The sequence below is a fragment of the Kitasatospora sp. NPDC001540 genome, assembly GCF_042894345.1.
Lineage (GTDB): Bacteria > Actinomycetota > Actinomycetes > Streptomycetales > Streptomycetaceae > Kitasatospora > Kitasatospora phosalacinea_C.
Window position 1 is genome coordinate 1 of the sequence record NZ_JBIAVO010000014.1, and the last position, 99423, is coordinate 99423.

The 99423-nt window shown below is 76.5% G+C and carries 85 protein-coding genes and 3 pseudogenes; 48 read left to right on the forward strand and 40 right to left on the reverse strand.

What is annotated here, in order from left to right; all coding sequences use genetic code 11:
• A pseudogene (locus ACFY00_RS18230) lies at positions 1–385 on the forward strand (DUF4132 domain-containing protein); the annotation flags it as partial.
• Between the two features lie 90 nt (positions 386–475).
• Here ACFY00_RS18230 and ACFY00_RS18235 read toward each other — a convergent pair.
• Complete coding sequence (locus ACFY00_RS18235; protein WP_388032506.1) at positions 476–1171, reverse strand: maleylpyruvate isomerase family mycothiol-dependent enzyme; 696 nt, start codon at positions 1169–1171, stop codon at positions 476–478.
• Between the two features lie 137 nt (positions 1172–1308).
• On the opposite strand from ACFY00_RS18235, the gene ACFY00_RS18240 reads away from it, so the two are divergent.
• From ACFY00_RS18240 to ACFY00_RS18255, 4 genes are all read left to right on the forward strand, one after another.
• Entirely contained in the window at positions 1309–4698 is a 3390-nt protein-coding gene (locus tag ACFY00_RS18240) for a DUF4132 domain-containing protein (RefSeq protein WP_388032507.1), read from the forward strand.
• Positions 4699–5250: 552 nt separating this feature from the next.
• On the forward strand, positions 5251–6372 hold the full coding sequence (locus ACFY00_RS18245; RefSeq protein ID WP_388032508.1) for a hypothetical protein: 1122 nt from the start codon (positions 5251–5253) through the stop codon (positions 6370–6372).
• A gap of 71 nt (positions 6373–6443) precedes the next feature.
• Entirely contained in the window at positions 6444–9815 is a 3372-nt protein-coding gene (locus ACFY00_RS18250) for a DUF4132 domain-containing protein (protein ID WP_388032509.1), read from the forward strand.
• Positions 9816–9936: 121 nt separating this feature from the next.
• Positions 9937–13338: a DUF4132 domain-containing protein gene (locus ACFY00_RS18255; protein WP_388032510.1), complete on the forward strand. Its 3402-nt coding sequence runs from the start codon at positions 9937–9939 to the stop codon at positions 13336–13338.
• A 29-nt stretch (positions 13339–13367) separates the two neighbouring features.
• On the opposite strand, the gene ACFY00_RS18260 is transcribed toward ACFY00_RS18255, so the two are convergent.
• Complete coding sequence (locus tag ACFY00_RS18260; RefSeq protein WP_388032511.1) at positions 13368–13907, reverse strand: AAA family ATPase; 540 nt, start codon at positions 13905–13907, stop codon at positions 13368–13370.
• 91 nt (positions 13908–13998) lie between these two features.
• On the opposite strand from ACFY00_RS18260, the gene ACFY00_RS18265 reads away from it, so the two are divergent.
• Positions 13999–14856, forward strand: a complete 858-nt coding sequence (locus ACFY00_RS18265; protein ID WP_388032512.1) for a hypothetical protein — start codon at positions 13999–14001, stop codon at positions 14854–14856.
• Here ACFY00_RS18265 and ACFY00_RS18270 read toward each other — a convergent pair.
• Positions 14835–15623 carry a GNAT family N-acetyltransferase gene (locus tag ACFY00_RS18270; protein WP_388032513.1) on the reverse strand — a complete coding sequence of 263 codons (789 nt, stop codon included), beginning with the start codon at positions 15621–15623 and terminating at the stop codon, positions 14835–14837. The genes ACFY00_RS18265 and ACFY00_RS18270 overlap by 22 nt on opposite strands.
• A 242-nt stretch (positions 15624–15865) precedes the next feature.
• Here ACFY00_RS18270 and ACFY00_RS18275 point away from each other — a divergent pair, with 242 nt between their 5' ends.
• The 6 genes from ACFY00_RS18275 (at position 15866) to ACFY00_RS18300 (ending at position 25158) form a co-directional block, all read left to right on the forward strand.
• Positions 15866–16957, forward strand: coding sequence for an AAA family ATPase (locus ACFY00_RS18275; RefSeq protein ID WP_388032514.1), 1092 nt, complete (start codon positions 15866–15868; stop codon positions 16955–16957).
• Complete coding sequence (locus ACFY00_RS18280) at positions 16957–20589, forward strand: DUF5682 family protein (protein WP_388032515.1); 3633 nt, start codon at positions 16957–16959, stop codon at positions 20587–20589. The genes ACFY00_RS18275 and ACFY00_RS18280 overlap by 1 nt, the downstream gene beginning before the upstream one ends.
• Positions 20586–22589 carry a hypothetical protein gene (locus ACFY00_RS18285; protein ID WP_388032516.1) on the forward strand — a complete coding sequence of 668 codons (2004 nt, stop codon included), beginning with the start codon at positions 20586–20588 and terminating at the stop codon, positions 22587–22589. The genes ACFY00_RS18280 and ACFY00_RS18285 overlap by 4 nt, the downstream gene beginning before the upstream one ends.
• Positions 22590–22700: 111 nt before the next feature.
• Positions 22701–23252 (forward strand): hypothetical protein, encoded by a 552-nt coding sequence (locus ACFY00_RS18290; protein WP_388032517.1) that lies wholly within the window; start codon positions 22701–22703, stop codon positions 23250–23252.
• A 149-nt stretch (positions 23253–23401) separates the two neighbouring features.
• Positions 23402–23821, forward strand: a complete 420-nt coding sequence (locus ACFY00_RS18295; RefSeq protein WP_388032518.1) for a YciI family protein — start codon at positions 23402–23404, stop codon at positions 23819–23821.
• Positions 23821–25158 (forward strand): RNA polymerase sigma factor, encoded by a 1338-nt coding sequence (locus tag ACFY00_RS18300; protein ID WP_388032519.1) that lies wholly within the window; start codon positions 23821–23823, stop codon positions 25156–25158. Before ACFY00_RS18295 ends, ACFY00_RS18300 begins: the two co-directional genes overlap by 1 nt.
• 13 nt (positions 25159–25171) lie before the next feature.
• Here the strand turns inward: ACFY00_RS18300 and ACFY00_RS18305 are convergent, their stop codons facing one another.
• From ACFY00_RS18305 to ACFY00_RS18320, 4 genes are all read right to left on the reverse strand, one after another.
• Positions 25172–25327, reverse strand: coding sequence for a hypothetical protein (locus ACFY00_RS18305; RefSeq protein WP_388032520.1), 156 nt, complete (start codon positions 25325–25327; stop codon positions 25172–25174).
• A gap of 65 nt (positions 25328–25392) precedes the next feature.
• On the reverse strand, positions 25393–27105 hold the full coding sequence (locus tag ACFY00_RS18310) for a GAF domain-containing protein (RefSeq protein ID WP_388032521.1): 1713 nt from the start codon (positions 27103–27105) through the stop codon (positions 25393–25395).
• A gap of 134 nt (positions 27106–27239) precedes the next feature.
• Positions 27240–28007, reverse strand: a complete 768-nt coding sequence (locus tag ACFY00_RS18315; protein WP_388032522.1) for a RimK family alpha-L-glutamate ligase — start codon at positions 28005–28007, stop codon at positions 27240–27242.
• Complete coding sequence (locus ACFY00_RS18320; protein ID WP_388032523.1) at positions 28004–28954, reverse strand: RimK family alpha-L-glutamate ligase; 951 nt, start codon at positions 28952–28954, stop codon at positions 28004–28006. The genes ACFY00_RS18315 and ACFY00_RS18320 overlap by 4 nt, the downstream gene beginning before the upstream one ends.
• A gap of 224 nt (positions 28955–29178) precedes the next feature.
• Here ACFY00_RS18320 and ACFY00_RS18325 point away from each other — a divergent pair, with 224 nt between their 5' ends.
• From ACFY00_RS18325 to ACFY00_RS18335, 3 genes are all read left to right on the forward strand, one after another.
• Positions 29179–29841 carry an AAA family ATPase gene (locus tag ACFY00_RS18325; RefSeq protein ID WP_388032524.1) on the forward strand — a complete coding sequence of 221 codons (663 nt, stop codon included), beginning with the start codon at positions 29179–29181 and terminating at the stop codon, positions 29839–29841.
• Positions 29842–30153: 312 nt separating this feature from the next.
• Positions 30154–31047: a hypothetical protein gene (locus tag ACFY00_RS18330; protein ID WP_388032525.1), complete on the forward strand. Its 894-nt coding sequence runs from the start codon at positions 30154–30156 to the stop codon at positions 31045–31047.
• 169 nt (positions 31048–31216) lie between these two features.
• The gene (locus ACFY00_RS18335) at positions 31217–31552 is read left to right on the forward strand and encodes a hypothetical protein (protein ID WP_388032526.1); all 336 of its coding nucleotides are present in this window, start codon (positions 31217–31219) and stop codon (positions 31550–31552) included.
• 7 nt (positions 31553–31559) lie between these two features.
• On the opposite strand, the gene ACFY00_RS18340 is transcribed toward ACFY00_RS18335, so the two are convergent.
• The 3 genes from ACFY00_RS18340 to ACFY00_RS18350 form a co-directional block, all read right to left on the reverse strand.
• Positions 31560–32207, reverse strand: a complete 648-nt coding sequence (locus ACFY00_RS18340; RefSeq protein WP_388032527.1) for a response regulator — start codon at positions 32205–32207, stop codon at positions 31560–31562.
• Between the two features lie 76 nt (positions 32208–32283).
• On the reverse strand, positions 32284–33867 hold the full coding sequence (locus tag ACFY00_RS18345) for a sensor histidine kinase (RefSeq protein WP_388032528.1): 1584 nt from the start codon (positions 33865–33867) through the stop codon (positions 32284–32286).
• Between the two features lie 92 nt (positions 33868–33959).
• Positions 33960–34808, reverse strand: coding sequence for an NAD(P)H-binding protein (locus tag ACFY00_RS18350; protein WP_388032529.1), 849 nt, complete (start codon positions 34806–34808; stop codon positions 33960–33962).
• Between the two features lie 104 nt (positions 34809–34912).
• Here ACFY00_RS18350 and ACFY00_RS18355 point away from each other — a divergent pair, with 104 nt between their 5' ends.
• On the forward strand, positions 34913–35377 hold the full coding sequence (locus tag ACFY00_RS18355; RefSeq protein ID WP_388032530.1) for a MarR family winged helix-turn-helix transcriptional regulator: 465 nt from the start codon (positions 34913–34915) through the stop codon (positions 35375–35377).
• A 7-nt stretch (positions 35378–35384) separates the two neighbouring features.
• On the opposite strand, the gene ACFY00_RS18360 is transcribed toward ACFY00_RS18355, so the two are convergent.
• Entirely contained in the window at positions 35385–37886 is a 2502-nt protein-coding gene (locus ACFY00_RS18360) for a SpoIIE family protein phosphatase (RefSeq protein ID WP_388032531.1), read from the reverse strand.
• A gap of 119 nt (positions 37887–38005) precedes the next feature.
• Here ACFY00_RS18360 and ACFY00_RS18365 point away from each other — a divergent pair, with 119 nt between their 5' ends.
• Positions 38006–39094: a polysaccharide deacetylase family protein gene (locus ACFY00_RS18365; RefSeq protein WP_388032532.1), complete on the forward strand. Its 1089-nt coding sequence runs from the start codon at positions 38006–38008 to the stop codon at positions 39092–39094.
• A 101-nt stretch (positions 39095–39195) separates the two neighbouring features.
• Here ACFY00_RS18365 and ACFY00_RS18370 read toward each other — a convergent pair whose 3' ends face one another.
• The gene (locus ACFY00_RS18370) at positions 39196–40254 is read right to left on the reverse strand and encodes a mechanosensitive ion channel family protein (protein WP_388032533.1); all 1059 of its coding nucleotides are present in this window, start codon (positions 40252–40254) and stop codon (positions 39196–39198) included.
• A 140-nt stretch (positions 40255–40394) separates the two neighbouring features.
• Between ACFY00_RS18370 and ACFY00_RS18375 the strand changes: the two genes are divergently transcribed.
• A complete protein-coding gene (locus ACFY00_RS18375) occupies positions 40395–41417 on the forward strand; it encodes a YihY/virulence factor BrkB family protein (RefSeq protein ID WP_388032534.1) in 1023 nt (340 codons plus the stop codon).
• Here ACFY00_RS18375 and ACFY00_RS18380 read toward each other — a convergent pair.
• Complete coding sequence (locus ACFY00_RS18380) at positions 41414–42196, reverse strand: hypothetical protein (protein WP_388032535.1); 783 nt, start codon at positions 42194–42196, stop codon at positions 41414–41416. The two genes, ACFY00_RS18375 and ACFY00_RS18380, sit on opposite strands and share 4 nt — an antisense overlap.
• A gap of 172 nt (positions 42197–42368) precedes the next feature.
• Here ACFY00_RS18380 and ACFY00_RS18385 point away from each other — a divergent pair, with 172 nt between their 5' ends.
• A complete protein-coding gene (locus tag ACFY00_RS18385; protein WP_388032536.1) occupies positions 42369–42722 on the forward strand; it encodes a hypothetical protein in 354 nt (117 codons plus the stop codon).
• A 49-nt stretch (positions 42723–42771) separates the two neighbouring features.
• On the forward strand, positions 42772–43128 hold the full coding sequence (locus ACFY00_RS18390; protein WP_388032537.1) for an immunity 51 family protein: 357 nt from the start codon (positions 42772–42774) through the stop codon (positions 43126–43128).
• A 111-nt stretch (positions 43129–43239) separates the two neighbouring features.
• Here the strand turns inward: ACFY00_RS18390 and ACFY00_RS18395 are convergent, their stop codons facing one another.
• The 4 genes from ACFY00_RS18395 to ACFY00_RS18410 form a co-directional block, all read right to left on the reverse strand.
• Entirely contained in the window at positions 43240–44010 is a 771-nt protein-coding gene (locus tag ACFY00_RS18395) for a transglycosylase family protein (protein WP_388032538.1), read from the reverse strand.
• Between the two features lie 568 nt (positions 44011–44578).
• Positions 44579–45346 carry a type I methionyl aminopeptidase gene (map, locus tag ACFY00_RS18400; protein WP_388032539.1) on the reverse strand — a complete coding sequence of 256 codons (768 nt, stop codon included), beginning with the start codon at positions 45344–45346 and terminating at the stop codon, positions 44579–44581.
• A 144-nt stretch (positions 45347–45490) separates the two neighbouring features.
• A complete protein-coding gene (locus ACFY00_RS18405) occupies positions 45491–45694 on the reverse strand; it encodes a hypothetical protein (protein WP_388032540.1) in 204 nt (67 codons plus the stop codon).
• A gap of 135 nt (positions 45695–45829) precedes the next feature.
• Positions 45830–46423 carry a TetR/AcrR family transcriptional regulator gene (locus ACFY00_RS18410; protein WP_388032541.1) on the reverse strand — a complete coding sequence of 198 codons (594 nt, stop codon included), beginning with the start codon at positions 46421–46423 and terminating at the stop codon, positions 45830–45832.
• Between the two features lie 127 nt (positions 46424–46550).
• Here ACFY00_RS18410 and ACFY00_RS18415 point away from each other — a divergent pair, with 127 nt between their 5' ends.
• The 3 genes and pseudogenes from ACFY00_RS18415 to ACFY00_RS18425 all read left to right on the forward strand — a co-directional run.
• Positions 46551–47018: a nuclear transport factor 2 family protein gene (locus ACFY00_RS18415; protein ID WP_388032542.1), complete on the forward strand. Its 468-nt coding sequence runs from the start codon at positions 46551–46553 to the stop codon at positions 47016–47018.
• Between the two features lie 46 nt (positions 47019–47064).
• Entirely contained in the window at positions 47065–47388 is a 324-nt protein-coding gene (locus ACFY00_RS18420; protein ID WP_388032543.1) for a helix-turn-helix domain-containing protein, read from the forward strand.
• A 26-nt stretch (positions 47389–47414) separates the two neighbouring features.
• Positions 47415–47708 (forward strand): annotated as a pseudogene (locus tag ACFY00_RS18425) (cupin domain-containing protein); the annotation flags it as partial.
• Here ACFY00_RS18425 and ACFY00_RS18430 read toward each other — a convergent pair.
• Together ACFY00_RS18430 and ACFY00_RS18435 are read right to left on the reverse strand one after the other, a co-directional pair.
• Positions 47705–48391: a class I SAM-dependent methyltransferase gene (locus tag ACFY00_RS18430; RefSeq protein ID WP_388032544.1), complete on the reverse strand. Its 687-nt coding sequence runs from the start codon at positions 48389–48391 to the stop codon at positions 47705–47707. The pseudogene ACFY00_RS18425 and the gene ACFY00_RS18430 sit on opposite strands and share 4 nt — an antisense overlap.
• Before the next feature lie 42 nt (positions 48392–48433).
• Positions 48434–48730, reverse strand: a complete 297-nt coding sequence (locus ACFY00_RS18435) for a hypothetical protein (protein ID WP_388032545.1) — start codon at positions 48728–48730, stop codon at positions 48434–48436.
• 208 nt (positions 48731–48938) lie between these two features.
• Here ACFY00_RS18435 and ACFY00_RS18440 point away from each other — a divergent pair, with 208 nt between their 5' ends.
• From ACFY00_RS18440 to ACFY00_RS18455, 4 genes are all read left to right on the forward strand, one after another.
• Positions 48939–50192, forward strand: coding sequence for an SLC13 family permease (locus ACFY00_RS18440; RefSeq protein WP_388032546.1), 1254 nt, complete (start codon positions 48939–48941; stop codon positions 50190–50192).
• A gap of 201 nt (positions 50193–50393) precedes the next feature.
• Positions 50394–50804, forward strand: coding sequence for a hypothetical protein (locus tag ACFY00_RS18445; RefSeq protein ID WP_388032547.1), 411 nt, complete (start codon positions 50394–50396; stop codon positions 50802–50804).
• An 11-nt stretch (positions 50805–50815) separates the two neighbouring features.
• Positions 50816–51364 carry a thiol-disulfide oxidoreductase DCC family protein gene (locus tag ACFY00_RS18450; RefSeq protein WP_388032548.1) on the forward strand — a complete coding sequence of 183 codons (549 nt, stop codon included), beginning with the start codon at positions 50816–50818 and terminating at the stop codon, positions 51362–51364.
• 172 nt (positions 51365–51536) lie between these two features.
• Positions 51537–53279 carry a sigma-70 family RNA polymerase sigma factor gene (locus tag ACFY00_RS18455; protein ID WP_388032549.1) on the forward strand — a complete coding sequence of 581 codons (1743 nt, stop codon included), beginning with the start codon at positions 51537–51539 and terminating at the stop codon, positions 53277–53279.
• Between the two features lie 52 nt (positions 53280–53331).
• Here the strand turns inward: ACFY00_RS18455 and ACFY00_RS18460 are convergent, their stop codons facing one another.
• Positions 53332–53751, reverse strand: a complete 420-nt coding sequence (locus ACFY00_RS18460; protein WP_388032550.1) for an STAS domain-containing protein — start codon at positions 53749–53751, stop codon at positions 53332–53334.
• Positions 53752–54102: 351 nt separating this feature from the next.
• Between ACFY00_RS18460 and ACFY00_RS18465 the strand changes: the two genes are divergently transcribed.
• From ACFY00_RS18465 to ACFY00_RS18475, 3 genes are all read left to right on the forward strand, one after another.
• Positions 54103–54891, forward strand: coding sequence for a VOC family protein (locus ACFY00_RS18465; protein ID WP_388032551.1), 789 nt, complete (start codon positions 54103–54105; stop codon positions 54889–54891).
• A 62-nt stretch (positions 54892–54953) separates the two neighbouring features.
• Positions 54954–55892: an aminoglycoside phosphotransferase family protein gene (locus ACFY00_RS18470; RefSeq protein WP_388032552.1), complete on the forward strand. Its 939-nt coding sequence runs from the start codon at positions 54954–54956 to the stop codon at positions 55890–55892.
• Between the two features lie 139 nt (positions 55893–56031).
• Entirely contained in the window at positions 56032–57312 is a 1281-nt protein-coding gene (locus ACFY00_RS18475; RefSeq protein WP_388032553.1) for an acyl-CoA thioesterase/BAAT N-terminal domain-containing protein, read from the forward strand.
• 52 nt (positions 57313–57364) lie between these two features.
• Here the strand turns inward: ACFY00_RS18475 and ACFY00_RS18480 are convergent, their stop codons facing one another.
• Positions 57365–58114: a hypothetical protein gene (locus ACFY00_RS18480; RefSeq protein WP_388032554.1), complete on the reverse strand. Its 750-nt coding sequence runs from the start codon at positions 58112–58114 to the stop codon at positions 57365–57367.
• A gap of 85 nt (positions 58115–58199) precedes the next feature.
• Positions 58200–59546, reverse strand: a complete 1347-nt coding sequence (locus ACFY00_RS18485) for a cryptochrome/photolyase family protein (protein WP_388032555.1) — start codon at positions 59544–59546, stop codon at positions 58200–58202.
• A 212-nt stretch (positions 59547–59758) separates the two neighbouring features.
• On the opposite strand from ACFY00_RS18485, the gene ACFY00_RS18490 reads away from it, so the two are divergent.
• The 3 genes from ACFY00_RS18490 to ACFY00_RS18500 all read left to right on the forward strand — a co-directional run bounded on the left by ACFY00_RS18490 (position 59759) and on the right by ACFY00_RS18500 (position 63468).
• Positions 59759–60700: a serine/threonine dehydratase gene (locus tag ACFY00_RS18490; RefSeq protein ID WP_388032556.1), complete on the forward strand. Its 942-nt coding sequence runs from the start codon at positions 59759–59761 to the stop codon at positions 60698–60700.
• Positions 60697–61101 (forward strand): hypothetical protein, encoded by a 405-nt coding sequence (locus tag ACFY00_RS18495; RefSeq protein WP_388032557.1) that lies wholly within the window; start codon positions 60697–60699, stop codon positions 61099–61101. The genes ACFY00_RS18490 and ACFY00_RS18495 overlap by 4 nt, the downstream gene beginning before the upstream one ends.
• Before the next feature lie 72 nt (positions 61102–61173).
• Positions 61174–63468, forward strand: a complete 2295-nt coding sequence (locus tag ACFY00_RS18500; RefSeq protein WP_388032558.1) for a CRISPR-associated endonuclease Cas3'' — start codon at positions 61174–61176, stop codon at positions 63466–63468.
• Between the two features lie 45 nt (positions 63469–63513).
• Here the strand turns inward: ACFY00_RS18500 and ACFY00_RS18505 are convergent, their stop codons facing one another.
• On the reverse strand, positions 63514–63981 hold the full coding sequence (locus ACFY00_RS18505) for a ricin-type beta-trefoil lectin domain protein (RefSeq protein WP_388032559.1): 468 nt from the start codon (positions 63979–63981) through the stop codon (positions 63514–63516).
• A gap of 272 nt (positions 63982–64253) precedes the next feature.
• On the opposite strand from ACFY00_RS18505, the gene ACFY00_RS18510 reads away from it, so the two are divergent.
• The gene (locus ACFY00_RS18510) at positions 64254–66071 is read left to right on the forward strand and encodes a hypothetical protein (protein WP_388032560.1); all 1818 of its coding nucleotides are present in this window, start codon (positions 64254–64256) and stop codon (positions 66069–66071) included.
• Positions 66072–66096: 25 nt separating this feature from the next.
• Here the strand turns inward: ACFY00_RS18510 and ACFY00_RS18515 are convergent, their stop codons facing one another.
• The 3 genes from ACFY00_RS18515 to ACFY00_RS18525 form a co-directional block, all read right to left on the reverse strand.
• A complete protein-coding gene (locus ACFY00_RS18515) occupies positions 66097–67104 on the reverse strand; it encodes an NADP-dependent oxidoreductase (protein ID WP_388032561.1) in 1008 nt (335 codons plus the stop codon).
• A 148-nt stretch (positions 67105–67252) separates the two neighbouring features.
• On the reverse strand, positions 67253–67792 hold the full coding sequence (locus tag ACFY00_RS18520; protein ID WP_388032562.1) for a DUF3291 domain-containing protein: 540 nt from the start codon (positions 67790–67792) through the stop codon (positions 67253–67255).
• Positions 67793–67823: 31 nt separating this feature from the next.
• Positions 67824–68453, reverse strand: coding sequence for a helix-turn-helix transcriptional regulator (locus ACFY00_RS18525; RefSeq protein WP_388032563.1), 630 nt, complete (start codon positions 68451–68453; stop codon positions 67824–67826).
• 224 nt (positions 68454–68677) lie between these two features.
• Between ACFY00_RS18525 and ACFY00_RS18530 the strand changes: the two genes are divergently transcribed.
• Positions 68678–68929 (forward strand): hypothetical protein, encoded by a 252-nt coding sequence (locus ACFY00_RS18530; protein WP_388032564.1) that lies wholly within the window; start codon positions 68678–68680, stop codon positions 68927–68929.
• Between the two features lie 72 nt (positions 68930–69001).
• Here ACFY00_RS18530 and ACFY00_RS18535 read toward each other — a convergent pair whose 3' ends face one another.
• A complete protein-coding gene (locus tag ACFY00_RS18535; protein WP_388032565.1) occupies positions 69002–69661 on the reverse strand; it encodes a zinc ribbon domain-containing protein in 660 nt (219 codons plus the stop codon).
• A gap of 109 nt (positions 69662–69770) precedes the next feature.
• Positions 69771–71117 (reverse strand): NAD(P)/FAD-dependent oxidoreductase, encoded by a 1347-nt coding sequence (locus ACFY00_RS18540; protein WP_388032566.1) that lies wholly within the window; start codon positions 71115–71117, stop codon positions 69771–69773.
• A 248-nt stretch (positions 71118–71365) separates the two neighbouring features.
• Between ACFY00_RS18540 and ACFY00_RS18545 the strand changes: the two genes are divergently transcribed.
• From ACFY00_RS18545 to ACFY00_RS18560, 4 genes are all read left to right on the forward strand, one after another.
• Positions 71366–73117, forward strand: coding sequence for a cation:proton antiporter (locus ACFY00_RS18545; protein ID WP_388032567.1), 1752 nt, complete (start codon positions 71366–71368; stop codon positions 73115–73117).
• A 97-nt stretch (positions 73118–73214) separates the two neighbouring features.
• A complete protein-coding gene (locus tag ACFY00_RS18550; protein ID WP_388032568.1) occupies positions 73215–73379 on the forward strand; it encodes a hypothetical protein in 165 nt (54 codons plus the stop codon).
• 228 nt (positions 73380–73607) lie between these two features.
• Positions 73608–74039 (forward strand): GNAT family N-acetyltransferase, encoded by a 432-nt coding sequence (locus ACFY00_RS18555; RefSeq protein ID WP_388032569.1) that lies wholly within the window; start codon positions 73608–73610, stop codon positions 74037–74039.
• A 33-nt stretch (positions 74040–74072) separates the two neighbouring features.
• On the forward strand, positions 74073–74615 hold the full coding sequence (locus tag ACFY00_RS18560; RefSeq protein WP_388032570.1) for a GNAT family N-acetyltransferase: 543 nt from the start codon (positions 74073–74075) through the stop codon (positions 74613–74615).
• Between the two features lie 3 nt (positions 74616–74618).
• On the opposite strand, the gene ACFY00_RS18565 is transcribed toward ACFY00_RS18560, so the two are convergent.
• The 7 genes and pseudogenes from ACFY00_RS18565 to ACFY00_RS18595 all read right to left on the reverse strand — a co-directional run bounded on the left by ACFY00_RS18565 (position 74619) and on the right by ACFY00_RS18595 (position 81249).
• The gene (locus ACFY00_RS18565; RefSeq protein ID WP_388032571.1) at positions 74619–74810 is read right to left on the reverse strand and encodes a hypothetical protein; all 192 of its coding nucleotides are present in this window, start codon (positions 74808–74810) and stop codon (positions 74619–74621) included.
• A gap of 2 nt (positions 74811–74812) precedes the next feature.
• A complete protein-coding gene (locus tag ACFY00_RS18570) occupies positions 74813–75280 on the reverse strand; it encodes a PHP-associated domain-containing protein (RefSeq protein ID WP_388032650.1) in 468 nt (155 codons plus the stop codon).
• 225 nt (positions 75281–75505) lie between these two features.
• A pseudogene (locus ACFY00_RS18575) lies at positions 75506–75773 on the reverse strand (PHP domain-containing protein); the annotation flags it as partial.
• A 62-nt stretch (positions 75774–75835) separates the two neighbouring features.
• Positions 75836–76306, reverse strand: coding sequence for an NUDIX domain-containing protein (locus tag ACFY00_RS18580; protein ID WP_388032572.1), 471 nt, complete (start codon positions 76304–76306; stop codon positions 75836–75838).
• A 104-nt stretch (positions 76307–76410) separates the two neighbouring features.
• Positions 76411–78630, reverse strand: a complete 2220-nt coding sequence (locus ACFY00_RS18585) for an NADP-dependent isocitrate dehydrogenase (RefSeq protein WP_388032573.1) — start codon at positions 78628–78630, stop codon at positions 76411–76413.
• Between the two features lie 88 nt (positions 78631–78718).
• On the reverse strand, positions 78719–80188 hold the full coding sequence (locus tag ACFY00_RS18590) for an SDR family oxidoreductase (protein WP_388032574.1): 1470 nt from the start codon (positions 80186–80188) through the stop codon (positions 78719–78721).
• A gap of 407 nt (positions 80189–80595) precedes the next feature.
• The gene (locus tag ACFY00_RS18595; RefSeq protein WP_388032575.1) at positions 80596–81249 is read right to left on the reverse strand and encodes a helix-turn-helix domain-containing protein; all 654 of its coding nucleotides are present in this window, start codon (positions 81247–81249) and stop codon (positions 80596–80598) included.
• A 329-nt stretch (positions 81250–81578) separates the two neighbouring features.
• Here ACFY00_RS18595 and ACFY00_RS18600 point away from each other — a divergent pair, with 329 nt between their 5' ends.
• The gene (locus ACFY00_RS18600; protein WP_388032576.1) at positions 81579–82442 is read left to right on the forward strand and encodes a universal stress protein; all 864 of its coding nucleotides are present in this window, start codon (positions 81579–81581) and stop codon (positions 82440–82442) included.
• A 66-nt stretch (positions 82443–82508) separates the two neighbouring features.
• Here the strand turns inward: ACFY00_RS18600 and ACFY00_RS18605 are convergent, their stop codons facing one another.
• On the reverse strand, positions 82509–84209 hold the full coding sequence (locus ACFY00_RS18605) for a PP2C family protein-serine/threonine phosphatase (RefSeq protein WP_388032577.1): 1701 nt from the start codon (positions 84207–84209) through the stop codon (positions 82509–82511).
• Positions 84210–84423: 214 nt separating this feature from the next.
• Here ACFY00_RS18605 and ACFY00_RS18610 point away from each other — a divergent pair, with 214 nt between their 5' ends.
• From ACFY00_RS18610 to ACFY00_RS18635, 6 genes are all read left to right on the forward strand, one after another.
• A complete protein-coding gene (locus ACFY00_RS18610; protein WP_388032578.1) occupies positions 84424–85467 on the forward strand; it encodes a TerD family protein in 1044 nt (347 codons plus the stop codon).
• A gap of 58 nt (positions 85468–85525) precedes the next feature.
• Entirely contained in the window at positions 85526–86125 is a 600-nt protein-coding gene (locus ACFY00_RS18615; RefSeq protein WP_388032579.1) for a hypothetical protein, read from the forward strand.
• A gap of 207 nt (positions 86126–86332) precedes the next feature.
• Positions 86333–87106, forward strand: a complete 774-nt coding sequence (locus ACFY00_RS18620; protein WP_388032580.1) for a glycosyltransferase family 2 protein — start codon at positions 86333–86335, stop codon at positions 87104–87106.
• 267 nt (positions 87107–87373) lie between these two features.
• On the forward strand, positions 87374–88501 hold the full coding sequence (locus tag ACFY00_RS18625; RefSeq protein ID WP_388032651.1) for a LacI family DNA-binding transcriptional regulator: 1128 nt from the start codon (positions 87374–87376) through the stop codon (positions 88499–88501).
• Between the two features lie 435 nt (positions 88502–88936).
• Positions 88937–91762, forward strand: coding sequence for a cellulose binding domain-containing protein (locus ACFY00_RS18630; RefSeq protein ID WP_388032581.1), 2826 nt, complete (start codon positions 88937–88939; stop codon positions 91760–91762).
• A gap of 191 nt (positions 91763–91953) precedes the next feature.
• The gene (locus ACFY00_RS18635) at positions 91954–92670 is read left to right on the forward strand and encodes a hypothetical protein (RefSeq protein WP_388032582.1); all 717 of its coding nucleotides are present in this window, start codon (positions 91954–91956) and stop codon (positions 92668–92670) included.
• A gap of 124 nt (positions 92671–92794) precedes the next feature.
• On the opposite strand, the gene ACFY00_RS18640 is transcribed toward ACFY00_RS18635, so the two are convergent.
• Positions 92795–93394: a TetR/AcrR family transcriptional regulator gene (locus ACFY00_RS18640; protein WP_388032583.1), complete on the reverse strand. Its 600-nt coding sequence runs from the start codon at positions 93392–93394 to the stop codon at positions 92795–92797.
• A gap of 90 nt (positions 93395–93484) precedes the next feature.
• Between ACFY00_RS18640 and ACFY00_RS18645 the strand changes: the two genes are divergently transcribed.
• Complete coding sequence (locus tag ACFY00_RS18645) at positions 93485–94306, forward strand: MBL fold metallo-hydrolase (RefSeq protein WP_388032584.1); 822 nt, start codon at positions 93485–93487, stop codon at positions 94304–94306.
• Between the two features lie 132 nt (positions 94307–94438).
• Here the strand turns inward: ACFY00_RS18645 and ACFY00_RS18650 are convergent, their stop codons facing one another.
• Positions 94439–95854 (reverse strand): MFS transporter, encoded by a 1416-nt coding sequence (locus ACFY00_RS18650; RefSeq protein ID WP_388032585.1) that lies wholly within the window; start codon positions 95852–95854, stop codon positions 94439–94441.
• Positions 95855–96089: 235 nt separating this feature from the next.
• Between ACFY00_RS18650 and ACFY00_RS18655 the strand changes: the two genes are divergently transcribed.
• Positions 96090–96965: a LysR family transcriptional regulator gene (locus tag ACFY00_RS18655; RefSeq protein ID WP_388032586.1), complete on the forward strand. Its 876-nt coding sequence runs from the start codon at positions 96090–96092 to the stop codon at positions 96963–96965.
• Positions 96966–97027: 62 nt separating this feature from the next.
• Here the strand turns inward: ACFY00_RS18655 and ACFY00_RS18660 are convergent, their stop codons facing one another.
• Both ACFY00_RS18660 and ACFY00_RS18665 read right to left on the reverse strand, forming a co-directional pair.
• Positions 97028–98047 carry an LLM class flavin-dependent oxidoreductase gene (locus tag ACFY00_RS18660; protein ID WP_388032587.1) on the reverse strand — a complete coding sequence of 340 codons (1020 nt, stop codon included), beginning with the start codon at positions 98045–98047 and terminating at the stop codon, positions 97028–97030.
• A 150-nt stretch (positions 98048–98197) separates the two neighbouring features.
• Positions 98198–99148: a GNAT family N-acetyltransferase gene (locus tag ACFY00_RS18665; protein WP_388032588.1), complete on the reverse strand. Its 951-nt coding sequence runs from the start codon at positions 99146–99148 to the stop codon at positions 98198–98200.
• Positions 99149–99423: the final 275 nt, after the last annotated feature.

Sequence of the window (99423 nt, forward strand, 5' to 3'; positions counted from 1 at the left end):
GGGCCGCCCGACAGCCGCGCTGACCGCCGAGGAGGCGGCCGGGCACCGGCTGCACCGGTTCGAGAAGCACACCCTCCCGGTGGGACGGCTGCTCGGAATGACCAAACGCGGCTGGCAGCGCGGCGTGCCGTTGGACGGGGGCGTGGAGGGCTGGCTCCACAAGCCGCTGCCGGACGGCCGCCACCTGGTCATCGAGATCCAGCCGGGCATCACGGTCGGCCACGTCAACGAGTTCGGCGACCAGACCCTCGAGGCGGTGTGGCTGGGCACCGCTCCGGGCGGCTACTGGCCGAACAGCCGAGAGCGGCGCGAGCGGCTCGGCGACCTGGACCCGGTCACCGCCTCCGAACTCCTGGTCGACCTGGAAGGGTTGACGGCGGGCTGACGACGCACGGCCCGCCCCCGGTCGACCGGGGGCGGGCCGTGGGCCTCTGCGGGTGTTCCCTGCGCGGGGTGCTCCCTCCGCAGGCCGTGCTCAGGGGACCAGCGGCCCGGCCAGCACGCCCAGCCCCGCCGCGCGGTCGCCCGCCCAGGTCAGGGCGTCGCTCTCGCGCGGCCTGCGGCCCCACAGCATCAGCAGCAGTTCCTCGGTGGTGCCGGCGACCTCCGCGACCGGTTCGCCGGGGCCGTACGTCCAGGAGCGGGCGCTGTCGGTGGCGGTGAGGCGCAGGGCCCGGTCGGGCGGGGTGGCGGCGCCGCGGGCGATCATCCGCCGGGCCATGGTGTCGAAGACCTCGGCGACGCCGTCGGCGGCGAGTTCCGCGTTCAGCGGCTGCTGGAGGCCGAGCGCGTTCGCGGCGTCCCAGCGGTGCACCAGGGTCTCCTGGGTGCGGCGGCGGCGCCAGAAGCCGACCGTGTGCGGCGGGACGAACGTCCACGCCTCGGTCGCGGGGTCGACGGACAGGGCCTCCACCAGGTCGTCGGCGCTGTCGGCGTACCAGGCCCGGAGGGCGTCCGGGTCGCCGGGGGCGTCGGACTCGTCGTAGTTGTCGCCGCGCCGCTCCCGGACGGCCGTGACGACCCAGTAGTTGCCCGCGGCCATGTGCACGACCAGGTCGGCCAGCTTCCAGTTGCCGCAGTGCTCGACGGGGGCCGACAGGTCACCGTCCAGCAGGGCGCCGAAATCGTCGAGTTCGCGCCGGAGTTCCACCAAGTAGTCCGCGTAGTCCACGGCGTCAACATACCTCCCCCGGTGGTCGGAAAACCGCTGGGTTCCCGTACCCGCCCAGCTGCCCGGACGGGCTGTCCGCTGCTGCGGTTAGGGTCTGGCCCCAATGGCCTTTTGATCATCGGGAGTTGGAGGGGCGCATGTGGCACGGGGGATCGGTCGACGCGGGCACGGCGGACGAGGGGGCAGCGGGGGCCGGGCTGCCGGACGAGGACGCCTTCGTGCTGCCGGAGGCCTGGCGCGCCCTGGTGGTGCCGCGCCGCGGGGGCGGGGACCCTGCCGCGGACCGGCCGGTGGTGGACCCGGAGGAGGCCTACCGGCGGGAGGTCCGGGCGCTGGACGACCGGGCCGGACTGATCGAGGAACTGCTGACCGACGAGCGGGCCGACCCCGAACTGACCGCCGCGACCTGGGCGTACCTGCGCGGGGAGGGCGGCCCGGTCGGGGCGGCGCTGGCCGCCCGGATCGTCCGCACCTCGGTGGAACCCGACTGCCTGCGCCGGGAGTTCGCGGACCGGGCGGCCTGGACGGGCCTGTCGTTCGCGGTCCGGACGGTGCTGGCCGCCCTGGAGGCGGACTTCGTCCGGGAGTGGACGGGCTCCGCGTGGCGCTACCGGGCGGCCGTCCTCGACCTGGAGGGCGAGGAGCACCTCGACCTGACGGCACAGTACGGCCTGCTGGCCGCCGCCGGGCAGGCGCTGGCCGAGGCACCTGAGCCCGAACGCGCGGCGGTGGTGGCGGAGTTGGCGCAGCTGCGGACCACGCCGGTGGTGCGGGCGGCGATCGCGCAGCTGGTGCCGGAGCGGACGGAGTGGGTGGACGAATGCCTGGCCGAGCTGCCCGGGGACCGCAGCCGCACCGCCCAGGTGCTGCGCACGCTGCTGCTGCCCGTACTGAGCAGCGCGGCGCAGGTGGAGCGGTTCGGGCCGGAGTTCGGCTGGGTGTGCCGGGACTGGACGCCCGAGCTGGTGGCCACCCTCGCCGACCGGGTCGGCCCGGCGCTGGCGCCGCTGCTGGCGAGCGCGGTCGACCCGTACACGTACGGCGAGCGACAGCGCGAACTCCTGGGGATGCTGGCCGAGTTCCCCACCGACGGGGCGATGCGCGCGCTGGTCGGGCGGATCGGCCATCCGTCCGGCCGGGCCCTGCTGCTGGAGGTGGTGCAGCGGTACCCGGTTCGGGCGGTGCGGGTCCTGTCGGCGGTGGCGCGGGGCGGCGGGGCGGACGCCGGGGCGGCCCGCGAGCTGCTGGACCGGCACGTCGCGCTGTGGCGTCCGCGGCTGCCGGAGCTGCTGGCGCGGCTGGACGAGGCGGACGCCGGGTTCGTGCTGGCCCTGCCGGGGGCGCGGGAGCCGCTGCCGGAGGCGGCGCCCGAGCGGCTGCCCGCGCTGCTGGTCGACCCGCCGTGGACGCGGCGGCGGGCCGCCCGCACGCCGGAGGCGCTGACCGGGCTGGTGGCCGACTCGGAGGCCCGGCTGGTGTGGCGGGAGGGTGAGGAGGCGGCGTTCGCGAACGGCGGCGACCCGTACTGGCGGTACGGGGTGGCCACCGACTGGGCGCGGGTGCTCGGGGAGCTGTCGGAGGAGGTCTTCGACTGGCGGGCGGCCCGGCTGCTGGCTTGGGGCCCGGCCGAGCTGGTGCTGCCGCGGCTGGCGCACTGGCGGCCGTCGGAGTGCGTGAGCAGCGGCGGCCACCTGCCACGGGTGCTCGGCCGGTACGGGACGGCCGCGCTGCGGCTGCTGCACCTCGCCGCCCGGGACCGCCCGGAGGAGGTCGCCGACGCCCTGCTGCCGGTGCGGGACGCCGCGACCGCGGGCCTGATGGCGCGCGCCCTGCTGGAGCTCAAGTCCGTTCAGCGGGTGGCCCGTTCGTGGTTCGCCCGGCACGGGGTGGCGGGGGCGCTGCTGCTGGTCCCGGCGGCGGTCGGCGCGGCCGGGCCGGAGCGGCGGGCGGCGGAGCACGCGCTGCGGCTGGTGGCCCTCCGGCAGGGGGCGGAGGTGCTGACGGCGGCGGTGGCGCAGCGGTACGGGGAGCGGGCCGCGGCGGCGGTCGCGGAGGTGCTGGGCGAGGGCGCGCTGCTGCGGACCCTGCCGGGGCGGATGCCGAAGCCGCCGCGCTGGCTGCGGCCGGAGGTGCTGCCGCAGGTGCTGCTGGCCGACGGGGGCGGGGCGCTGCCCCCGGCGGCGGTGCGGCACCTGCTGGCGATGCTGCAGCTCGGCCTGCCGCGCAGGCCGTACCCGGGCCTGGCGGTGGTCGCCCCGGCGCTGCGGGCCGACACGGCGGCGGCGTTCTGCTGGGCGCTGTTCGAGGAGTGGCGGCACGCCGGGATGCCCGCCAAGGACGCCTGGGCGCTGCACGCGCTCGGCGAGTTCGGTGACGGCGCCACCGCCCGCCGCCTGGTCCCGCTGCTGCCGCTGCTCTCCCGGCAGCGCGCGGCGGACGGCCTGGACGTGCTGGTGTCCATCGGCGGCCCCGACGCGCTGACGCAGTTGCACGGCATCGCCCGGACGGCCCGGACCGGGGCGTTCCGGGCCCGCGCGCGGGAGCGGGTGGCCGAGGTCGCCGAGTCGCTGGGCCTGACCGCCGAGCAGCTCGCCGACCGGCTGGTGCCGGACCTGGGCCTGGCGGCGGACGGCAGCACCGTCGTCGACTACGGCCCGCGGACGTTCACCGTCGGCCTCGACGAGCACCTGCGCCCGTACGTCCGTGACTCCGGCGGCAGGCGGCGCAGCGCGCTGCCTGCGGCGGCGGCCGCGGACGACCCGGAGCTGGTGGCGGCCGGGCGTCGGCGGTTCACCGCCCTGAAGAAGGAGGTCCGGGCCTTCAGCACCGCGTGGACCGCCCGGCTGCGGGACGCGATGGTGGCCGAACGGTCATGGAGCGCGGGCGAGTTCACCGACCTGCTGGTCGCGCACCCGGTGCTGGGGCCGTTGGTGCGGCGGCTGCTCTGGACGGCCGACGGCACCGCCTTCCGGATCGCCGAGGACCGCAGCCTCGCCGACGTCCACGACGAGCCGTTCCACCTCCCCGCGGCGGCCGTCGTCCGGCTCGCCCACCCGCTGCACCTGACGCCCGCCGAACTCGCCGCCTGGACGGAGCTGTTCGCCGACTACGAGATCCTCCAGCCGTTCCCGCAACTGGCCCGACCGGCACTGGAGTTGACCCGGGAGGAGGCGGCCGGCCACCGGCTGCACCGGTTCGAGGGGCGCACCGTCCCGGTCTGGCGGCTGCTCGCCCTGGCCAGGCAGGGCTGGGGGCACGAGGAGATCGAGTACGGCGACGACGGCGTGGCGGGCTGGTTCCACCGGCCGCTGCCGGACGGGCGGCACCTGGTGGTCCAGCTCGACCCGGGCGTCCAACTGCGCGCCCCCGCCGAGGCGGTGGAGCAGACCGTCGAGGCGGTGTGGCTCGGCACCGCCCCGGACCACTACCGGCCGGAGCAGCACCGGGGCGAGGAGCGGTTCGGCAGCCTCCCTCCCGTCCTCGCCTCCGAACTCCTGGCGGACCTGGAGGAGTTGACCTCGTCTTGACCCCGGCCGGGCGGTTCCGGCCACCTCGCCCCCGCGGCTCCGGCGGCCCGCTGGGGCGCAGCGCGGCGGGTGGGGTGACCCGCGGGGCGGGGCGGGGCTGCGGGGGCGGGGCGGGCGCCCGGGGCGGGGGCCGGATCGGCCGGGAACCGCCGGGTCCGGGGGCGCCGGGGGGCTGGGCCGCCGGGCCCGCCGCCCCTACGATGTGAGTCGCCGCCGGGCCCCGGCCCCGCGGCAGCGGCCGCCGACGGCCGGACGCCGTGGCAGCCGGCGTCGACCGGACAGCACCGGGCGCCCCGGGTTCCGATGCCCGCGCCCGGGTTCCACCGCGCACCGCGGCCCGCCGCGGTGACGTCGGGCTCCCCGCTCCGAACCGTTCGACCCGCCCGGCCCCGGCCCGCGCACCGGCCCGTGCCCCGGCACGTCCTCGGCGCCCCCGGCGGCGCACCGGCCTCGGCCCGTGCACCGGCCACGGCCCGTGCCCCGGGCGGGAGTTCCCAGCGCACGCCCCGTACGCAGTCGGCACCCGTCCTCACCACCCTGGGGGTCTCACCCATGTCCGTCCACGCCGTCCCGCCACCGCCCGGCGCCCGCCCGCGCGTCCGGGCCCGCCTCGTCCCGCTCGTCCTGGCCCTGCTCGCCGCCCTGCTGGCGGTGGCCGTCCCGGCGGCCGCCCCGGCGCACGCCGCGGTGCCCGACCGCTGGGGCTTCGCCTACCTGGACCTCCCGGCGCCGCCGCCCGGCTACGTCCCCGACACCACGCGCCAGTGGGGCAGTTGGGCGTCCCCGGCGGCGAACCCGGTGAAGGTCGACCCGGCGGGCACCGGCGCGTACGTGGTGCACTTCCCGCTGATCGGCGGCCCGGGCGGGATCGCGCACGTCACCGCCGTCAACCGCACCGGGGTCTGGTGCCAGGTCGTGGGTTGGGGCACCGTCGGCACCGGCCTGGACGTCAAGGTGGCCTGCTACAGCCCGGCCGGGGCCCCGGCGAACTCACCGTTCACGGTGCTGTTCACCAGCAGCTCCGGCACGCCCGCCCCGCCCGGCGGCGACCACGGCTACCTGTACTCGCTGCCCTCCGGCACGCTGGTCACCCAGTACAACTCGGCGGGCGGGGCGAACCTGTCCAGCCACGGCTCGACCGGCATCTGGAAGGCCTGGCTGCCCGGCCTGGGCTCCACCACCGAGGTCGGTGACGTGCAGGTCACCGCGGTCGACGCGGTGCAGGGCGCACGCTGCAAGGTCGCGGGCTGGTACCCGTCGAGCAGCGGGCAGACCTTCCTGGTGGCCTGCTTCGACGCGGCGAACGCGCCGTACGACACGGCCTGGACGCTCAGCTACTCGGTCAAGCGGGCGGTGCACGGCCCGGCGTACCCGCCGAAGTCCTTCGGGTACCTCTGGTACAACGGCGCGGTCCCGGCCGGGACGAACTTCAACTCGGTGGGCGGCGCCAACACGCTGAGCGCGGGCGTCCCGTCCACCGTGCTGATGCCGGGGGTGGCCGTGCCGCCCGACCACGCGCAGGTCACCGCGTACGGCAGCGGCCCCGGCTGGTGCCAGCTCGCGCTGCCCTGGACGCGCAGCTCGGGCACGGTGAAGCTGGCCCCGCTCTGCTTCAACCCCGGCGGCGCGCCCGTCCTGGCGCCGTTCCTGCTGGCGTACACCTCGGCGTTCTGACCCCGGGGGCCTCCCGCGGCCCCGGCGCGACCGGCTCCGGCCGTGTCGGGGCCGCTGGCTACCCTGGGGCGGTGATCGTTCGACGGGGTGCGGGAGGCGCGGTGCGGCAGGCGGGGGCGGGCGACGGGGCGCCGGAGGAGGACGCGTTCGCGTGGCCGTCCGGCTGGTGCGCGCTGGTGGTGCCGCGGCGCGGCGGGGTGCCGTCGCCCACCGGGTGGCCGGGCCCGGCGGCGGTGGCCGCCGAGGACGCGCTGGTCGCCGGGCACCGGGAGTGGATCGGCCGGGTGGTCGCGTCCGACGCCTCCGACCCGGAGCTGACGCGGGCCGCCCTGGCGTACCTGGACGGCGAGCCGGACGCGTGCGGCGCGGCCTGCGTCGCCGCGATGCTGCCGCCGCTGTACGCGGAGGACGACCCGGGCGGGGCGGCGCTGGTGGACGCCTGGACGGCGCGGCACGGCCTGGCGTTCGCCGTCCGGGCCGCCGTGGCGACCCTGGAGGTCGGCTTCTGGCGCTCCCGCCCCGGCTTCCCGTCCCCGGCCCTGATCGGCGCCGACCCCCGTTCGCACGGCTACGGTGCCGAGCAGGCCAGGGCGCTGCGCCGGGCCCGGCACCTGCTGTCGGTCGCCGGGGAGGGCGCCTACCGGGAGGCGCTGGCGGCGGCGGAGCGGGAGCGGGGCGCGGGGCCGCTGCGGCGGACGGGCACCGCGTTCCTGTTCCCGGAGGCGCCGGGCTGGGTGGACGCCTGGATCGACGAACTCCCGGAGTGGCAGAGCCGGTCGGTGTGGGTGCTGATGCTGTCGGCGCTCGGCAGCCGGGCCCAGGTCGACCGGTTGGCCCCCCGGGTGGGCTGGTACCGCTGGTGGGCCGGGACGGCCGCGACCGTCGCGGACGGCCTCGGCGCGGACGCGGTGCCGCTGCTCGCCGGTTCGCTGCGCCAGCTGGACAGCGGCGACGCGGCGCGCCAACTCGCGGAAATACTGCTGGAGTTCCCCGCCGACGAGGCGTTCGGCGCGCTGCTGGAGCGGGCCGACGACCGGTGGGTGGCGCCGGTGCTGTGGCGGGCCGTGGAGCGCTACCCGGTGCGCGCGCTGCGCCTGCTGGCGGCGGCCGCGCAAGGCGGCGAGGGGACGGCGCGGCACCTGCTCGACCGCCAACTGCGTTCCCTGGCAGGTGAGTTGAACGTACTGCTGGAGCGGGTCGATTCGGCGACGGCCGCCTTCCTGCGGTCGCTGCCCGCCGCAGGCCCGGCCGCACCGGCCGCCGCGGAGCGGGAGTGGCCCGCCGTGCTGGCGTCCCCGCCGTGGGAGCGGCCGCGCCGGGCCGGGCGGCCTCGGGTGGTGGAGGGCCTGGCGGTCGACGGGTCGTCCGCACTGCACTGGCAGGGGGGCGAGCGGGAGTCGTGGATGGAGCGCGCCCTCGCCTCGCACGAGTGGCGGATCCACCCGGAGGACACCGACTGGGCCGAGTTCGGCCCGCGGGCGTTCGTCGAGGCCCACGGCACCTGGCCGCGCTGCCAACTGCTGTGGCAGGCACCGGTGGAGGTGATGACCCCGCACCTGCTGCGCTGGGAGCCGGACGAGCTGTACTACGGGCTGGAGTCGCTGCGTCCGGTCGTCGCCAAGTACGGCCCGGCGGCCGTCCCGGTGGCGCTGCGCACCGTCCGGGCCAGGCCCGCGCAGATGGCGCCACTGCTGCTGCCGGTGCGGGAGGTGGCGGCGGCCCGGCTGATGGCGGAGGGCCTGGTCACCCGCAAGTCCGTCCGCCGCACCGCCCGTGCGTGGTTCGCCCGGCACGGCGTCGCGGGCGCGCTGCTGCTGGTCCCGGACGCGGTCGGCCCGGTGGGCCCGGCCCGGACGGCGGCCGGGCAGGCGCTGCGGCTGGTCGCGGCCCGGGAGGGGGACGGGGCCGTGGTCGCGGCCGTCGCGGAGCGGTACGGGGCGGCGGCCGCCGAGGTCGTCACCGCGGTGCTGTCCGTCGACCCGCTGGTGGACGCGCTGCCCGCGCGGCTCCCGCAGCCGCCGCAGTGGCTGGCCGCGGAGCTGCTGCCGCCGCTGCCGCTGCGCTCGGGGGCGGCGCTGCCGCCGGAGGCGGTGCACCGGGTGCTGACCATGCTGGCGCTGTCGAAGCCGGGGGCCCCGTACCCGGGGCTGGCGCCGGTCGCCGAGGCGTGCGCGCCGGGGGCGTGGGCGGCGTTCTGCTGGGCGGTGTTCGAGGAGTGGCGGCTGGCCGGGATGCCCGCCAAGGAGAGCTGGGCGCTGTCCCAGCTCGGCGAGTTCGGCGACGACGACACCGCCTGGCTGCTGGCCGCGGTGGTGCGCCGGTGGCCCGGGTACAAGAGCAGCCAGCGGGCCACCGAGGGCCTGGACGTGCTGGCGGCGATCGGCACCGACGCCGCGCTGGCCCAACTGCACGGCATCTCCCAGCGGGTGCGCTTCGCGGGCATCCGCACCCGGGCCCGGGAGAAGGTCACCGAGGTCGCCCTGGAGCTGGGCCTGACGCCCGAACAGCTCGCCGACCGCCTGGTGCCCGACCTCGGCCTGGACGCCGACGGGACGGCCCGACTCGACTACGGCGGACGGGAGTTCACCGTCGCCCTCGGCACCGACCTGCAGCCGTACGTGCTGGACACCGCGGGCAGGCGACGCGCCGCCCCGCCCGCGCCCGCCGCCGGGGACGATCCGGAGCTGGCCCCGGCCGCCCGCAAGCGGTACGCCGCGCTGAAGAAGGAGCTGCGCACCGTCGGCGCCGACCAGGTGCTCCGGCTGGAGCGCGCCATGCTCGACCAACGCGCCTGGGGCGCGGACGAGTTCGGGTCGCTGTTCCTCGCCCACCCGCTGCTGGGCCACCTCGGACGACGGCTGCTGTGGACCGCCGACCGGGTGCACTTCCGGATCGCCGAGGACCGCACCTTCGCCGACCAGGACGACAAGCCGTTCCGGCTCGCCGCGGACGCGACCGTCCGGCTCGCCCACCCGGCCCTCCTGGGCCCGGCCCTGCCGCTCTGGACGGAGCTGTTCACCGACTACCTGGTCATCCAGCCCTTCGCCCAACTCGGCCGCCCGGTAAGGTCTTTGACCGCCGAGGAGGCCGTCGGCGACCGCCTGTCGCGCTTCGAGGGGCGCACCGCTCCGACCGAGGCGGTGCGCGCGCTCCTCCGGCGCGGCAGCGACTGGTCGACCGAGTACGTGAGCGACCAGGAGGACAAGCGGATCGCCTACAAGAAGCTGCCGGACGGCCGCCGCCTGAGCGTCGTCCTCGACCCCGGCGTGCCCTACGCCTCGAGCGACCCCCAGCCCGAGCAGACCCTGCGGGAGGTCTGGCTCGGCACCCGCCCCGGCCGGTACGCCGAGCGCGCCGGGCACCGCCGTCCCTTCGCCGAGCTGGACACCGTCACCGCCTCCGAACTCCTCGCCGACCTGGAGGAGTTGACCGGCTCCGCCTGATCCGCGCCCCGCTGTCCGCTGCCGACAGCAGCCCTGCCGACGGGGCCCGCGGTCGGCACGGCTGCTGTCGGCGGGGCCCGCTACGGTGCCCCGGAGATCACCGGGGCGGGAGGAGCGGGGCGTGCAGCACGGAACGCAGGGCGGGGCGGTCGCGCTGCCGGACGAGGACGCCTTCGTCCCGCCGGGCCGCAGGCAGGAGCGGAGCGCGCTGCCGCGGCGGGGCGGCACGCTGGTGTCGCCCGTCGAGTGGCCGACGGCGCGGACCGTCGCCGCCGACGAGGCGCTGGTCGAGGCCGGGCGGGGCCGGATCGGGGCGGCGCTGGCGGACCCGCGCAGCGACCCCGTCCTCTGCCGGGCCGTCCGCGCGTACCTGGCCGGGACGGCCGACCCGCTCGGCGCGGCGGCCGTGCTGTCGCAACTGGCGCAGCCGTACCTCGGCCACCGCGAGATGGTGGCCGAGCCGGTCGGCCGGTGGACGGTGCAGCACGGCCTGGGGTTCGCCGTCCGGGCCTCGATCGCGGCCTTCGCGGTGGAGCACCCGGATGCCGTGACCACGACCGGCTGGCCCCTGGCGCGGCGGGACGAGCGCGCGCCGCTCACGGCGCGGTCCGCCCAGTGCTGGGCACTGCACCAGGTCCGCCACCTGGTGACGGTCGCCGACGAGTCCGCGTACCGGGAGGCCCGGGCGGCGGCGGAGCAGGAGCGGGGCACCGCGCTGGGGCGGGTGCTGACCGCGTTCCTGTTCCCGGAGGCCGAGGGCTGGGTGGACGCCTGCCTGGACGAGCTGCCGCCGCACGACGCCCCCGACGCGGGGCTGCGCCGCTTGCTGCTGCTGGCCTCGGTCGGCCGCCCCAGGCAGGCGGCCCGGCTGGACGCCCGGCCGGTGGTGGGCGAGTGGGACGCCGCGCTGGTCGCCACCCTGGCCGACGGCCTGGGCACCGGCTGCGTGCCGCTGCTGGCCGCCGCGATGCGCGGCCGGACGGGGTACTTCCCGGTCGGGGTGCTGGCCCCGGAGCTGGTGGCGTTCCCCACCGACGAGGCGCTGCGGGCCCTGCTGGAGCACGCCACCGACCGGTACGCCGCGCGGGCGCTGAACAGCGCCCTGGAGCGCTACCCGGTGCGCGCGGCAAGGATGTTGGCGGTTGGGGCGCGCGGCGGCGACGGCGTCGCCGAGCGGCTGCTGAACCGGCACCTGCGCGGCCTCGGCCCGCTGCTGCCCGCGCTGCTGGAGCGGCTGGACGCCGAGGCGGCCGCCGACGGGACGGCCGCCTACGTCCGCTCCCGGCCCGGCGCCCGGCCGCCCGCGCCGACCGCCCCGCCCCGGGAGCTGCCCGCGCTGCTGGTCGCGCCGCCGTGGCGGCGCGGCAACCGCCCGGTGCCGCGGGTGCTCACCGGCCTGACGGTCGACACCCGCTGCGCGCTGCGCTGGCAGGAGGGCGAGCGGGAGGAGTGGGCGCGCACCGACCGCTTCGACGCCTGGGCCGCCGACGCGGGTGGCCCGGGCGGCGCGGACGGCGGGCAGCCCGTCGACTGGCCGGCGGCCGCGGAGGCGGTGCGCGAGGAGGAGGACCTCTGGTACCTGTGCCGGGTGCTGCACCAGGGCCCGCGGGAGGTGCTCGCCCCCGTCGTGCGCTCCTGGCGGCCGCGGCAGGTCCGCGAGGGGCGGGCCTACCTGCGTCCGGTGCTGGCCGCGTACGGCCTGCACGCGGTGCGGCTGGTGCAGCACGTGGCCCGGTGGTGGCCCGCCACCGGGGCGTCGTTGCTGCGGCCGGTGCTGGACGTCGAGTCGGCGCGGCTGATGGCGCGCTGCCTGGTGCGCGAGCGGGCCCGGGCGGAGGCCCGGGCGTGGTTCGCCCGGCACGGGGTCGCGGGGGCGCTGCTGCTGGCCCCGGACGCGTTCGGCCCGGTGGGCCCGGAGCGGTCGCAGGCGGAGCAGGCGCTGCGGCTGGTCGCGGCCCGGGCCGGGGCCGGGGCGCTGACGGCGGCCGTGGCGGAGCGGTACGGGCCCGAGGCGGAGGAGGCCGTCGCCGAACTGCTGGACACCGACTCGCTGGTGGCCGCGCTGCCCGTCCGGATCCCGTCCAACCGGCTGGCGCAGGCCGTCGACACGCTGCCGCAACTGCTGCTGGCCTCCTCGGGCGCGGCACTGCCGGAGCAGGCGGTGCGCCACGTGCTGACCATGCTGTCGCTGGGCGGGCCGGAGGGGCCGTACCCGGGTCTGGCGCAGGTCGCCGAGGTGTGCGCGCCCGGTGCGCTGACGGCGTTCTGCGAGGAGGTGTTCGAGGAGTGGCGGACGCGGGGCGCGCCCGCCGACACCAGCTGGGCGCTCAGCGCGCTGGGCTGGTTCGGCGACGACCGCACCGCCGAGCGGCTGGCCCGGGCGCTGTCGGGCTGGTCGGGGCGCGGCGCGGCCGAGGTCGTGGAGGCGCTGGCCGCGATCGGCACCGACACCGCCCTGCGGCACCTGTACGCCCTGGGCCGGGGCGCCTCGTCCAGGACCGTGCGGGAGCGCGCCCTGGCCGGGGCCGCCGAACTCGCCGACGCGCTGGGGCTGACGCCCGAGCAGCTCGGCGACCGCCAGGTGCCCGGCCTGGGCCTGGACGCCGACGGGACGGCCCGACTCGACTACGGCGGACGGGAGTTCACCGTCCGCTTCGACGAGCACCTGCGGCCGTACCTGCTGGACGCGGCGGGCGTGCGCCGGGCGAACCCGCCCGCGCCGGGCGCCGGGGACGACCCGGAACGGGCCGCGGCGGCCCGCAGGCGGTACGCGGCGCTGAAGAAGGAGGTGCGCGGCCTGGCCGACGGCCTGATCGCCCACCTGGAGCACGCGATGGTCGCCGAACGGTCGTGGAGCGCCGAGGAGTTCCGGACGCTCCTGGTCTCCCACCCGCTGCTCCGGCACCCCGTGCGCCGCCTGCTGTGGACCGCCGACCGGGTGCCCTTCCGGATCGCCGAGGACCGCACCTTCGCCGACCGCGACGACGAGCCGTTCCGGCTCGCCGCGGACGCGACCGTCCGGCTCGCCCACCCGGTGCACCTCGGGGACGACCTGGACGCCTGGTCCGAGCTGTTCGCCGACTACGAGATCCTCCAGCCCTTCCCGCAACTCGGCCGCCCGGTACGGGTGTTGCCTCCGGAGGAGGCCGCGGGCGACCGGCTGCGCCGGTTCGAGGGGCGCACCGTCCCGGCCGGCGCCCTGCTCGCCCTGCTCCGCCGGGGCTGGCGGAGCAGCGGCGCCGCGCTGGCCAGGCCGCTGCCCGGCGGCCGCTACCTGAACCTGGTCCTCGACCCGGGCCTCGACCCCGGCAGCCGTGTCAGCCGCACCAGCCGCGCCAGCCGCGCCAGCCGCACCGTCCAGCCCGAACAGCGCCTGTGCGAAGCCTGGTTGGGCCTCACCGTGGGCCCGCAGCCCGCCGCCTCTACCACCCCCGCCACCCCCGGCCAGCGCCTGGGCGACCTGCCGCCCCTCGTCCTCTCCGAACTCCTGGCCGAACTGGAGGAGTTGACCCGGCTCGCCTGACCCGCCCGGTCGCGGCCCGGCCCGGCCGTTCAGGAGACGGCGCCCAGGAAGCCCAGCGCCGTCGACACGTTCAGCTCCACCTCGTCCAGGCTGTCCAGCACCAGCCGCTCCGGGCGGCGGGAGCCCTCCGGCCCCTCCCCGGGCCAGGGTTCGAACTCCGCCCGGAGCCGCTCGACCGACGCCCAACTCGGCTCGGGGAAGCCCTCGATGCCCCGCCTGCGGCCCGCCAGCCGTTCGCGGTGCACCGCCCGGTCCGAGCACACCACCTCCAGGAACACCACCGGCACCCCGCGCCGGTCCGCCAGCGCCCGCCACTGCCCGCGGGCGGCCTCCACCGCGTTGACGGCGTCCACCAGCACGCTCTGCCCCAGCGCCAGCACCCCGTCCGCGACCGCCTCGGCGACCAGGTACGCGGCCAGCCCGGTGGGCTGGTCGGGCGCCACCCCCGCCCGGCGCATCGCCGCCTCGATCGGGTCCACCGACACCACCGGCGCGGCCAGCCGCCGCCCCAGCGCCTCGGCGACCGTGCTCTTGCCCGCCCCCGGCAGGCCCGCCATCGCGATCAGCACGCGTCCCTCGTTCCGTCCGTCCGCACCCTTGACAGCAAGAACGTATACGGCTCTTCCCAAGCACGCTGGAGATCACTACTGTTCGGGTGCTGTGAACCAGGGTGCATCCGGTGACGACCTGTGGGACGAGTTCGTCAGGGAATTCGAGAAGAACAACGCGCGGCACGAACCCGCCGCCGCCGAACGCGCGCAACAACAGCAGGTGCAGCAGGCCCCGCCGGAGGGCCGCCGCTCGCGCCGCCGGGTGCTGCTACCGCTGACCGTCGCCCTGCTGGTCGCCGCCGGGGCGGGGGCGTACGCGCTCCGCTCCACCCGCGCGGAACCGGCCGCGGCCCCCGCGCCGTCCGCACCGGCCTCCCGCTCCGCCTCCCCGTCCGCTCCCGCTTCTCCCGCCGCCCCGACCTCCGCGCTGGCCGGGTCGCTGCCGTCCGACGACCCGACCGCGACGCTGCCGCTGTCGATCTTCCCGGCGCGGGTGGAGGGGTACACCCTGGTCGCGAAGACCACCAACCCGGTCTGCACCGGCGCCGACACGGTGTCGCCGATCCTCGCCGGGCTGATCGTGCAGGGGAGCGGCTGCCTCGGCGTCGACCAGGCGCTGTACAAGGACGCCGACGGCAACCAGTACAACCTGGTGCTGTTCACCATGAAGGACCCGGCCAAGGCCGCGCACCTCGTGATGTCGTTGGCCGAGATCGCCGACAAGCCCCAGGTCGTCGGCCTGGTCCCGCCCGCCGACTCGGGCCTGCGCCACCTGCCGGACGACAGCGGCACGGTGCAGCACTTCATCGGCGCCTCCCACCACATCATGATCGGCACGGCCCGGTGGTCCGACGGCCGCACCAGGGACTTCAACACCCTGGTGGGGCAGCTCTCGCCGCTGTCGATCACCGTCGCCCGGAACATCCCGGGATGGGTCGACTCCCCTCAGTCCAGCGGGACGGCGTAGACCGGCTCCCGGCCGTGGACGGCGAACCCGGCCTTCCGCAGGACCGGCCCGGACGTCGCCGGGTTGCCCTTGACCAGGGCCATCCGCGCGCCGTGCGCCGCCGCGTAGGAGAGCCGGGCCGCCAGCAGCGCCCGGTACACCCCGCGGCCCCGCCGGGACGGGACGACCGCGCCGCCGACGAGCCGGGCCACACCGTCCACCAGCGCGACGCCGCCCGCCCCGGCCGGTTCGCCGTCCACGTAGGCGACCACCGTCCCGCCCCCGCCCGCCGGGACGCTCCGCGCGCCCCGCTCCGCCACCCGCTCGGCGCGCCTCGCGGGCGGCAGCGCGCCGCCGAACCCGGCGGCCTCCGCGGCCACCGCGTCGAGGGCGGTCGCGGGGTCCGTGGCCCAGCGCAACTCCACCTCCACGGCGGGCGGGGGCAGGTGCGGCGCGCCCCCGGTCAGGTCGGCGGCCAGGATCTCCAGGTCGAGCTTGACCCGCCCGCCGCGGGCCGCCAGCTCCTCCCCCAGCCCGGGCGGGTCGCCGATCAGCACCTGCCAGTCCAGCACCCGCGGCCCGAGCGTCCGGGCCAGCGCCAGCACGGCGTCCACCGCCCCGGACAGCGGCCCGGCGGGCGTGAAGGACACCACCGAGAGGTCGAAGGAGTAGTGCTCGGGCAGCCGCAGCACGGTGCACGTCCCGTCCCGGAACACCTCCGCGTCGTCCGGCGTCCACACCCAGGCCGCCCCGGCGGCGGCGACCTCGTCGATCGACAGTTCGCTCATCCGCCCAACCTAGGCGCCCCGCCGCACACGGTTCGCACACTGTTGCGGAACCATGACACCCCACCGTCAGCCACGGAACGCCGGTCCGACCGGTGCTGTCGGTGCCGGCGGCTACGGTCTGTGCGCAGTGGGCGGCCGGTCCGCGGGTGGGAGCCCGGGGGCGGGTGGTCTGCGGGGGCTTGAGAGGATCGTCCCCGTACTTGCTGCTGCGCCGGTTCCCCTTCTGCTCCGAGGATTGTGCGATGCCCGTTCCGACCGCCGACCGTTCCGACCTGCAGCGGCCGCCCGCCGAGGTGCGCTTCGCGGAGGAGTTGGCGGTGCTGCGCGAGCGGGACGGCGATCCGCGGCCGCCGGGTTGGGAGTTGAGCCTGCGGGCGGCGCGCAGTTTCGTGGTGGGGGACGAACGGGCCGGGATCAGCCGGAAGTTCGTCGGGAACGCGGCACTGGTGGAGCGGGCGCTGGTGACGCTGGCGACCGACCGCGGGCTGATGCTGGTGGGTGAGCCGGGGACGGCGAAGTCGCTGCTGTCGGAGCTGATCGCGGCGGCGGTGAGCGGGACGTCCACGCTGACGGTGCAGGGCGGGGCGGCGACCACCGAGGACCAGATCAAGTACGGCTGGAACTACGCGCTGCTGGTGTCGGAGGGCCCGTCGACGCGTTCGCTGGTGCCCGCGCCGATGCTGAAGGGCATGGCGCAGGGGAAGGTCGTCCGGTTCGAGGAGATCACCCGCTGCCCGCTGGAGGTGCAGGACTGCCTGCTCTCGCTGCTGTCCGAACGGGTGCTGGCGGTACCGGAGTTGGACGGACCGGACGGCATGGTGTTCGCGAGCGCCGGGTTCAACGTGATCGCCACCGCGAACACCCGGGACCGCGGCGTCAACGAGATGAGCGCCGCGCTGAAGCGCCGCTTCAACTTCGAGACGGTGTTCCCGATCGCCGACTTCGACACCGAGGTCGCCCTGGTGGAGGCCGAGTCGGCGGCGCTGCTGCGCCGTTCCGGCGTCGAGCCGGCCCCGCAGCGGGACCTGCTGGAGGTGCTGGTGGCGACGTTCCGCGAGCTGCGCTCGCCGGACGCGGGCGGCGGGAAGAGCTCGGCGGTGCTGAGCACCGCCGAGGCGGTGTCGGTGGCGCACGCGGTGGGGGTGCGCGGCTGGTTCCTGCGCCAGGAGCCGGGCAACGCCGCCGACCTGGTGACCTGCCTGGCCGGTACGGCGGCCAAGGACAGCCCGGACGACCTGGCCCGGCTGCGGCGCTTCCTGGAGCAGCAGGCGGAGCGCCGCAAGGGCGGCCGCTGGCGCGAACTGTACGACGCCCGCCACCTGCTGGCCGACTGATGGCGCGCGGCACCCGGCTCCCGCAGGCGGCGTCCGCGGCGGTGTTCCTGGGCGTGCGGCACCACTCGCCCGCCTGCGCGTCCCTGGTGGCGCGCACCGTACGGGAGTTGCAGCCCGCGCACGTGCTGATCGAGGGCCCGGCGGACCTGAACCCGCGGCTGGACGAGCTGCTGCTGGGGCACGAGCTGCCGGTCGCGGTGTTCAGCCACTACCGGGACGAGGAGCGGACGGCGACGTCCTGGGCGCCGCTGTGCGCGTACTCGCCGGAGTGGGTGGCGCTGACCGAGGGCCGGGCGGCGGGCGCGCAGGTGCGCTTCGTCGACCTCCCGGCCTGGCACCCGGCGTTCACCGACCGGGTGCGCCCGCTGGCGAACCGGTTCGCGGACGCGGAGGCCCGGTACGCGGAGGCCACCGAGCGGCTGTGCCGGGCCTTCGGGACGGACTCGCCGGACACCCTGTGGGACGGCCTGTTCGAGCTCCCCGAGCCGGACGGCCTGGCCGAACGGCTGGACGCCTACTTCGCGTTGGTGCGCGGCGACGCGGCCGCGGACGAGGGCGACGCGGCCCGCGAGGCGTACATGGCGCGCTGGGTGCGGGCCGCGTTGGCCCGCGGCGACGGGCCGGTGCTGGTGGTCACCGGCGGCTTCCACACGCCCGCGCTGCGCACGCTGGCCGCCTCGGGGGCGGCCGAACCGGAGTGGCCCGAGGTCCCGCGACCGCCGGAGGGCGCGGTCGGCGGGAGCCACCTGGTGCCGTACTCCTTCCGGCAGTTGGACGCGTTCGGCGGCTACCAGTCCGGCATGCCCTCCCCCGGCTACTACCAACTGCTGTGGGAGCGCGGCCCGCAGGGCGCGGCCGACGGCCTGGTCGCGGAGGTGGTGCGGCGGCTGCGGGCGGCGAAGGTGCGGGTGTCGACGGCCGACCTGATCGCGGCCCGCACCCTCGCCGACGGCCTGGCCGCGATGCGCGGGCACCGGACGCGTTCGCGGGCCGACGTGCTGGACGGCCTGGTCTCGGGGCTGGTCGGCGAGGCGCTGGACCAGCCGCTGCCCTGGCAGCTCCGCGGGCGCCCGACCTCCGGCACCGACCCGCTGGTGCGGGCCCTGGTCGCGGCGGGCACCGGAGAGCGCCGCGGCCGCCTGCACCCGGACACCCCCGCGCCGCCGCTGGTCCACGACGTGGCGGCCGAACAGGCCGCCTGCGGCGTCGAGACGGGCAAGGCGGCGACGGCCGACCTGACCTCCCCGGAGGGTCTGCGGCGCAGCCGCTTCCTGCACCGGCTGCGGGTGCTGGGCGTGCCGGGGCACGACCGGGAGAGCGGCCCGACCGGCGGCGGCGACCCGGTGTTCACCGAGCACTGGGTGCCGTCCGCGCCGGGCTGGGCGCACCGGCGCGACGCCGCGCTGATCGAGGCCGGGGCCTACGGGGCGCAGCTGTCCGACGCGGCGGCCGTGGCGCTGGCCGAACGGGCCCGGAACGCGGACACGGATCCGGCGGCCCTGGCCGGGCTGCTGTTCGACGCCGTGCTGTGCGGGGTCGGCGCGCTGACCGGCGAGTTGCTGGAGACGCTGGCCGAGCGCATCGGCCGGGTACCCGAACTCGGCGCGGTGGGTGAGGTGTTGGCCACCACGCTGGACCTGTGGCGGCACGACCGGATCTACGGCGTCGGCGCCGATCCACGGCTGGCCGGGCTGGTCGACACCGCCCTGCAGCGGGTGCTGTGGTTGTCCGAGGGCCTGCACGGCGGCACCGGCGTCGACCACGGCCGCCTGCGCGCCGCCGCCGCGGCCCGCGACGCCCTCCGGCACGCCGCGCCCGTCCTCACCCTCCCGCGCTCGGCCGCGCTGGCCACCGCCGCCCGCGTCGCCGCCGACCCGGCCGCTCCCCCGGACCTGCGCGGCGCGGCCCTCGGGCTGCGCTGGTCGCTGTCCGCGGACGGCGCCACGGCAGCCGGGCCCGCACCGGCCCCCGTCGCGTTCTCGTCCGAGGCGGTCGCCGGGCAGGCCCGGGCGCTGGCCGGCGAGCCGGAGCGCCTGGGCGACTGGCTGTCGGGGCTGTTCGTGCTGGCGCGCGAGCAGCTGACCGGGCCCGCCCTGGACACGGTCGGGGACGCCTCACTGTTCGACGCCCTGGACGCGATCGTCACCGGGCTGCCGACCGCCGAGTTCCTCTCCGGCCTGCCCGCGCTGCGCCAGGCCTTCGGCTACTTCCCGCCGCGCGAACGCGAGCGGATCGCCCAACGCCTGCTGGCCCTCCGCGGCCGCACCGGTTCGGCCCGCAGCCTGCTGCGCACCAGCGCCGACCCGACCCTGCTCGCCCGCGCCGCCGGCCTCGAACTCGCCGTCACCGACCTGCTCTCCCGCTACGGCCTCGCCCCGACCGGCGCCCCCACCGACGCCCCCACCTCACCCGAACCCCCCGAAGCCGCCCCCGAACCCGAACCCCGACCCGCCGGGAGCGCCCCCGCCCCGCCCTCCGCGCCCCTCCCCGACGAGGGCCTGGAGCGCTGGCGCCTGATCCTCGGCGCCGCCGCCGAACGCTGCACCGGCGGCCTCGGCGAGCTCGCGGCCGCACAGGACGCCGCGCTGGAGTGGCTGTACGGGCGCGACCCGGAGGCGGGCCGCCGCGGGGTCCGCCGGAGCGGGCCCGGCTCCGGCGGGGACGGTTCGCGCAGCGGCGGCAGCGAGGCGTCCCGGGTGACGCCCGTGGACTGGCTGGAGGACGTGCACCGGCTGTTCCCGAAGGAGACCGTGGAGCGCCTGGAGCGGGACGCGGTGGAGCGGTACGGCATCGACGAGATCGTCACCGACCCGGAGGTGCTCTCCCGGGTGGAGCCGAGCCCGGCGCTGCTGCGCGCCGTGCTGCGCACCAAGCACCTGATGAACCCGGAACTCCTCTCGCTGGCCCGCACGTTGGTCGAGGCGGTGGTGCGCGAGCTGCTGGAGCGGCTGCGCCCCGAGGTGCGCCGGGCGTTCACGGGCGCCCGGGCGCCGGGCCGCAGCCGGATCCCGCTGGCCCGGAACTTCGACTTCCGTTCCACCGTGCGGGCGAACCTGGCGCACTACCAGCCCGAGCAGCGGCGGCTGCTGATCGAGCGGCCGTACTTCCACACCCGGACCCGGCGCACCCTGGAGCAGTGGCAACTGGTGCTGCTGGTCGACCAGTCGGGCTCGATGGTCGGGTCGGTGATCCATTCCGCGGTGACGGCGGCCTGCCTGTGGAACCTGCCGGGGCTGCGCACCCACCTGGTGGCGTTCGACACCTCGGTGGTGGACCTGACGGAGGACGTGACGGATCCGGTGGAGCTGCTGATGCGGGTGCAGTTGGGCGGCGGCACCGACATCGCCCGGGCGGTGGACTACGGGGCCGGGCTGCTGGACAACCCGCGGCGCAGCATCGTGGTACTGGTGTCGGACTTCTACGAGGGCGGCGACACCGGCCGACTGCTGCGCGGGGTACGGAAGTTGGTGGAGCAGGGCACCACGGTGCTCGGGCTGGCGGCGTTGGACGAGGAGGCCGATCCGGTGTACGACCGCGAACTGGCGGCCCGGCTGGTCGGGTTGGGCGCGCACGTGGGTGCGATGACGCCGGGCGCGCTGGCCGCGTTCGTGGCGGAGAAGGTGGGCCGGTGAGCGCGCCCCGGGCGGACCTGCTGGCGCTGGACGCCGACACGCTGGCCGCGCTGGCCAACCGCGGCCTGGTGAAGCGGGCGGCGCGCGAACTGGAGGCGGGCGCGGGCCCGTCGGTGGAGCTGGGCGCGGACGGCGAGGTGTCGGCCGCGTTCCCGGACGGCAGCCGGGCGGCGCTGCCCGCCGGGGTGCCGCTGGACGCGGGCCGGTGCAGCTGCCCGGCGCCGGGCGTGTGCCGCCACCTGGTGGGCCTGGTCCTCGCCTACCAGGCCCAGGTCCAGGCCCGGGCCGCCGGGCCCACCGCGTCCACTCCCTCCTCCGCTCCCGCGGACCCACCGGCCCCGCCCTCCGAGGCGCCGCGACTCCCGTGGTCCCCGGCCGAGTTCGACGATGCGGCGCTGCTGGCGGCGTTCGGCCGTCCGGCCCTGGCGGCGGCCCGGCGGGCGTGGGACCGGGGGGTGCGGGCGACGGTGCAGCGGATGGACGCCGAGCATCCGGCGCCCTCGGTGGAGCTGCCGAGCTGCACCGTCCGCTTCCCCGTCCCGCACAGCCTGAACTTCGCGCTGAGCGGGGCGACTTCGGCCCGGCACGGCGAGCTGGTGACGCTCGCGGCCTGGGCGTTCCGGGCGGCGGACGAGGAAGGCACCCCGTCGGGGGCGGCCCGTACGGTGGGCGGGGGCGGGCCGTCCCGGCGGGCGGGGGCCGCGTCCGGGGACCCGCTGGCGGCGGTGGCGGCGCTCGCGGAGGAGCTGCTGCGCACCGGGACGGCCCGCACCGGCCCGGTCCTGCAGGCCCAACTGGCGTGCGCCCAGGCTGCGTTGGTGTCCGCCTCGGCGCACTGGCCGGCCGCCGCGGCGGCCGAGCTGCGGGCGCAGTTGGCGGCGTACGAGGCCCGGGACACCCGCTACGACCCGGACCGGGTCGCCGAGTTGCTGGCGGAGCTGCTGGCCCGGCACCGGGCGGCGGACCGGACGCTGGCGCTGGGCAGCGGCGAGAGCGCCGTCACGCAGTTGCGCCGCACCCGGCTGGTGGCGCTGGGCTGCCGGGTCTCCGGCGGGAGCGGCCCGGAGCGGTGCGCGGAGGTGTACCTGGCGCAGCCGGACGTCGGGATCGCCCTGGTGCTGCGCAAGAGCTGGACGCCGGCGGAGGGCCAGGCGGGGACGGGCGCCGAACTGGCGGGCCGACGACTGCTGGGGCACTCGGTACGGGCGCTGGCGGGGGCGAACCTGGTCAGCGAGTCGATCTCGCGCAGCGCGGGGCGGGCCGTCACGGTGGAGCGCGGCCGGATCGCCTCCACCAGCGTGACACCGCTCGGTGACGCCTGGGCGTCGCTGCCCGCGCCGCTGCTGCTGTCGGACGCGGCGGCCCGGCTGCGGGCGCTGGGCGGGCGTCCGCCGCGGCTGGTGCGGCCGCGGATCGAGGCGGAGAACGCGCACGTGCTGGCCGTGGCGGAGGTCGGTCCGCTGGGCTACGACCCGGCCCGGCAGCGACTGGAGGCGACGGTGCGGGACGCAGCGGGGACGGCGGTGCTGGTGTCGGCCGAGCACGACGCGCTCTGCCCGGGCCGGATCGACGCGCTGGCGGCGGCCCTGGAGTCCGGCACGGTCTCGCACGTCAGCGGGCTGCTGCGGCAGGCCGCGGGCCGTCCGGTGCTCGACCCGCTGGCGGTGCGCACCGACGCGGGGCTGGTGCACCCGGACCTGGCCGCGGAGGGCGAGCCGCACCCGTTCGACGCCCTGCCGCCGGTCGCCGCCGACCCGCTGACGGAGGCGCTGACCGCGGCCCGCACCGCACTCGCCGAACTCGCCCGCACCGGCCTGGACACCGCACTGCCCCACCAACTCGCCCCGTCCGCGGCCCACTTGCGCCGCACCGGCCTGCGCGCCGCGGCCGCCCTGCTGGACGCCCTGGCCGCCGCCCCGTCCCCGGCCCGCTGGGCGGACGCCGCGATCCACCTGCTGACCGCCCTCGACCTGCACCGCGAGGAGGCCGGTCGGCCCTGAATCCCGCTTCCCCCCATCGGACGGACACGTAGTACAGTCCCCGGAACGATCACGGGAGGGAACCGGATGACGCTGCGCCGCCGCCGTCAAATCGCCTGGACACTCAGGGGGTTGGCACTGCTCGCCGCCCTGGCCTTCCTGGCGGGCACGTCCGGCGCCCGCTCGGGCGGGCTGGTGGAGGCGGAACGGTTGTTCAACCACCCGGTGCCGCTGCTGGGCACCGCGCTGGTGCTGGTCGTGGTCTCCCTGGTGGTCGAACTGGAGTTCCGCACCAAGTTCTCGCAGATCGGCTGCGCCGTCGCCCTGGTGGGACTGATCGCCGTCTCGGCGCCGTACGTCGTCCTGGGCCTGGCCTTCGGCAACAACGGCCGCCCGGTGGACCGGAAGGCCCACCCCGACCGCCCGGGGCTGACGCTGACCGTGACCGACGTCGCCTCCTCCATCGACCCGCTCCACCAGGTGGAGGTGGTGACCGGCACCGGCTGGTCCGCCCGCCACTGGGAACTCGGCGTGTGGGGGGACGGCACCGGGCACGGCTACTACGAGAGCGCGGCGTGGACCGGCCCGGACCGGATCACGGTGACCTCGGACGAGGAGACCGCCGTCTTCGTCCTCGACCCCGCCACCGGCCGCCCGGGCGCCCCGCAGGTCACGAAGCGCTAGCCGGAGCGTCCGCGCTCCCTCCGCGCAAGAAGATTCCCCCGCGCAAAAAGAACGGCGGTTTTTCGGTTTCCGTGTCGATCCGGGGTCGACCCGTTCGACCTTGGGACGGAGAGGGTCGGAAGACGGCCCCCAGGACGAGGAGCAGGGCGATGGCGAAGTACATGCTGATCATGCGGGCGACGGACGAGACCCTGGCGAAGATGTTCGAGACGCCCTTCGAGGAGATGCTCGAGACCGTCGGCCGGTTCAACGAGGAGCTGATCCGGGCGGGCGTGCTGATCGCCGCCGAGGGGCTGGACGACCCGTCCCAGGGCGCGGTGGTCGAGTTCGGCGGCGAGGCTCCGGTGGTCACCGACGGCCCGTACGGGGAGACGAAGGAGCTGTTCGGCGGGTTCTACCTGATCGACGTGGCCTCGAAGGAGGAGGCCGTGGAGTGGGCCAAGCGCCTTCCGGCGCTGCCGGGTGCGAAGTGCGAGGTGCGGCGGGTGCCGAGCATCGACGAGTTCCCGCAGGACAACGAGTGGGTCGTGATGGAGCGGGCCTGGCGCGAGCGGACCGGCCAGCTCTGATGCCCACGACCGACGACGACGGCCCGACGGGCACGGACCCGGGCACCGGCACGGGGACGGTCACCGAACCGGCCCGGCGGGCCGTCGCGGCGGTCTGGCGGATCGAGTCCGCCCGGATCGTCGGGGCGCTGGCGCGGTACACCGGCGACTTCGCGCTGGCCGAGGACGTCGCCCAGGAGGCCCTCGCGGAGGCGCTGGTCGCCTGGTCGCGCGGGGGCCCGCCCGCGAACCCGGTGGGCTGGCTGCTGACCACCGCGCGGCGGCGGGCGATCGACGCCTTCCGCCGCCGCGCGGCGCTGGATGAGCGCTACGCGCTGCTGGCGAACCAGCTCGCCGAGGGCGAGGCCGACGCGGGCGCCGCGCCCGGGTCGGCCCGGCCGGACGAGCTGCCGTGGGACCCGGACCGGATCGACGACGACGTGCTGGCGCTGGTGTTCACCGCCTGCCACCCGGTGCTCTCGCCCGAGGCCCGGGTGGCGCTGACGCTGCGCGTGGTGAGCGGCCTGTCCAGCGAGGAGATCGCCCGCGCGTTCCTGGTGCCGGTGCCGACCGTGCAGGCCCGGATCACCCGGGCGAAGAAGACCGTCGCCGCGGCCCGCGTCCCGTTCGAACTCCCGCCCGCCGAGGAGCGCCGGGCCCGGCTGGGCGCGGTGCTGAGCGTGCTGTACGTGGTCTTCACGGAGGGTTCGACGGCGACGGCGGGCGAGGACCTGCTGCGCCCCGACCTCGCCCACGAGGCCCTGCGGCTGGCCCGGACGCTGACCGCCCTGCTGCCCGCCGAACCCGAACCGCACGGCCTGCTGGCCCTGTTCGAGCTCACTGCGGCCCGTTTCCCGGCCCGCACCGGGCCGGACGGGGAGGCGGTGCTGCTGGAGGACCAGGACCGCACCCGCTGGGACCGCTCGGCGATCCGGCGCGGCCTGGCCGCCCTGGGCCGGGCCACCTCGGCGGGGCGCGGCCTGGGCCCGTACGGCCTGCAGGCGGCGATCGCGGCCTGCCACGCGGTGGCGCCCTCGGCGGCGGAGACCGACTGGGAGCGCATCGTGCTGCTGTACGAGGCGCTCGGCCGGGTCGCGCCGTCCCCGGTGGTCGAACTCAACCGGGCGGTCGCGGTCGCGATGGCGAGCGGCCCGGCCGAGGCGCTGGCCATCGTCGACGAGCTGCTCGCCGCCGACCGCCTGCCGGGCTCCCACCTGCTGCCGGGCGTCCGCGGCGAACTCCTCACCCGCCTGGGCCGCACCACCGAGGCCCGCACCGAACTCGAACTCGCCGCCCGCCTGTGCCGCAACGCCCGCGAACGCGCCGTCCTGCTCCGCAAGGCGGCCGCCCTGGGCTGAACGGCCCGCCCGATCAGGGGTGGACGTCCCCGCGCAGGAGGGCGAAAAGGTAGCGGGGCAACTGGAGCATCCCGGCCCCCGCGGAGAGCGCGTAGCCCGCGAACGCCACGACGACCGCCCACCGGACGGCCCGCCGCACCGTCTCGCGCGTCACTCCGCCCGCCGCCATGCCGTCTCCTCACCACCCGCCGACCGGTTCGAGCACAGAGCATAGCGGAGCGGCCCGCCGCCGTCTCAGTGGCCCAGCGGTGCCGTCCAGTTGAGCACGGTGCCGCCCGCGGGCGGGGCAGTGACGGTGAGGGCGCCGCCGAGGGTGCGGGCGCGCTCCTCCAGGTTGCGCAGGCCGCTGCGGCGGCCCTGGGCCGGGATGCCGGTGCCGTCGTCCTGGACGGTCAGGGCGACCTGTCCGCCGGCGGCCTGCAGGGTGACCTCGACCCGGCCGGCCCGGGCGTGGCGGGCGGCGTTGCTGAGCGCCTCGCCGAGGACGGCGACCAGGTGGTCGGCGACCGCGGGCGGCACGTCGGTGTCGAGCAGGCCCTCCATGCTCAGGCGCGGGGCGAAGCCGAGGACGGCCTGGGCCTCCTCGACCACGTGCACGGCGCGGGCCCGCAGGCCCTGCCCGGCACCGGCCTCGCGGACCCGCAGGCCGAAGATCGTCGAGCGGATGATCTTGATGGTCTCGTCCAGGTCGCCGACGGCCCGCAGCACCCGGTCGGCGGCCCCGGGGTGGTCGATGAACCGGGAGGCGCTCTGCAGCGTCATGCCGGTCGCGAACAGCCGCTGGATGGCCAGGTCGTGCAGGTCGCGGGCGATCCGGTCGCGGTCCTCCAGGACGGCCAACTGCTCGGCGTCGCGCCGCCGTTCGGCCAGTTCCAGGGCGAGCGCGGCCTGGTCGGCGAAGCCCAGCAGCGGGTCGATCTCGCGCTCGGTGAACTCGGCCCCGCCGCTGCCGCGCACCAGCAGCAGCACGCCCTCGGTGTGGCCCTCGGCCCGGCCCAGCGGCACCGCGACGGCCGGTCCGGTGCCCGCGAAGCGGGGCACGCAGGCGGGGTAGCGCGGGTCGGCCGTCAGGTCGGGCGAGGTCACCGGGTAGCCAGTCGCGCAGGCCGCGCCGGAGATCGTGCCGTCCAGCGGCACGTCCACCCCGACCCGCCCGTTGACGTCCCCGCCGAGGGCCAGTTCGACCCGCAGACCGGCGCCGTCGGGCAGCGTGGTGAGCACCTCGGCCCACTGCGCGCCGGAGATGTCGCAGGCCCGCTGGGCGATCAGCTCCACCACCTGGGTGCGCGAACTGCCGGACAGCAGGCGGCGGTTGATCTCGGCGGTGGCGGTCAGCCAGCGCTGGCGGCGCTGCGCCTCCTCGTACAGGCGGGCGTTGTCGATGGCCACGCCCGCGGCGACCGCGAGGGTGGCGATCACCGATTCGTCGTCGTCGTCGAACCCGGCGGCGCCGCGCTTGTCGGTCAGGTAGATGTTGCCGAACACCTCGTCGCGCACCCGCACCGGCAGGCCCAGGAAGGTCCGCATCTCGGGGTGGTGGGCGGGGCAGCCGGTGGACGCCGGGTGCTGCTTGAGGTCGTCCAGGCGCAGCGGCTGCGGGTGCCGGATGAGTTCGCCGAGCAGGCCCTTGCCGGTGGGGTAGGGGCCGATCCGGGCGATCTCCTCCTCGTCCAGGCCGACGGTGAGGAACTGCGAGAGGGTGTCGCCGTCGGGGCCGATGATGCCGAGCGCCGCGTACCTGGCGTCGGCGAGGAAGGCCGCGGCCTCCACGATCCGGCGCAGCACCTGGGTCAGCTCCAGCTCGCGGCCGACCGACAGGACGGCCTCCAGCAGGCTGTGCACCCGGTCGCGGGTGCCCCGGGCCACGTCGATCCGGGCCTGCAGCTCGGCCAGCAGCTCGTCCAGCCTCAGCTGCGGCAGCCGCGACCGCGGTTCCTCCTCGCGCACCGCGCTCCTCCTCGTCCGTGGCTCCGCCGCCGATTCTCGCAGACCCCCGGGGCGGCACGGCCCCACGGGGCGGGCTGCGGCAGGCCCGGCCGCCCCGCGAACCGGCAGGTCACCGCGGGCGAGGACCCGGCGCGTCAGCGACCGGCGGTGCGCAGCACGAGCGCGGCGAGCGCCTCCGGGGCGCCCGGCTGGTGGCGGACGCCCGGGAAGGCGTTGACGTCGACGACCACGGGGCCGTCGGGGCCGGGCAGCAGGTCGACGCCGTACACCTCGAGGCCGAAGGCGGGCCCGGCGGCGAGGGCGATCGCGCGCTCCCGCCCGTCGGGCGTCCAGGGGCGGCCTTCGGGTGCGCCCGGGACGAGTTCGGAGCGGCGCTGCTCGGCGAAGACCTGGCCGCCGACCACCCACACCTTGCGGTCCCAGCCGTCGCCGTCCACCGGCCGCTGGGTGAGCACGGGTTCGCCGGGCCACTGCTCGACGAGCGCGCGCCACTGCTCGGGGGTGTCAGCGCGGGCGACCAGGTCCTCCTTGCGGCTGTGCAGGCTCTTGACCACCACCGGTCCGCCCCAAGGGAGTCGGCCGAGGACACCGCGGGCGAGGGTGGGCGCGAAGGGCAGGTCGGCGGCCCGGGCGGTGCGCTCCATCCAGTCGCGGTCCTGGCAACGGCCGGTGGCTCCGGCGGAGTTGAGCACCGGGGTGCCCGCCCGCTCGTACTGCGCGGCGCGGCGGAGCTCCTGCTCGCCGCGCGCCTTGAGCAGCACCACGTCGGCCGCCTCGTCCTGACCGACCGTCAGATGGCCGTCCCGCTCCAGGAGTTGGCGCACTCCGGCGAGCAGCGGGTGGTCGGGTTCGCGGGCGATCAGGGCGATCCGCACCGGCCGCCGCGGCCGTGGGGCGTTCACCGGGCGGCCCGGGCGTCGGGGACTACAGCGCCGGGAACGGCGGTACCGGTAACGGCGGTACCGGGGGCGGCGGTGCCGGGGACGGCGGCGTCGGTGAGCAGGTGGCGCGCGCCGGGGGTGGGCCAGGAGGAGCCGGTGCGGGCGAGCCGGACCACCGCGTCGGCCACCCGCTCGACGGCGCGCGGGACCTGGCGGAAGCTCGGGAAGTCGTTGACGTCGACGACCACGGGGCCGTCGGGGCCCAGCAGCACGTCCAGCCCGTACAGGTCGAGGCCGAACACCTCGCCGACCTGCGCGGCCAGCGCGGCGACCTCGCGCGGCAGCGGGACGGGGCGTTCCACCGCGGGGTGGTGCGGGTGCAGTGGTGAGGTGCGCAGGGTGGCGAAGAACTCGCCGCCCGCGCAGTACACCTTCAGGTCGCAGCCGTCGTTGCGGACGTAGGGCTGGGCGATCAGCAGTCCGCCGTCCGCGGGGGCGGTCAACTCGGCGAGCTGCTCGGGCCGTTCGACCAGGTGGACGGCGCGCCCGGAGGAGCCGTCGGCGGGCTTGACGACCAGCGGGTAGCGGCGGGCGCCGATCGCGGCGAACGCGGCCGGGTCGGCGGCGGCCCACGTCCGCGGCATCGGCAGGCCGTGCAGCGCGGCGACCACGGCGGCCTGCGCCTTGTCCCGGACCGGACGGATCGCCCGGGCGTCGTTGACGGTGGTCAGACCGGCCGCGGCGGCGGACTCCAGCAGGCCCAGGCCCGGGCCGCCGGAGACGGTCTTCAGCACCCAGGCGTCGTGCTTGCCGCTGCGCACCAGCTTGGCGAGGTCGAGCAGGTCCGCGCCGGGCCGCAGCACGTCCACCCGGTGGCCGACCGCCCGCAGGTGCTCGACCACGGCCAGCGGCATCCCGTCGTTGCGGTAGTGCTCCTCCACCAGGAAGCAGAACCTCATGTGCCCCATGTGCCCCCACCCCACTTTCCCACTGTTCCCCTCGCCCCCGCCGGACTCCCCCGGGGCGAATCGCATCCGCCCACCCTGCCATGGATCATCCGCCGCATTTCACCCAGGGTGTCCGGGAACGGATACAGCCGCGTCACAGGTGCGTTGCCGCAGGTCTGGAACCGTACGTCCCGGGCATGACGTTCTCATGACGCCCCCTTGGCGCACTCTTTGAGGAGGACCGTGTGCACCCGCTGCTGCGCCCGCACGCCCGACACGACCTGACCGACCGTCCCGCCCCGGCCCGGCTGGCCTACCCGGCGGACGACGTGCTGGTGGTCTCCGGCCTGCCCGGCAGCGGCAAGAGCACCCTGATGCGGCGCTGCGCCCGCGTCCGGGTGATCGACTCCCAGCACACCCGGGCCGCCTTCGCCCGCGCCCTCCCCGGCGTCCCGTACGCCCTGTACCGGCCGCTGGTCCGGCTCGCCCACTACCTGCGGCTGCGCGCGGCGGTCCGGGCCGGCGGCCCGCTGGTCGTGCACGACTGCGGCACCCTGCCCTGGGTGCGCCGCGCCCTGGCCCGCGCCACCGCCCGGCAGGGCCGCCGCCTGCACCTACTCCTGCTGGACGCCAGCCCGGCCCAGGCCGCCGACGGCCAGCGCCGCCGCGGCCGCCAGGTCTCCCGGTACGCCTTCGCCCGCCACCGCCGCGCCTGGGCCGCCCTGCGCGCCCTGGCCACCGCCGACGGCCCGCTGCCGCCCGGCCTGGCCTCCGCCGTCCTGCTCCCCCGCGAGGCGGCCGCCCGCCTGACCGCCATCGAATTCACCACTCCCGCAAGCCCCTTGCCCCTGCCCCACCCCGTCCCGCTCCCGCGCCGCGAACCACTGCAGGCCGCCACCACCGCCTGACCCCCACCCCGCACACCCCCCGCCCCCGCCACCACGCCCCACCCGCCGCCCGAACGCTCGCCGTTCTCCGCTCGCCAGCCATCGACCGCCGCTTGGCCGCTCGCCGCTCAGGGCGTCCGCCGGTTGTCGGTCGCCGCGCCGCCACTTCCCGCTCGCGGGTTGCGGCGAACGGTTGAGCCCGTCCGCGCGTCGCCCGTTGCCGGGCCCGGACGTGGCTAGTCTCCCGCCATGGGCACCCCCGAACGTACTCCGGAGCGCGCCGCCTCGTCCGCGCCCGCGTCCGCTCCGTCCCCGCAACCGCAGCCCCTGCCAGTGGCACAGGCGCAGACGCAGAGGCCGGAGCAGGTGCTGCGCGGCCCGCAGGCCCGGCGGATCGCCGACCGTCTGTCGGTGCAGTTCCGCGTCCCGTTCGAGCCGCAGTACGAGCCCCGGCACGACGTCCGGCACGAGCCGTCGCCCGATTCCTCGCCCGCCCCGACCGAACCGCGCTGGACGCTGCGCTGGTACGACGGGCCGACGGTGGACGCGGTGCGGACCGCGCTGGGGCGGCTGTTCCCGGACGGGGCGGGCGCGGCGTTCGCGGTGCGCCGGGACCTGACCACCCGGGCGCTGGCGCTGGCGGCGATCCGGGAGACCCGGGCGGGTGCGATGCACCGCTCGGTGGGCAGTTGGGGTCAGCGCTACCACCTGGAGCAGTTGCTGGCGGGGCAGGAGCATCCGGACCGGCCGTCCGGTCCGCGCGAAGCGGCCATGCTGGAGCGGCTGTTGGCGGCCTCGACCATCGAGTCGGCGCGCGGCCCGGCGGCCCCGGACCTGTCCCGGGCCTTCGACCTGGTCGCGCGGGACGGGGTGGCCTGGCTGCTGCCCGAGCACCGCCTGGCCGGACCGGCCGACCGGGACGAGCTCGCGCTCTCCCCGCTGGAGTACCTGACGGCCCGCTACGCCACCGGCGTGCACCGCACCGCGTGGGAGACCGCGCTGGCCGTGCTGCCGCTGCGCACGGCCGTCACCGCCGCCCACCAGGACCCGCACCCCGACCCGGAGGCCGCCCGCGCGGCCCTGGCCCTGCTGCCCGCGCTGCGCGCCCAACTCTCGGCGGAGATCGACGCGATCGGCGACCGCCTGGCCACCGCAGCCACCGAAACCGAAACCGAAACCGAAACCACCACCACAGCGGCCGAATCCCCCGCCGTCCCCACCGCCTGAACCCCTCCCGGCAGCGTATCGACCCCCATTCTGCCTGCTCACGCCCGCTTCCGGTAGGACCGAGCGCACATCCGTCCGCCCTTGTCCGGTGCACCCCGTGGGCCGCAGACTCGTCCGCATTCCCCCTTTGGACGAGCTCGATGGGAGTCGTGTGTCCTCACACGTGCAGGTGGATCAGGAACTGGCCTTGCGGGCCCGGGTGTTGCTGGCGGGCAGCGAACCGCCGACCCCGTGGCAGGCGTACCGTGCGCACCGTCTGCTGGCCGCGGACAACCCGGCGGTGCACCTGCCGCGGCTGGCGCTGGCGGCGATCGAACTGACCCGCCACTACCCGGTGCTGCTCCGACCGGACCTCCAACTCGCGCTGATGGAGGAGGCGTTGACCGTCGCGGCGGCCATCCCGGCGCAGGACCCGTTCCGGCCGGAAGCGATGCGGCAGATCCGCAAGGCGTACACGGAGCGGGCCGCCCAGCTCGGCATACCCCTTCCGCCAGCCTGGAGTTGACGGCGCGTCAGAGTTCGGCGTCGCGGGCCAGCAGGGCGGCCTGCACCCGGTTCTCGCAGTCCAGTTTGGCGAGGATCCGGCTGACGTAGGTCTTCACCGTGGCCTCGCTCATGTGCAGCCGGGCGCCGGTGTCGGCGTTGGAGAGCCCTTCGCCGAGCAGCTCGACCACGGCGCGTTCGCGCGCGGTGAGCACGGCCAGCCGCCGCCTGGCCCGTTCGCCGCGCGCGGCCGCCGGGCCCTCGGCGAGGCTGTCGACGATGTGCCGGGTGGCGGCCGGGGAGAGGAAGGCGTGGCCGGTGGCGGCGGCCCGGACGGCCTGGATCAGTTCGCCGGGGGCGGTGTCCTTGAGCAGGAACCCCGCGCCGCCGGAGGTGATCGCCCGGAGCACGTTCTCGCGTTCGCCGAAGGTGGTGAGCACGATGGCGCGGGTGCCGGGCGCGGTGCGGGGCAGTTCGGCGAGCGCGCTGAGCCCGTCCAGGACGGGCATCCGGATGTCCAGCAGCAGGACGTCGACGGCGAGTTCGGCGGCCAGCCGGAGCGCCTGCGCCCCGTCGGGGGCCTCGCCGACCACCTCGATGTCCTCGGCGGAGGTGAGGATCATCCGGATCCCGGCCCGGATCAGCGGCTCGTCGTCGGCCACCAGCACCCGGATCACCGCGCCCCCTCCGCCTCTCGCACCGTCCCCGCCTTTCGCACCGTCCCTGCTCCTCGCACCGACCCCGCCCGCACCGCTACACCTTGCCACGGAAGTGCTGCTTCTCCACCAGCAGGCCGTCCTTGAAGCAGAACCGCAGCACGTCCTGGCCGCCTTCCGTCCCGGTCTCGCGGTCGCTGGCGAACCAGCGGCAGTGCGCGCCCTCGGGCACCGGCGGGCCGGACTTGCGGAAGTCGCCGGTCAGGAAGTCGCTGCCGACCGGCAGCCGTTCGTTGACGGACTCCTCGCTCTGGCCGACCTGGATCGAGTCGTAGAGCTTCAGCGGGACGGTGGCGTCGCGCATCGAGCTGACGAACACGATGGCACCGACCGCGGCGACCGCGGCGACCACCCCGAGCACCCCGAGCGCACCGAGCGCGCAGCCCACCGCGGGGCTGCGGCGGCGCTTCTCCGGTTCGACCGAGGCGCCCGCCAGCAGGGCGAGTTCCTCGTCGTCGGGGAGGGCGGCCCGGGCACCCTCGGAGGTGTAGGGCAGCACCCCGGCGAGCCGGAAGCCGCCGTCCGGCAGCGGCCCGCTGTGCACCATCCCGCCCAGCAGCCGGGCCCGTTCGCGCAACCCGGTCAGGCCCTGCCCGCCGGAGACCGCGGCGGCGCCGTCCCCGCCGGGGCCGTTGGCCACCTCCACCACCAGCGCGTCCGGTTCGTACCGCACGGTCAGCGTGATCTCCGCGCCGGGGGCGTGCTTGTGCGCGTTGGTCAGGCCCTCCTGGGCGATCCGGTACGCGGCGTGGCCGGTGGCGGCGGCCAGCGGGCGGGCGGTGCCCTGGTGGCGCAGTTCGATCCGGGCGCCGGCCGCGCGGGAGGTCTCGGCAAGGCGGTCGATGGCGTCGGCGCCGCCGGGGGCGGTAGCGGTGTCCTCGCGCAGCAGGCCCACCACCTCGCGCAGTTCGCGCATCGCGCCGGTGGCGGCCTGGCGCAGCACGGCGACGGCCTCGCGCTGCTGCTCGCCGAGGGTGCGGTCGACCTCCAGGGCGCCGGTGTGCACGGCGATCAGGGCGAGTTGGTGGCCGAGGCTGTCGTGCATGTCCTGGGCGATCCGGTGGCGTTCGCGCAGCCGGGCCTGCCGGGCGATCATCACGCGTTCGCGCAGCAGTTGCCCGTTGCGTTCGCGCAGGCTGTCGAGCAGGGCGACGCGCTGGGCCCGGTAGCGGCCGAGGACGGCGGGCAGCACGCCGACCAGCAGGTACCCGGCGACGCACAGGCCGAGCAGCACGGGCAGCGGGAAGTGGTCGCGCCGGTTCTGCAGCAGGCCGACGGCGAAGAGGGCCGGGAAGCCGAGCGCCAGCACGGCCGGGGCCCGCCAGGGCTTGCCCAGCCGCCGTCCGGCCGAGTACCCGGCGGTGACCAGCACCGGCAGGAACCCGACGGGCCCGCCCAGGCCCGCCGCCGACACCACCAGCACCGGTCCGGGCAGCCCCCGGCGCAGCGCGTACAGCACCGCGCTGGCCCCCACCACCAGCCCCGACGGCCACCCCCCGCTGTCCGCCGCCTGCAGCAGCGCCGCGAGCCCGCACACCAGCAGCCCGCCCAGTACCTCCCGGACGACCGTCCAGACCCGCCAAGGGCCCGGGAACGCCCGCCGCCACCACGTCCTCGTCACGCCCCGACCCTAGCCACCCGCGGCCGGGTCCCGCTGCCCCCGAAAGTCGTCCCTCCCCGTCGACGATCGTCGTCCCCGCGCACCGGCGCCCGTCAGCGGAAGGCGTCGGCGTGGCGGGCGCACCAGTCGGCGAAGGTGCGCGGGGCGCGGCCCAGGAGGCGCTGGACGGTGTCGGTGCGGAAGCCGGTGGTGTCGGCGCGCAGCAGGGCGAAGGCCTCGGTGATCGCGGCGGCGAGGGCGGCGGGGGCCCCGGCGGGGAAGCGGGCCCGGACGGCCTCCTCGGGGGTGGCGGTGGGGCGGACCGCGAGGGGGCGGCCGGTGGCGGCGGCGAGCAGGGCGACCTGTTCGGTGACGGTGAGTGCCTCGCCGCCGGTGAGGGCGTAGTGCTCGCCCCGGTGGCCGTCCTCGGTGAGGACCAGGGCGGCGACGTCGGCGACGTCGGCCGGGTCGATCGGGGCGAGGCGGCCGGGGCCGACCGGGTCGAGGACGTAGCCGCCGGTGCGGATCGTGTCGGCCCACTCCAGGGCGTTGGTCATGAAGCCGCCGGGCCGCAGGACCGTGAACGGGGTGCCGCTGCCGCGGACGATCTCCTCGCGGTCGTGGTGCCAGCGGCCCATCGCGGGCAGCGGGTCGCCGAGCACGTTGGCGGAGGACAGGTGCACGAGGTGGCGCACCCCGGCGGCGCGGGCGGCGGCGACGGCGTGGGCGGTGTGCTCGCTGCCGAGGCCGGGGGTGAGCAGGAAGACCCGGTCCGCGCCGTCGAACGCCGCTGCCAGCGTGGCGGGGCGGTCCAGGTCACCGACCGCGCGTTCGACCCGGGCGGGCAGCCGGGCGGCCCGGGCGGGGTCGCGGACCAGGGCGCGGACCGGGGCGCCCTTCGCGTCGAGCGCGCGGACGAGTGCGCGCCCGACGTTCCCCGTCGCGCCGGTGACCAGTATCATCGTTCCCCCTGAAGACATTAGCCGTCTAGCGATCCCTGGCGACCGAACGCTAGCCGGGAACTGATTAGCCGTCAATCGATTCGCTGGAGCGACCGGAGGCCCGCGTGCCCGAATTCCTGGACCTGCACGGCAAGACCTCGAAGGCGCTCCGGGCCGCCGCCGACACCGGCATGCGCCGCCACGGACTGCACCTGGGCCAGAACCTGCTGCTCGCCGCCCTGTGGGAGCAGGACGGCCGCACCCCCGGCGAACTCGCCGCCGCCCTCGGCGTCACCACCCCCACCGTGGTCAAGATGGCCACCCGGATGGCCACGGCGGGCCTGCTCACCCGCACCCGCGACGACCGCGACCAGCGCCTCGTCCGCCTCCGGCTCACCGACGCCGGCCGCGCCCTCCAACAGCCAGTCGAGGCCGAACGCCGCCTCCTGGAGGAACGCGTCACCGCCGACCTCGCCCCCGAGGAGCGCCGCCTCCTGCTCACCGCCCTCGCCAAGGTCCACCGCGCCGCCACCACCCTGCTCGCCGAGCAGGACCACCCCGCCGAACAGGGCGACGGCACCCGCACCTGACCTGCCGTCAGTCCGGCTCCCCCGTCAGCCGGGCGACCAGGATCGCGACGTCGTCCGCCCGGCCGTCGTCGTGGCGGGCCTGGCCGAGCAGGAGGTCGGCGAGGGGTTCGAGGCCCGCGGGCGGTTCGGGGCCGGGGGCGGCGGCGTGGGCGAGGGTGGCGCGGAGGTGGTCGATGCCCTCGGCGAGGGTGGCGGTGGCGGACTCGACCAGGCCGTCGGTGTAGAGGACGAGGGTGGCCCCGGCGGGCAGCCCGGTCTCGGTGGCGGGGAAGTCGAGGTCGCGGTCGATGCCGAGCAGCGGTCCGGCCTCCAGGTCGAGCACGGTGGTGCGGCCGTCGGGTTCGCGCAGCAGCGGCGGCGGGTGCCCGGCCCGGACGGCGCGCAGGGTGCGGGTGGCGGGGTGCAGGCGCAGCAGGCAGCAGGAGGCGAGCAGCCCGGTGTCGAGGTCGAGCAGCAGGTGGTTGGTGCGCCGGGCGACGGTCTCGACGGGGTCGTCCGCGCTGGCGAACGCCCGTACCGCGCTGCGGAGTTGGCCCATGAGCGCGGCGGCCTTGACGCTGTGCCCCTCGACGTCGCCGATGATCAGGACGGCGCCGCCGTCGGGAGTGGGCAGCAGGTCGTACCAGTCGCCGCCGATGTCCATGCCGCGGGTGCCGGGCAGGTAGCGGGCGGCGGTGGCGAGGCCGGGGACGGCGGGCAGCCGGTGTGGCAGCAGGGCCTGCTGGAGGCCGCGGGCGACGGCGGACTCGGCGTCGTAGAGGCGGGCGCGCTCCAGGGCCTGGGCGATCAGGCCGCCGAGGGCGGTGAGGACGGAGCGGTCCTCGGCCGTGAACGTCCGGGGGCGGTCGAAGCCGAGGATGAGGCTGCCGACGGGGTGGCCGGAGGCGATCAGCGGGAGGAAGGCCCAGGCGCCCATCTCGTCGCGCGGGATGCCGGGGTAGGCGGCGGAGAGTTCGCGGGCGGACTCGAAGAAGACGGGGGCGCCGGTGGTGAACACCTCGGTGCCGGGCAGCCGGGCCCGGATCGGGGTGCCCTCGAAGGGGTCGAGGAAGCCTTCGGGGTAGCCGCGCTCGGTGACCAGGTGCATGCGTCCGGAGCGGGCCAGGTAGAGGGCGAGCTCCTGGCCGCCGAAGCCGGGCAGGATCTGGTCGGCGACGGCGTCGGCGACCTCCCGGACGGTGACCGCCTCGGTCAGCGCGGAGGCCAGTTGCAGCAGGTGGTAGACGCCGCCGAGCGGGGCGGGGGTGGGCGGCGGGGCCTCGGGGAGGGTGGTGTCCTCGCTGGGGGCGGCGGGCACGATGCGGCCGGTGAGGCCGTGCGCGTCGGGGTAGAGCGAGAAGGCCAGCCAGTGGTGGGGCGGGCGGCGGGCGAGGAACGCGGTGGGCTGCTGGGAGAGCATCGCGGAGCGGTAGCGGTCCTCGTAGGCGGGGTCGGCGAGCCAGGGCAGCGCCTCCCAGGGTCGGCGGCCGAGCAGGTCGGCGCGGGTGGTGTGGAGCAGCATCTCGGCGCTGCGGTTGACGTAGCCGACCCGGCCGTCGGGGTCGAGGGCGAGGACGCCGTCGCGCAGGCGTTCCACGGCGGCGGTGGCCGCGGTGGCGGCACCGGCGTCCAGCACGGCGACCACCAGCCGGGCCGGGTCGGCGACGGGCCGCCCGTACAGGTCGAGCTGCCGGGTGCCGCCGCCGGGGTCGCGCAGCCGGACGCGCCGGGTGAACGGGCCGCCCTGCCGGGCGGCGCGGCGGGCGGCCTCGCGCAGCGGGGCGACGTCCTCGGGGGCGAGGCGTTCCAGCAGGGTGGCGTCGCGGCCGTCGTACGGGCCGGGGCCGAGGATCTCGCGCAGCCGCTCGTCGAGGGTGATCCGGTCGCCCGCGAGGTCCCAGTCGAAGAAGCCGACCCGGACGCCGTCCCCGCCGGGCACCGGCAGCGGCACCACGACGGGCGGCCCCTCGCCGCCGACCCGGTCGCCGTACGGGAGCAGCCCGGTGGCGAGCCGGTTGCCCGCAGCGCGCAGTTGGCGGCGGGTGGCGGCGGGCGGGCGGCTGCCGTCGGCGGGCCAGAACACGGTGATCACCCCGAAGGTGCGGTCGCCCGCGGTGACGGGGGTGGTGGCGGAGGCGTGGGCGTACGGGAGCCCGACGGCGAGGCGGGGGTAGCGGCGCATGGTGTCGTCGGCGTCGGCGAGCACGATGGTGCGGCCGCCGCGGTAGGAGTCGGCGACCGGCAGGGGCGCGGCGACGGCGATCCGCTGGAACGGTTCGAGCAGGCTGGGCGGGACGCCGACCACGGCGGCGACCACCAGCGAGCGCCGGTCGGCGGAGTGCAGGTAGAGCACGCCCCCGTACGCGGCGGTGGCCCGGACGGCGCGCAGCAGGCCGTCGGCGAGGAGCGGTTCGGCGGCCGCGTCCCAGCGCGGGCGGGCGTCGCCGGGCGGGGTGCCGGGGCGCGTCGCCGGGTCGGGGTCGGTGCGTGGTGGCGGGCCGGTCGGGTCTGCCGGGACACCCGGGCGCATGTTCCTCTCTGTACGCCGTCGACCGGGGCGCGTCAAACGGGGGACGGCGTCCGTCCGTCCGGGTGAGGACGCCCCGGCGTGCCGGTATGACAAATACGACGAGGGGATCATCGACCGGTATGCCGAGCCCTTCCACCACGCCCCGCCCCCGCTCCGCCGCACCAGCCGCCCGTGCCGCCCGTGCCGCCCGCCCGATCCTCCGCCCGGGCCGCCACCACCGCCGGGGCCTGGCCGCCCTCACCGTGCTCGCCACCCTCACCGTCGGCTGCTCCGCCCTGCACCCCCAGGACCCCGCCCCCACCCGCTCCTCCGCCCCGGCCGCCCCGCCCGCCGACGCCCAGGCCGCTCAAGCTCAGGCTGCCCAAGCTCAGGCCGCCCAAGCCGCTCAGGCCCAGGCCCGGGCCGCGCTCGCCGCGATGCCCGCCGCCCGCCCGCAGGCCGCCGCCGGGCAGGAGCTGAACGGCCGCGCCTCCGCCGCCGAGCACGAACTCGTGCTGCAGCAGGCCCTCGCCGCCGCCCGCCGCTGGGGCCTGGCCGCCCTCCCGCTGCGCGCCCCCGCCCCGCCCGCCGTCAAGCCGGAGCTGGCCGACGGGCCCGGCGTCAAGCGCGCGCCCGGCCTGCCGCCGGTGGTCCAGCGCGTCCCGACCACCGACAAGGTGGTGTTCCTGACCGTCGACGACGGCGCCGAGAAGGACCCGCAGTTCGCCGCCATGGCCGCCGAGCTGGGCGTCCCGATGACCGCCTTCCTCTCCGACTACCTGGCCCGCTCCGACTACGGCTACTTCCGCGCCCTGCAGGCCCACGGCGTCACCATCGACAACCACACCCTCACCCACCCCGACCTGCGCCGCCTGGGCCCCGACGCCCTGGAGCGCGAGATCTGCGGCCAGCAGGACCGCCTCCAGCAGGAGACCGGCACCCGCCCGCGCCTGTTCCGGCCCCCGTACGGCGAGTACACCGAGGCCGCTCTGCGCACCGCCGCCTCCTGCGGCGTGACCGCCGTCCCGCTGTGGAACGAGGAGGCCTTCCCCGACCACCTGGAGTGGCGCTACGCCGACCAGAAGTTCCACCCCGGCGACATCGTCCTCACCCACTTCCGCGCCCCCGCCGCCGACTGGAAGGGGACCATGCCCGACATGCTGCGCCGGGTCGTCGACGCCGCCACCGCCCAGGGCTTCGCGATCGCCCGCCTGGAGGACTACCTCTGATCCGCGGGCGCCCCGCCGGACGCTTCGAACTGCCGCCCGAGCGGCGCGAGCTGACGGCTGACGGAGCGTCGGCCGCCGACCACCGCTCGGCCGACCGCCGCTCAGCCCTCGTCCTGCCACGTGGCCCGCTCCCCCGCGCCCCCTTCCCCCGGTGCGGTCGCCACCGCGACCCGGGGCAGCGCGTGCGGGTGGTGCTCGCGCAGGAAGGCCACCAGGTGCTCGCGCAGGTCGCAGCGGAGCTCGAAGGCGTCGGACGCGTTGGCGGCGGTGGCCAGGGCGCGCACCACCAGGGTGCTGGGGGTGGTGTCGACGACCTGCAGGGCGCTGCCCTCGCCGTCCCAGCGCGGGTGCTTCGCCAGGTAGGCGTCGAACTCGGCGCGCAGCAGGTCGACGGGGGTGCTGTGGTCGAGGTGCAGCAGGGCGGTGCCGGTGATCCGCTCGGAGCGGCGCGACCAGTTCTCGAACGGGCGGCCCGCGAAGTACGACATCGGCATGACGATGCGGCGCTGGTCCCAGGTGGCGATCACCACCGCGGTCAGGGTGATCTCCTCGACGGTGCCCCACTCGCCGCCGACGACGACCACGTCGCCGATCCGGGCCAGGTCGCCGAAGGCCATCTGGATGCCCGCGAACAGGTTGGACAGCGCGCTCTGCGCGGCGATGCCCGCGACCACGCCGACCAGTCCGGCCGAGGCCAGCAGGCTGGTGCCGACCACCCGCACCGCGGGGAAGGTCATCAGCATCGCGGCCAGTGCCAGCAGCGCGATCGCCGCCTGCAGGATCCGGCTCAGCAGCCCGACCTGGGTGCGGGCCCGCCCGGCCCAGGCCGCGTCCCGGCGGCGCACCGCGAGCCGCACCGCCCCGTCCAGCACCAGCGCGGCGGCCCGGGCGGTCAGCCAGCCGCAGGAGCCGATGGCGGCCAGCACCAGCAGGTGGACGACCCCGTCGGGGGCCCGCACCCACGGCATGGCGGCCAGCAGCAGCCCGCACCCGATCACCGCGAGGATCGGCTTGCGGCAACCGCGCAGCACCTGCGGCACCGTCCCGGCCCGGGCGGACAGGCGGCGGGTGGAGAGCTCCACCACCCGGTCCACCCCGTAGAGCACCAGCCCCACCGCCGCACCGGTCACGACCAGCCGCACCGCGCTCCACCACCACACCTGCCCTGCCTCCTCGCACGTTCGGCTCCGGGTCCTCCGGCCGCCTTTCCGCCGACCCGGGGTTCACACGCGCCGACCGGGCATACGCGCGTGTGCCGTCCGTCACCGCGTGCCGTCCGCCACCGTGAGGAGCCCGTGCCGTGAACCCCGTCGAACGCGCCCTGCGCGCCGTCGACCGCACCCAGCAGCGCCACCGCCCGCTGGCCCTCGTGGTCGGCGTGGTCAAGAAGTACGGCGACGACCGGGGCGGCCTGCTGGCCGCGCTGATCACCTACTACGCCTTCGTCTCGCTGATCCCGCTGCTGCTCCTGCTCTCCACCGCGCTCGGGTTCGTCCTGCACGGGCACCCTGACGCGCAGCGGGCCGTGGTGGACTCGGCGCTCGCCGACTTCCCGATCATCGGCGACCAGTTGCGCGCGAACGTGCACTCGGTGCAGGGCAGCGGCCTGGCGCTGGTGGTCGGCGTCGCGGGCCTGCTGTACGGCGCGCTGGGCATCGCGCAGGTGCTGCAGCACGCGATGGCGGAGGTGTGGAACGTCCCCGGGGTGCGGCGGCCGGGCTACTGGCCGCGGCTGGCCCGCAGCCTGGTGCTGTTCGCGGCGCTCGGCACCGGCCTGCTGCTGACCACGGCCGCGGCGACGCTGGTGGGCGCGGCGCTGGGCGGTCCGGCGGCCCGGATCGGCGGGCTGCTGCTGTCGGCGGCGCTCAACTCCCTGCTGTTCCTGGCCTGCCTGCGGATCCTCACCCCGAAGGAGGTCCCGTCCCGCGCCCTGCGGCCGGGCAGCCTGTTCGCGGGCCCGCTGTTCACCGTCCTGCAGGCCTTCGGCGCCGCCCTGGTCGCCCACCAGCTCCGGCACGCCACCGCGGTCTACGGTTTCTTCGCCACCGTGATCGGCCTGCTCTCCTGGCTCTACCTGGCCGCCCAGATCACCCTGTACGCGGCCGAGTACAACACCGTCCTCGCCCGCCGCCTGTGGCCGCGCTCCCTCCTCCAGCCCCCGCTGACCGGACCGGACGAGCAGGTGCTGGAGGACATCGCCCGCCAGGAGGAGCGCCGCCCCGAGCAGCACGTGGACGTCGACTTCACCGACCCGCCCGCGGAGGACCCGTCCTCGGAGGCCCCGTCGAAGGACGCGCCGAAGGACCGGGACGGCTCGGACTAGCTCCGCTCCGGCGGGGCGTCGTACGCGCGGGAGAGCACCTGCACCCGGCCGGTGGCGGGGTCGTGGCGGACGGTGTCCAGGCCCATGCGGTCGAGTTCGGCGACGGTGTCGGCGTGCCGGGCGGTGTGCAGCGGGAGCATGCCGATCTTCGGGTGCTCCGGGCCGCGTTCGACCTCCTCGGCGAGCAGGGTGCGCATCAGCAGGTCGGCGGAGGCGGAGGGGAGGTCCTCGTCGACGGCGACGTGCAGCATCAGGTGCTCCTCGCCGGTGGCCTCCCACCGCACCAGGGACACCCAGACCGAGCGGACGGCCGGGAACTCGCGGATCCGGCGCGCCAGCGCGTCGCGCAGCGCGACCGCGAGCGGGTCGGTGGACCAGGACAGCCGCATCCCGGCGCCGGGCCCGTACGCCGCCCACTCCTGGAGCGTCCGGGCGGAGAAGACCCCCTGGCCGTCCGCGGAACGGATGCCGAGCACGTCGACGCCGGTCCGCTCCAGGATGTCGCGCAGCCGGGCCGCGTCGCAGTGCACCATCGCGGCGGCCGAGGGCAGCAGGGCCGCGCCGACCTCCGCGCCGGTGAAGGCGAGCAGGGTGGGCGGCTGCTCGTCGTCGGGCAGGAAGATCACCTTGCCCGCCGCGGTGACGGGCACGAAGGCCCCGCCCGCGAAGAGCGCGGTGAGCACCTCCACCGGTTCGGGCGCCTCGCCCCGGGCCCAGCGGTCGAGGAGTGCGGCGAGGTCGTCGTTGGGCGCGGTGCGTTCGCTCACGGGTTCGGTCACGGGCGCAGCGTAGCGCCCCGACGGTGCGGCCAACTCGGCTTCGCCCGAAGGGAGGTGGCCCCGCCTTGCGTCCCGCCTGTCCATGATGCGGATGCCCCGGTCGGCGGGCGGCCCGGCGTGGTCGACTGGACCGCGTACCCGCCTTCCGCCCTCCGACCCCAAGGAGTCCGCCATGCTGCCCGCGCTGCCCTCGCTCGACGGACTGGAGTTCGCCCCGGTCTCCCGCCCCGAGCAGGGCGAGGTCGACCCGGGCACCCGGTTCGCCTACCACGAGGACGACGGCCTGGTGTGGGCCGACTACCGCGGCGGCCAGGTGGTGCACGGCCACCTGGTCGGCACCCGCACCGGCGACACCGTCGACTTCCGCTACGTGCAGCTCAACCGGGCCGGGGAGACCAACTCCGGCCACTGCACCAGCGTGCTGTCCCGCCTCCCCGACGGCCGGCTGCGCCTGGACGAGACCTGGCGGTGGGAGTCCCGCCCCGGCACGGGCACCAGCGCCGTCGAGGAGGTCCTCCCGTGCTGACCGCCCGCCCGGGCCGCGCTGTCGGCGGCCACCGGTAGCGTCCGGGGCCATGAGCGATCGTGAGACCTACGCCCCGCTGGTGTTCCTCGAGTACGACCACCGGCCCGGTTCGTACGGCCTGCTGCTGACGGACGACCGGATGGTCGAGGTGGACGAGGTGTTCGAGGCCGCGGGGCAGCAGAACGGCGGCTACGGCTGGGAGGCGGTGGCGCGCTCCGCCGTCCGGTCCCGGGCGCCGCAGTTGGAGGGGCGCTTCCGGTACGACCCGGAGGCCGGCATGTTCGTCGCCCACGGGGAGGACGCGACGGCGCTGCGCGAGCTCGGCACGCTGCTCTCGGCCGCGTTCCACGACCGCCCGGCGCTGCGCGAGCTGATCGACGCGGCCGAGCCCGACTGGTTCGACTGACCGCCCCGCCCCCGGGCGCGCGGGAACGCCGACGGCCACCCCTCCCGACATGAGGGGTGGCCGTCGGCGCGCTGGGTGCGGTCTCCTGGCGGAGTCCGATCCGGGGACGGATCAGACGGACAGGACCTGGCCCGGGTAGATGACGTCGGCGGAGCCGCCGATGGTCTGGGCGTTGGCGCTGAACAGCGCGTCCACGGTGGTGCCGTTGGCGGCCGCGATGGCGCTCAGGGTGTCGCCGGACTTGACGGTGTAGGTGCCGCCGCCGGTGTTGCCGCCCTTCTTCCAGGACTGGTGGCCCTGGTGGGAGGACACGCCGCCGTCCGTGGTGTTGGTGGCGGCCGGGGCGGAGTCGGTGGTGGCCGACTTCGCGGACTTGGTGCTGGTGCCGGTGCTCGCGGAGCTGTTGCTGCTGGAGCTGGAGGTGCCGGTGCTCGCGGTGGACGAGGAGGTGTCGACCTGGGCGGCGGCGCCGCCCTTGGTCAGACCCGCCTGCACGGAGCACACCGGCCAGGCGCCCGGGCCCTGGTCGGCCAGGACCTTCTCGGCGATCTCGATCTGCTGGCCCTTGGTGGCCAGGTTGGCCTGCGGGGCGTAGGCGGTGCCGCCGTACGCGGCCCAGGTGGAGGAGGTGAACTGCAGGCCACCGTAGAAGCCGTTGCCGGTGTCGATCGACCAGTTGCCGGTCGACTCGCACTGGGCGACCTTGTCCCAGGTGGACACGTCCGCGGCCGAGGCCGAGGTCGCCGTCACGAGGCCGGCCACCGGGAGGACGGCCACCGCGCTGCCCGCGACGAGGGCGGCCCGGACGCGGTTGCGCTTCCGGTTGCCCTGCTCGGCGGTGGTGGCGGTCTTGGTGGCGGCAGTCTCGTTACGGAAGATCATGCGATTCCTTTCGGATGCCCCGGGCAGGCAAGGCGGAACCAGGGGCCCGGAAGGGCCCGCGGTCTCTCGCGCTTGTGGATCGGACGGCGCGGTCGAGGTCCGACCTGCTCTCCGTCGCGGTCACCCTGCCCGTCGGGCGGCTCGGTGGCCGCACCGGGGCGTTGGTTTCGGGTGATCCCGGGTAGTGCGCCCTGCACTGGTTACGAAGCTACGGGCGATCCGACCGAACTCCAAGCATTCCAAGGTTTACGCAGGTCAGTGGCTTGTTACCGCCGGTACAACGCCCCTCGGCGACCACCTCGACCGCGATTTCCCGGGCCCGGCCGTCGGCGGCTGTGACCGGCCTCACCGGTTTTGGCCGCCCCCGGCCGGGGAACCGCACACCCTCCGTGGCCTCCCGCTGACGGCGCGCCGACTGTCCAGCGATCCGCCTATGGGACGGGCCACAGCGGCCACCCACCGTCCACCGGCCCGTCACCCGCCGTGGCCGAACTCGCCCTCCCGGCCGGTCCGTTCGACCCCCGCCTCGTCCGGGCCCCGCCCCGCCCCCGCTCCGTCCGGCCGCGCCTCAGGAGAGCGCGGTGAGCACCCGGGGCCCGTCCTCGGTGATCGCCACCGTGTGCTCGGAGTGCGCCCCGCGCGAGCCGTCCGCCGAGCGCAGCGTCCAGCCGTCCGCGTCCACCCGCAGCCGCGCCGTGCCGGTGCACCACCACGGCTCCAGCGCCAGCGTCAGCCCGGGCTTCAGCTCCAGCCCGCGCCCGGGCCGTCCGACGTTCGGCACGTGCGGGTCCTCGTGCATGGTGCGGCCCAGGCCGTGGCCGCCGAAGTCGGTGTTGATCCGGTAGCCGGCGCCCTGCCCGACCGCGGCGATCGCCGCCGAGACGTCCCCGATCCGGTTGCCGGGCACCGCGGCCGCGATCGCCGCGTCCAGCGCGGTCCGGGTCGACTCCGCCAGCCGGACGTCCCGCTCGTCCGGGGTGCCCACGATGACGGTGACCGCCGAGTCGGCCACCCAGCCGTCGATCGACACCGCGAAGTCCAGGCTCAGCACGTCCCCGTCCCGCAGCACGTAGGGGTGCGGCTGCCCGTGCAGCACCGCGTCGTTCACCGACAGGCAGATCACGTTCCGGAACGGGCCGCGCCCGAACGACGGCGCGTAGTCCCAGTAGCAGGACTCGGCCCCGCGCTCCGCGACCAGCTTCCTGGCCCGCAGCTCCAGGTCCATCACGTCCCGCCCCACCTCGGCCAGCCCCGACAGCTCGGCCAGCGTCTCGGCGACGAACCGGCCGGTGACGGCCATCTTCTCGATCGCCTGCGGAGTCTTCAGCTCGATCACGGCACCGCTCCCTGCACGACGGCCGCCCGGCCGCCCGGTCGAAAGAACCGCCGGTATTTGAATACCGACAGCGGACAGCGACACGCTAGCAGCCCCGGTATTCAAATACCGCCCACCCGGAACCCGCTCCTCCACCGGAGGCGGCTACCGGTTCGCGAGGAGCAGGACCGATCCGGCCACCACGGCGAGGACCAGCAGGAACGCCAGCACCAGCGCGCCGACGATCAGCCCGGCGACCCCGGCGCTCACCGCCAGCCCCCATCGCGCCACGCGCTCGCCGCGCTCGACCTCGGCCGCGTAGCCGCGGTCGTCGCACCAGTCCCCGCCGACCTGCTGGTGCGCCCCCATCGAAGCGGCACCCCTCTCCTGACGTCCGCGCCGCCCGGGCGGCCCTGCCTGCCTGCCTGCCTGCCTGCCTGCCGCGACAGTAGCGGGTGCGCCGGGCCGCGGAGCGCGCACCCCGGGGGCGGGACGGGCGGCCGCTCAGCGGGCGGCGTCGAGCAGCGCCTCCACGGCGGCGCGGGCGCGGTGGGCCGGAGCCGGGTCGGCGGTGATCGCGGCGGTGACGATGGCGCCCTCGGCGAGGAGCTGGACGGCGGAGGGGTCGGCCAGGCCCGCGGCGCGCGCCCAGTCGGCGAGTTGGGCGTGGAAGGCCTCCTTGTGGGCGCGCACCTCGGCGAGGACGGCCGGGGAGGCGGGGCCGAGTTCGCCGAAGGCGTTGATCCAGGCGCAGCCGCGGTAGCCGGGCTCGGCGAACCAGCGGCCCAGCCAGTCGAACGCGGCCAGCAGCCGGGCGCGCGCGCCGCCCCCGTCCGCGTCCGCTCCCTCACCCGCCGCTTCGACGGCGGCGGACAGCTCGGCCCGCCAACGCCGGTCGCGGCGGCGCAGCACGGCCACCACCAGGTCGTCCTTGGTCGGGTGCAGGCGGTAGATCCGCTTGAGCGGGAGGCCGGAGGCGGCGCGGACCTCGTCCATGCCGACGGCGCGGACGCCCTTCTCGTAGAACAGCGCTTCGGCGGCGTCGAGCAGGGCCTCGCCGTCCCGGCGGGTCTGCTGCTCGGTGAGCGGGGCGGGCATCGGCGGCTCCGGTTCCGGTTCCGGGCCGCAGCGGCGGCCCTTGACGTGGAGAACGGTCGTTCCCTAGCGTAGGCCCCGCCACGCTGGAGAACGACCGTTCTCCATCCGCCGGACCCTGGAGGCCGCCATGTCCGAGGACCGCCCGCCCCGCCCCCCGTTCACCCGCGCCACCGCCCTGGCCAAGGTCCGGGCCGCCGAGGACGCCTGGAACACCCGCGACCCCGAACGCGTCGCCCTCGCCTACACGCCCGACACCCGCTGGCGCAACCGCGACACCTTCCTCACCGGCCGCGCCGAGGTCACCGCCTTCCTCACCGCCAAGTGGCGGCGCGAGCACGAGTACGCCCTGCGCAAGGAGCTCTGGGCCTTCGGGGACGACCGGATCGCCGTCCGCTTCCAGTACGAGTGGCACGACGCGGACGGCCAGTGGTGGCGCAGCTACGGCAACGAGCTGTGGGAGTTCGACGCGCACGGCCTGATGCGGCGGCGCGAGGCCAGCATCGACGACGTCCGCATCGAGGCCGCGCAGCGCCGCATCCACGGCCCCCGGCCCGCCGGGGAGGCCGGCGACGCGGAGGAGCTGCCGCTGCACTGAGCTGGGAGCTTGGGCAAGCAGCGGAGCGGTTCAGTAGCGTGTCCGCATGGTGCGAGTCCCCCTGACCCCCGAGCAGATCGAGGCCGGCCGCCGCCTGGGCGCGCTGTTCCGCGAGACCCGGGCCGGTCGCGACCCCGCCACCGTCGCCCACAGCGCCGGGATCTCCCCCGAGACCCTCCGCAAGATCGAGATGGGCCGCCTCCCCAGCCCCGGCTTCGGCACCGTCGTCGGCCTCTGCGCCGCCCTCGGCCTCCCGCTCGACACCGCCGCCGACGTCTGGCTCGGCGAGGCCCCGGCCCCGGCTCCTGCCCCGCGCACCCCGCCGGAGGCCCGGGGCGCGGCGGGCGCGGCGGGCGCGGGACTGCGCTAGGAACGAGGGATCACTCGCGCTCCGACGCCCGCACCCACTGGCACCGCCACGCCGTCGGCCAGACCCTGCACGTGGTCTCCGGCACCGCCCTGGTCGGCACCCGCGACGGCACCGTCCTGGAGGCCCGCCCCGGCGAGACCGTCAGCTGCCCGCCCGACGAGGAGCACTGGCACGGCGCCGCCCCCGACCGCTTCATGGAGCACCTCGCCCTCTGGGAGGCCACCGCCGACGGCTCTCTCGAGACCACCTGGGCCGAGCCCGTCACCGAGCAGCAGTACGCCGCCCCGCGCACCCGGCACGACCGGCCGGACGGGGCCTAGCGGCGGGCCAGGACCGCGTAGCGCTCGTCGTGGACGGGGCCGCCCCAGAGGGCGGTGTCGGATTCGAGGGGGTGGATCCGGAGGTCGTGGACCAGGGGGCGGAGGGCGGCGGTGAGGGTGGGGGCGGAGACGCCACCGGCCCAGGGGAGGGTCTCGGTGCCGGGGGCGTAGGGCTCGACGGGGGCGTCGGCTTCGCGCCAGCGGCCTTCGACGAGCAGGAGGCTACCGCCGGGGCGCAGCAGGTCGGTCCAGGCGCGGAGGGCGGCGGACGGGTCGGGGAGCGTCCAGACCAGGTGGCGGGAGAGGACCGCGTCGTAGCGGTCGGCGCCGGTCGCGGGGTTGCTCGCGTCGCCGACCAGGAAGCGGCCCGCCAGCCCGGCGGCGGCGAACTTCCGCCGGGCCCGGTCGATCATCGCGGGGGCGAGGTCGACGCCGGTCACCCGGTGCCCGGCCTCGGCGAGGAGCAGGGCGAGCGAGCCGGTGCCGCAGCCGACGTCGAGGACGTCGAGCCACTCGCCGGGCAGCCAGTCGGCCAGGCGCCGCTGCCAGGCCCGCCGGGTGGCGGCGTCGAGCAGCCCGTGGTCGGGTTCGAGGTCGAACGCGGGGGCGGCGGCGTCCCAGTACGCGGCGATCGGGGCGAGTACGTCCGACGGGGCGTCGAGGGGGGTGAGCGGCTCGTTCATCCGCACACCTTCCCATCCGCCGCCGACAGTCGCGGGAGGGTGTCAGCTGCCCCCGCCACGCCGCCGGTGGGCCGCGCGGACGGCCCGGACGGAGCGGTAGGAGAGCAGGGCGAGGGCGGAGTCGGCGGAGAGCACGGCGGCGGCGCTGCGCCAGGAGGCGATCGACAGGACGGACAGCGCCGAGCCGACCGACCCGATCGAGAACGCCGAGCCGATCGAGCCGACCGACAGGAACGAGCCGACCGAGCCGATGGACAGGAAGGACCCCGTCGAGCCGATCGAGAACCCGTTCGCCGCCGCCCCGCGCAGTCGGGCGCCTCGGCCGGTTCGTGTGCTCATGTCCCCTCCAGGTGTTCCCGGCCCCGGCCGGACGGGTGCGGACGGGTGCGGTGCGTGCCGTCCCAGCCTGGCGGTGGGCCGCGGTCCGCGCAAAGGCAATGGTCGGGGGCCCAATGGGTAGTCGGTGCGGGCGGGCCTGCTTGGATGGGAGGTTCGCGCGGGCGGCGGTCGTCCGGTGGTCGCTGGTTCGGCGGGAGGAGCGGTTCGGGTGAGTGGGGTGTCCGCGGAGGTGCTGTCGCTGCTGCTGCTGGCGGCGGTGCTGTGGTGCGCGGTGCGGCGGCCGTTCGGATGGCCGGAGGCGGTGGTGGCGGTGCCCGCGGCGGGGCTGCTGGTGGCGGTGGGGGCGGTGTCGCCGTCCGCGGCCTGGGCCGAGGTGGGTCGGCTGGCGCCGGTGGTGGGGTTCCTGGCGGCGGTGCTGGTGCTGGCGCAGCTGTGCGACGACGAGGGCCTGTTCGAGGCGTGCGGCCGCTGGATGGCGGGGGCGTCGGGCGGACGGCCGGTGCGGCTGCTGGGGCAGGTGTTCGGGGTGGCGGCGCTGGTGACGGCGGTGCTGAGCCTGGACGCGACGGTGGTGCTGCTGACGCCGGTGGTGCTGGCCACCGCCGGGACGCTGGGGGTGCGGCCGCGCCCGCACGTGTACGCGTGCGGGCACCTGGCGAACACCGCCTCGCTGCTGCTGCCGGTCTCCAACCTGACGAACCTGCTGGCGTTCGCGGCCAGCGGGCTGGGGTTCGGCCGGTTCACGGCGCTGATGGCGCTGCCCTGGCTGGCCGCGGTGGGCGTGGAGTACCTGCTGCTGCGCCGTTTCTTCGCGGACGAGCTGGCGGTGGCGGCCGAACGGCCGGTGCCGTCGGGCGGGGTGCGGCTGCCGCGGTTCGCCCTGTTCACGGTGGCCGGGACGCTGGCGGGCTTCGCGGTGGCCTCGGCGGTGGGCGTCTCCCCGGCGTGGGCCGCGGCGGCGGGTGCGCTGGTGCTGGCGGTGCGGGCGCTGGCGGGCGGGCGCAGCACGCCGCGGCGGATCGCGTCCTCGGCGGCGGTGCCGTTCCTGGCGTTCGTGCTGGCGCTGGGCGTGGTGGTGAAGGCGGTGGTGGACAACGGCCTGGCCGGGCAGTTGGCGGCGCTGGTGCCGTCCGGTGACGGGCTGGGGGTGCTGTTCGCGCTGGCGGGGCTGGCGGCGGTGCTGGCCAACCTGGTGAACAACCTCCCGGCGACGCTGCTGCTGGTGCCGCTGGCGGCCCCGGCCGGGCCCGGCCCGGTGCTGGCGGTGCTGCTGGGCGTGAACATCGGCCCGAACCTGACGTACGCGGGTTCGCTGGCGACGCTGCTGTGGCGCCGGATCACCCGGGAGCGGGCGGTGGACGACGGCGGGGTGCGGACCTTCACGGCGCTGGGGGTGCTGACCGTCCCGGCGACGCTGGCCGCGTCGGTGCTGGCGCTGTGGGCCTCGCTGCAGTTGTTCTGACCGTCCGCGGCCGTCGTCGCCGCTCCCCGCGAGCCCCGGGCCCGCGCATCCCGTGAGGGTGCGCGGGCTCCGTCGTTCCCGGGCCCGGTGACGTCGTTCCCGGGCCCGGGCCCGCCCCCACCAGGCGACTTGAACGCGTTCAAATATAGGTCTACTGTCCTGACCAACGGGTTTTGAACACGTTCGAAAAAGGAGTGTGCCGTGGACTACACGGTGGTCAGCTATGCCGCCTACCTGCCCTTCGCCCTCGGGGTGACGGTCTGGGTGGGCCGGACCCTCAGCCGCAACGGGCGGCTGTTCCTGAGCGCCGTCTTCCCCGGCGACGACAAGCTCGCGGACGCCGTGAACCACCTGCTGGTGGTCGGCTTCTACCTGTTGAACCTCGGCTTCGTGGTGCTGTGGATGAAGACCGACGACCAGGTCGGCAGCGTGCAGGGGGTCTTCGACGCGCTCTCGGTCAAGCTCGGCTCGGTGCTGCTGGTGATCGGCGTGATGCACCTGGCCAACGTCTACGTGCTGAACCGGATCCGCCGCCGGGGGACGATGGACCGCGGGCAGCGCCCGCCGGTCGCCCCCCAGGGGCTGGCCTGGCCGACGCCCCCGCAGGCCTGAGCGCGGCCGCGGTGACCACCCCTCCGCCCCGCGCCGCCCCGCCGCCGGTCACCGGGCTGACCGTGCTGCACGACCCCGACTGCGGGCTGTGCCGCCAACTGACCCGCTGGCTGCGCGGGCAGGCCCAGCTGGTGCCGCTGGAGTTCGTCGCGGTGGCCTCCCCCGAGGCCCGGCGCCGCTTTCCGGGCGTCGACCACGAGGCCTCGCTCGGCGAGATCACCGTGGTCGCCGACACCGGCGAGGTCTGGCGCGGCCCGCAGGCCTTCGTCACCTGCCTGTGGGCGCTGGCCGAGCACCGCCCGCTGGCGCACCGCCTCGCCACCCCGGCGGGCCTGCCGCTGGCCCGGGCCGCCGCGTTCGCCGCGTCCAAGTACCGGGCCGCCACCGGCGCGGGGTGGCCCCGGCCCGACGAACTGCTCGCCTCCCTCGACGGGACCTCCCCCGACGGGGCTTCCTCCGACGGGACGACGGACTGCCCGGACGGCACCTGCAGCGCCGTCCGCCCGCACCCCGTCTCCCCCACCTCCCCCGCCACCCGTTCCGCCGGTTCCGCCGGTTGAGACCGCCCCGGGCGCAGTGCACCGCGCCCGGGGCGGCCGCCTGCGCCCCGGGCCGCTCACTATGCTTCGCGTCTGCCGAGGAGTCCTTCCCGCTTTTGCGTTATCCGCCGCCTTCCGGTGGATCTCCGAGGGTGTGAGGGCAGGACGCGAGAACACGAGGACGGGCCGGGCTGTGGACAGTGAGCGGGCGGCGGCGCTGGTCGGGCGGGCACAGCGCGGTGACCGGCAGGCGGTGGCGGAGCTGTTCGGCGGGCACCTGCCGCTGGTCTACAACGTGGTGGGCCGGGCGCTGTCGGGTCACCCGGACACCGACGACGTGGTGCAGGAGACGATGCTGCGGGCCGTGGACGGCCTGGGCTCGCTGCGCGACCCGGCGGGGTTCCGCAGTTGGCTGGTGGCGATCGCGCTGAACCAGGTCCGGCGCCGCTTCCGGGACGCGGGCGCGCCGGACGTGGTGCCGGACCCGACGGCGGTGGCCGACCCGGCGGCGGACTTCGTCGGCCTGACGATCGTCCGGCTGGGCCTGTCCGAGCAGCGCCGCGAGGTCGCGGAGGCGACCCGCTGGCTGGACGGCACCGACCGCGAGCTGCTGGCGCTGTGGTGGCTGGAGGCGGCGGGCGAACTGTCCCGGGCGGAGCTGGCGGCGGCGCTGGAGGTGACGCCGCAGCACGCGGCGGTACGGGTGCAGCGGATGAAGGGCCAGTTGCAGGCGGCCCGGGTGGTCGTCCGGGCGCTGGCCGCGGTGCCGGGCTGCCCGTGGTTGGCGGAGCTGACGGCCGGGTGGAACGGCGTGCCGGGCGCGCTGTGGCGCAAGCGGATCGGGCGGCACGCCCGGGAGTGCGCCGTCTGCGGGGAGCAGCGCCGCGGCCTGGTGCCCGCGGAGGGACTGCTGGCGGGGCTGGCGATGGTGCCGCTGCCGGACGGCGCCGGGTTCGGGGCGGGGTACGCGTACGGGCCCGGGCCTGACTTCAGCCCCTCCCCCGGTTCCGACTTCGGCTCGGGCTCCGACTTCGACTCCGGGTGCGACGGATACGGCGGGTATGACGGCTCCGGCGCCGGCTCCGGGTACGACCCGGTCGGGGCCGCCCGGCAGGCGTCGCCGGGGCGGGCCGCGCACCGGCGGGGGGCCGGGCGGGGCGGCTCGCACCGGGCGGGGGCGGCGCGGCGCGGGCACCGGCGGGCGCCGCGGCGCGGCCCGGGCCGGGTGCTGGTGGGCGGCGGGGTGGTGGCCGCGGTGGCGGTGGTGGCCGGGCTGCTGGTGGTGGTCGGCGGGTCGGACGCGCCGCCCGCGGTGGGTGCCGCCGAGCAGGGTCCGGCGTCCGCGGCGGCGCTGGTCGACCCGACGTCCGCCGCCGCCCCGTCCGCGCCCCCGGCGCCGTCCTCCGCCGCGCCTTCCGCCGCCGCCTCCCCCTCCCCCGCGCCGGGCACCCGGGCGGCGAGCGCACCGCCCGCCCCGGCACCGTCCTCGCCCGCCCCGCCCGCCGCGCCGCCCTCGGCCGCCCCCTCCTCGGCCTCGGCCCAGCAGCGTTCCGCCGACCTGGCGCAGCAGGTGCTGGAGCTGGTCAACTCGGAGCGGGCGAAGGCGGGTTGCGGTCCGCTGACGGCGAACGCGAAGTTGGCGACGGCGGCGCTGCGGCACTCCGAGGACATGGCGGCGCGCAACTTCTTCGACCACACCAACCCGGACGGCGCCGGTCCGCAGCAGCGGATCGACGCCGTCGGGTACGCGTGGAGCGGGTGGGGCGAGAACATCGCGCGCGGTCAGAAGGACGCGGCCGCGGTGATGGACAGTTGGATGAACAGCCCCGGTCACCGGGCGAACATCCTGAACTGCAAGTTCACCGAGCTGGGGGTGGGTGTCCACCTGGGCGGTGGTGGGCCCTGGTGGACGCAGGACTTCGGTACGCCGCGCTGACTCCCGTCCCCGCCGACGCCGCCCCCCGCCCGCTCCGGGTCGGGCGGTGCGGTCAGTCGGTGGTGGCGTGGGTCCCTTCGCGCGGGCGCGGGACGGCGTCGGCCGCCTCCCCGGTCAGGACGGCCTCGCGCAGGTCGGCGAGGGCCTCGTCCACGGAGTCGTGGACGTCGAAGATCCGCTCGATGCCGAAGAGCTGGAGGATCTTGCGGGTGTGGACGTCGGGGCCGGGCAGGACCAGCCGCAGTTGCCCGTCGCGGGAGGACAGCATGCGGCGGGTGGCGACCAGGACGGCGAAGCCCGTGGAGTCGCAGAAGTCGACCCGGCTGATGTCGACCACCATCCGCAGGCAGCCGTCGGTGACCAGTCGTTGGAGGCGCTCGCGGAGGGCTGCGACTCCGCTGATGTCCACCTCCCCGGCCACCTGGACCACTGTCCAGCCGTATCGCTCCCCGTAGCTCACGCTCAATGCCACGCTGTTGCCTTTCTCTGGGATCGCTGGGGGTATTGCGGCCCCTGCCCGTTTCCTCCGGCGGCAACCCTGTTCCAGGTGACGATTTAGCGGCCGCGCGGAGTAATTTCCGCGAAATGTCATGGAAGTGATCCGTTGGACGCTCGAATTCGCTGCCCGATCCGACGATCTGCACAGGATTTCCTCCGGTTGGCGGTACCGCTCGGCCCGCTCCCCGCTCCTCGGCCCCGGCCCGCCTCCGGCCTCGGCCCGGCCCGCTTACGGCCTCGGCCCGGCTCATCGGAACGCGGCCGGTGCGGGCCGGTGACAGGCTGGGGAGAGCGACCCGAGGGTGCCTGGCGAAGGGAGAACGCCGTGATCACCACCGATTTCGTGCCCGGCTCACCGTGCTGGCTGGACCTGGGCGCACCCGACGTGTCCGCCGCGGCCGCGTTCTACGGTCCGGTGCTGGAGTGGGAGTTCGAGCGACCGGACGGCTCGGCCGACTTCCTGCTCGCCAGCCGCGACGGCCGGACCGCGGGCGGGATCGGCCTGCTGACCGAACGGGGCGCCCGCTCGGCCTGGATGCCGTACTTCTTCACCCCGGACGTCCACGAGACGGCGGCGTCCGTGCTGCGCGCGGGCGGCACCGTCCGGGTCGAGCCGCGGGACGTGGCCGGGTGGGCGTCGACGGCCCAGTTCAGCGATCCGCAGGGCGGGCGCTTCGCGGTCTGGACGCCGGGGCGGTCCGGCGGGCTGGCCGCGGTCGACGACCCGGGCGGGCTGTGCTGGACGGAGCTCCACACCACGGACGCGGCGGGCGCGCTGGCGTTCTACGAGGCGGTGTTCGGCTGGCAGCGCGCGGACACCCCGATGCCGGGCGGCCGCACGTACACCATCGTCACCCCGGCCGGGCAGCCGCCCGAACGCATGCACGGCGGCGTCCTGCAGGTCGGCCCCGCCGAACTGGTGCTCTCCCGCGGTGTCCCCGCCTGGCACCCGGTCTTCACCGTCGCCGACTGCGACGCGGCCACCGCCGCCGTCCGCGACGGCGGCGGCGCCGTGGCGGCGGGGCCCGAGGACGCCCCGGGGATCGGCCGGATGTCGGTCTGCGTGGACCCGTCCGGCGCGGACTTCGTCCTGATGACGCCCGTCCGGACCTGAGGCCGGCCGGGGCGGGTAATCGCGTTGCCGCCCGGGCGGTGCGGACGGCAGGATTCCCGCTCATGGTGACCGATGGGGAGCGCACACCGCAGGACGGCCGGGCCGGGATCGACGCGGCGCTGGTGCGCCGCCTGCTGCGGGCCCAGTTCCCGCAGTGGGCCGACCTGCCCGTCGTGCCGGTGCCGGTGGACGGGTGGGACAACCGGACGTACCGGCTCGGCACCCGGATGACGGTGCGGCTGCCCACCCACGCCTCGTACGTCCCGGCGGTGGCGAAGGAGGACACCTGGCTGCCGCGCCTGGCGCCCGCCCTGCCGGTGCCCGTCCCACGGGTGCTGGGGCGGGGCGGGCCCGGCGAGGGGTACCCGCATCCGTGGTCGGTGCGCGGCTGGATCGAGGGCGCGACGGCGGCCCCGGAGCGGATCGCCGACCTGCCCCGGTTCGCGGAGTCGCTGGCCGCCTTCCTCCGCGCCCTGCGGAGCTGCGACACCACCGGCGCCCCCGCCGCAGGCGCGCACAGCTTCCACCGCGGCGCGCCGCTCGCCCACTACGACGAGGAGACCCGGCGCTGCCTGGCCGACCTGGCCGGGCACGTCGACACCGCGCACGCCGCCGCCGTCTGGGACGAGGCCCTGGAGACCAGGTGGTCCGGCCCGCCGGTGTGGTTCCACGGGGACGTCGCCGAGGGCAACCTGCTGGTCTCCGGCGGCGAACTGGCCGCCGTCATCGACTTCGGCACCTGCGGCGTCGGCGACCCGGCCTGCGACCTGGTCATCGCCTGGGGCCTGTTCGCCGGCGACAGCCGCACCGCGTTCCGCCGCGCCGTCGACCTGGACGAGGACACCTGGGCCCGGGCCCGCGGCTGGCTCACCTGGAAGTCGCTGCTCGTCCTCGCCGAGGGCCTGCGCGCCGCCCCGGGCACCACGGGCGCCGACCCCGCCCGGGTCCGCGCCGCCCGTCGCGCCCTCGCCGAGGTCCTGGCCGACCACCGGCGCGGCTGACCCGTCCCCGCCCGGTGCGCCCGTCCCCGCCCGGTGCGCCCGTCCCCGTTCCGGATCTTGTCGGCCGGGCGGGAGGAGTATTGAATGCTGTTTCTGAAACTTGCAGAAACCGGCGGTCGGCGGGGCGGGGAGCGGGAACATGAGGGACCGGGGACGGGGCCTGGTGGGCGTCTGGGCGGCGCTCGCCCTGCTCGGTGCGGGAACGGCGGGCTGCTCGCACGGCCCGGACGGGCCCGCCGTGATCGAGGTGGACGCGCCGACGGCGCTGGTGGACCGGGCGGTGCACGTGCGGATCACCGGGCTGCCGCCCGGCGCGGAGGTCACCGTCGGTTCCCGGGCCACCGACCTGCGGGGGCGGCAGTGGAGCGGGCGGGCCGTCTTCCGGGCGGACGCCGACGGCCGGGTGCTGCTGGACACGGCCGCCCCCCGCTCCGGCACCTACCAGGGGGCGGACGGGATGGGCCTGTTCTGGTCGATGGCCCCCCAGGACGGCGATCCCGAGCAGTCCTCCTTCTTCCCGGCGCCGTCGCCGCAGCACGGCTACGAGGTCACCCTGACCGCCGACCTGCCCGGGCACCCGTCCGCGTCCCGGACGCTGACCCGCGCCTGGTTCGCGGACGGCGTGACCAGTCGGAAGCTCACCCCGGCCGCCGACGGGGTCGCCGGGGAGCTGTTCCTCCCGGCCCCGGGCACCCCGCGCCACCCGGCCGTCCTGGTCTTCGGCGGCTCGGAGGGGGGCAACGGCGGGACGTCCACCGCGTCCCTGCTCGCCTCGCACGGCTACCCGGCCCTGGCGCTCGGCTACTTCGGCCTCCCCGGCCTGCCCGACCGGCTGGAGGACATCCCGCTGGAGTACTTCGTCCGCGCCGCCGACCTGCTGGCCGGGCAGCCGGGGACCGACCCCGCCCACCTCCTGGTGCTGGGCTACTCGCGCGGCAGCGAGGCCGCCCTGCTGCTGGCCGACCACTACCCCGAGCGCGTCCACGGCGCGATCGTGTACTCCCCGTCCTCCCAGGTCAACAACGGTTTCCCGGACCGCGACACCACCGCCTGGACCGAGGGCGGCAAGGCCGTCCCCCTGGGGCCCATCCCGCTCGACCGCGTCAGCGGGCCGGTGCTGGCCCTCGCGGGCGCCGACGACCTGCTGTGGCCCTCGCCCCGGTCGGCCCGGCAGATCGTCCAGGAACTCGACGCCGACCACGACCCGTACCCGCACCGGGCCCTGGTCTACCCGGACGCCGGGCACGGGGTCGGCACCTACCCCTACCTCGCCGCGGGCACCCGGCCCGTCCACCCGGTGACCGGCCGGTCGAGCGACTTCGGCGGCACCCGCGCGGGCGACGCCGCCGCCCAGGCGGCGGGCTGGCCCGAGGTCCTGGCGCTCCTCGCCTCCCTCACGGGATCAGCCGCGCAGGGCTGAGGGCCGGTACGGCGCCCGGTGCGCGGTGCCCGGTGTCCGCACTCGCACCCGTTCAGGCGAAGTCCGGGCACTCGGCGACGTGGCCCTCGGAGACCGGCTGCCAGACGCCGCAGGGCAGGTCCGGCTTCAGCCGGGCCACTTCCTCGGCCGCGACGGCGAGTTGGGCCGTGGTCAGGTGGGCGGCGGCCGCGTACACCCGGCCGGTGTGGCGGCAGGGCGAGTGCGGGCGGAAGGCCGGTGACCAGGGCTCCCCGGCGAGGGCGAACAGTTCGGGCAGCGGCCAGCCCAACGGGCCGGTCAGGCCGAGCAGTTGGTAGCGCCGGTGCTGGTTCGGCACCCAGCTCCGGACCAGGCCGGTGACGGTGCTCCGGGACAGCCCCATGAAGGGGAGGGAGCCGAGGGAGAACCCGCGGTTGCGGAACATCCCGAGCAGGGTGACGGCGAACCCGCGCTCCGCGGGCGGCGGTTCGGCCCGCCGGGCCCCGCCGGGCCCCGCGAAGAACGGTGGCGGGGCGGTCGGACGCGGGGCGTCCGGCACCGGCGGCAGCGCCCGGACGTACGCCTCGATCGCGGCCAACTGCCCGTGGTCGCAGTGGCTGACCCGCTCGGCGAAGCCGCGCAGCACGCGGTCCTCGCGCTCCGGCGGCAGCAGCTCGTCCGGCACCTCGCGCCCGGCCACCACGTACAGGTCGGCGAGCGGGAGGTCCAGTTCGGCGGCGAGCGCGGCGAGTCGGCCGGGCGGGAGGGCCGACCCCTCGGTGGCGAGGGCCCGCAGGGCGGCGAGGCGCTCCGGGAGGTCCATCCGGAGAGGCTAGTCGTACCGACCCCGGAGCGGGGCGGCCGTTCGGACAACTGCCCGGAGCGGGCGCCGGGCCGGGCCGGGCGGGTCAGGCGCCGGGGCCGGGCTCCCGACCGAGGCGGGCGGCGCGCAGGCGGTGGCCGGTGGTGCCGGGGGCGATCACCGGTGCCGGGTAGTCGGCGGGGCGCTGGCCGGACTGCCAGGGGCGGTGGATCTCGCGGCCGGGCAGGTGGGCGAGTTCGGGCACCCAGCGGCGGACGTAGGCGCCGTCGGGGTCGTAGCGGTCGGCCTGGGCGAGCGGGTTGAGGACCCGGTTGGGACGGGTGTCGGTGCCCGTCCCGGCGACCCACTGCCAGTTGAGCTGGTTGTTGACGAGGTCGCCGTCGACGAGGTGGTGCAGGAAGTGCGCGGCGCCGGTCCGCCAGTCGTGGTGGAGCGACTTGGCGAGGAAGCTCGCGGTCAGCAGCCGGGCCCGGTTGTGCATCCAGCCGGTCTCGACCAGCTGCCGCAGGCCCGCGTCGACGATCGGGTAGCCGGTGCGGCCCTCGCACCAGGCCGCGAACTCCTCCGGGTCGGTGCGCCAGTGGTCGTCGCGCGGACGGTAGTCGGCGCGGGCGGCGTCGGGCCGGGCGGCCAGCACCTGGTGGTGGAAGTCGCGCCAGACCAGCTGCCGGACGAAGGCCTCGGCGCCGGGGCCGCCGCGGCGTTCGGCGAGGTGGACGAGTTCGTTGGCGGACAGGCAGCCGAAGTGCAGGTACGGGGAGAGGTGGGAGGTGCCGTCGGCGGCGAGGTCGTCGTGCAGCTCGGCGTAGCGCTCGGTGCGCCAGCGCTGCCAGGCGCGGCGGGCCGCGCTCTCGCCGGGCGCGGGCAGGCTGCGGGCGGTGGGCGTCGCGGTGGGCGGGGGCGCGCCGGTGAGGCCCTCGGGGGTGCGCAGGTCGCGCGGCGGGGGCAACGGGGTGCGGCGGGGGGCCCGCTGCCAGGCCCGGTGGTAGGGGGTGAACACGGCGTAGTGGTCGCGTCCGGCGGGCAGCACGGCGCCGGGCGGGACGGCGGTCAGCGAGCCCTCGTGCACCCGGAGCCGGTCGCCCAGGGCCCGGCGCAGCCGCTGCTCGCGGCGCCGGGCGTGGTCGCTGACCCCGGCGGCGAGGTGGACGCTCGTCGCGCCGGTCTCGGCGGCGAGCCGCGCGGTCTGCTCGGCGGTGTCGCCCTCGCGCACCAGCAGCCGTCCGCCCGCCCGGCGCAGCCCGGCGTCGAGGTCGGCGAGGCAGCCGGCCAGGAACGCGGTCCGGTTGGGGGCGGCGAACCCGGCGGCGGCGACGGCCGGGTCGCTGACGAACAGCGGGACGACCCGGTCGGCCCCGGCGCGGGCGGCGTGCAGGGCGGGGTTGTCGTGCAGGCGCAGGTCCTGGGTGAACAGGACGACGGCGAGTGTCATGGGTGCTGGTTTCCGTACGGGTGCTGGCGGTGTCGACACGGCGACCTGTCGATGTTCCGGTGCTCCGACGTTCCGGGGCGCGGCGGGTCGACGCCAGGGGACGGGTGTCCCCTCCGGTTCTTCGGAGCGGTCGCCGAAGCGGATGGGTCAGGGCCCGCCGGACGGGATAGTGTCGGCCGCGTCCCCCGTTTGCCGATCTTCGGGAGCGCAGTGTGCACCAGCTCGACCACGCCGACGTCCGGGCCGCCGCCGAGCGGATCGCCGGGCTGGTCCGCCCCGTCGCGGTGAGCCCGGGCGGGCCGGACGGAGCGTGGCTGGCACTGGAGTACATGCAGCACACCGGCTCGTTCAAGGCCCGCGGCGCGGCCAACTTCCTGCGCGCGCACCGGGAGGCGGGCGCCCTGCCGGAGGCGGGCGTGACGATCGCCTCGGGCGGCAACGCCGGGTTGGCCTGCGCGTGGGCGGCGCGGCGGGAGGGCGTGCGGGCGACGGTGTTCCTGCCGGAGAACGCGCCCGCGGTGAAGGTGGAGCGGCTGCGCGGCTACGGCGCGGACGTCCGGCTGGTGGGCCGCGAGTACGCGCAGGCGCTGGCCGCCTGCGAGGAGTTCGCGGCGACCAGCGGCGCGCTGGCCTCGCACGCGTACGACCACCCGCTGGTGGCGGCCGGGGCGGGCACCCTGCTGGAGGAGGTCCACCGCCAGGTGCCGGGCCTGGACACGGTGGTGGTGTCGGTCGGCGGGGGTGGCCTGTTCGCGGGCGTGGCCGCCGCGGCCCGCGCGCACGGGGTGCGCACCGTCGCGGTGGAGCCGGAGAACTGCCGGGCGCTGCACGCCGCGCTGGCGGCGGGCGAGCCGGTGGACGTCCCCGTCGAGTCGGTCGCCGCGGACTCGCTGGGGGCCCGCCGCGCCTCCGCGACCGCCCTGGCGGCGGCCCGCGACGAGGGCGTGCGCACCGTGCTCGTCCCGGACGCGGCGATCGTCCGGGCCCGCCGCGCCCTGTGGGAGGAGCACCGGATCGCCGTCGAGCACGCCGCGTCCACCGCCCTGGCCGCCCTGACCACCGGCGCCTACCGCCCGGAGCCGGGCGAGCGGGTGTGCGTCGTGCTGTGCGGCGCCAACACCGACCCCGGTACCCTGACCGGGCCGGACGCGTGAGCTACAGCCTCTACCTGCTGCGGTTCGTGGGCGGCGCGGCCGCCGAACTGGACGCCGCGCGCTTCCTGGAGCTGACCGCCCCGCACCTGCCCCCGGCCGGACGGGAGGACGCGTACTCGGCACTCGTCCTCCCGGACGGCGGCACCGTCGGCCTGCACCACCCCGCCGAGCCGGGGGCGGGCCTGCGCTGCGTCACCGCGCACCGGCTGGAACGGGGCGACCCGACCGCGCTGTTCCTGCGACTGGCCGCAGCGCTCGACGCCGCCGTGGTGCTGCAGGAGGGCGTCGCGCTGCTCCTGCGCGAGGACGCGCGCCGCGACCTGCCGCCGGAGCTGCGGGAGACCGCCGTGGTGATCGAGCCGACCGAGCGGGCCCTGCAGGCCGTCCTCGCGCGGATCTGACGCCGGGCCAACTGCCCCCGCCCGTCCGCGCCGCGCCCTAGAGTCGGGGTCCACCGTGACGGAGGGACGTGGATGACGCAGGAGTTCGAGGGGACGCAGGGGTACGAGGAGTTCTTCCGGACGGCGACCGGCCACCGGCCGCACGCCCACCAGCGGGCGCTCGCGGCGGGCGGGTTGCCGCGGTGGGTGCGGGTGCCGTCGGGGGGCGGGAAGACCGCGGGCGCGGTGCTGGCCTGGCTGTACCGGCGGACGGTGTCGGCGCCCGGGGCGACCCCGCGGCGGCTGGTGTACGTGCTGCCGCAGGGCAGTTTCGCGGACTGGACGCACGCCCGGATCGGCGAGTGGCTGGCGCGCCTGGGCCTCGCGCAGCAGGTCGACCTGCACCTGCTGACCGGCCCGGACGGGCTGAACGGTGCCTGGCGGCGCCACCCGGAGCGGACCGCGGTCCTGGTCGGCACCCACGACGTGCTGCTGAGCCGGGCGCTGATGCGCGGGTTCGCCGACAGCCGGACGATGGCGCCGGTGTCCTTCGCCCTGCTCCACAACGACGCCCACTGGGTCTTCGACGAGGCGCCGCTGCTGGGGCCCGGCCTGGCCACCGGCGAGCGGCTGCAGGCGCTGCGCGAGGAACTGGGCACCACGGCGCCGACCGGCAGCACCTGGATGTCCGCGGTCGGTGACGGCACCGCTCCCCCGACCGACCCCGACCCCGCCACCCCCGGCCCGCTGCGCCGGATCCGCCGCCTGCATCCGCACCCCGGCCGGTACGCGGCCGAGCTGGCCGCGGCCCTGGGCGCCGCGCACCGGCCCGGCACCCGCACCCTCGCCCTGCTCGACTCCCCGCAGCGGGCCCGCGACCTGCACGCCGCGCTGCGCGCCGCCCACCCCGACCGGCCCGCGGTGCTGCTGCACCCGTACCTGCGCTCCGCCGAACGGCGCTCCCTGGTACGGGAGTTGAACGAGGCGTCGGCTGACGGCTTCGTGGTGGCGAGCCGGGCGCTGGACGCCGGCTCCGACCTGTCCGGCCGTACGGTGCTGGTCGAGCTCGCCCCGTGGAGCGCCTTCGTCCAGCGGGCCGGGCGCTGCAACCGGCACGGTGAGCACCCGGAGGGCGGCGACCTGCTGTGGTGCGTCCCGCCGGACGGGTCGGACGGGCCGGACGAACCGGACGGGCCGGGAGCGGAGGTGGCGCAGTGGTTGGAGGCGCACGAGGGGGCGGCCGTCGGCACCGCCGACCTGTTCCGCGCCCGGGTCGCCGGGCCGGACGCGCCGCGCTCCCCCGCGCTGGGCGCGGCCGAGCTGGCGGCGCTGTTCGACACCGGTCGGGAGGCCGAACCGGCGGACGCGAGCCCGTGGGTGTGCGCGGAGGCGGAGCGGACGGTCTTCGTCGCCTGGCGCGACCGGGGGGCCGCAGGGGCACCGGCGCCGGACGAACCGGAGCCAGGGCAGGCCGAGTTGTGCGAGGCACCGCTGGCCGAGGTCCGGGCCCTGCTGCGGGCCGACCGGGACGGGGGCGCGGCCGACGGAGCGAACGGCGGGGCGTGGCTGCGGGACCGCGTCGACGGGCGGTGGCGGCGGGCCGCGGCCGGGGAGCTGCGCTCCGGCACTGTCCTGCTCCTCGACTCCGCCCGCGGCGGCCACCTCCCGGGGATGGGCTGGTCCCCCGGCAGCCCGACCCCGGTGCCCTCGCTGTTCACCGGGCGCACGCCCCCCGCCACCGGGTGCGCCGCCTGGGTGGGCCTGGACCGGCACCTGCGGGAGACCGAGGAGGAGGCCCGGGCGCTCACCGCCGCGCTGCCCGGCCCGCGCGGGGCGCAGCAGGAGGCGGTGGCGGTGGCCGCCCGGCTGCACGACCTCGGCAAGTGCCACGGGGTGTTCCAGGCCATGCTGCGCGACGGCGGCGGCGACCCGCCCGAGGGGCTGCTCGCCAAGTCCAAGGCCCCCTGGAACAACGGGGTCTCGTCCCGCCAGTACTTCCGGCACGAGTTGGTCAGCGCGCTGCTGCTGCTGGACGGCGACCACTGGCACCCGCCCGGCCTCGACCCGTCGCTGGTCACCTACCTGGTCGCGGCGCACCACGGGCAGGTCCGGGTCTCGGTCCGCCCCGAGCGCGACGAGGAGGCGGGCACCCTGCTGGGCGTGCGCGAGGGCGACCGCACCCCGCCGGTGACCGTCTCGTCCGGCGAGCACTTCCCGGCCCGTCCGCTCTCCCCCGCCGCCCCGTTCCGCCCGGGCGGTACCTGGCCCGCCCTGGTCGCCGCCCTGTTGGCCGACCCCGCGCTGGGCCCGTTCCGCCTCGCCCACCTGGAGTGCCTGGTGCGCACGGCCGACTGGCGTTCCAGCGCCCGCCACGACGGGCCGGTCTGACGGGCCGTCCGCCGGGGCCCGACCCGCCCCGGCGGACGCCGCGGATCAGACGTACGCCAGGCTGACCTGCTCGTTGAAGACCACCCAGTGCTGGCCCGGGTCCTTCGGGTCGCACGGCTTGGTGGAGACGTTCGGGGTGCCCCAGGCGTCGGCGAGGCAGTACGCGGGGGCGTAGGTCAGCGAGATCTGCTGGCCGGAGACGGTCCAGTACTGGCCGAGGTCCTGCGGGTCGCACGGCTTGACTGCGACGTTCGGGGTGCCCCAGGCGTTGGCGAGGCAGTACGCGGGGGCCTTGGTGAGGGAGATCTGCTGGCCCGAGACGGTGAAGTGCTGCCCCGGGTCGTTGGCGTCGCAGGGCTTGGTCCCGATGTTCGGGGCGCCCCAGGCGTTGGCGAGGCAGTAGATGCCGGGGTGCGGGGCCGGGTCGGCCGCGCCCGCCTGCCCGGCCGGCAGGAAGGAGGCCGTCAGGGCGAGGGCGGCCAGGGTGAGTGTGCGGCGGAGTGCGGTGGCCATGGGCGGGGATTCCGTTCTGGACGCGGCCGTCCGGCGCGCGTGCGGGCATGATTCGGCTACGGACGACACTTGGGGTGAGCGGCTCGGAGTCGAGCGCACCGCCATTGATAGCAGCAAACGGTAACCGTCCGACTACTCAGCGCAGCGGCATTCACCCGGTCGGCTGCGCACCGGGGCGCCGGGCGCGACGGGGCCGTGGCGCAACTATCCGATGATCCACTCGTTGGTCCGTCCGACGTCACCGGGCTTCTTCCCGACACCTCGGAGGGCCGATGGATCTCAAGACGCTGCCGCGGCCGGGGGTGGCCGCCCCCGGCGGGCAACTCGGCTCCGCGGAGGCCGTGTTGGTGCGGCACTACCGGCGGTTGGTGTGCCTGGCGTACCTGACGCTGCCCGCCGACCGGGGGCGGCACGCGCGGGTGGTGGCGGCGCACGCGGTGGTGCAGCGGGCCCTGCCGGTGGTGGGCGGGCTGGCGAGCGGGTTGGCGGGCGGGGCGGACGGGTACCCGGCGGCCCGGGTCCGGGTGCTGCGCGGGGCGCTGCGTCGGCGGCGGTGGACGGCGGCCGGGTTCCCCCGGGTGTGGGGCGTGCGGCTGTTCACCCCGCCGGACGACGCGGACGCCGAACTGGACGCCCGGCTGGCCGAGTTGCCGCCCCCGGCCCGGGCCGGTTTCGCCCTGCAGGCGCTGGACGGCCTGGACCGGGCCGAGGCCGCCGAGGTGCTGGCCTGGGCCGGGGTGGAGGCGCCCGCCGAATCGGCCCGCGCAGGCGCCGAGTTGCTGCGTTCGCCGGGGAGCCCGCGCTGGTCCGAGCTGCCGCCCGGCTACGACGCCTGCACCGTCCACCTGCAGCCGGGCGACCTGCTGCGCCGCCGCCGACTGGCCGCTCTGGCCTGGGCGTTGGCGGTGACGGTGACGGTGACCGCCGCGGTCGCGCCGATCCTGGTCTCCCCCCACTCCGGCACCGGCAGGTCGGAGTCCACGCCGTCCGCCGCCCCCGAGCGCCGCGCCGACGACCTGTGGCGGCACACCGCGAAACTTGGCCTCGCCGTCTGGCCCGCCCGCGGCGGCCTGCTCGACGACACCGCCCTGATCAGCCGCGCCACCACCGCCTGGCAGCGGGCCGCCCCGCCCACCGCCGCACCCCAACTCCTGTACGCGGGACGGCTGGACGGCGCCGCCGTGGTGCTGCTGACGGACGGCCGCAGTCTGGCCCGCTACACCGAGGACCCGGCCGCGGCCCCGGCCCTGGCGCTCTCCCCCGCCGGGGACAGCGACGTGACGGCGGGGGCGGCGGTCGTCCTGCACCGGAACGACCGCGGCGCCCGCTACCTGCTGGCGCCGTGGATCGCCGCCGCGGCGACCCGCCGACTGGACCGGCCCGACGAGGCCGAACGCCCGCTGCCCTTCCCGGACGGGGTCACAGACCCGATGCCGGGCACCACCGCCCAGGGGTGCCCCGGGCCGGTCCTGCAACTGCGCTCGGACCGGGCGGTCGCCGAGCAACACGCCTTCCTGCTCGCCGACCTGGGTGGCCTCACCCCTGCCCACCTGACCTACACGCCACCCCCGGACGCCGCCGCCCAGGCCCGCCCGCCGCAGGAGGCCGTCAGCTCCCAGGCGCTGCACCGGTGGGCGTCGGGCGCCTGCGCGGTACCCGAAGTCGGGCCGGAGGTGCGTCAGTTGAACCTCTGGGAGTTCGCCGACCAGAAACTCCCGCAGAACGCCGGGGAGTTGGCCTGGGCCTGCCTGCGCGCCGACCACTGGGACGGCTCCGGCAGCGCCGCGGCCGCGGTCCTCCCGCCGAACGGCGGCCGCGCCGAGCGCCTCGCCCACGCGGACGGCCGGGCCTGCAGCCGCTACGAGCAGGACACCGTCGCCCAGTACCGCTGGCGCGCCCCCAACGGCACCCCGTACCTGCTGGTCGCCGCCAGCCGCCGGGTCTCCCGCCTGGTCGTCACCACCCCGTCCCGCAGGCTCGACCAGCCCGCCGGGCCCACCCGCACCCTGGCCCTGGACAACCCGGGCAGCGGCCCCAGCACGGTCGAGGCGGTCACCGCCTCCGGCACCCGGCTGCGCCCGATCGACTGAGGCGCGGCCGGGGGCCCGGAGGGGCTCAGGCGAGCTCGAGGACCAGCTTGCCCGTGTTGGCGCCGCGGAACAGCATCTGGAAGGTCTCCGGGAACGCGTCGATGCCGCCCTTGACCACGTGCTCGCGGGCGGTGAGGCGGCCGTCGGCGATCCAGCCCGCGATCTCCCGGGCGGCCTCGCGGTAGCGGGCGGCGTGGTCGAAGACGACGAAGCCCTCCATCCGGGCCCGGCGGACCAGCAGGGAGAGGTAGTTGGCGGGGCCCTGGACGGCCTGCTCGTTGTTGTACTGGCTGATCGCGCCGCAGACCACCACCCGGGCGTGCATCGCCAGCCGGGTGAGCGCGGCGTCCAGGATCGGGCCGCCGACGTTGTCGAAGTAGACGTCGATGCCGTCGGGGGCGTGGGTGCGCAGCGCGCGGCGGACGTCCTCGTTCTGGTAGTCGACGGCCGCGTCGAAGCCCAACTCCCCGGTCAGCCAGGCGCACTTGTCGGGGCCCCCGGCGATGCCGACCACCCGGCAGCCCTTCACCTTCGCGATCTGGCCGACCAGGCTGCCGACCGCGCCCGCCGCGCCGGAGACCACGACGGTCTCGCCCTCCTTCAGGGCACCGACCTCCAGCAGGCCGAAGTAGGCGGTCATGCCGGGCATGCCGAGGGCGCCGAGGTGGGTGGGGAGCGGGGCCAGCGCCGGGTCGACCCGGTGGGTGCCGCTGCCGTCGGAGCGGACGTACTCCTGGACGCCGAAGGTGCCGGTGACGAACTCGCCGACCCGGTAGCGGGGGTGGGCGGACTCGACCACCTCGACGATCGACCCGGCCCGCATCACCTCGCCGAGGCCGACGGGCGGCAGGTAGGAGGGGCGGTCGTCGAGCCAGCCGCGCATCGCGGGGTCGAGGGAGAGGTAGCGGGTGCGGCCGACGAACCAGCCCTCCTCCGGGGCGGCGACCGGCTCCTCGGTCTGCGCCCAGTCCTCGGGGCGGACCGGGCCGACGGGGCGGCGGGCGAGTCGGATCTGACGGTTGGTGACCGGCATGGTGCGCTCCTGCGGCGGGCGAGGGTCGGGAGGGGGCGGGGCCGCCGGTGCTCGGGGGGTGGACCGGCGGTCCCGCCCCGCCGAGTCTAAGCAAGCGCTTAGTCATCGCGCCAGGGGCACACCCCCAGGGGCACACCGGGCGGACCGCTCACCCCGCCCCGCCCGGCACCGGGTCGGCCTCGCGGAGAACGACCGGACCGGCCTCGCGCAGGGCGGTCGGGCCGGCCTCGCGGAAGGTGAACGCCTCGGGGCCGGGACCGTGGGCGCGGATCGCGGCGATCCGCGCCATCGCCTCGGCGACGCTCGGCCGGTGGCCGATCGGCACCCACCACATCGCCTGGTGCGGCCCCTCGGGCCGCTGGAACCACTCGCGGCGGCGGGCCAGCACCCGCAGGTGGTCGCTGCGGTAGGTGAAGTCGCGCAGCGCCGCGACCGACTCCCAGACCGAGCAGTTGATCTGCAGCAGCTCGTCGCCCTCGTCGGGGCGCAGGCCCGTCGCGTCCGCCCCGGCCTCGTCGACCATCCGCCAGACGAAGCCGGGGCTGCGTTCGGCGAGTGCGTTGACATCGGCCAACTGGGCGACGAAGTCGGCGAGTTCGGGGCTGTCCAGCGGGGCGACGGTGCGGCCGACGTTGACCTGGGCGAGGTGGTGGCCGGACGGGGGCACGGCGAACTGAGGAGTGGTCATGCCGCCAGCATGACCGCCCCGGCTTCTATAGTCAATCTTTGTTGTTTTTAGAGAAGGAGACGCAGCAGCCGCCCGCACAGGGGTCCATCGCGGCCGTCCACTCCTCCCCCGCCAGCCCCGCCAGCAGCGCCAGGTTCATCCCGCACACGAGCGCCGGGAACTCGTCCGCCAGCGCGTGGAACGGGCAGTTGCGCAGCCGCAGCACCTCCCCGTCCAGGAACGGCGCGTAGCCGCGCCCGCGCAGCGCCTCCGGCAGGTCCGGGGCCTGCTCCCGCTCGCCCGCCGCGCGCGCCGCGGACTGCAACTCGCGGTCCAGGCCCGCCCGTTCGACCACCTCGGCGAGCAGCCGCCCGGCCGTGCCGTACTCCCTCGGCGGCAGCGCCACGGCGAACTCGGCGTCCGCCCGGCGGTACACCTTGGCGGGGCGCCCGGCGCCGGGGCCGCCGCGACCGGCCGGGCGGCGGTAGGCGGCGGCCAGCAGGCCCGCGTCGACCAGCTTGTCCAGGTGGAAGGCGGCCAGCGAGCGGGAGACGCCCGCGGCCTCGGCCGCCGCGTCCCGGCCGACCTCCTCCGGCGCCTCGGCCACGTGCCGGTAGAGGGCCCGCCGCACCGGGTCGGCGAGGGCGCCCAGCGCCTCGATCGAGGAGTCCTCAGCTGTCATCCGTCGAGTCTATGGCCGCCCCGACCGGACCCCGCGGGCCCCGGCGGGGCGGCCGTCGACGGGTCGTGAACACGCCACCGGGGCGGCACCCTTGCGCCACGCTGCCCGGATTGCCCGGCATCCGTTTCTACACCTCTGTAGAGTGTTCCCGACCGCCACCAGCCGGGCCGTTCGGGCACCCCGCACCCGTCACACCCGCCGACCGGACTCGAAGGAGGCCCGCAGTGCTCCCTCCGCAGCTGCAGACCGACCCCGCCTGGTCCCCGCCCGAACAGGACGTGCGCCCCGCGTACCAGCCCGTCGAGGTCCTGCTCGACGACGCCGAGAGCTGGGTCCTGGGCCGGATCAACGGCTGGTGGCACTCCCCCGAGGGCACGCCCTGGTGCCGCCTGCGCCTGATCGGCACCGCCGCGGCCCCCGCCTGGCGCCGCTACGACCCCGAGCGGATCCTGCTGCTGCCCACCCAGGGGATCTGAACCCACCCACGGGATCCGAACCCGCCCGCCGGGCGGCGCTGCCCCGGCGGGCGGGCTGGCGGTGCCGGGCGGTCAGCGGCGGGTGCCGCAACCGGGGCAGAACGCGGCGTCGGCGGGCACCTCGGCGCGGCAGGAGGCGCACTGGGGCGGCTGGGCGAGCCGGAACCCGCAGCCGGGGCAGAACGGGGTGCCGTGGGTCTCGGCGCGGCACTGCGGGCAGACCAGTTGGCGGTCGGTGGTGACGTCGAACTGCCCGGCCCGGGACTGGCCGTGGGCGTACGCGTTCTCGCTGACGGCGTCGTTGAGGCCGCGCTGCCGGGCGGCGGCCGCCTCGGCGGCGGTGTCGGGCGCGCAGCCGAGGCACAGGCCCTGGGCGGCGTTCCAGCAGCGGCCGCAGACGGGGTGGGTACAGCGGGCGCAGCGGTGGAAGTGCTGCTGCGCGTTGGCGACGGCGCGCTGGAAGGCGGCGTCGCGGCCGCTGCCCCAGCTGGCGCCGGCCAGGCCGTCGGCGGCGTTGCTCAGGCCGTTGGAGGCGCTGCCGCCGAGCAGGCTCCAGGCGGCGCTGACGCCCTTGTTGATCCACCCGGCGGCCTGGCCGGTGCGGAAGGGCTCGAACTCGGATCGCCAGGTGTCGTAGCAGCGCGAGCAGGAGAACTCGAACTGGAAGCCCGCGCCGGTGCCGTGCTGCTCGCTGAGGTCGCGATGGTTGTTGCTGAAGTGGATCTCGCTCATGTCCGCTGCCAACCCTCTGATCACCGTGGTGCTGTCTGGATTCGTCGCACCGGCTGCCGCACCGGGTGTCGCGCCGGTACGGGTCCGGGGAGGCCGGCGGTCGGTGTGGTCAGCCGCCGAACAGGACCGGTCCCAGCACGGAGGGACGGAACAGCAGGGTGGGCGGTTCCACCATGGCGGCGACCTGGTGGAACGCGGCGGCGACCCGGGCGTCGGTGGCGGCGCGGGCCAGCACCCGGTCCAGCATCCGCTGCTGGACGCGGACCTGGAGGCCGGAGGGCCCGCCGGTGGTGCCGGGGAAGCGGACGTCCTCGCCGGCCGCCATCTGCCAGGGGTTCTTGGTGACCGCCGCGATGGCGTCGCGGGTCCCGCGGACGGCGGCGTGGCCGAGGTCGCGGTGCTTGTGGACGGCGTCGCGCAGGGCGCGGGCGCCGAGCGCGGCGACGGTCATGCCCTGGCCGTAGACCGGGTTGAAGGTGCAGGAGGCGTCGCCGAGGGCGAGGAAGCCGTGCGGGGCGGCGCGTTCGTAGTGCCGCCAGACGCTGGGGCCGGGGACGAAGCCGCGGGCGGGGCCGGTGGGCTTGGCGTCGGCGATCGCCTCGGCGATGCCGGGATCGCGGAGCAGGCCGAGCTGCTTCTCGAACTCCTCTGCCTGGATCGAGGGTTCGAAGCCGCGCATGCCGCCCATGCCGACGATCCAACGGTCGCCCTCGACGGGCAGCAGGACGCCGAAGCGGCCCTGTTCGGGGGCGTGGCTCTGCAGGTAGAGCGCGGCTGCGGGGTCGGCGCCGGCGGGCCGGTGGTAGAAGCGGGTCGCGTAGGAGACCCCGGCGTCGACCCGTTCGCGGGGGGCGGGCGGGGCGCCGATCACCGAGAGCCACTTGGCGGCGGCGGTGGCGCGTCCGGCGGCGTCGACGACCAGCTCGGCGGATATCTCCTCGCCCTCGCCGCCGTCCCGGCCGCGCCCGCGGCCGCTGACCCGCACGCCGGTGACGGCGTGTCCGTCGCCGAGCAGCCCGGTCACCTCGGTGGCGGTGCGGAACTCGACGTTCGGGGCGGTACGGACGCGGTCCAGCACCAGCCGGTCGATCAGCGGGCGGCTGCAGGTGAGCACCGCGAGGTCGCCCTCGTACGGGGCGAGCCAGCTCGCGGAGGTGAGCCAGCGCAGGCCGCCGGAGAGCGAGACGCGGGTGGCGCCGGCCGCGAGGAGTTCGCCGAGGAGGCCGGGCAGCAGCTCGTCGAGGGTGCGCTGGCCCGCCTCCAGCAGCAGGTGGCCGTGCTTGGCCTGCGGGACGCCGGGGCGGAAGTCCGTCCCGTCCGGGTAGCGGTCGCGCTCGACCACCACGACCCGTTCCGCCACGCCGTGCAGCGCCCAGGCCGCCAGGCACCCGGCCAGGCCGCCGCCGATCACCACTGCCGTACCGCGGTCGCCGACCGCGCTCCCCCTGGAACCCATGTCCGTACAGTAAGGGATGCGGCGCGCACGGTCATCGGAAGTCCGCAGTCCGTTCGCCGTTCCTGCACGGACAACTGCCGTGTCCGGAGGCGGATTTCACCGTTTCCGACCGGTACCGCCCCAGTTGCCCGGGCCCGGTCGGCCGCCGGGTGCCGGTCGGCCGGGCCCGGTCGCCGCGTTGGGCCGGACGGGGGACCTGCCGGGCGCGTGGCGCGCAGCGGAACGGGTGGGCGGCATGGGATGGTGGGATGACCTCTGAGCAGATCCTGATCGGGTCCGGGCTGACCGTGGTACTCGCCGTCGCCTCCCAGCTGCTGGCCGCCCGGCTGCACGTCCCGGCCATCATCGTGCTGCTGCCGGTGGGCTTCGCCGCCGGGGCGGTGACCGACGACGTCCACCCCGACCGGCTGCTGGGCCCGGCCTTCTCCCCGCTGGTCTCGCTCGCCGTCGCGGTCATCCTGTACGACGCCGGGCTCGGCCTGGACCTGCGCAAGCTGACCGGCCACACCCGGCACGCGGTGGTGCGGCTGGTGTGGGTCGGCACCGTGCTGACCGCCCCGGCCGCCGCGCTGGTGGCCGCGCCGCTGCTGGGCGTCTCGGGGCAGGCGGCGGCGATGCTGGGCGCGGTCCTGGTGGTGTCGGGGCCGACGGTGGTCGGGCCGCTGCTGAACTTCGTCCGCCCGACCGAGCGGGTGCAGCGGATCCTGGTGTGGGAGGGCTCGCTGATCGACCCGGTCGGCGCCATCCTCGGTGCGCTGGTCTACCACGCGCTGGTGAGCGAGCAGCACCGGAAGCTCGGCTCCGGGCTGCTGGAGTTCGCCGCCAGCGTGTGCCTGGGTCTGCTGGGCGGGCTGCTCGGCGCGGCGCTGCTGTGGTGGCTGCTGGTGCGCGCGCGGCTGGGCGAAGTGCTGGCCACCAGCGCCCAGTTGGCGGTGGTGGTGGGCATCGCGGCGCTGTGCGACGTGCTGCGCGAGGACACCGGGCTGATCGCCGCGATCGCGATGGGCGTGGTGGTGGCGACGGTGCCCGCGTTCGACCTGCCCGCCCGGCGGACCTTCTTCGAGACCCTGGTGTCACTGGTCGTCGGCGTGCTGTTCGTGTCGATCTCCTCGACCGTCACCTGGTCCTCGGTGCGGCCGGTGCTGCTGCCCGCGCTGGCGCTGGTCGCGGTGCTGGTGCTGGTGGTGCGGCCGGTGGTGGCGGCGCTGTCCACCGTCGGGACGGACCTGACCGAGGGCGAACGGGCGTTCCTGGGCTGGATGGCGCCGCGCGGCATCGTCGCCGCGTCCACCGCCGCGACCTTCTCCGCCGGCCTGGCCGCGGCGGGCGTCGGCGGCGCGGAGAAGATCCTCCCGGCCACCTTCCTGGTGATCGTCATGACCGTCACCCTGTACGGCCTGACCGCCGTGCCGGTGGCCCGGCTGCTGCGGGTGACCCGCCCGGCCCGCTCGCGCCCGCTGCTGGTCGGCGGCGAACCCTGGACGGTCGAGCTGGCCACCGTGCTGCGCTCGGCCGGGCTGGACGTGCTGCTGTGGGCCGGGCGCGACGAGCAGCGGGCCCGGATCTCCGCCGCCGGGCTCGAACTCGCCGACGGGGAGCTGCTGGCCGCCGCGAGCGGCGAGGGCGCCGAGCAGGAGGGCGTCACGGCGGTGTACCTGCTGACCGCCGAGGACGAGTTCAACGCGCTCGCGGCGGCCGTGCTGCACGACGGGTCCGAGCTGCCGGTGTTCCGGCTGCCCGCCGCCGCGCCCGGGCCGGGCGTGGTGGGCGACGCCCCTGCGGCGATGGTCCTCCCGGCCGCCCTGACCGGCCCCGAGCTGGCCCGCCGCCACGCCGCGGGCGCCCGCATCCTGCGCCGCCCCGCCGACGGCGAACTCCCGCCCGGCCACGACCTGCTGTTCACCCTCGACCGGGCCGGTCACCTGATCCCCGCGACCCTGTACGGCGAGGCCGCCCAGCCCGGGCAGGTCACCGAGCGGATCGTCCTCGGCCCGGCCTGACGACGGGCACCGCTCCCGTACGGGGCCTGTCGGTCCACGCGACCGGGGGCGACACGTCCGGGCCGGAACGGACGGCCCGGGCCGGAACGGGCGGCCCGTGGACCACGACGACACCCGCGCCGACCGCAGCCCCGCCGACCGGGCCCGCTGGATCGCCGACGCCCTGCACGGGCCGACCGGCCACCGGCCCTGCTCGAACGCCTGCCCGGCGACGGCCACCGGGTCGCCCTCCGGGTCGTGGAGCACCCGGACGCCGCCGTGACGACGGCGGTGCTCAGGGTGCCCGGCACGGCCGACCGGTTCGGCCACCGCGCCGGGCGGCGGCGGGAACGCCTGTGGGCCGAGGTCGACCCGCCCTCCGCGTAGTCGGCGCGGCGGTGGCGGCGGCGGGTCGGTTCACCCGTCCGACACGGCGCCGTGCCGTCCCGCGTAACAGCCGCCGGGTACCGTTCCGACTGCCGCTCCCGTCCCAGGAAGGACCGCCCGCCCGATGCCCACCACCACCGACGACCTCGCCGACTTCCTGCAGGCCCAGGGCCTCGACCCGCACGGCCTGGACGAGCCCGGCACCCTGCTGTGGACCACCCGGGACGCCAGCGGTCCGACCGCCAGCGCCGCCCTGGAGCTCGCCGGGCCGGCCGCCCTGCTGCGCAGCGTCGCCGTCCGGCCGGACCAGCGCGGGAGCGGCACCGCCCGCCGCCTGGTCGAGGACGTGCTGGCCGAGGCGGCCGCGGGCGGCATCCGCCGGGTCTACCTCTTCTCCACCGACGCGGGCGCGTTCTGGCAGCGCCTCGGCTTCCGCGAGGTCCCCGTCCCGGAGGCCGCCGACGCGCTGGCCGACGCCCCGCAGGTCCGCCAGTACCTCGCGGACGGCTCGCTGGCCGACGAGGTCGCCTGGTGCCGCGACCTGGAGACCTCTTGATGGCTCGTCGGACGTGCACGGTACGTTGACGACGTGATCGACTCCTCGACCGAGCCCCTGCCCTGGCCCCCGGCCCCGATCCGGACCGCCCGGCTGCTGCTGCGCGAGCCGGAGGCCCGCGACCGGGCGGCGATCGTCGAGCTGTTCACCTCCCCGGAGGTCGGCACGTACATCGGCGGCGCCCGCCCGCGCGAGGAGTTCGAGCAGCAGCTGCCCGAGGTGCCGCAGGGGCGCCCGGGGCTGCTGGTGGTCGAGCTGGACGGGGCGATGATCGGCGTCGTCACGCTCGACCCGCACGACTCCGACCGGCTGGCGCACCTGCACCCCGGTGGCGGGGCGCGCGAGCTCGGCTACCTGTTCCTGCCGCACGCCTGGGGCCGCGGCTACGCGACCGAGGCCTGCGCCGCCGCCCTGGAGTGGCTCGCCGCCGCCCTGCCCGGCACGCCCGTCGCCCTGACCACCCAGACCGCCAACACCGCCTCGCTGCGGGTCGCCGCACGCCTCGGCTTCACCGAGGTCGACCGCTTCGAGCAGTACGGCGCCCGGCAGTGGCTCGGCGTCCGCCTGCCGGGCTGACGTTCAGCCCAGCAGGACCGGGTTGGTGAGCGCCACCGGCCACCCGTCCGGGCGGCGCACCTCGACCCGGACGAAGGCCGTCGCCGCGGCGTCGGTGCCCCAGTGCAGCTCCGCCGCCGCGGGGGCCCGGTGCTCCTTACCGCGTTCGGTGCGGAAGTGCACCGTGCAGCCCTCGGGGAGGCCGGAGAGCCGCACCGTCAGGTCGACCGGACAGCGCCTAGCCGTTCGCCGATCCCGGCCGTGCGTCCGGCCGCCTCGGCGGTGAACTCCAGGTGCACGGCGGCGGATTCGGCGATCCAGCTGCGCCCGGCCCGGACGGCGGCGAGGATCGCGGGGGCGCTCAACTCCTCGGCGTGCACGACGGTCTGCGGGGTGCCGAGCTGGCCGGGCAGGTGGGCGTCGCTGCTGCCGACGGCGGGCTGTCGGCGGCCGGTGCGGGCGCCCGCGCCGAGGCGGCGGCCCCACTCGGCGAGCGCGGCCTCGTTGTCGGCGTTCCACGGCAGGTCGGCGGACCACTGCCCGTTCCACACCTCCACGGCGTCGAAGGACTCCAGCGGGTACACCAACTCCCCACCGGGGTAAGGCGCGTGGGGGTGCACGGCAACGCACAGCCCGCCCGTCGCGCGCACGCCGCGCAGCTCCCGGTCGAAGGCCGCCTCGCCCACCCGGTGGCGGTGGTCGGCGCGTTGGCCGGGGGCCAGGCCCCCTCCTCCGGATCTTGTCGGATCAGCGCGCGGCGTCGGGCGCCCGGCTGGGAGTGCCGGCACGACGCCCTCGTACTGGATGTACTTGGGTGTTGTGCCGGTGCTTCCGAGGGGGCACCTCCCAGCCCCCCTTGGGGCTGGGGGAGGGATGTCCGGCGTCGCGCGCCCGGCAAGATCCGGAGGAGGGGGCCAGGCCGAGTGCCAGCCAGTGGCCGGTGCCGGTGGTGACCTCCTCGCCCAGCAGCACCAGCAGGTCGTCGCCGCCCACCTCGCCCCAACTCCCGGGCGCGGCGGGGGCGTCGTGCTCGGTGGTGGCGAGGAAGTCCAGCCCGGCGGCGCGGGCGGCGGCGGCCAGTTCGGCGGGGGTGAGTGCGCCGTCGGAGTGCACCGAGTGCACGTGCAGGTCGCCCCGGTACCAGCCGGGGCCGCGTCCGGGCAGCCGGGTCGGCGGATAGTCCATGATCGCCTCCTGGACGTTCCAACGGCCGTGCTCCGCAAGGGAGTTCCCGCAGCGCGTCAGCTCAGGGCGAACCAGGGCGAGGGGCGGTCGGCGAGCGCCTTCTCCAGCAGCGCGGCGTCGCCCCGGCCCAGTGGCGGGAGGCCGTCCAGCGGGAACCAGGCGACCGCGAGCGACTCCTCGTCGTTGACCACGGCTTCGCCGGACAGCGGGCGGCAGCGGAAGGCGATGTCCAGGTACTGCACCTGGTCGCCGTTGACGCAGGCGAAGGCGGGCAGGGTGTGGACGCTGGTGATCCGCTCGGGCAGGACGGTGACGCCGGTCTCCTCCCGCACCTCCCGGACCACGGTGTCGGCGGGCTGCTCGCCGGGCTCCACGATCCCGTGCAGCAGGGCCCAACGGCCGGTGTCGGAGCGGCGGTTGAGCAGGATGCGGCCGTCCTGCACCACCACGGCGGTGACGCCGGACAGCCACAGCGGGTCGTGGCCGATGTGTTCGCGCAGGTCCAGGATGAATTGCGGCGTGGGCATACCGTGCACTGTAGTGCGCACCCGCCCGGAGAACGCGGACGCCGCCGCGGTCCACCCCCCGGAAGGGGCGGTCCGCGGCGGCGCCGGAGCTACCTGGCGGTGGGTCAGGCCAGGGAGGCGAGCGCGTCGTTGAGGGTCTTCGACGGGCGCATCACGGCCGCGGCCTTGGCCGGGTCGGGCTGGTAGTAGCCGCCGAGGTCGGCGGGCTGGCCCTGGACGGCGATCAGCTCGTCGACGATGGTCTGCTCCTGCTCGGACAGGGTCGCGGCGAGCGGGGCGAACGCGGCGGCGAGGGCGGCGTCCTCGGTCTGGGCGGCCAGCTCCTGGGCCCAGTAGAGGGCCAGGTAGAAGTGGCTGCCGCGGTTGTCGATGCCGCCGAGGCGGCGCGAGGGCGACTTGTCCTCGTTGAGGAAGGTGCCGGTGGCGCGGTCCAGGGTGTCGGCGAGGACCTTGGCGCGGGCGTTGCCGGTGGTGGTGGCCAGGTGCTCGAAGGAGGCGGCCAGCGCGAAGAACTCGCCGAGCGAGTCCCAGCGCAGGTAGTTCTCCTTGACGAGCTGCTGGACGTGCTTGGGGGCGGAGCCGCCCGCGCCGGTCTCGAACAGGCCGCCGCCCGCCATCAGCGGGACGACCGACAGCATCTTGGCGCTGGTGCCCAGCTCCAGGATCGGGAACAGGTCGGTCAGGTAGTCGCGCAGCACGTTGCCGGTGACGGAGATGGTGTTCTCGCCGCGGCGGATGCGCTCCAGGGAGAGCTTGGTGGCCTCGACCGGGGAGAGGATCTGGATGTCCAGGCCCTCGGTGTCGTGCTCGGGCAGGTACGTCTTGACCTTCTCGATCAGCACGGCGTCGTGGGCGCGGGTCTCGTCCAGCCAGAACACGGCCGGGTCGCCGGTGGCGCGGGCGCGGGTGACGGCGAGCTTGACCCAGTCCTGGATCGGCAGGTCCTTGGTCTGGCAGGCGCGGAAGACGTCGCCGGGGGCGACGGCCTGCTCCAGGACGGTCTCGCCGTTGGCGTCGACCAGGCGGACGGTGCCCGCGGCGGCGATCTCGAAGGTCTTGTCGTGGCTGCCGTACTCCTCGGCGGCCTGGGCCATCAGGCCGACGTTCGGGACGGAGCCGATGGTGGCCGGGTCGAGGGCGCCGTTGGCGCGGCAGTCGTCGATGGTGGCCTGGTAGACGCCCGCGTAGGAGCTGTCCGGGAGGACGGCGAGGGTGTCGGCCTCCTGGCCGTCCGGGCCCCACATGTGGCCGGAGGTGCGGATCATGGCCGGCATCGAGGCGTCGACGATGACGTCGCTGGGGACGTGCAGGTTGGTGATGCCCTTGTCGGAGTCGACCATGGCCAGGGCCGGGCCGTCGGCGAGCTCGGCGTCGAAGGAGGCCTTGATCTCGGCGCCGTTGGGGAGCTTGTCCAGGCCGGCCAGGATGCCGCCGAGGCCGTTGTTCGGGTTGAGACCGGCCGCGGCCAGGTCGGCGCCGAACGCGGCGAAGGTCTTCGGGAAGAAGGCGCGCACGACGTGGCCGAACAGGATCGGGTCGGAGACCTTCATCATGGTGGCCTTGAGGTGCACCGAGAACAGCACGCCCTCGGCCTTGGCGCGCGCGACCTGCGCGGCCAGGAACTCGTTCAGGGCGGCGGCGCGCATCACGGAGGCGTCGACGACCTCGCCGGCCAGCACCGGGACCTTCTCGCGCAGCACGGTGACGGTGCCGTCCTCGGCGACCAGCTCGATGCGCAGCGCGCCGTCCTCGGCGATGACGGTGGACTTCTCGGTGGAGCGGAAGTCGTTCGCGCCCATGGTGGCGACGTTGGTCTTGGAGTCGGCCGACCAGGCGCCCATCCGGTGCGGGTGGGTCTTGGCGTAGTTCTTGACCGACAGCGGGGCGCGGCGGTCGGAGTTGCCCTCGCGCAGGACCGGGTTGACGGCGGAGCCCTTGACCTTGTCGTAGCGGGCGCGGACGTCGCGCTCCTCGTCGGTCTTCGGCTCGTCCGGGTAGTCGGGCAGGGCGTAGCCCTGGGCCTGCAGCTCGGCGATGGCGGCCTTGAGCTGCGGGATGGAGGCCGAGATGTTCGGCAGCTTGATGATGTTGGCGCCGGGGGTCTTGGCCAGCTCGCCGAGCTCGGCGAGGGCGTCCGCGATGCGCTGGTCCTCCTGGAGGTACTCCGGGAAGACGGCGATGATCCGACCGGCCAGCGAGATGTCGCGGGTCTCTACGCTCACGCCGGCGGTGGCGGCGTACGCCTGGACGACCGGCAGGAACGAGTACGTGGCGAGGGCGGGGGCCTCGTCCGTGTGGGTGTAGATGATGGTCGAGTCAGTCACCGTAGCTCCAGCTTCCACGTCTGCAACGTCTTGACGTCAAGATATCTCGTCTCGGGGGGATCTCCGCAACCAACCCCCCGCAGGGTGGTCAGCCGGACTCCGCGCGGGCGGCGATGTTGCGGGCCATGCCGCCGAAGACGACGGCGTGGAACGGGGCGACCGACCACCAGTAGGCCTGTCCGGCCAGGCCGTGCGGGTGGAACAGGGCGCGCTGGCGGTAGCGGGAGCCGTCCCCGTCGGGGGTGACGGTGAGTTCCAGCCAGGCCAGGCCGGGCAGCCGCATCTCGGCGCGCAGCCGCAGCAGCCGTCCGGGTTCGATCTCCTCGACCCGCCAGAAGTCGAGCGAGTCGCCGACCCGCAGCCGTCCGGGCGAGCGCCGTCCGCGGCGCAGTCCGACGCCGCCGGCCAGCCGGTCGAGCGCGCCGCGCACCGTCCAGGCGAGCGGGAAGGAGTACCAGCCGTGCTCGCCGCCGATGCCCTCGACCACCCGCCACAGCGCCTCGGGCGGCGCGGCCACCCGTCGCTCGCGGACGTCCTGGTAGAGGCTGCCGCCCGCCCAGTCGGGGTCGGTGGGCAGCGGGTCGCTGGGGGCGCCGGGCAGCGAGGCGGAGGACCAGCGGGTGTCCACCTCGTCGTCGCGGATCCGGCGCAGCGCGAGCTCGACGGCGCGGTCGAAGCCGATCGGGCCGCCGGGCGGGTCGGGGACCCAGCGCTCCAGGTCCCGTTCGGAGCGGACCACCTCGTGGCGCAGCGACTCGACCAGCGGCCGGGCCAGGCCGCTGGGGACGGGCGTGACCAGGCCGACCCAGTGCGAGGACAGGCCGGGGGTGAGGACGGGCACCGAGACGATCAGCCGCCGCCGCAGCCCGGCGATGCGGGCGTAGCGCTGCATCATCGCGCGGTAGGTGAGCACCTCGGGACCGCCGACGTCGAAGGCCCGGTCGGTGGCCGGGTCGTCGGGCAGGTGGGCGGCGGCGAGCAGCAGGCGCAGCACGTCGCGGACGGCGATCGGCTGGATCCGGGTGTCCACCCAGCGCGGGGTGACCATCACGGGCAGGCGCTCGGTGAGGTGGCGGAGCATCTCGAAGGAGGCCGAGCCGGAGCCGATCACCACGGCGGCGCGCAGCTCGGTGACGGGCACGCCGCCCTCGCGCAGGGCCCGGCCGGTGGCGACCCGGGAGCGCAGGTGCGGGGAGAGCCGCCCCTCGGGCAGGTCGGGCGGGACGAGACCGCCCAGGTAGACGATCCGCCGGACGCCCGCCCGGGCGGCGGCCAGGCCGAAGGCGCGGGCGGCGTCCCGGTCGGTGCGTTCGAAGTCGGGGCCGCTGCCGAGCGAGTGCACCAGGTAGTAGGCGACGTCGACGCCGTCGAAGGCCCCGTCCAGGGTGGACGGCCGGGTCACGTCGCCGGTGGCGGCCTCGACGGCGGACCGCCAGGGGTGGTCGCGCAACCGGGCCGGGTCGCGCACCAGGCAGCGCACCTTCGCCCCGTCGGCCAGCAGTTCGGGCACCAGTCGCCCGCCGAGGTACCCGGTCGCCCCGGTCACCAGACAGCGCACGTCGCCGCCTCCCGTCGTTCCCGTCCGGCCCCCGCCCGGTCTTCGGTGCCGCCCCCGTCGGCGGATCGTTCCCTCCAGCCTGGGCCCGCGGTGGACGGAGTGCCAAGTGGTTGTGGACGCGGTGCCGATCCGGCGCGCCGGGTCGCGGCTACGGTGGGCGTCGTTCAAGAAAACCCCGCGCTCCGCGGGGCCGGGTCCCTCCCGATGTGGCGGGGGCAGGATCCGGCGGACGGGTCCCCCCGATGTGGCGGGGCGACGACCCGGCGGCGGGGCGCGTGTCGCGGGCGGGCCTCCCCGGTGCTCCACCCGCACGGCCGGGTTGCCGGTCCGGAGCAGTGCCTTCCCCAGCGTCACTGCCCGGACCGGCCCCGCACGGTCCCTCCGCCGCGGTCACTCCCGCCGGGCGGTCACTCCCGCCGGACGGTCCGGATGCTGCGTCCGGTGACGGTGGTCGGGGTCAGCCGCACCCAGCGCCCGTGCGCGGGCGGCTTGGGCAGTTCGGCGAGCAGGGCCGGTTCGGTGACGTACTCCAGCGGGCCGACCATCAGCACGCTCCAGCCCTCGCCCAGCTCCCGGTCGGCGCGGTCCACCTCGAAGGCGGCGTCGCCGCCCGGGCCGGGGGCCAGTGCGCCGTCCCCGGTGGTGCGGTACAGGACGGTGTGCTCGTGCACCAGGTAGCCGACGGGGCGCACCACGGGGCCGTCCGGGCCGGTGCGGGCGATCCGGCCGAGGCCGCCGGTCCCCAGGCGCTGCCAGCACTCGGCGATGCCGAGTTCGCCCAGGACGGGCGGCCCGACCAGCGCGTGGCCGTCGGCGCGGGCGGCCCGCTCGGCCGGTCGACCGGCCACCAGTTCCTCGTACTCCAGGCCGAGGACGGCGGCCAGGCGCAGCAGCGCGGGCGGGTCGAAGGCGGGCCCGAGCTCCAGGACGTGGCGCAGGTAGGCGGTCGACATGCCGGCCCTCGCCGCTGCCTGCGCCTCGGTGAGCCCGAGGTCGGCGAGGCGGTCGGCGAAGCGGCGGGCCGTCGCCGTCGCGGTCGCGGGGGCGTGTTCGGTGGTCATTTCGGTCACCTCCCGGGGGTCGTCGGTCCGGCCGGGGCGGACGGGGGCGGTTCCGCTCTCGCGGTTCCTCCCGGTTCGTCCGGTCTCGCCTCCATCGTGCGCGACCTCGGGCCCGTCCCGGCAGGGGCCTCGGGCCCGTCCCTGCAGGGGCCATGGGCCCTTCTCCGGCGCTCCGCACCCGCGCTCGGGGCCGGGCCGGGCCGGGACCAACGGCCCCGGGGCCGGGTCCGTCGGCCCTGGCGGGCCCGCGCGGGCGGGGGCAGAGTGGGCCGTGAACCCGCTGCCGGGCGTCGGGGGCCCGCTGGGATCCGCACAGGGAAGGCACTGCCATGACTCGTCCCGTTCTCGCCGCAGTAGACGCGTCCGTCCGCAGCCGGGCCGCCGCGCACTGGGCTGCCCAGGAGGCCGGCCGACGGGGGGCGCCGCTGCGGCTGCTGCACGCCTGGCCGTACCTGGGGCGGAAGGCGAACGACCTGGTGAAGGCCGAGGACCTGGAGGGCGGCGCCCGGTCGATGCTCGACGACGTCGCCGGGGAGCTGGCCGCCGCCTACCCCGGCCTCGACGTCTCCGGCGAGCTGGTGCCGGACGCCGCGATCGACGGACTGACGGCCGCCGCCGAGCAGGGCGGGCTGCTGGTGATCGGCACCCGCGGGCTGGGCGGCTTCCGCGGACTGCTGGTCGGTTCGGTCAGCCTCGGCGTGGCGGGCCGTTCGGCGACGCCGGTGGTGCTGGTCCGCGAGGGCCGGCCGGACCCGGTCGCGCACGAGCCGGAGGTCGCGGTCGGCCTGGACGCGCTCGAACCCGACGACGCCGTCCTGGAGTTCGCCTTCGAGGCGGCCCGGCTGCGCGGCGCCCGGGTGCGGGTGGTGCACGGCTGGGAGCTGCCGCCCGCGTACGGGTACGCCGGGTGGATCCCGGTGGAGACCGAGCAGCGGGAGCTGGGCGCGCTGGCCGCCGGGACGGTCGCCGAGGCGGTCGCCCCATGGCGGGAGAAGTACCCGCGCACCCTGGTGCTGGAGGACGTGCGCACCGGCGGCGGCGCGGCCGCGCTGGTGGAGGCGTCCGGGCAGGCCGACCTGGTGGTGGTCGGCCGCCGTCGGCGCCCCCTGGGCCTGGGCAGCAAGCTCGGCTCGGTCGCGCACGCGGTGATCCACCACGCGCAGTCCCCGGTCGCCGTCGTCCCGCACGACTGAGCCGTCCCGCACGACCGGTCCGCCCCGGCTCCGAACCCGCGCCTCGAAGGCTCCGGGGCTCCGGGCTCACACCTCGAAGCGGAAGGCCAGCAGCGTGGCGTCGTCCTCGGAGAGCGGGCCGGACATCTCGCGCACCACGGCGTCCACCAGTTCCTGCAGGTCGGGGCCGGTCGCGCCGTCCGCGGCGGCGTGCGCCCGGACGGCCTCGCACAGGGCCTCCAGACGGACGTCGAGGTCCTGGTCGCGGCGCTCGACCAGGCCGTCGGTGTACAGCAGCACGGTGTCGCCGGGGCGGACGGGCGTCTCCACCGCCCGGTAGGCGGCGTCGGGCAGCACGCCGAGCGGGGGGCCGGTCTCGGGCTCCAGCAGGGTGGCCCGGCACGCGCGCAGCAGCACCGGCGGTGGGTGGCCCGCGCAGATCCAGCGCAGCAGGTGCCGGTCGGGGTAGTAGCGGGAGACGACCGCGGTGGCGGTGGCCTCGTCGCCCTCGTCGCAGGCGATCCGGTTGAGCCAGCCGCCGAGCGACTCGACCAGCGCGCCGGTGAACGCCAGCCCGGCCAGCGCGTGCCGCAGCATCGACATCAGGGCGACCGCGTCCAGCCCGTGCCCGCGCGCGTCGCCGACCGCGAACAGCAGTGGCCCGTCCGGGAGTTGGCGAACCTTGAACCAGTCGCCGCCGACCCGCCCCTCGGCCGGGCGGTAGGCGACGGCGGTGCTGACGCCGAGGCCGGTGAGGACGGCCGAGCGCGGCTGCAGGGCGTCCTGCAGCCGCTGGACGACGTGGTGCTCGGCGTCGGCGCGGCGGGCCTGCCGCTCGGTCTCCTCCTCCTGCTCGCGCAGCCGCCGCCTGCTCTCCCACAGCTCGGTGACGTCCTGCAGCACCACCCGCAGCCCCTCGACCGGGCCGCCCTCCTCGCGCAGCGCCTCGGCGACCAGCCGGACCCGGCGCGGGCGGCCGACCCCGTACAGCTCGGTCAGCACGTCGATGTCCTCGCCGGTGGACAGCAGCCGGTCGAGTTCGCGGTACAGGGCCGGGCGGGCGGTCTCGGTGACCCGGCGCAGCGCCCGGCCCGGCGGGACGCTCTCCGTCCCCGGGGCGAGGCCGAGCAGGGCGGCGAGGCCGGGCGAGACGTCGAGCCGGTCCTCGTCCAGGCTCCACTCGGCCCAGCCGACCCGGGCGATGCGCTGCGCGGCGCGGGCGATCTCCTCGGTGCGGGCATCGGGCCACACCAGCAGCAGCCGCCGTCCCAGCCGGTGCACGGTCAGCTGCTCGCGGCGGGTGCGGGTGCTTCCGTCGGGCCCGGTGCCGCGCCAGCGCACCGGCACCCCGCGGGCCGCGTACCCGGTGCGCAGCACCTCGGCGACGGTCTCCGCGAACGCCGCGGTCCACAGGCCCGGGTACGCCTCGCGCAGCGAGACGCCGCGGCCGTCGGCGGCGCCCGGGCCCCCGGCCGCGTCGCGGTGCGCCTGGTCGAGGTGGTGCGGGTTGCGGACGGCGGCCTCGTTGACGATCACCGCGGCCAGGTCGCGGACGCCGCCGTCGTCGAACACCGGCTCCGCCAGCACCGCGGCCTGCGGGACGGCGTCCAGCAGGTGGTGCAGGTCGAGGTCCGGCGGCCGGGCCAGCTCCGGGTCGAGCGCGGTCTCCGGGACGAGCGGCGGCGCGGGCGGCTCGACGGGGCGGGTACGGCGCTGCTCCCGGCGCAGCCGCTGCACGGTGCGGCGCAGGGCCTCGCCCCGATCGGCCTGCTCCGGTCGCCCGTACACGGCCGCCTCTCCCTCCGCTCGGCGTTCTCCCCGGCCCTCTCCGACTCTCCCAGGCTCTCTCCCCCGGCGTTCTCCGCCACTTTTCCGGCCGCCCGCGGCGGCGGCGACCCCGGCGGACCGGACGGGTGAGCGGCGGTCGTCCGCACGGGAACCGGCCGCCCGGACGGCCCGTTGACCACGCGGAACGATCATCGTGCGAACAGGAGGAGCGGCAATGTCGACGGCCTTGGCCAAGGGCGGGAACGTCCCGGTGATCAGGGACGGCAAGGGCCCGGCGAGCGTGCTGGTCGGCCTCGGGTGGCAGGCCGCGGACGCCTACGACCTGGACGCGAACGCGCTGCTCTGCGACGACGACGGCAAGGCGCTCTCCGACCGGCACTTCGTCTTCTTCAACAACCTGACCAGCCCCGACGGCGCGGTCACCCACCTCGGCGCCCCCGGCGACGGCACCGACCGCGAGCGGCTCGCCGTCGACCTGCTCGGCGTCGAGGAGGCGGTGCGGCGGATCGTGTTCGCCGTGGCGGTCTACCGGGCCGACGAGCGCCGCCAGTCCTTCGGCTCGGTCACCGGGGCGTACGTGCGCCTCACCGACCCGGCGGGCGTCGAACTGGCCCGCTACGAGCTGGGCCCGGAGCTGAGCACGGAGACCGCCGTGGTCTTCGGCGAGCTGTACCGGCACGGCGACGGCTGGAAGTTCCGCGCCGTCGGCCAGGGCTACGACTCCGGCCTGGCGGGCATCGCCGCGGACTTCGGCGTCGCCGCGCTCGCCCCGGCCCCCGCGGCCCCGGCTGCACCCACGGCGCCCGCTGCCGTCACGCCGCCGGTGACGCCCCCGCCGCCGAGCGCGCCGCCGGTGGTCGCCGCGCCCGTGCTCCCCGCACCGGCGGCGCCCGCGCCGGTCGCCCCGGAGGGCTGCTTCTTCGACCCGGCGCACGGACCGGCCGCCGCCGAGGTCCTGTGGTCCCCGCAGTGGGGCGTGCCGCGCCCGGTCCGGTCCTGCCCGGCCTGTGCCCAGCGCGTCCGCACCACCCCGCCGCCGTACTACACCGACCCCGTCCCCGCTCCCGTCCCCACCGCCCACCCGCACGGCTACGACGCCCACCACCCGGAGCACCGGCACGACGGCGGCGGCCGCCGCTTCGGCACCGGCGCCATGATCGGCGCGGGCGCGGCGGGCCTGGTCGGCGGCGCGCTGCTGTACGAGGCCCTCGACGACGACACGCCCGACGTGGTCGTCAACAACTACTACGAGGACTGACCCCGGCGGTCCCGGCCGGGCCCGGAAACCGGTTGACCGGGGCCGGAGAATCGAGGGCATGGGAACGGACGTCAGCGGTTTCGTGGAGTGCCGGACCAGGTACGGGAACGGCGGGTGGCAGGCCGCCATCGACCTCGAGCTGCTCGTCGACAGCCGTGACTACGACGCCTTCGGCTGCCTGTTCGGGGTCCGGAACCACGCCAACTTCCGTCCGCTGGCGGCCGGTCGCGGCCTGCCCGCGGACGCCTCGGCGGCGGTCCTGGCCGCGCGGGAGGAACTCCCGCTGTACTCCGACACCACCTGGATCGGCTGGGACGAGCTGGCGGCGGTCGACTGGGACGAGCCCGCCGAGGACACCGACAGCCGGATCCACCAGTTCCGGCGGACCGGGCAGGGGCTGCAGTACGTCGGCAAGGCCGGCTGGTCCGCGCGCTTCGCCGAAGCGCTCGGCCTGACCCCGCCCGCGCCGGGCGAGCCCCGGCCGACCTGGCCGGAGGGCACCGAGTGGCAGATCGGCGACACCCTCTACCGCTCCGTCCGGCTCACCCGCCGCCAGGCGGTCGGGCGGAAGTGGCAGCCGCTGCTGGCCCTGATGGCGGCGCTCGGCGGGCTGCACGGCGCGGAGAACGTCCGGCTGGTGGTCTGGTTCGACGAGTAGCCCGCACGCCTCCTGCGCCCCTCGCGGCGCGGGTGCCGTCGGCGGGTCGGCACCATCCGCGCGACCGGCGCGTGCGGGGCGGTGACGGATCGCTTGGTACGGTGCAGTTCCACGTCGTGGCCGGTGACGCGGTGGCCGTTCGGCGGCGCGCGCGGATCGGCCGCGGCGAGGTCCGTGACGATTTCGATCCTGGTGAGGAGCACTGCCGTGCCCTTGGTCTCCGTGGTGATGCCGGTCCACAATTCGGTTGCCACCCTGGGTGCGTCGGTGCGCTCCGTGCTCGCGCAGACGCACGCGGACGTGGAGCTGCTGGTCACCGACGACGCCTCCACCGACGGCTCCATGGAGCTGCTGCGGGAGCTCGCCCGGCAGGACGGGCGGGTGCTGCCGCAGGCCGCGCCCGAGCAGGGCGGCGCGGCGCGGGCCCGCAACCTGGCGATGGCCCGGGCCCGGGGGCAGTACGTGGCGTTCCTGGACAGCGACGACATGTGGCTCGCGGAGAAGCTGGAGCGGCAGTTGGCGTTCGCCGCCGACGGTGACGCCCCGCTGACGTTCACCTCCTACTACAAGGTCGACGGCGACCACGCGGGCGAGGCCTGCGACTTCGTGCCGAACGGGCGGGTGGTCGCGGCGCGGGCGCGCGTGACGTACCGGGACATGCTGGTGCAGGACCACATCGGGGCGCTGACCGCCATGTACGACCGCACGGCGCTGGGCACCAGGTTGATGCCGGACATGCCGAAGCGGCAGGACTACGCGCTGTGGCTGTCGATCATGCGGGACGGGCACCCGGCCCGGGGCCTGCAGGAGCCGCTGGCGATCTACCGGTCCGGCCGGGCGGGCTCGCTCTCCTCGAACAAGCTGTCGCTGGTCAAGCACAACTGGGCGCTGTACCGCCGCCACGAGCAACTCCCGCTGCTCCGGTCGACGTTGGCCCTGGCCGGGGCGACGGTGCACTCGGTGCGGAAGGCGCGCATCTGACGCGGGGCCTCCGGCGCCGGACAGGTCGCTGACGCCGCGTCAAGTAGCGGATGCGCCAACTCCGGTCGGGCGGTGCGGCGGTGGCGACCACGGCCGACGGGAGCGGGGGCGGGGTGCGGTGAAGCCGGGGGCGGCGCGGGCGAGATGGTCGTGTCACAAGCCTTGACGGTCCACCGACCAGGCACCTACGGTGCGGTCACCGATGGCCCCGGGCGGGTGGCCACCGGCTCCCCCCACCCCGCGCAAGGAAGGGCGACCGCGTTGCCCGTGCACCCGCTCCCCCACCCGATCACCGCCACCCGCCAGCCGGGCGGCACCCTCCCGTTCCCGACCCCCGGCCCGGACGGCACCCCGGGCGCCGCGAACGCACCGAACGCGCCGAACGCAGCGGACGCGACGGACCCGGCGTGCCTGTCGCCCGGGCCGACGCTGGCCCAGGTCGCGGCCCGGGCGGGCGTGTCGAGCGCGACCGCCTCCCGGGTGCTGAACCGGTCCGCGCCGGTGTCCGCCGAGATCGCGGCGCGCGTGGAGCGCGCGGCCCGCGAGTTGAACTACGTCCGCCGCCGGGCGCCCGCGGCAACGGCCCGGGACACCGGGGCGATCGCCGTGGTGGCGTTCGCGGACGTGCTGCGCTTCCACGCCGACCCGTTCCCGGTGCGGCTGCTCGCGGGCGCGCAACGGGTCGTCCCGGACCGCGAGTTGGTGGTGCTGACGGCCGGTCCGGGCCCGGCCCGGCCCTCGCTGGTGCGCTACCTGTGCGGCGGGCACGTGGACGGCGTGCTGCTGGTCGGCCGGTGGGGCGATCCCGCGCTCCCGGGGCTGCTGCAGGCCGCGGGCGTGCCGGTGGTGTCGCTGGGCCGGCCGCCGCAGTCGCAGCGGCTGGCGCACGTGGACGCCGACAACCTGAGCGGCGCCCGCGCCGCCGTCCACCTGCTGCACCGGGCCGGGCGGCGGCGGATCGCCACCATCGCCGGGCCGCCGGACACCGCCGCGGGCGCCGACCGGTTGGCCGGTTACCGCCGGGCGCTGGCCGACCAGGGCGACCCCACCCGCTCCGCGGTGGCGTACGGCGACTTCGGGTCGCGCTCCGGCGAGCACGCGATGCTCCGGCTGCTCGACCAGTACCCGGACGTGGACGCGGTGTTCGCCGCCTCGGACGCGATGGCGATGGGCGCGCTGCGGGCGCTGCACCGGCTCGGGCGGCGGGTGCCGGACGACGTGGCGGTGATCGGCTTCGACGACTCCCCCGCCGCCGCGACGGCCCGCCCGGGCCTGACCACCGTCCGCCAGCCGGTCGAGGACCTGGGCGCCCGGGCGGTGGAGCTGCTCCAGGACCCGGCGCCGGGCCGTTCGGTGGTGCTGCCGACCCACCTGGTGGTGCGCCAGTCCTGCTGACGGCCCGTCCCGCCCGGCGGCCGCTGCCGGGCGGGCGGGTCGCGCCGGTCCGACCCGGCACTGCGGGAGGCGGGTCGGCGCCGAGGTCGCCCGGCGCAGCGGGCGGGCCGGTTCGCACCGGGCGGCGGGCACTGGTACAAGACTGTCGAACGACTGTCGAACGCGGGCCGCCGGGGCGCCGGACCGGACCGCCGGGGAGGTCGCACGCAGGCGAAAGACCTGTCGAATATCCGTCGAACGCGGGCCCGCGAGAGCTGTCGACGGAGCGTCAACCAGCCTGCGGCGCAAGGGTTTCCGGGGTTCCCGCGCCGTAACTTTCACCGCGGGCGCGGCACTGACCTGCGACTTTACGGGCACCCGGAACGGGGTCGTTGTCGGGCGGGTGGACCGGGCCGGTTTTCTGGTCCCCCACCCGTGACCGAGGAGACTCCCCCCATGACCCCTGTGCCCCTGGAGCGCCGGGCCGCCTCGCGGCCCCCGGCGCGCGGACGCCGGCCGGTGCTGGCGACGGTGGCCGCCGCAGCCGCCCTCGCCGCCTGCGCGGCGACTGCGGCACTGCCCCAACTGTCGGCCAGCGCCGCCGAGTCGGTGACCGCGGCCAGCCAGCCGTACACCTGGAACAACGTGCAGATCGGCGGTGGCGGGTTCATCCCGGGCATCGTCTTCAACCAGGGGCAGAAGGGCCTGGTGTACGCCCGCACCGACATCGGCGGCGCGTACCGGCAGGACCCGGCCACCAAGCAGTGGATCCCGCTGCTGGACTCGCTGGGCTGGAACGACTGGGGCCTGACCGGCGTGGCCAGCATCGCCACCGACGCCAAGGACCCGAACCGGGTCTACCTCGCGGCGGGCACCTACACCAACAGCTGGGACCCGGCGAACGGCGCGATCCTGCGCTCCGCCGACCAGGGGAGGACCTGGCAGCGCACCACCCTGCCGTTCAAGGTCGGCGGCAACATGCCGGGCCGCGGCATGGGCGAGCGGCTGACCGTCGACCCGAACAACAGCGCGGTGCTCTGGTTCGGCGCGCCGAGCGGCAAGGGCCTGTGGCGCAGCGCCGACTACGGCGCGACCTGGTCGCAGGTGACGGCGTTCCCGGTGACCGGCACGTACGCGCCGGACCCGTCCGACGCCTCGGGCTACCAGAGCGACCCGCTGGGCGTGCTGTGGGAGGTCCTCGACCCGGGCAGCGGCACCGTCAACGGCGTGACGAGGACGATGTACGTCGGCGTCGCGGACAAGCAGAACAGCGTCTACCGCTCGAACGACGGCGGCGCGACCTGGACCAGGATCGGCGGCCAGCCGACCGGCTTCGTCCCGCACAAGGCCGTCCTGGACGCCTCCGGCAACCTGTTCGTCGCGTACTCGGACACCGGCGGCCCGTACGACGGCGGGCACGGCGACGTGTGGAAGTACGCGACCGGCGCGGGCACCTGGACGAACGTCAGCCCGGTGCCGTCCTCGGACAGCAGCAACAACTTCTTCGGGTACTCCGGCCTGACCGTCGACCGCCAGCACCCGAACGTGCTGATGGTGACCGGCTACAGCGCGTGGTGGCCGGACACCCAGATCTGGCGCTCCACCGACTCGGGCGCGACCTGGAAGCCGTTCTGGTCGTACAACGGGTACCCGACCCGGGTCGACCAGTACTCCATCGACATCTCCTCGGCGCCCTGGCTGACCTTCAACGCGAACGTCTCGCCGCCGGAGGAGTCGCCGAAGCTCGGCTGGATGACCGAGTCGCTGGAGATCGACCCGTTCGACTCGGACCGGATGATGTACGGCACCGGCGCGACGCTGTACGGCTCCTCGAACCTGACCAACTTCGACAAGGGCACCAAGCTGACCATCGCCCCGGTGGTCAAGGGCCTGGAGGAGACCGCGGTCAACGACCTGGTCTCGCCGCCCACCGGCGCGCCGCTGCTCAGCTCGCTGGGCGACCTCGGCGGGTTCCGGCACGACGACCTGACGAAGGCCCCGGCGAAGATGTTCTCGCAGCCGAACCTGGCCTCCGGCACCTCGATGGACTTCGCCGAGGCCGCCCCGTCGATCATGGTGCGGGCCGGTGACACCGCGTCCGGCTCGACCGAGAAGCACCTCGGCTTCTCGATGGACGGCGGTGCCAACTGGTTCGCGGCCTCCGCCGAGCCGAGCGGGGTGACCGGCGGCGGGCAGGTGGCGATCTCGGCGGACGGCGCGTCCACCGTGTGGAGCCCGAAGGGCACCGGCGTGTACCGCACCTCCGGGACGGGCAGCTCCTGGACGGCCGTCACCGGCCTCCCGGCGGGTGCGAGCGTGCAGGCCGACCGGGTCGACCCGAAGACCTTCTACGGCTGGTCCGGCGGCACCTTCTACGTCTCCACCGACGCGGGCGCCACCTTCACCGCCAAGGCGAGCGGCCTGCCCACCGAGTCGGTGCGCTTCAAGGCCGTCCCGGGCGCGAAGGGCGACGTCTGGCTGGCCGGCGGCACCGCCACCACCAGCTACGGCCTGTGGCACTCCACCGACGGCGGCGCGACCTTCGCCAAGCAGGCGGGCGTCGACCAGGCCGACAACATAGGCTTCGGCAAGGCCGCCCCCGGCAGGACCTACCCGGCGATGTACACCTCGGCGAAGATCGGCGGCGTGCGCGGCCTGTACCGCTCCGACGACGCGGGCGCCAGCTGGGTGCGGATCAACGACGACGCCCACCAGTGGGGTTGGACCGGCGGCGCGATCACCGGCGACCCGCGGGTCTACGGCCGGGTCTACGTGGGCACCAACGGCCGCGGCATCGTGTACGGCGACACGGCGGGCGGCACCTCGTCCTCGCCCTCGCCGTCCGCTTCGGCCTCCGCCAGCGCCTCGGCCTCGGTCTCGCCGTCCCCGTCGGCCTCCGTCTCCACCTCGCCGTCGCCGTCCGCGTCCGCCTCCTCCTCCCCCAGCGGCGGCACCTCCTCCTGCGAGGTCACCTACGCGGTGTCCAGCCAGTGGGGCGGCGGCTTCGGCGCCAACGTGACGGTCGCCAACAAGGGCACCACGGCGGTCAACGGCTGGACGGTGAAGTGGGCCTTCCCGAGCGGGCAGACCGTCACCTCGCTGTGGAACGGCACCGTCAGCCAGAGCGGCGCGCAGGTGACCGTCACCGACGCGGGCTACAACAAGGCCATCGCGCCCGGGAGTTCGACCTCCTTCGGCTTCAACGCCAGCTGGAGCGGCGCGAACACCGCCCCGGCCGCGTTCACCCTGAACGGCACCGCGTGCAGCGTGAGGACCGGCTGACGCGGTGACGGGCGCGTCGCCCCCGCCCGGGATCGTCCGGGGCCGGGCGGGGGTGGCGGCACCACGGCGGAGCCCGGGTCGCCCATGTTCTCGTGGGGAGGCGGCCCGGGCTCCGTCGTGCCCGGGCCCGTCGTCGCGCCCGGGCGCCGAAACCGGTGGCCGCTCGGCAGGGCGCGTGCTGTACTCGGCGGATGGTCGACAGCAGCGGGGGCGGCGGGAGCGGGCGGATGCGGCTGCGGGTGACCGGCCGACCGGTGGCCACCGGCTCCGGGGCGCACCTCCGCCGACTGCTGGACACCGGGCCGATGCTCCGCGGCACCTTCTTCCACCCGCCCGACCCCGTCGTCGCGTTCCTATACGCGAGCCGCGCCGACCTGCTGCGCCTGGGCGCCCTGTTCCGGCTCGCCGCCACCAGCCCGCACAGCGCGCTGCACGTCCCGGCCCCGGCGGGCCCCGGCCCGATGCGCGCCCGGACGACCGCCCTGCTGGTGGCCCGCGAGGACACCGGGCTGCGCCCGTCCGACTGGCCCGTCCTGCGCCGCGTCCTGCGCCGCGACGGCACCCCCCTGAGGGTGAGCGCCCCGGCGCCGCGCCCCACCGAGCGCCCGGACGGGGTCCGCCGCCTGGCCGACCGCCACCCGGCCCGCTTCGTCGAACACGCCGGAGCGTCCTTCGTGCTGGCCCGCCCCGAGATCCTCTTCTGGATGGGCGACTCGCTGACCGCCGCCGGGGAGTCCGTCGCCGCCGACCCCGGGATCCACCGCCGCGGCGAGAGCTACCGGGACGACTGGGCGGGCTTCTTCGACCCGGACCGCAGCGACGAGCAGATGCACGCCCTGTGCGTGGTCGCCGCCGACCCGATCTTCCACCGGGCCCGCTGGCAGCGGCGGCACGCGGCCGACGCCTGAGAGCGGTCGCGCCGCGGGGACGCGGCGGTGGCGGGGGCGTCAGGCGGGGCCGGGGGTCAGGCGGACACGGGGGTCAGGCGGGGCCGGGGGTCAGGCGGACACGGGGGTCAGGCGGGGCCGGGGGTCAGGCGGGGGCGAGGAGGCGGCGGACGGCGCGGCGGGCGCGGGTGGCGGCCTGCGGGTCGTGCCAGAGCTGGATGCCCTGGTCGGCGGCCAGGGCGACGCCGCGCAGTTCGAAGAGCAGTTGCGCGGTGTCGGTGCCGGGGGGCAGCTCGCCGGCGGCGAGGCCCGCCTCGAGTTCGCCGAGGACGAAGGCGTCCCAGCGGGCGAGCGCCGCGCGGACCCGGTCGCGGACCGGGCCGGGGCGGGCGTCGAACTCGGCGGCGACGGCGGTGAGGAGGCAGCCCGCGTGCCCGTCGGCGGTCATGTAGGCGAACCAGGCGTCGTGGGCCCGGACCAGCCGTCCGGTGCCGGGGTCGGCGCCGGACAGCGGGGCGAGGACCGCCTCCCGGAAGCGGGCCACCGCCTCGTCCACGGCCGCGAGGTGGAGTTCCTCCTTGGTGCCGAACGGACCGATCACCCCGGCCTTGCTCATGCCCAGGTCGTCGGCCAGCACCCCGATGGTGACGCCCTCCAGGCCGGTGACGACGGCCAGGGCGAGGGTGCGGTCGAGGATCCGGGCGCGGGTGGCGGTGGCTTCGGCGACGGACTTGCGCGGGCTCATGGAACGAGCATAACCTGACGACCGTTCGCTATTAACGATCGGTCGTTCGCTATTTCCCGTGGCGGACGACCCCGCCCCCGAGGAGGGGACGTGCGGATCCACCATCTCAACTGCGGTTCACTGCGCGCCGTCGAGCACCAGGGCGAGCAGCGTCCGGCGGTCTGCCACTGCCTGCTGCTGGAGACCGACCGGGACGGCCTGGTCCTGGTCGACACCGGACTCGGCACCGCCGACGTCGCCGACCCCGACCGGACCCTCGGGCCGGAGTTCCGGGGACGCGCCCAACCCGCGCTCGACCTCACGGAGACGGCCCTGCACCAGGTCCGCGCGCTCGGCCACGACCCGCGCGACGTCCGGCACGTCCTGCTCACCCACCTCGACCTCGACCACGCCGGCGGCCTCCCGGACTTCCCCGACGCCCAGATCCACCTGCTGGAGGCCGAGCAGCGCGCCGCCCTCGGCGCCCCCGGACCGCACCCCGAGGACCGGATCCGCTACCGCCCCGCCCACTGGGCGCACCGCCCCAAGTGGACGACCCACCGGAGCGCCGCCCCGGAGGCCTGGCTCGGGTTCGACGCCGTCCGCCCGCTGCCGAACCTCGCCGAGGACCTGGCCCTCGTCCCGCTCGGCGGGCACACCGCCGGACACGCCGCGGTCGCGGTCCGGGACCACGAGGCCGAACGCTGGCTGCTCCACTGCGGGGACGCCTACTACTTCCACCGCGAGATCGACCCGGACCGCCCCGAGGGCCACCCCGGCATGGACGTCCTGCAGCAACTCACCGAGGTCGACCGGCCACTGCGCCTGGGCAACCAGGCCCGGCTGCGCGAACTGGTCCGCGAACACGGCGGACGGGTCGTGCCCTTCAGCGCCCACGACCCCTGGGAGTACGCCCGGCTGGCGGGGCAGTAGCGCGAACGCGGCGGGCCACCACCGGGCCGGACGCGGGGCCCGGCGCGCAACTCCGCTCCGGAGCCCCTGGGGGCGGTGCCGAAACCCAGGGCCCGGAGCGGGGTCGGTCGGAGCGAGCCCGGCCGGACGGGGTCAGGGTCGGGTGGGGGCCTTGCCGGGCAGGCCGGTGGCGGTGACGGCGGCGCCGAGCAGCAGGAGCGTCCCGGCCGTGACCAGTGCCCAGCGGGTGCCGTCGGGGCCGGACGGGGACAGGTCGAGGACGGCGCCGAGGACGGCGACGCCGAGCGAGGCACCGACCTGGCGGGCCGAGTTGAGGACGCCCGCGCCGGTGCCCGCGAGTTCGGCGGGGACGGTGCTCGCCGTGCCCGCGACCAGGGCGGGCAGGGCGAAGGAGACGCCGGAGCCGAAGGCCAGCAGGCCGAGCACGGTGGCGGCCAGGGCGGGCGCCGAGTCGCCGGTGAACGGGGCCTGCACCAGCGCGCCGACGCCCATCAGCAGGAAGCCGAGGGTGGCGGGGCGGCGGGGCCCGATCCGGCCGACCAGGCGGCCGGTGTAGATCGGGTTGAAGGCGGTCGGCAGGGTCAGCGGCAGGAAGACCAGGCCCGCCACGGCCGGCGAGTAGCCGCGGCCGTCCTGGAAGAACAGCGAGAGCACGAACAGCAGCCCGGAGAGCCCGAAGTTGGCCAGCAGGCCCGCCCCGACCGCGGTGGAGAAACCGGGGCTGCGGAACATCCGCAGCGGGACCATCGCCGCGTCCCCGGCCCGCAGTTCGGCCGCGACGAAGACGGCCGCGGCAAGCACCGCGAGCGCGGCGGCGGTCGGCACCCGGGCGGAGCCCCAGCCGGCGTCCGGGCCCTCGATCAAGGCGTAGACCAGGGCGGCCAACGCGACCACGGCACTAACCTGGCCGGTCAGGTCGAGCCCGCCGCGCGGCTTGCGGGCGGTCTCCGGGGCCAGCCGGGCGGTGACCAGCAGGCCGGCCGCCGCCAGCGGCACGTTGATCAGGAAGATCGCGCGCCAGCCGACGGTGTCGGTCAGCACGCCGCCGACCACCGGACCGGCCGCCAGGGCCGCGCCCGTGATCGCCGCCCAGGAGCCCACCGCCCGGGCCCGGGCCGCCGGTTCGGGGTACGCGTGGGTGACCACCGCGAGCGAGGCGGGCAGCAGCAGCGCCCCCGCCGCGCCCAGGGCCAACCGCAGCGCGACCAGCTCGGGCAGGGTGGTCGCCAGCGCGGAGAGGCCGGACAGCGCGCCGAACGCGACCAGGCCGCAGAGGAAGACCCGGCGCCCGCCGAAGCGGTCCGCGAGCCAGCCAGCGGTGAGCAGCAGGGCGGCGAAGGTGACGGTGTAGCCGTTGGTGACCCACTGCAGGCCGCTGAGGCCGACGCCGAGGTGCTCGGCGATCGCGGGGAGGGCGACCGAGACGACGGTCATGTCCAGCAGCACCATGAAGTAGCCGAGCGAGAGCCCGATCAGCAGGGTGCGCGGGGGTCCTGCGGACCCGGCCGGGGTGGTGGCGGCAGGGCGGGCGTCGGCCTGGGTGGCCATGGGCGTGCTCCTCGTTCGGGAAACGGCGTGCCGCACCCCCGGGCCGCCAGAACATCGACATGTGGACATGTGGATGCGTGGACGTGCGGGCGCGCCGACGGCGGGTCCGTCGGTTCCTCAGGGGTGGAGATCCCATTCTCCCGTGCGCGGGACGGGAGTTGGCCGTGCCGGGGACGGGAACGTCCGATGGGTACAATCGGCCGGGCCGATGGATCGCCGAGGGGGTTGGCAGCACGTGGAGCTACGGCACCTGCGCACCTTCGAGGCGGTCGCCCGGACGCTCAGCATGACGCAGGCGGCCCGCGAGCTGCACTACGCGCAGTCCAGCGTCAGCGACCAGGTGCAGGCGCTGGAGCGGGAGTTGGGCGTCGAGCTGGTGGACCGCTCGCAGCGCCGGATCCGGCTGACCGCCCGGGGCGAGGTGCTGTCCTCGTACACCGGGCGGATCCTCGACCTGCTGGCGGAGGCCCGTTCCGCGGTCTCCCGGCCCGCCGCGGAGCTGGCCCTCGGCGCCCTGGAGACGCTGAGCCGCCACCTGCTGCCCGGGGTGCTCGCCCACTACCGGGCGCTGCGGCCGGAAACGAAGGTGCGGCTCTCCCAGCACAACCGCGGCGAGCTGTACCGGTCGGTGCTCCGCGGCGACCTGGACCTCTGCCTGACCTTCGGCGCCCCGCCCGCCGACCCGGGCCTGTGCGCGGAGACGCTGGCCGAGGAGCCGCTGGTGGTCATCGCGCCGCCGGGGCACCCGCTGGCCGCCCGCGGCCGGGCCGACCTGGCCGAGCTCGCCGCGGAGCCCTTCCTGGCCACCCAACGGGGCTGCGGGTTCCGGGAGATGTACGACGGCGTCCTCGGGGCGGCGCCCGGCGGGGAGCCGGTCGCCGAGGTGGACAGCATCGACACCCTGGGCGCCTGCGTGGCGGCCGGGATGGGGTGCGCGCTGCTGCCGCTGGTGGCGGTCCGCGGCCGGGCCGACCGGGGCGAGGTCGCCCTGGTCGAGGTCGGCGACGGCGACCTGCGGACGGCCGTCACCATGACCTGGCTGGGGCGGAACTCGGCCAACCCGCACCTGCTCGGCTTCCAGCAGGCGCTCCGCGAGCACCTGGCGGGCTGAACCGGGGGCGGGGGTCGGGGCCCGGGCCCTGGGCCTGGGTGGGGGCGGCCCGGGCCGGGGCGTCACCCGGCGGGGCGCCAGCCGAGCAGCGGGCCGAGGCGGGTGGCCAGGTCGGTGAGGATCTGCGCGTAGTCCTCCGGCTCGAAGGTGAACGGGAGGGCGAAGGCCACCTCGTCGGCCTCCCGGAACCCGGCGTGCGCGTACAGCCGCTCGGCGAGCTCCTCGCTGGTGCCGACCAGGTCGGGGGCGAACAGCAACCGGCCGGGGCCCTGCGGGGCGAGCGTGCGGGCGTACCGGGACTCGGCGTACGCCCGGTACTTGGCGCGCTGCTCGGGGGTGGCGCCGTCGGTGGGGACGACCACCAGCCCGTGCGAGACCCGGGCCCGCTCGCCCGCGGGGTGGGCGGCCCGGAAGGCCCGGATCAGGGCGAGCTGGTTGGCCTCGAAGCTCTCGCTCTCCTCGGCCCGCACCACGCTGCTGGTGAGCAGGTTCAGCCCGTGCTCCCCGGCCCAGCGCACCGAGCGCAGGCTGCCGCCGCCGTACCAGACCCGGGCGGCCAGGCCGGGCACGTGCGGCTGGACGCGCTCGGAGTACGCCTCGATCCCCTCGGTGCCCCGGAAGCTGCTGGCCCGCTGCCCGCGCAGCAGGCCGAGCAGGCGCTCGACCCGGCCGTAGCCGAAGTCCTCCCGGTCGGCGGTGTCCGGGTACAGGGCGCGCTTCACGTCCTCGTAGTGGATCGGCACGCCGACGCTGACGCCGGGGTTGAGCCGCCCGCCGGAGAGCACGTCGACGGTGGCGAGGTCCTCCGCGTAGCGCAGCGGGTTCTCCCAGCCGAGCGGGGTGACGGCGGTGCCGAGGCCGATCCGGCGGGTGCGCTGGCTGGCGGCGGCGAGCACCGTCAGCGGGGAGGAGATCCCGTACTGCAGGTGCCGGTGGCGCAGCCAGGCGGTGTCGAAGCCGAGTTGCTCGCCGAGTTCGATCAGCCGCAGGGTGGCCTCGTGGCCGCCCGCCGGGTCGTGCTCGTCGAACAGGCCGATGGTCAGGAATCCCAGCGAGCGCAGCGGCCGGTCGGGGGTGGGCACCGGGTTCCTCCTCGGTCCGTTCGTTCCGTGGTACGCCGCCACGCTCACACACCGGGGGCGGGGTGATCAACCGGCGGCCGGGATTGTGACGCGGCGTCATGCTCCCGCAACACGGCCCCGCCGCCGGGCCGCCTGGCGGCGGGGCCGGTGTCACTCCGGGGCGGCCGAGAGGACCAGGCGGCGGGCGGTGGTGCGGTAGCCGAGGCGTTCGAAGGCGGCGGCCATCGGGGTGTTGGCCAGGTCGGTGTCGGCGCGGACGTGCGCGGCGCCGGTCTCGGCGGCCAGCAGGCGGGTGGTCTCGGCGAGCAGGTCGTCGACGTGGCCGCGGCCGCGGTGCTCGGGCAGGACGCCGAGGTAGCCGACCACGGGGGCGGCGGAGTTGCGGGAGGGGACGGCGAAGCCGACCGTCTCGCCGTCGGGGGTGTGGGCGGTGCGCCACCAGCCGCGGTCGCCGAGCATGCCGTCCCGGTAGAGGGCGACGTCGGCCCGGGCCTGGGCCTCGGCGCCGCGCCGGGCGGCGGTGGTGCGGGAGGTGGCGTCGCGGGTGCCGGTCAGGGTGCGGCGGAACAGGTCGACGAAGACCTCGTCGTCGGGTTCGGCGCGGAACAGCAGCCGCCCGCTCGGGGCGGGCAGGCCCGCCTCCGGCGTCCACTCGTAGCGCAGCCGCTCCAGGCTCGCCGGGAGCCCGGCCCGCCGGGCGGCCTCCTGCCGCCAGGCCGTGGCGGCCAGCGCGTCGGGGCGGTCGTGCCAGTCTCCGGGCAGGAAGAGGTGGTAGGCGGGGGCGTGCCCGTACGCCGCGTGCGCGGCGGTGAGCAACTCGGCGGCCAGCGCGGTGCGTTCGGCGGGCGCGTGGACGGACGGGTGGACCAGCACGGCGTCGAGCGCGGCGGGCCCGGCGTCCGCGGGGCCGGACCACCAGACGGCGACCGCCAGCGGCGCGGCGCCGGGGGCCGGTTCGGCGATCCACGTCCGCCCCGGGTGGTACTCGCCGGTGGCGAGCCGGGCCAGGTAGGTGTCGGCCGTCAGCGTGCTGGCGGGGTCGGTGACGAGCAGCGGGAGGAAGCCGTCGCGGTCGGCCGCGACGGTGGGACGGAACAGCACGGTGCCTCCGGGAAGGGACGAACGGGAACCGGAGGCGCAGCCCGATCGGGCGGGGCCGCCCTACTGCGCGGGGGCGGCCGAGGTCGCAGGGGTGATCGGGAGCGCCGGGTGCGGGGTGGACATCGCGGCCTCCTCTCTGCGCGGGGCCGCGCGCAGCCGCGCGGACCCGGTCGGGGGGGGGGGGGGGGGGGGGGGGGGGGGCCGGGGGGGGCGGGGGGGCGGGGGGGGCCCGGGGGGTTTGGGGAGCCCCCCCCCCCCCGCCCCCCCCCGCCGGC

What these genes read in the sequence shown, in the direction of transcription:
- ACFY00_RS18520 (WP_388032562.1), bottom strand. Translation starts at nt 67,792, where the DNA reads ATGACCACTCCTCAGTTCGCCGTGCCCCCGTCCGGCCACCACCTCGCC.
- ACFY00_RS18390 (WP_388032537.1), top strand. Translation starts at nt 42,772, where the DNA reads ATGAGCGATCGTGAGACCTACGCCCCGCTGGTGTTCCTCGAGTACGAC.
- ACFY00_RS18515 (WP_388032561.1), bottom strand. Translation starts at nt 67,104, where the DNA reads ATGCCGGTCACCAACCGTCAGATCCGACTCGCCCGCCGCCCCGTCGGC.
- ACFY00_RS18280 (WP_388032515.1), top strand. Translation starts at nt 16,957, where the DNA reads ATGGCGCGCGGCACCCGGCTCCCGCAGGCGGCGTCCGCGGCGGTGTTC.
- ACFY00_RS18385 (WP_388032536.1), top strand. Translation starts at nt 42,369, where the DNA reads ATGCTGCCCGCGCTGCCCTCGCTCGACGGACTGGAGTTCGCCCCGGTC.
- ACFY00_RS18365 (WP_388032532.1), top strand. Translation starts at nt 38,006, where the DNA reads ATGCCGAGCCCTTCCACCACGCCCCGCCCCCGCTCCGCCGCACCAGCC.
- ACFY00_RS18535 (WP_388032565.1), bottom strand. Translation starts at nt 69,661, where the DNA reads ATGAGCGAGATCCACTTCAGCAACAACCATCGCGACCTCAGCGAGCAG.
- ACFY00_RS18305 (WP_388032520.1), bottom strand. Translation starts at nt 25,327, where the DNA reads ATGGCGGCGGGCGGAGTGACGCGCGAGACGGTGCGGCGGGCCGTCCGG.
- ACFY00_RS18420 (WP_388032543.1), top strand. Translation starts at nt 47,065, where the DNA reads ATGGTGCGAGTCCCCCTGACCCCCGAGCAGATCGAGGCCGGCCGCCGC.
- ACFY00_RS18360 (WP_388032531.1), bottom strand. Translation starts at nt 37,886, where the DNA reads ATGCGCCCGGGTGTCCCGGCAGACCCGACCGGCCCGCCACCACGCACC.
- ACFY00_RS18630 (WP_388032581.1), top strand. Translation starts at nt 88,937, where the DNA reads ATGACCCCTGTGCCCCTGGAGCGCCGGGCCGCCTCGCGGCCCCCGGCG.
- ACFY00_RS18240 (WP_388032507.1), top strand. Translation starts at nt 1,309, where the DNA reads ATGTGGCACGGGGGATCGGTCGACGCGGGCACGGCGGACGAGGGGGCA.
- ACFY00_RS18485 (WP_388032555.1), bottom strand. Translation starts at nt 59,546, where the DNA reads ATGACACTCGCCGTCGTCCTGTTCACCCAGGACCTGCGCCTGCACGAC.
- ACFY00_RS18350 (WP_388032529.1), bottom strand. Translation starts at nt 34,808, where the DNA reads ATGATACTGGTCACCGGCGCGACGGGGAACGTCGGGCGCGCACTCGTC.
- ACFY00_RS18640 (WP_388032583.1), bottom strand. Translation starts at nt 93,394, where the DNA reads ATGAGCCCGCGCAAGTCCGTCGCCGAAGCCACCGCCACCCGCGCCCGG.
- ACFY00_RS18275 (WP_388032514.1), top strand. Translation starts at nt 15,866, where the DNA reads ATGCCCGTTCCGACCGCCGACCGTTCCGACCTGCAGCGGCCGCCCGCC.
- ACFY00_RS18635 (WP_388032582.1), top strand. Translation starts at nt 91,954, where the DNA reads ATGGTCGACAGCAGCGGGGGCGGCGGGAGCGGGCGGATGCGGCTGCGG.
- ACFY00_RS18475 (WP_388032553.1), top strand. Translation starts at nt 56,032, where the DNA reads ATGAGGGACCGGGGACGGGGCCTGGTGGGCGTCTGGGCGGCGCTCGCC.
- ACFY00_RS18595 (WP_388032575.1), bottom strand. Translation starts at nt 81,249, where the DNA reads ATGACCACCGAACACGCCCCCGCGACCGCGACGGCGACGGCCCGCCGC.
- ACFY00_RS18270 (WP_388032513.1), bottom strand. Translation starts at nt 15,623, where the DNA reads ATGAGCGAACTGTCGATCGACGAGGTCGCCGCCGCCGGGGCGGCCTGG.
- ACFY00_RS18505 (WP_388032559.1), bottom strand. Translation starts at nt 63,981, where the DNA reads ATGGCCACCGCACTCCGCCGCACACTCACCCTGGCCGCCCTCGCCCTG.
- ACFY00_RS18510 (WP_388032560.1), top strand. Translation starts at nt 64,254, where the DNA reads ATGGATCTCAAGACGCTGCCGCGGCCGGGGGTGGCCGCCCCCGGCGGG.
- ACFY00_RS18300 (WP_388032519.1), top strand. Translation starts at nt 23,821, where the DNA reads ATGCCCACGACCGACGACGACGGCCCGACGGGCACGGACCCGGGCACC.
- ACFY00_RS18295 (WP_388032518.1), top strand. Translation starts at nt 23,402, where the DNA reads ATGGCGAAGTACATGCTGATCATGCGGGCGACGGACGAGACCCTGGCG.
- ACFY00_RS18320 (WP_388032523.1), bottom strand. Translation starts at nt 28,954, where the DNA reads ATGGGGCACATGAGGTTCTGCTTCCTGGTGGAGGAGCACTACCGCAAC.
- ACFY00_RS18610 (WP_388032578.1), top strand. Translation starts at nt 84,424, where the DNA reads ATGTCGACGGCCTTGGCCAAGGGCGGGAACGTCCCGGTGATCAGGGAC.
- ACFY00_RS18405 (WP_388032540.1), bottom strand. Translation starts at nt 45,694, where the DNA reads ATGGGGGCGCACCAGCAGGTCGGCGGGGACTGGTGCGACGACCGCGGC.
- ACFY00_RS18430 (WP_388032544.1), bottom strand. Translation starts at nt 48,391, where the DNA reads ATGAACGAGCCGCTCACCCCCCTCGACGCCCCGTCGGACGTACTCGCC.
- ACFY00_RS18525 (WP_388032563.1), bottom strand. Translation starts at nt 68,453, where the DNA reads ATGACAGCTGAGGACTCCTCGATCGAGGCGCTGGGCGCCCTCGCCGAC.
- ACFY00_RS18415 (WP_388032542.1), top strand. Translation starts at nt 46,551, where the DNA reads ATGTCCGAGGACCGCCCGCCCCGCCCCCCGTTCACCCGCGCCACCGCC.
- ACFY00_RS18395 (WP_388032538.1), bottom strand. Translation starts at nt 44,010, where the DNA reads ATGATCTTCCGTAACGAGACTGCCGCCACCAAGACCGCCACCACCGCC.
- ACFY00_RS18540 (WP_388032566.1), bottom strand. Translation starts at nt 71,117, where the DNA reads ATGGGTTCCAGGGGGAGCGCGGTCGGCGACCGCGGTACGGCAGTGGTG.
- ACFY00_RS18615 (WP_388032579.1), top strand. Translation starts at nt 85,526, where the DNA reads ATGGGAACGGACGTCAGCGGTTTCGTGGAGTGCCGGACCAGGTACGGG.
- ACFY00_RS18410 (WP_388032541.1), bottom strand. Translation starts at nt 46,423, where the DNA reads ATGCCCGCCCCGCTCACCGAGCAGCAGACCCGCCGGGACGGCGAGGCC.
- ACFY00_RS18580 (WP_388032572.1), bottom strand. Translation starts at nt 76,306, where the DNA reads ATGCCCACGCCGCAATTCATCCTGGACCTGCGCGAACACATCGGCCAC.
- ACFY00_RS18435 (WP_388032545.1), bottom strand. Translation starts at nt 48,730, where the DNA reads ATGAGCACACGAACCGGCCGAGGCGCCCGACTGCGCGGGGCGGCGGCG.
- ACFY00_RS18555 (WP_388032569.1), top strand. Translation starts at nt 73,608, where the DNA reads ATGCCCACCACCACCGACGACCTCGCCGACTTCCTGCAGGCCCAGGGC.
- ACFY00_RS18500 (WP_388032558.1), top strand. Translation starts at nt 61,174, where the DNA reads ATGACGCAGGAGTTCGAGGGGACGCAGGGGTACGAGGAGTTCTTCCGG.
- ACFY00_RS18245 (WP_388032508.1), top strand. Translation starts at nt 5,251, where the DNA reads ATGTCCGTCCACGCCGTCCCGCCACCGCCCGGCGCCCGCCCGCGCGTC.
- ACFY00_RS18480 (WP_388032554.1), bottom strand. Translation starts at nt 58,114, where the DNA reads ATGGACCTCCCGGAGCGCCTCGCCGCCCTGCGGGCCCTCGCCACCGAG.
- ACFY00_RS18600 (WP_388032576.1), top strand. Translation starts at nt 81,579, where the DNA reads ATGACTCGTCCCGTTCTCGCCGCAGTAGACGCGTCCGTCCGCAGCCGG.
- ACFY00_RS18545 (WP_388032567.1), top strand. Translation starts at nt 71,366, where the DNA reads ATGACCTCTGAGCAGATCCTGATCGGGTCCGGGCTGACCGTGGTACTC.
- ACFY00_RS18470 (WP_388032552.1), top strand. Translation starts at nt 54,954, where the DNA reads ATGGTGACCGATGGGGAGCGCACACCGCAGGACGGCCGGGCCGGGATC.
- ACFY00_RS18650 (WP_388032585.1), bottom strand. Translation starts at nt 95,854, where the DNA reads ATGGCCACCCAGGCCGACGCCCGCCCTGCCGCCACCACCCCGGCCGGG.